Origin of the sequence: Alteromonas sp. McT4-15 (assembly GCF_020515205.1) — a bacterium.
In the GTDB taxonomy this organism is placed as follows: domain Bacteria; phylum Pseudomonadota; class Gammaproteobacteria; order Enterobacterales; family Alteromonadaceae; genus Alteromonas.
The window spans coordinates 1-81627 of the sequence record NZ_JAJALG010000017.1; the positions used below are offsets into that span (position 1 = coordinate 1).

Genomic DNA, 81627 nt, shown 5'->3' on the forward strand with positions numbered 1-81627 from the left:
CAATAATAAGATAAGGATAATCATGTAAAAATCGCTTTTAATTGCAATTGCTGCAATAACATTTGAGAAACTTTGATTCAGAATTGTCAGTCATCACGCGAAATAGAGTTTTCGTGTTGTAAATGAGTAAAAGAGGATTGCATGAAGGGAAGATGTCATTGTAATGCAGTGAAGTTCACAATTTCAAAAAATATTAAGACCATTCTAAATTGCCACTGTGATCTTTGTAGAAAGGCGAACGGAAGTGCATTTTCAACTTATGTCGTGGTCGCCAGTAATGAGTTTGTAAAGGAATGTGGTGATCTGAAAGCGATTCAGCTTTCTGACAATGCTAGTAAACACGTGTGCTTAAATTGTGCTACGCCTATTTTTAACGAAAATCCTAAGTATGCTGGTCTTAAGATCGTTTATTTAGGTGCGTTGGATAAGGCAAACCAATTAGTACCCTTAGTTGATACCTATTGCGAATCGCAACTCAAATGGCTAAGTGAGTTAGGAAGCTTGAGAAAAATGGAGAAGGGCTTTGGGTAGTATTCTGTGGTGTTTTTCTATCTACATGGATAAAGCTGACGGTAAAGCATAGTTGTTACATCAAGGGGATGCGTACCAGTTTTTAACCGTAGAAAAGAAAAAGGCCCCTAGAAGGGGCCTTTAGTGCAGCTTTCGCTGCCACCATGTTGAAAAGGTTCACATGGTTATGTGAATACGTTTTAGATACGCTCGTTCAGTTCCGCTGAAATTGGCGAAGACTGAAGTCCTTGCTCAGCAATCCAGGCTGATAATGTTTTGCCGTCAGCTTCAGGCGCTTGTAAATCTTTGCTCGGCATTTTCTTAACGAGAAGTGTGCCTACTTCAACTGCATTGTTTGACAGCGCAGTCCTAATAAGGCTCTGGCCACCGCATGAAATGCCTGAATAGTAATCGCGAAGTTTCAATTTAAAATCCGACTGTACGCTACGCATTTTTTTGCGCAGTTCACCTTTGTCGTCTGCTTGTACGATAGTACAGATGTTAGCTAATGCTTCGTTAATGTCGTTAGCTTGCGCTGCGTTAGAGAAAGCTAAAGTAGATGCTGCAATTACTAGAGAAGTTTTAACGATTTTCAACATGGTTAAATTCCTTCGGTTAATTTGTTTGTCTGTTCGAGATGTATTAAAAAACAAAAATACTGTGCGAAAAACATGCAGTGGAATAACAGCGTATCGGTTTTAATACTTTTAGTTTTTTTTGACCCAGTGGCATGGTTGGCTAGCCCATATTTAACAAGGTGTTAGGCGAGGTTGTGGTGTTTTGTGGGAAAGGTGTTGTTTGTATGTTTTATGAGTGAATTGATAAGAACTCTTCAGGGAGGCGTTGTCCTTTTCACGTTATTTAACCCAAAAATAATGGCAATTTTTGTGCTTTTGAACATAAATAGATGATGAGGGTTTCCTTTAATTGCGGTGGGGGAGTGAAGTGATAGACCCGTTTACAGAATTAAGTATGACATTGGCAAATCCTGACGTTGCATTACCTGATTTTTTAAAAGCAGTATGTCTGGCGGTGAGAAAAGCGATCCCCAACGCTGACCGTGTTAGTCTTTGGCAATTCGATGAAGGTAATGAAAGTATCACTTGTTTGGCGCTACTTAACACTGAGGGTTTTTCTCAACCCTCAAATTTAGTCTACCAGCGCAGCGATTATCCTGATTATTTCGACGCAATTTTGGAAAAACTCTCTATTTTGGCACTTGACGCAAGAAACCATCCTGACACTTCTTGTTTCGCAGAGGGGTATTTTGAGGAAGAGTCAGTTCATTCAATGATGGACTATGTATTTGACAATGCCTTTTCTCCATTTGGCATAATATGTTGTGAGTCAACGGGCCAATGTGCATTGTGGGGCGATGAAGAGGTAAATGAGCTCAAACGTATAGCGCGTATTGTTTCCATCTTTTCAAATATTCGTCACTTAAGTAACTAAAATAAAAAAGCGACCCGTAGGTCGCTATTTGTCACTGCAGATTAATCTGCAACCATGTTGAATCAGCTCACATGGCTATGTGAATTTCGTTTTAGATTCGCTCGTTTAACTCAGCTGAAATTGGCGACGATTGTAAACCTTGCTCTGCAATCCACGCTTGTAGTGTTTTACCGTCAGATTCTGGCTCTTGAAGATCTTTACTCGGCATTTTTTTAACAAGAAGTGTACCTACTTCAACGGCATTATTAGTTAGTGCTGTTCTTATCAGGCTTTGGCCACCACATGAGATACCAGAGTAATAATCGCGAAGTTTCAATTTAAAATCCGACTGTACGCTACGCATTTTTTTGCGCAGTTCGCCTTTGTCGTCAGCCTGCACGATGGTGCATATATTAGCTAATGCTTCGTTTATGTCGTTAGCCTGTGCTGCATTCGAGAAAGTTAAAGTAGAAGCTGCGATTACTAGAGAAGTTTTAACGATTTTCAACATGGTTAAAGTTCCTTCGGTTGTGTTTGGTTTGTCTGTTCGCAATTAATTAAAGAATAACTGATGTGTTTAAAAAACATGCTGAAGGATAACTGCGTATTTTATTTGATACGTTTTTGTGGGGTTAATATACAGTAGATTGTATTTAAGTTGTTGTTTTTATTGGTTTATCTGGGGCTTTTGTGGGTTCTTTGGAAGGTTGAAAAATAAGCAAATAAAGCGCAAGAAATGTGCTTTATTTGCTTCTGTTCAAGTTGTTTTCTTTTGAAAGTCTTAAGTTTTGTTGCCTTTCTTTGTCTTCCAGTTGCTCATTAATGCGTCAATAAATAGGTTGTCTTTACCTGTTGAAGAGTAAACATAGAGGAAGAAATCGCTGTCGTCTTCTCGTACTATTTTTATAGTGGTGACTTCAAGCTTATCGTCGGAATAGTCTACCTCGATGTCTTTAATATCTTTGTAGGATGCAAATTCTGATACTAAGCCCACTTCGTCATCAATCCAGTAAGAAAAGACTTTTTTGTCGGTATAACCATTTCCATCTAGTTGATTTAGAAGTATTGCGTCACTATAAAAGTACTGAATTTGCTCTGTGCCCTCGATAAGATTTTCACGATACATAAAGGCGATATCGTGAGACCATAAATCACTTCCTTCAACAACATCACCTGAAGGGAGAACATTTAACAATTGCCCCATGCTAAGCATAAGAAATGGAAAGCATATAGCGCTAATCAACACATGCCTAAAACCTATTTTGGCTCCGTTTTTACAGTCTTGGTTGTGTGATGCGTATACTTTGTTGATATAGCGAATATAAGGTACGAAAGGTAAGGGAAGCAGCATTGATAAAATGATACTGACGCTGAGTAGGTCTGTCTCAAGTATAACCGCTCCAGCTGCGTCTATCGTATTTACTGTAAAATACATAACAAAATAGAGCGCCGCTGTAAGTATGCCAATATGAGTTGGAAACAATGATGGTGAATCTGACTCGTTATCAGCATGTTGTTTCAGTTTACAGTAAAGAGGATATAGCCAAAACGGTGCAAATATCCCTCGAGCAATTGGCCAGGTGCCTTTGTTATCTTGTTTTTCTATTAAAAACCAATTCCTATAAACCCAATAGTGACAATATAAGCCAAACGTAAATATGCCCATTAGCAAAAATTTGGGAAGTGGAACGACTTGAAACCGCAAGTGCTCACTGTCATTGCGAGATGTGGCTGCTAAACGCCAATCAATAAGCATTAAAATGAAAAGTACAATAAGCGCGATGGCGAGGTAGCCTAAGAATGCAAACTCATCAAAGGTGTTTGTGTTTTCAATGGTTGAAGAGGGCGCTGTGTCGGAAGAACTGTTACGCTTATACCAAATAATACTATAGCTTGAGTAGTCTCTAGCTCGGTCTCTCGCTGCGAGATATTCTTCTATTTCATCGGCAGGAACGTGGTCTTTTTTAGCACTGTACTGATACGAAAGCGTAAGGGTTTTATCTTTGTAAGTTGCACTGTATTGATAATTGAAGTACGGATTATCTTCAGAGAATTCCTCGTCATCAAATGCCCACGAGTCGTCAGCGAATTGTAATTTTATCGTATTAGCAACGTCCATTGGAAATGAGCGAGCGTAGGGAGCGTTGCGGTTTATCACTTTAGGTTTAGTCAGTTGATTACGCACGTCGGTTGCGTAAAAATCCATTTCGAAACCATGTTCACTTTCTGTAAAAGCGTTTTCAATTACATAGTGCTCATTGAGCGTCGCCCTACCGTTTTCGGCGTTGACAACCAAAGAAAGTGGCGTTGCCACCGCAGCGTTAGGAAATGCACGTTGATAGTACTCAAGATATTGCTTTTCTAGGCTTGCTGCACCGTCTTCCTCATAATTAGAAACAATGCGCTGCGCTTGCCAGCCTAAATACTGTGACTTTACATATAATTGTGCGTTCTCTTTGATGTCTTTTGGAATAACGTAGGTCTCTATAACATCAATATTTGAAATGCTTGTGGCATTCATTTGTGTGAGTGATTTTTCATTTTCTCTCACTACCAATGCGTACCCAAAGTCAGGTTGATAGAGGTTATCTAATGGCCCGAATTGATCTGTCATTGTTGGGTCGAGCCAAAGTGATTTATCGTCAATAATTGCGTTGACAATAACATGGTCAAAGCGCGTCACTGCAGGGGGGAGCGTATCGAGGGACTTACCTATTTCGGTGTTAACCAATGCAGGGAATCCAGTAATACCAAGCTCACGCATAATGGCAAGAAGCAATACTGACTTGTCTTTGCAGTCGCCATATTTTAGACGTAATGTGTCCTTCGATGGTGTCGGTATGTGAGAATTTGCACCTATCTCTATTCCTACGTAGCGTATGTTGTTTTGAACGTAGCTCAGCGCTTTTGCTAATTGCGCTTCTGTGGATGCAGTCTGGTTTTTAATGTCTTGTGCGATTGCTCTGACAGAGTCGTCCACACCTAAATCTTGATACAAGGTCATGGCCCACTCATTAACGGCTTGCCAGCTGGGCATCTCGGTATAATTTATTTGATGGCGCGGTAAAAACCAATCAGGTGACTGGTTGTCGAATTGCTGTGGAGGCACCATTTCGATATGTACGCTGTAATCGGTGAAACCGTCGCTTTGCGTTTTCGTAACTGGGGTCTGTCCGTTTCGCTGGCTTACGTAGAGAGGGGAGGATTTACCCCACAAAACACGATGGTATTGGTCTTCTACCGGAATATTCCATACTAGTGTGCGGCCAGTTGAAAAAATACCTCGATAGACGGGGTTACTGCCAATAATTGAATAGCTAAAGTCAACCGTATCGCCAACTAAAACATCGTCTAAAATTGCATTGTAAGTGATTGTGCCATCGTAGATGCGACGCTCAAAATCTTGCTCGCTGTTGAATAAAGAAATATCAGCACTTTCTAATCGACTCACACGTTCACCGTCTCTTACAACGCTAATATCGTGAATCAATAGTGATTCATAAGTGGGATCAAAATGAATTTCAATCTGCGAACTGCCATCCAACCCTTTTGCGTTAGCGACTGTTTGTGCGATTCGCGTGTAGTATTGCTTTTCTCCCTCGCTTGTTACCTTTATTTGGTCGTCAACCACACGATAGAAAACGCCGCTAGAAATAAGGTCCACAGGAATTGGCGTGGTGGTGTCAAGCATGCGTTTTTTTACCCAGTCTGGGGTAGGGGTATTGCGATAACCTTCACTTTCTGCGCTTAACGCCCCAAACGAGAATAATCCAATAACAATAGCAACAAAGGTAAAGACTGATTTCATAAAATCCATTTCACACAGTAAATTCAACCATGCAATATACCTAAAATATGACTTGAGGTTTAGTAATAATTAGTCGCAATGATTGGAGCTAATTAGGCATCGTAACACAAAGAAAAAAGCGGCCCGTGGGCCGCTTCTTAAAGTGCAGATTGCTCTGCAACCATGTTGAACTGATTTCACATGGCGTGAATATGTTTATAGACGGTCGTTAATTACCGCAGCAATTGGGTTGTCTTGCAAGCCATTCTCAGCCACCCATGCTTGTAGTGTTTTGCCATCTGCTTCAGGTGCAGCTAGGTCGGCTTTAGGCATCTTTTTAACAAGCAATGCACCTGCTTCTACTGCGTTGCTCAGCAGAGCCGTGCGGATAAGGCTATTACCTCCGCAGCTTACGCCTGAATAATAGTCTCGCAGCTTTAAACGATAATCCGACTCAACAGCACGCATTTTTTTACGCAGTTCGCCTTTGTCGTCTGCTTGAACGATAGTGCAAATGTTAGCTAGTGCTTCGTTTACATCTGCTTGTGCCATACCTGACACACCTAGTGTTGCTGCAATAACAAGAGAAGTTTTAACAATTTTCAACATGGTTAAATTCCTTCAAAATTTGGTTAACGGATACTTACTCGACCCCTGTATTAAAGTAAAAGATTGGGCACAGAAAAACATAGAAGGTGATAACCGCGTATTCGATTTAATACGTTAAAGACGTTATGTATTTGATAGGTTGAAAAAAACCGTCTTTTTGTTGATGCTATTTCAAGCTAAATGAGAAATTTGACAGAGTGAAAAATAAAAAGCGACCCGAAGGTCGCTTCTTACCGTGCAGAGATACCCCTGCAACCATGTTGAATTGACTTCACATGGTGTGAAAATTATTACAGACGAGCGCTGATAACTGCCGCGATTGGACTATCTTGAAGACCATTCTCCACTACCCACGCTTGTAGCGTTTTGCCATCAGCTTCAGGTGCTTCTAAATCGCCTTTTGGCATCTTTTTAACAAGTAGTTCGCCCGTTTCAACTGCGTTACTTAACATCGCAGTGCGGATCAGGCTATTACCGCTACAACTGATACCTGAATAATAATCGCCCAGCTTTAAGCGATAGTCGGCTTCTACTGCACGCATCTTCTTGCGCAATTCGCCTTTGTCATCTGCTTGTACAATAGTACAAATATTTGCTAACGCTTCGCTTACATCGGCATAAGCAAAATTAGAAAGTGCTAATGCACCAACAACAACTGAAGTTTTTACGATTTTCAACATGGTCAATATCCTACAATCAGCATAAGAACGATTCTTTGCTTGATAAGAATTAAATGTCAAAATTCGAGGGTAGAAAATAATCAGGGTAATACACAGGTATTAAAGTGGATACTAATCGAGAGGTTTTTTTGCTGAAAAAGCTATAATAATCAGCTGCTTGATTTGCTCTTTGGCGGTATGCGCTATGACGGCAAAGCGATATTAAAAGGCGCCTTGTAGGGAGTGTCACTACAAGGCAACCATTAACGTTTTAGTGTGGTTTGAAGTTGCTGGCGACTTCCATAATTTGTTCACGCATCCACATATGCGCGTAATCGTGGTCTGCACTTACGTGCCAGTAAAGGAAGTACTCGACAGGTTGAAGGTCAAATGGCATCTCGTAAATTGCCAGGTCGTAGTGTTTCGCTAAATGAAACGGTAGGCAAGCGATAAGGTCAGTCTTAACTATGGTACTGGGAACCGTTAAGAAGTGTTGGCCTCGCATTACTTCTTTTCTACGTTTACCCATTTTATCCAATGCGATATCGATTGGACCCGCTCCAGATTTACGTTGAGATACATTGATATGGCCTAACCGTAAAAAAGTGTCTAAGTCGAGGCCATTTTTAAGTGCTGGGTGATTTTTTCTTGCAAGGACAACAAATCTGTCTTGAGCGATTTTTTCTTTGCACAGATGTGGGTCTGTGAACGTTGAGGCATCAGCAAAAAAGTCGAGGGTGCCAGCTGCCATTGCCGAAACCACCTGGCTTCTTGGAATTTCATAGTTGGTCAAAGCAATATTAGGTGCCAAGTTTTGCAGTCGCGCAACCAGACGCGGCATGATACTCGCTTCTAACAAATCTCGGCTTGCAAAATTAAATGACTTTTCAGCAGTAAGGGGGTCGAAAGTATGGCTTTCTTGTACGCTTTTTCTTAGCAGCGCTAACGCTTGTCTAGCGGGTACGATAATGTTTTGCGCAACGGGTGTTGGCGTCATGCTATGCCCCGTGCGAACAAATAGTGGATCGTTGAGCATTTCTCTTAGTCTCGCTAACGAGTTGCTTACCGCTGGCTGAGTAATACACAATACGTCAGCGGCTTTCGTGAGACTGCCAGCTGTATAAATAGCGTCAAATACCGCGAAGAGATTTAAATCGATTCTATTGAGATTCATAACTAATCCTTTAAGCGCGAGTGCTCTGAATAAGCCAATAGACACTGAAACTTTGGCGCTCGCCTAAATGCTACATAGCTTCTACGAATAATTTACGTTAGTGTAACAAGAATATTTATAAATACCTATTATTAAAAGTTAATTGAAACATTCAAGCTAATAATAGTAGCTTTGTCTTAGATTAATGCTCATTGGACTGAAATATGAAAACTCTCATAGATTTAGCTGTAGGGGATGTGCTCACACAGCCTGACTGGTTAGAAGTAACGCAAAATATGATAAATCAATTTGCTGATGCGACAGGTGATCATCAGTGGATTCATCTCGATAGTGAGCGATGCAAAAGCGAAAGTCCTTTTGGCACTACGATAGCGCATGGCTTTTTAACCGCTAGTCTTATGCCAAAAGCATTTGGCGAAGTTATCGCGCCAAGCGAAAAAGTGGCTTCTATGATCAACTATGGAATTGATAAACTGCGCTTTTTAGAGCCTGTCAAAAGTGGTGATGCAGTGAAATATACATTCACGCTAAGTGAGACTGTGGAAAAACCACAGGGGAAACTATTCAAAGTTGATGGCAAGTGTATATTGAAATCGTCGGGCAACGCTGCACTTGTGGGAAGTTTTTTAATGTTGGCAGTGCTTAGACCTTAAATTTATCATACTGAGAAACGAAGAGACCAAAAGAAACGTGATGCATCTTTTGGTCTCAAAATAACGGCGATAAATGTGAAGTCTAAATTAATTAGAAGCTTCTTCTGCACCTTCTTCAATGGCTTCGCCTGCACTTTGTATGTCTTTTCCTGCACCTTCTACAGTAGCGCATCCGCCTAAACCACCAAGACCGCTAGCAAGTACCAACATAAAAAATACATTCTTTAGTTTTGACATCTTAATTAACTCCATGTGTTGCTCCTTTTATTACTCTATTGTTTAGTCATTCATTTGGTGCGAAAGTAGTTCTACATTCATGACATTCACACTTTTTATTCCTGCACAGTAGATGCTTTTCCACCGTTACCATCTTGATGGGAGCGTTCTGCAGCAGAGGATTGCTTATTGCTATTGTGTTTGCACTCAGAATCAGATGTACTGTTTTCTGATTTAGCTAACATAGCATTGAGTTTGTCACCACCCTTGGCATTAAAGTCCAGCGTTCTGATGGGGAATGGGATTAATATGTCGTTCTCTTCCAGCACGGTTTTTACTGTATTGATTGCATCGTGGCGAACAAACATAAAGCCGGGATCACCTGGATAGCGGATCCAAAACCATAATAATAAGTTAATTGAAGAGTCTCCGAACGACTCTGCATATACCGCCGTTTCATCTTTCTTGATAACGTAGTCTTTATCGTTCATGGCATTAGTTATAACGCTTGCCGCAGTTTCGATGTCGTCAGCGTAGGAAATGCCAACCGGTATTTCTATTCTGCGATAACCTAAATACGAATAGTTGGTAAGGATATTTCTAAAGAGAATCTTGTTCGGAATAACTTCTAATTGACCATAGAAGGTTTCAACCAATGTATTACGCAGATTTATTTCTTTAACGTTACCAAATACGCCTTCAGCTTCAATAACATCTCCAATATCAAAGGGCTTGCGAATGCCCATAGCGACGCCGGCAATAAAATTTTCGGTCATGTCTTGGAAGGCAAAGCCAATTGCCAATCCCACAATACCTGCACCTGCTAATAAAGAGGTGACGGTTCCTTTAAGCCCAACAAAATCAAGCGCGATAAAAATACCCGCTACAATGATTATTGTTTTAATGATTGAGGTTAGTAGCCCCGCTATTTGCCGTGACTCAAAAGTACGTCGCATGAGTTTTCCAACGACATTGCCTATGATCTTAGCGAGTACGCCGAATACAATTGCAATCAAAAATGCGACAACAATATTCGGCAAAATCGTTATTGCACTCTCTACCCAAGTTTCTAGCTTTTCACTCAACAGCTTGTAAATCTCATCAACTTTGGGAAATTCCATAAACACCTTAATGCAATGACTTATTCAATGAGTAAGGGTAATCAAGAAGTATTCCTGCCTTTAAAGAGTTTTAAGTTGCTGAAAATATTGTTTATTTATGTTCAATAAATGTATTGGTAAACCGACCGATGGGAACATATTTCATGGTTTTGGCAACTTATTCACAGTAACAAGCGTTACTGAACGCGTGTTTAGCATTACTTCACCATAAGTATATCTGGTCTGACCATGTGTAAAATTGATGTAAACATATTATTCACAATAAATTTACAAACTTAAATTTCAAGCATAGTATCAATCGTGTAGGTCACCGATGAGCGGTGCCTCACACAATAACAACACGAAATCGAATAGCCTGTTACTAGCGGAGCGTGTGTGTAGTAAAGCCGGTAGTGATAAGCCCAGATTTGGAATCACACTATGAAATTGAAAACGCGTAAGACCGCAGTTGCTGCAATGGTTGGCACTGCACTGTTTTGTTCTCCTTTTCTTGCAACGGCTCAGGATGCTGATACAGAAAGCGAGAAAGAAGCGAAAAAGGACGTAGAGCTTATTCTCGTGACCGGCAGTTTCGTACGCCGTAGCGAAAACTTTGAATCTCCCTCACCACTTGCTGTGGTAGACAGCGTAGCGATTGATGCCATTGGTGCTAAAAATATCGCTGATATCACACAAACACTCACAATCAATACCGGTGCTGAGAATAACCCTGATGCGTTTACGCAAAACGCAACCGCTGGTACATCTAATATTAACCTAAGGGGCTTGGGTGTAGCATCAACGTTAGTACTGCTGAACAACAAACGCCAAGTAGTTAATGCACAGCCGACTAATGAAGGCTTAAACTTTGTTGACACCAGTTCACTTGTGCCAATGATTGCCATTGACCGAATGGAAGTTGTTAAAGACGGTGCTTCAGCGCTGTATGGTTCAGATGCCGTTGCTGGGGTTGTTAACTTTATCACCAAGCGCAATTACGACGGTGCCATGGTTAGCGTTGATTATCAAGATGGCGCGCATGGCGATAACAAAGAGTACATTCTTCAAGGTCTTTGGGGAGCAACGGGAGACAAGGGGAACGTAATTGCTGCGATAAGCTACACAAACCGCTCACCGTTGTTTATAAATGATAGACGTTTAAGTCGTCCCCAAGACGACACGAGTGCACTAGGTAATCCAGCGAGCTTCTTTATTGCACCAGGCGTTCCCGTAATTGACCCATATGGATGTGAAGAATTTGGGGGCTACCCACAAGTGCTTGCGCCAGAGGGTACGGTTCCTGGTCTTGATGTTGGTCTGTGTGGATTTGATTTTGGTCCATATTATTCATATGTTCCTGACGAAAGTCGTATAAACGCGTATACACGTGCTGAATACGAATTTACCGACGATATTACGTGGACAACTGAAATAGGCATGGCAAGAAACCGTGCTGAGCGTGGTGGTGCACCAAGTTTTCCAATTCTTACTGCGCCTGTCGTACCTGATTATCACCCACAAAACCCATTTGGTCGTTCAGTAGCGTTTTTCGGACGTGCTGAAGGTAACGGTCAACCTGGTGATGCAGCAAATACCGAATCGGATACGTTCCGTTTTAGTACTAATTTGCAAGGTGTCACTGACTCAGGTTTCTGGGAAGTGAGCTACACTCGCGCGGTGAACGACTTCTTGTTCTCGGTACCTGATGTGCTTAACACTGAGTTCCAGTTAGCGTTACTAGGATTTGGCGGTTCAGACTGTAATCCGGTATTAGGAGCGCCTGGTCAAGGAAGCTGTGAATTCTTTAATCCTTTTGCAACCTCATACACAAGCGCGCCGAATTCTGACTATGTAATTAGTTCATTCACGGGTAAGCAAGTTATCGATTCGAAAGCCGATCTTGAAGTGTTCGAGGCGTTTACGTCATTCGATACGTTCGAAATGGGTGGGGGCTATGCAGCACTAGCACTTGGTATTCAGTATCGAGAAAATAAGTTGTCGCAAGATTACGACGAACTGTCTAACCAAGATAGTTTTACCTTTGTTATCGGTAACCCTGATTTAGATGGAAGCCAAGATGTATGGGCTGCTTTCGGTGAATTGGCGTTGCCAATAAACGATGAACTAGATGTGCAAGTTGCTGTTCGCTATGAAGATTATGGCGGCAATATTGGCAGCACCGTAGACCCTAAACTTGCGGTTTCTTGGCGCGCATCAGATGAATTCTCGCTACGTGGTTCAATATCAACGTCGTTTAGAGCACCAACAGTATTCCTTGCACAAGGTGGAGCCACGTCATTACAGCAGGTGGTTGACCCTGTTCAGGGGGCACAAGCTTTTGTGGCGGTTCGCACGGTGGGTAATGAGGATCTGAAGCCAGAAGAGTCTACGGCATATAACATTGGCTTCTCTTACGAGCCATTTAGAGACTTGTCGGTAGAGGTTGATTATTGGAACTTTGAATTCGAAGATTTGATCATCCAAGAAAATGCACAAGCACTGCTTAATGCAGACCCAACAGATACCGACAGAATTGTTCGTGCTGGCGACCCAGTAAGTGGTCCTGTACTTCAAATTAACAATACTTACGTAAATGCAAGTTCACTTGAAACGTCAGGTATTGACTTTGTCACTAGCTACAAGATGGAAACAGAGTTAGGTAACTTTACGCCGTCAATACACGCAACGTACATCACTAAGTATGACTTGATGGATCCACAAGCGGGTAATGTTGACGGTGCCGGTCGCCGTAACTTCAATAACATCGGTGTATCGTCACCGGAGCTTCGAATGAACATTGGTTTGGCTTGGCAACATGATGTACACGCTGCAAATCTATTTGTACGATACATTTCTTCGTACGATGATGATCAAAACTGCGCAGATGGCACATCCAACACAGGCGGTTGCGCGAATGGTTTCTATGAAATTGACAGCATAGTTACCGTTGATGCGCAGTATAATATCGACCTGGGCAGTGTGTTTAATACTGAGCAAAGCTACGTATTAACTGTGGGCGGTATAAACTTGTTTGATGAAGAGCCACCGCAAGTATTTACTAACAGTGGTTTTGACTCAAAAGTTCACGACCCTCGCGGACGCCAGATATACGCAAGACTGGCTGTAGAGTTCTAAAGCGCTTGCACTTTAGTGTTTGTAAGATAAAACCGACCTTAAGGCTAAGGTCGGTTTTTTTGTAAACTTTAATCACCACAGGATTTTTTGTTTTATTTTTTCTGCTACTTTTAATCTCTTCTGTATCTATTAGAGTAACCACAAACAACAGTAATAGGGGATCTCTTATGCCAGATAAGTTGTCAAATGCAGAAATTCAAACCAAGCTTGAAGCATTGAACGCCATGATTAGTGATGACGTAAAATGGGAGCAAGACGGTGATGCTATTAAAAAGACGTTTACGTTCAAAAGTTTTATTAGGGCTTTCGGGTGGATGTCTCAAATTGCCATTTGGGCGGAAAAGCTTAAACATCATCCAGAATGGTTCAATGTATATAACAAAGTAGAAGTTCGATTAACCACTCATGATGCTGATGGCCTTAGCGAATTAGATTTTTCCTTAGCAGAAAAGATGGAAAAATTTAAATAATTGGTTAGCCATATTTTGCTTTTCGTCACAATTAGGGGCTAATTCGTATTAACTTTGTACACATTGGTCAAATTAACCGCGAACAGTCAGAAATTTGAAATATTTCGGTGTTAGGCACTTGTGTTAGTAAAGTCCCTATGTATAATACGCACCACGTTGAAGCGAGGCACTAAACGAATCGCTTTAAACGGTAATTTTCTGGCGCGGGATGGAGCAGTCTGGTAGCTCGTCGGGCTCATAACCCGAAGGTCGTAGGTTCAAATCCTGCTCCCGCAACCACAGAAAATTAGGTGAATTTTTTAAATGTGTAAACAACACGTTTAACCGTACAGACGCGGGATGGAGCAGTCTGGTAGCTCGTCGGGCTCATAACCCGAAGGTCGTAGGTTCAAATCCTGCTCCCGCAACCACATAAAAAACCCAGCATTTGCTGGGTTTTTTCTTTTCAGCGTGAAAATAAGCTTACGTATCTCATTACCCTCCAAGGTAGTATGTATTTACGAATATACTTCGTGCACTTCACAACACTCCACTACTTTGTAAGTATCGCACCACGCTTCGTATAGCTTTTGCATAGTTAAATCACACTGCAACTTGTGCTAATTTGGGTATACCGAGTAATGATGTATACGATAAAGCGCAATATGCTTTGTCTATTATTACTTGCCCAAAAGACAATAATTTATATGTCTGTGTGCAGTCTACTGAGTAACTAAGGCTTAAATATGGTGTCTCAATATTTTAATTTTGAAGAACAAGCTAGGCTCATAGAAGGATTCTATAACTTACCTCTGGTGCTTTTATCATTGATTGTCGCCATTTTTGCGTCATTCATGGCATTTAATGTGGCGGGGCAAGCCGCGGTAACTGAAGAGAAAAGTCGCAAAAATATTTTACTGGGTACGGGAAGTTTAGCCTTAGGCGGTGGTATTTGGTCGATGCACTTTCTGGGTATGACTGCCTTTGATCTATGCCTCCCCGTCGACTACAACGTTTCTATTACTGCACTGTCTGCATTGCCCGGTATTGCCGCTGCGTGGGTCGCGTTAAATTTGCTGATAAGAAGCAAAATAACAGTTCACGAAATTGTCATTGGAGGGATTCTGGTTGGCGCAGGTATAGGTACCATGCACTACAGCGGAATGGCCGCAATGGAAATGGCACCTCTATTGCGTTATGACCTCCCTATATTTTTATTGTCGATTGTTGTGGCGGTTGCGTTGGCCATGCTGTCGTTATGGATAAAGTTTGGCATTACAGCAGCAACTAGATCAAAAGACCTGTTGGGTAAACACGTTGTTTTGGCCAGTGTTGTCATGGGCTTAGCCATTGCAGGAATGCATTATACGGGCATGGCAGCTGCACGTTTTGTATTACCTCCGGGTTTAGAAACTTCAAATCAGACGTCGGAAGTTGCGGCTGTTCTGGCAATTTCCATTGCAATTTTTACGGTAACGTTAATTGCCATTGTGTTGGGTATAACACTGCTCTTTAAATATAAAGATGTAATGTTGCGCGCGGTTGAAAGTGAGAGGATCCAAAGTGCTATTACCGACACTGCTGTGGATGCCATTCTTACAGTAGATAATAAAGGGATTGTACGCACGGCAAATCCTGCAGTTGTCGATATCTATGGATACACACAGAGCGAGATTATTGGTATGCATGCATCTGTTCTCGTTCCGCCCGAGCGTCGGCACATGTACAATGATGATTTTTTTAACCAGCGCGTCGTTCCAACTGAACAAATCATTGGTGCGGGACGGGAAGTTGAAATATTACGCAAAGATGGAACGCGGATACCTGCTCGAGTCGGAATAGGGTATACAAAGGTAGATGATAAACCTGTTTTTGTTTCTTTTGCTTCAGATTTACGTGCGCGCAAAAAAATGGAAGACGCGCTTAGGGAAAGTGAAGCAAAATTTAGAAGCCTAATTGCTAACATTCCAGGTGCTGCTTATCGAGCGCTATGTAAAGACGGTTGGCCAATGGTATTTATTAGCAACGCCATTAAAGAGATAACCGGCTATCCTCCCGAAGATTTTGTATTGCCTAACCCCAAGCGACATTTTTCAGAACTTTATCACCCTGACGATGCGGCTGCATTAAGCGATATATCGTCATTTCAAGACACCTTTACCATTGAATACCGTTTAATTGATAAAGCGGGAAACACTCGGTGGGTTATTGAACAAGGCACGTGCGTAAAAGATGACGACGGTGAATTGCTGTACATAGATGGCTTTATTACCGACATTACTAAGCGTCGTCAGATGGAAGAAGAGTTAAAAATAGCAAAAAATAATGCGGAGCAGGCAGCAGCAGCAAGAACGGCGTTTCTTGCCAATATGAGTCATGAGATCAGAACGCCAATGAACGCCATTATTGGATTTAGTGATCTCATGCTTACAGAGGCACTTCGAGAGGAACAGAAGTCTCATCTCACAACGATTAATCGCTCAGCGCGCTCTTTATTGCATTTGCTTAATGATATCTTAGACAGCGCCAAATTGGACAAAGGTAAATTAGAACTAGATTATCGAGATTTTTGCTTACGAGAGGAACTGGATTTAGTCATTTCAACATTCTGGTTGGAAGCAAAACGCAAAAAAGTGACGCTCTCTTTAGATGTTGATGAATCTGTTGCAAAGGGCTATCACGGTGTTCCGGAAAGGCTAAGACAAGTCCTGAATAATTTAATTGGTAATGCCGTTAAATTCACTCATGAGGGTGAAGTGCAAGTGCGAGTGCACAGCGATGGTAAACAGGTTTATTTCGAAGTCTCTGATACAGGAATTGGCATGACGCCTGAACAGGTGGAAAAGGTTTTTGATCCATTTTCTCAAGCGGATGCGTCAATGAGTCGAAAATACGGTGGTACAGGGCTGGGGACGACTATATCCAAACAATTAGTGGAGTTAATGGGCGGAAATATTTTTGCCCAAAGCGTTATAAATCAAGGAACAACATTTACCTTTAGACTTCCACTTGAACCTGTTGAATTGAAAAGTAGGAGCGAGGCTGAAAAAGTGCATCACAATGTAGCATCGCTCTCGCCACTTCGCGTATTGGTGGTTGACGATGTACATCAAAATATCGAGTTGTTGTCGTTGCTTCTGAAGCGAAGTGGGCACAGTGTTGACAGCGCATCTGACGGTGAAATTGCATTAAAGAAAATGCAAGATTACAGTTTCGACGTAGTGCTAATGGATTTGCAAATGCCGAAAATGGATGGCCTCGAAGCTGCAAAGCAAAGGCGTGCCTATGAAAAAGCTGAAGGCTTGTCTCCTCTGCCGATAATCGCACTTACTGCTAGTGTACTCATACAAGACAAGCATGCTGCGCAAAATGCGGGAATGGAAGGATTTGCAAATAAGCCTGTAGATTTCCCTTCGTTAATGGAGGAAGTTGCCAGAGTGCTTAATATTAGTACTAATGCAATAACGGGCAATGACCTTGCTGAAAAGGCTAACGTACTTGACGATAACGAAACAGACAATGACGCAGCTGTTATACACGATTCCCATATCATCAATATGAAAAAAGCGGTTGGATTGTGGGGAAGTGAACTTGTTGTACTTCAAGAGGTTGATAAGTTTGTCGTTGACAGTAAAGAAAAAATTGACGATTTAATGAGTGCACTTATCGCAGAAGACTATAATAAAGTAGTTGCTGTTACGCATAATTTGAAAGGTACGTCAGGTAACTTGTGTTTAACCGCATTCTTTAAGACGACGTTATTGCTTGAAGCCGACGCTATTAAAGAAGATGTGGACATAGAACATGTGAACCAATTGCGTAATGCTATTGAAGCGATAGAGCTGATGCTAAGTGAATCGCCACTGTATGGTGAACAAGCAATAAACGAAAGTATTGATAGTGACTTGTTACTTGCGCATTTACAACAAATGCTAAAAAGTGTTGAGCAGAATATGCTGGATGAAGAAGAGCTGACGTTCTTGCGTGACATTGGTTTAAGCAAGTTTAAGGATGATGTCGCCCAAATTTTGTTAGATATTGATGATTTTGAATTTGAATCAGCGCAGCATGGAATAAAAGCGTTGATTGATGAGCTGGAGCAATTACGAGCGTAGTTATGTTAGATAGTGAAGTAACAAAACCTACATTGTTATTGGTCGATGATGAACCCGTCAACTTACGCGTTTTAAAGCAGTTGCTCGCTGCAGACTATCAACTGATCTTCGCTAAAAATGGTGAAGAGGCGCTGAAACTAGCGCCTGCAAGAAGACCAAACCTGATTCTTCTGGATGTAATGATGCCCGGTATTACGGGGTTTGAAGTGTGCCGACAGCTTAAAGGTTTGCCTGAAACAAAGCATATCCCCATTATTTTTGTGACAGCGTTAAATGATGATCATGATGAAGCGGAAGGTTTTGATGCTGGTGCCGTCGATTACATTATTAAGCCCATATCACCCGCTGTAGTAAAAGCCAGGGTCAAAACGCATTTAAGTCTGGTACAAGCCGATGAGTTGCTCGAAAGCCGATTACAAGTAGTGCAGCGTTTAGGGCGAGCAGCTGAGTATAAAGACAACGAAACGGGCATGCATGTAATGCGCATGAGCCATTATTCAAAGGTATTGGCAATTGCATATGGGCTAACTGATAAACAGGCAGAAATATTACTGCATGCTGCTCCTATGCACGATATTGGTAAAATTGGTATTGCCGATAGCATAATGCTTAAACCCGGCAAACTAACCGAAGAAGAGTTTGCCTTAATGAAGCATCACCCTGAAATTGGTGCTGAAATTATTGGTGATTGCGGCGATTCTTTGTTACTTAATGTGGCAAAGTCGGTGTCACTGACTCATCATGAGAAGTGGGATGGTAGTGGTTACCCCCGTGGCTTGTCAGGGGAAGATATTCCTATCGAAGGGCGCATTTGTGCCATTGCCGATGTTTTTGATGCATTGACCAGTAAGCGACCATACAAGGAAGCGTGGAGTATTGAAAAAACAGTCGACTTCCTTAAAGAACAAAAGGGAAAACATTTCGAGCCCAAATTGGTTGATTTACTTATTGAGAATTTACCGCAAATACTAGAAATCAAAGCCACGTTTAAAGACGAAGAGTAATAGAATGCACTCTCTGGGCTATTGGCTGTTGCTTAATGCACCGCCTATCAGTATAATGTGCGCATTCAATGATGAGCGCGGGCTCCCTCAGTGTTTAGGAAAGTAACGCACTCGTTGTTAGCAAGCTATCACCTTGTGGTGGTTTTACCCATAGGCTTGCAACTGCCCTTGTTGGCAGGTATGGGTTCAGAATTTTAATAAAAGCCCCGCTAGTCCGGGGCTTTTTGTTGTATTAAAACCTGGAGTCAGCCTCGCTGAGCCGGGTGATGACAGGTGGGCTTTAGGCCCTTTTTTCGTTTTTGGAGGTTTGCATTGGCAAAACTTGAAGAGAAACTAACCGAAATGCTAGAGCCAGGTGTTGAAGCGCTTGGTTTTGAGTTGGTTGGCATCGAGTTTGTACGAGCGGGGAAACATTCGATTCTTCGCGTTTTTATTGATCATGAAAACGGTATTACCGTAGATGATTGTGCAGATGTAAGTCATCAGGTTAGCGCAATTTTGGACGTTGAAGATCCAATTAGCACTGAATACAACTTGGAAGTGTCATCACCAGGTATGGACAGACCGCTTTTCAAAGAAAAGCACTACATTGAGTCTGTGGGTGAAGTGGTTCAAATTCGTTTGTCTATGCCGATGGGCGACAGACGTAATTTTAAAGGCAAAGTACTCGCGTGCGAAAATGGCATGGTAAGTATTGAAGTGGATGGCCAGCAGTTCCAGTTAGCTGTGGCGAATATCGAAAAAGGTAACGTTGTTCCCACGTTCGATTAACGGAACAGCTCTGCTTTCATCGACGAAAGCAAAAGAGAGGCGAAAATGAATAAAGAAATTTTGTTAGTGGCGGAAGCCGTTTCAAATGAAAAACAAGTGCCTAGAGAGAAGATTTTTGAAGCGCTAGAGTTCGCAATTGCTAGTGCAACCAAAAAGAAAAACGAAGGCGAAATTGAAGTTCGTGTAAGCATCGACAGAACGTCGGGTGACTTTGATACATTCCGTCGCTGGCTAGTCATTCCTGACGATCAAGAGCAGGAGAATCCATTTGCTGAAATCACTTGGTCTGCGGCACAAGTTGACGAACCAGAGATTCAACTAGGCGATTATGTGGAAGAGCAGATTGAATCTATCAAATTCGACCGCATAACTACGCAAACCGCTAAGCAAGTTATCGTACAAAAAGTACGTGAAGCTGAGCGTCAGCAAATGATTGCTGAATACGAAGACAAAGTGGGTGAGCTGGTTACAGGTACAGTTAAGAAAGTTAACCGCGACAATATCATCATCGATTTAGGTAACAACGCTGAAGGCGTTATCTACCGCGACGATATGCTTCCTCGTGAAACCTTCCGTCCGGGAGATAGAGTACGTGGTCTTCTTTACGTTATCCGTCCAGAAGCGCGTGGCGCACAGCTATTTATTAGCCGTACTCACCCAGACATGCTCGTTGAGCTATTCCGTTTAGAAGTTCCAGAAATCGCGGAAGAAACACTAGAAATTAAATCTGCGGCTCGCGATCCAGGCTCACGCGCAAAGATTGCGGTTAAAACTAATGATAAGCGCTTAGACCCAGTGGGTGCTTGTGTTGGTATGCGTGGTTCTCGCGTACAAGCAGTATCTGGTGAACTTGGCGGCGAGCGTGTTGATATCGTGCTTTGGGATGAAAACCCAGCGCAGTTCGTTATCAATGCAATGGCACCTGCTGAAGTTGCGTCAATTGTTGTTGATGAAGACAGCAACAGCATGGATGTAGCGGTTGAAGCTGACAACTTAGCACAAGCAATTGGCCGTAGTGGTCAAAACGTCCGCCTAGCTAGCCAGCTTACTGGCTGGGAACTTAACGTGATGACAGTTGACGACCTCAACAAGAAGCACGAAGAAGAAAATGCGAAGGTACTTGATCTGTTTACTGCAGGTCTTGATATTGACGAAGAATTTGCATCTGTACTTGTAGATGAAGGCTTCACCACACTTGAAGAAGTGGCATACGTGCCGGCAAGCGAACTTCTTGCGGTTGAAGGGTTAGATGAAGAAACCGTAGAAGAGTTGCGCAACAGAGCGCGCGCTTATCTTACTACTCGAGCGTTAGCAAACGAAGAATCGCTTGAAGGTGCAGAACCTACAGAAGCCTTATTAAATCTTGAAGGTATGAGTAAACACGTGGCGTATGTGTTGGCCAGCCGCGGTGTTACCGACCTTGAAGAATTAGCAGAACAAGGTACCGATGATATCAGTGATATCGATGAGCTGGACGAAGAAACTGCAGGTGCCCTTATTATGGCTGCCCGTAATATCGTTTGGTTCAGTGAAGAAGAGTAAGGTCAACAGGGGGAAAATTACGTAATGGCAGATGTATCTATTGAAAAGCTCGCCAGCGACATTGGTACGACCGTTGACCGATTGGTTGGCCAGTTTAAAGACGCGGGTATCACAAAGAGTGCCGGCGATCAGGTAAACGAAGACGAGAAACAAAAACTATTGGATCATTTAAGTAAGCAACACGGCAGTGCAGCCGAACCGACGCGTATGACACTTAAGCGAAAAACGACAAGCACACTAAGCGTGGGCAAGTCGAAAGAAGTTAAAGTAGAAGTACGTAAAAAACGCACTTACGTGAAGCGCAGCGATATTGAAGAACAGCAGCGTCAAGCGGAAGAAGAGGCGAAGCGTCTTGAAGAAGAAGCACGTCTTAAGCGCGAAGCAGAAGAAAAAGCGGCTGCAGAAGCGAAAAAGGCGGCCGAAGAAAAAGCGCGTAAAGCTGCGGAAGCGAAAAAAGCGGCTGACGAAGAGCGTGCCCGTCGCGCTGAGCAAGCAAAGAAAGAAGCTGAAGCACGCAAAGCAGACGAGCCTGAAATGACAGAAGCTGAAAAAGCGGAAGCAGAAGCGGCGCGTCAAGAAGAAGAGCGTCTTCGTAAAGCGCAAGAAGAAGAAGCGCAGAAAAAGCTTGAAGAAGAAGCGAAAAAAGCAGCTGATGAAGCGCGCAAACTAGCTGAAGAAAACGAGCGTCGCTGGAAAGAAGAAGAAGAGCGTCGTAAGAAAGCGGAAGCCGAAGAAGTTCACTTGCACTCAAACCGTTATGCTCAAGAAGCAGAAGACGAAGAAGATATGCAGGTTGAGCGTTCATCGCGTCGTCGTCGCAAGTCGAAGAAAAACGCAGGCGAGCACCTTAAGCAAGGCTTTAACAAGCCAGCTGCACCTGTAGAGCGTGTAGTTAAGCTTGGCGCAACCATCACCGTTGGCGAACTTGCAAGTAAGCTTGCAATTAAGTCTAACGAAGTTATCAAAACGATGATGAAGATGGGTGAAATGGCAACCATTAACCAAGTACTAGACCAAGATACTGCGGTACTAGTGATTGAAGAAATGGGCCATAAATACGAGCTTGTAAACGACAATGCACTTGAAGATGAGTTGTTGGCAGATGGTACTGGCGGTGAAAAAACCACGCGTGCACCTGTCGTAACCATTATGGGTCACGTTGACCACGGTAAAACGTCATTGCTTGACTACATTCGCCGTGCGAAAGTAGCTGACGGTGAAGCCGGTGGTATTACCCAGCACATTGGTGCTTACAAAGTTCAAACAGATAACGGTGAAATCACGTTCCTAGATACACCTGGACACGCCGCGTTTACTGCAATGCGTGCTCGTGGTGCTACTGCGACGGATATCGTTATTCTTGTAGTTGCTGCAGATGACGGCGTAATGCCTCAAACGAAAGAAGCGGTACAGCATGCTCGCGCTGCTGGCGTACCTCTTATCGTTGCAGTGAACAAAATGGATAAAGAAACTGCAGACCCAGACCGCGTTAAAACTGAGCTATCTCAATTAGAAGTTATCTCAGAAGAGTGGGGCGGTGAACATCAATTCTGTAACGTGTCTGCGAAAACAGGTATGGGTGTAGACGAACTACTTGAAGCTATCGTTCTTCAAGCTGAAGTTCTTGACCTTAAAGCCGTTGCTGAAGGCCCGGGTCGCGGTATCGTTATTGAATCTCGCCTTGATAAAGGCCGCGGTCCAGTTGCTTCTGTACTTGTACAGGAAGGTGAACTGCGCGCTGGCGATATTCTACTTTGTGGTGAAGAGTACGGCCGTGTTCGTGCTATGCGCGACGAAAACGGTAAAGAAATGAAGATTGCTGGTCCTTCGACGCCTGTTGAAGTACTTGGCCTGTCTGGTGTTCCTGTAGCAGGTGAAGATGCCGCTGTGGTTAAAGACGAGCGTAAAGCACGTGAAGTTGCTGCTAAGCGCCACCAGAAGAAACGTGAACTTAAACTTGCTCGTCAGCAAAAAGCGAAACTTGAAAACATGTTTGCTAACATGGAATCAGGCGACGTTAGCGAACTAAATATCGTACTTAAAGCTGACGTACAGGGCTCTGTAGAAGCGATTTCTGAGTCACTTGTTAAACTTTCAACGTCTGAAGTAAAAGTGAACATTGTAGGTAGTGGTGTAGGTGGTATCACTGAAACTGACGCAACCCTTGCGGCTGCATCAGGCGCTATCGTACTAGGCTTTAACGTTCGTGCCGATGCAACAGCGCGTCGTGTATTGGAAGCAGAAGAAATTGATCTGCGTTACTACAGCGTAATCTATAACCTCATTGATGAAGTGAAAGCGGCAATGAGTGGTATGCTTGCACCTGAATTTAAACAGGAAATTATCGGTCTTGCAGAAGTTCGTGACGTGTTTAAGTCACCGAAACTGGGTGCAATTGCAGGCTGTATGGTTACTGAAGGTGTTGTTAAGCGTAGTAATCCAATCCGTGTTCTACGTGATAACGTAGTAATTTACGAAGGTGAGCTAGAATCACTGCGTCGCTTTAAAGACGACGTACAAGAAGTACGTAACGGTATGGAATGTGGTATCGGCGTTAAGAACTACAACGATGTGAAAGTAGGCGACCAAATCGAGGTCTTCGAAATCGTTGAGGTTAAGCGCGAAATTTAATTGCCTTAGTTAATTCGGCATGTGAAAAACGGGGGCCGAGTGCTCCCGTTTTTGTCTGTATTTAGTCAATAAAATTAAAACATGCTCGACGTTTAAATAAGGAAAGGAGAGTACAATGGCCCGTGAATTTTCACGTACCGACAGAGTCGCTCAGCAAGTTCATAAAGAAGTGGCGAGCATTCTGCAAAACGAATACAAGCATCGCGTTGGCGATATGCCTTTGATCACAGTATCAGATGTAGATGTATCGCGAGATTTGGCGCATGCAAAAATCTTTGTGACCATATACAACAGCACCGAGGAAGAAGGCAAATTACAGATTAAACAACTTGTGGAATACAAGAAGTTTATTCGTAGTATATTGGCGAAGCGTCTTCGTATGCGTTCAGTACCAGACCTTCACTTCTTTGAAGATAAGTCGATTGTCGAAGGTATGCGTATCTCTAATCTTGTGTCACAGACTATCGCTAAAGATGAGTCAAAGCGTGATAAAGACGACCCACAAGAGCAGGAGTAGATGGCAAGACGTCGTAAAGGCCGTGATATAAACGGCATAGTGTTGCTTGATAAACCGCTAGGTGGTTCATCAAATCAGCTATTGCAAAAAGTGCGTTGGCTGTATAAAGCAGCCAAAGCAGGTCATACAGGTGCACTTGACCCACTTGCAAGTGGCATGCTTCCACTTTGTTTGGGTGAAGCAACTAAGTTTTCTCAGTTTCTTCTTGATGCGGAAAAAACCTATGAGGTTACTGCAAAACTTGGTATTCGAACCACAACTTCTGACGCAGATGGTGAAGTTGTTGAGGAAAAACCGGTAGTAGTTTCAATAGAACAAGTGCGCGAAGCCTGTCTTGCGTTTTTAGGGAAAAGTAAGCAAATTCCATCAATGTTTTCTGCTCTCAAACACCAAGGTAAACCGCTTTATCATTATGCCCGTCAAGGGATAGAGATTGAGCGAGAGCCCCGTGACATAGAAGTCTACGAGCTTGACGTGTTACGTATTGAACTTCCTTATGTCGATATGCGCATAAAGTGCAGTAAAGGAACTTATATTCGTTCTATTGTCGATGACTTAGGCCAGAATCTTGGGTGTGGTGCATATGTAACGCGCTTGCATCGCACTGAGGTCGCCGACTACCCTACTGATAAGATGGTGTCTCTAGAAAGGTTAATTGAACTTCAAGAGTCGTTAGAAGAGGGAGACTTTGATGCCCTTGATGCACTGCTGATCCCAATGGACACTGCTGTGAGTCGCTTACCGTTTGTTACTATCAACGATGAGGAGCGTAGTCGATTTGACAATGGCCAATCGGTGAAAGGAACCTGCAATGTCGTGTTAGAAACGGGTGTAGCGTATCGCGTTTATCATGGGACAGACACTTCTGGCCTATTTTTAGGCGTTGGGGAAGGCGTTCTTGATCCGAAAGATCAAGGTACACCTAAGAACGAAGTATTCTTGAACCCCAAAAGGCGAGTCGTTTACGCTTAACGCTTTACAAAGCTCGCTTGTACGTGTGAGCGAGCTTTTCATCTTTTACTATCTCTGATAATTTACACTTCATTAATGGCTAATTGAAAAAACGTGAGCCATTACGTGTACTGCTTAACTCATCACACTCACTAAATACTGTGTAAGCAAGGATGGTTACATGAAGAAACGTTATATCCCCCTCTGGTTAGCAAGTCTTTGCTTGGCATTTTTCCTCGGCATGTTGTTTAAAAACGACGGCACGGGTTTACATATTTATCCTAATAACACAGAAGTATCCCTTGAACAGCAGAAGCACGAACGTGCCATTTCGCAAGATGACATACGCGAAAAGAATGGCGGGGGCGATTCAACGCAACATGTTGAAATAGACAAAGAGTCTGTCCAAGACCCAAAACAATGGCAGAGGTTAAGTTCACAACAGTTACGAGGTACTGAACAGCTTAGTGAGATGATTGCACTTATCGTAGATGCAGACACTAGAACGTTAAAAAGCATAATCGATAATTGGAAAATGGAAGATAGCGACCTTATTGGGCAGATGATTGTTTTTGCTGCGGCAGTAAGGTTTTCAGAGATTGATCCTGAATCCGCCCTTGAATACTTAAATAGAGGACAAGAAGACGATGGATATAAGTATTTTCTTTCCGTTTCCGCACTCGAGAGCTGGGCTGCCCGAGAGCCCGATGCAGCTATTGATTGGTATTTGGCACAAACAGAAAACGAAGAGAGTGAAGTAAATAGCTCTCACTACGTAACCCGGATTTTCGCGAGCTTGTCTCAAATAGGGGTAGATAAGGCGCTTGATGCACTCGTGCGTATAACGTCAGAAGACGACAGAGCAAGTGCTATTTTTCAAATTACGCAATCGCTCAATTCACCAGACGATTTTGAGCAAATGTTGTATGTCATAAATTCACAGAACAACACTAGCGTTGACCACACTTTTTTTGCTCACTGGGCAAATAAGGATTTAACAGCGGCATTAGATTGGTATGCCCTTTCTGCCGAAGGCGAGCGTAAGCAAAATGCCCGTAGCGCTATTTTTAATACCTATATATACACTAACCCCGAACAAGCTGCCGTTTGGTATGTTGATGGCGCATCTGCCGAGAATTATGAGAGCGCTGTTAATGAAGTAGTTCAGCGCTGGGCAGGGCAAGATACCGAAGCAACTCTGCTATGGGTGAAAGAGCAAAGTGGTATCAATACCGATGAAGCGGTTTTTAGAACCTTAGAGCAAGGCGCTTTTCATTCGCCGGATTTTGTAGAACAACAATTGAGCACCATAGCCAACCAAGAAAAGAAAGAGAAGTTGGCACTTCACGTGTACAGAGGCTACCTCATGAGCACGGAAGGTGATATTAGCGCACAAAAATTTCTAGAGCGCCTACCTTACAGTGATGCGATAGAAAAACGGTTGGCAGAGGAAGAAAATTATATTGATGATTTTTGCTATTAAAATACTTTGCAGAGATCCTTGCTAAGTACGCAAACGTCATTATAATACGCGGCTCATTCCGCTTTGCTGAATTAGTGATCGGCGAAGCATTAATTAAGGAGAATGATATGTCACTAACTAAAGCAGAAACCGCACAAATCATTGCTGAGTATGGCGTTAAAGAAGGCGACACTGGTTCACCAGAAGTTCAAGTTGCTTTGCTAACTCACAACATCAACAAGCTTCAAGGTCACTTTGCTGATCACAAGAAAGATCACCACTCACGTCGTGGTCTTCTACGTATGGTTAGCCAACGTCGTAAGCTTCTAGACTACCTTAAAGGCAAGAACGCTCAGCGTTACCTTGACCTTATCAAGCGTCTAGGTCTACGTCGCTAAGACTAGGTTTCAAGAAAAGCGCCCAATGGGCGCTTTTTTTATGCACGAGATAGCGGTTAGCTTGGTTGCTATGTTATCTAACTTTTGCGCCTGACACGCCTTTATATTCAAACATTCTTTCGTCAGCTATACAAATGAGTTCATCTAAGTTTGACGCTTCATCTGGGTAGGACGCATAGCCTATACTTGTGCCAATATTTACGAAGCCGATACTGGTATAGATAGGTTGCTTTATGGTGTTTTGTGCTCTGTTCATGAGCTCAGAAAGCGAAAAATGCGCATCTACATCGGTCACGATAATAACAAATTCATCACCACCAACCCGTGCTGCTAGGTCAGATACTCTGCACAACTTCTTCAGTCGCCGTGCAACTTCAATTAATACTTCATCACCTACATTGTGACCATGCAAGTCGTTAATAGGTTTGAATTTATTCAAATCAAAGTATAGACAAACACACTTCATGAATGTGCGTTCTATACGCAGAAACTCTTGTCTTACGAAAGATGACAATGCATGTCTGTTTGCCAAGCCTGTAAGGGTATCGTGATTTGCCAGTTCGGTAATTCTTAACTCTGCTTCTACTTGCTCAGTAATGTCGACGTTAATGCCAAACATTTTATTGCCTTCTATGCGGCCATCAGCGCGAATATGCCTTACCACATCCGTGGTTAACCTGATCCTAAATTGGGCATGAAACTCAGTGTGATTTTTTATGGCATAGTCTATTTTTGCTCGAACAGCAGCAAAGTCATCTGGGTGCACAGTGTCAGCCCACACTGAGTAGTTATCCTCAAACTCATCTTTTGGGATACTGTATATCCTATGCATCCAGTCATCCCAAATTAGCTCATTAGTGTCTAAATTCCATTCCCACACACCAATGTGCGCGGCATCGGCAGCCATGGACATTCGCTTGTTTAGTGATTCTAGTTTATGTTGAGTTCGTCGTAGCTCCGTGACGTCTTCCGATAGTGATAATATATAGCGAGGTTCATCATTCGCATCGTTTATAACCACTTTCTTAGTTTGTAAATAACGCTCCTCACCATTGATCGTGAACTGATGCTCATCACAGCTTTCTTTCTTATCTTGGGTCAAAATGTTGAGATCAGAGGCGATAATTCTCTCTGCTGCATCGCGTTCAAAAATGTCAAAGTCGGTAAGTCCAACTAATTTTGATTTTGCAATTCCCAGTACTTTGCTACCCATGTCGTTCACGTGGGTAAATGAAAGATCTTTGGCATCTTTTACGAACAACATATCTGGCAATGTGTCGAAAACCGTTTGAGCAAACACTTCCTGATTGCGCACGTCAGAAAGGTCTTTTACAGTGCAGACGAACGCTTTGTGGTTACCAGGCAATTTGTTGACCAACAAAGATAGCGCAAATGTGGTCCCATCTTTCTTTAAGCCTTCTATGCGAATGGGAGAATTGCGTGGTTCACTCGAGTTTGTCGCTTTGATGACTTCATTGAGCAGAGTCGATAGACCATCTTTATTAGGGCTGACAAGTTCACTCGCGCGCTTGTCTTTTACTTCGGCTCTGCTATATCCAAACATTGCAAGTGCGGCTGGGTTAACAAATTCAAGTCGACCATCAGTATCAAAGGTAAATACGCCTTCTTGTACGGTGTTAAGTACCGCTGTAAAGCGGTCAGAAGACAGTGTTCTTTCTCGTAACTCAAAGAGTAAAATAAAAATGATAGAGAAAAACGCTACCATAAATACAACGAGGTAAGCGAGGTCTTCATGATGAGGGTTATCAGAGTACACCGTAGAGGAAATAGGAAAAACATGCATGGACACCATACCGGTATAATGCATTCCAGCAATGGCACAACCCATCGCGATGGCTGCAAGTAACTGTTTAGCAATACCGAGTTGCCTACGCATAACATTGTGATGTATATGTAGAGAAATACCAGATAAGACTACGGCCACAACGACAGATAGAAGAAAGAGCCAGCCGTTGTAAACCATAGCCGCTTCCATTTGCATAGCCATCATGCCTATATAGTGCATACTCCCTATAGCTAAGCCCATTAAAATACTATTTAACCAAAGCTTTTTTTGTTTTCTGGGGTGATAAGCAATTACCACCAGGCTACCCAGAATAGCGGGTACAATAGAGAGAATGGTAATCGTGGGATTGTAGGTTACTTCAATAGGCAGCCGGTAGGCGAGCATCCCTACAAAATGCATTGCCCAAATACCAAAACCGAGAAAGCAGGAAGAGGCGATAGACCAAAATACGCGCTCATTTTTAAAGTCTGCTTTTGCGGTACGCGCAGACAGTGAAAAGGAGACGAGCGAGGCGCCTACCGCAATCAAAATTGAGATGACGACAAAGGTTATCTCGTAAGAAGCCAGTACTTCTGTATTGGCATCGTAGTGCGATAGTGAAAATGAATGATAACTATGGTCCACAAGAAAAAGTGATAACGGTGGCTACATACTATAAATGTAGTCTATCGCTCCACTACCAACAAATAATCAGTGATTTTCAATGCACTCAAAGAGCAATGCGAGCCGCAATAAAGCTCACATTCTCTGATAATCTAAGCGGTTTTGCTGGAGTGCCGAACGGCATTGTGCAATGTGGTAAGTTCTTTTTCCGTTAGATTGCGCCATTGGCCAGGGCGCAATCCACTCAATTCTAAGTGCATTATGCGCGTGCGCTTTAGTTTTGTGACTTCGTAACCCAAGAATTCACACATTCTGCGTATTTGTCTATTGAGACCTTGAGTCAAAATAATAGTAAATTTGTTTTTCCCTGTAGGTTTGACCACACACGGTTTAGTTACTGTACCAAGAATGGGAACACCGCGTGACATGCGCTTAACAAACCTCTCACTAATCGGCTGATTGACTGTTACTTCGTATTCTTTGTCATGGGCATTTTCTGCACGAAGTATCTTGTTAACGATATCACCATCACTAGTGAGAATAATGAGTCCTTCAGATGGTTTATCGAGTCTACCTACTGGAAATATGCGGGATTTATGAGCGATGGCATCTATGATGTTGCCTTTTACATGACGCTCGGTAGTGCAAGTAATTCCTATGGGCTTGTTATAGACAATGTAAACGCGGTCCGATTTATCAGCGGCCACTGCACCTATGACTTTTCCGTCTACTTTTACTTTGTCATTGAGGCCTACTTTAGTGCCAAGCTCAGGGGCTTTGTCGTTGATGGTAACGCGGTTTTGCTCAATAAGTTTGTCAGCTTCTCGGCGAGAACAAAGGCCTGTGTCACTAATATATTTATTTAAACGCTTGAGCGTGTTTTCACTCATTGAGCAAAGTGTCCTTGGGAATTAAGAAAATTGTTGTGAGATGGTAACACGACAATAAGAAAGGGGCGATAAGCCCCTTTTTATTTAATTCGTTGTTTGTAGTTTCATATATAAACTACGGATTACTCACGGCTGAGGGCGATGAAGGCGTTGAGCCAGCGCCACTTGTACCTGAACTACGAGAGACGACCTTTGTTGCTATGTCGCGGATTTCATTTTCAAGGCTGGTAATTCTACCTGAAAGCGTTGTGTTGCGCTGTTCAAGAACCGACAATTTATCACTCAGGTTTCTTACGCTTTGCTGGGCATTCTGCTTGTCGTTAAGCGCTTGTTCAAGTTGAACGTTTACCGCAAGAAGTTCATCTGCAAGCGATGCTAACTGGTTTTTCAGCGAGCCAATCACAGCCGTTTGCGATTTCACATCATTGGCGACGGTATCAATATTCTTGTTGAGAGCCGTTTGGACATTACCTACGCGATCACCCAGGTCAGCAATTTCTTTTTGATTTCTGCGCCACGCTGAAGCCCATAGCTTATCCATTTGCTCCCACAACTCATTGGTTTTATTGCTAAGTTCAGTCACTTTGACTTGCAAGGCAACAGTAGATTCACCAATTTCCTCGCCGGTGGCAGACAGTTTGTTTTCGAGTTGCAATATACGCTTGTCTGCTTCTTGAGCGATAACTTTTTGTTGCTCCAATAAGGTATACAGATAGTAACAACCACCACACGCGGTCAGGGCGACAAGCGCAACCAACGTTACCCAAATACCATTACCACTACTGCTAGGGCTAGTGTTTGAGGTATGAGAAGTGTGTGAAGATGAAGAGGGAGGTGTGCTAGTTACAGACGCCTGCCTTTTTGTTTGATAGTCGCGACGGTCTTCTTCATCCAATCGAATGGTTGGGAACTCGTCGTTTTTTGAATTGTTTGCCATAGCTAATCGGTATTCTCGTTTGGTGGTTTTTCGCGTATTTCATGCACTTGTTTGCACGGTTCAATCAACGCTAGATGTCACTTACACCTGTGTCAGATAGTAAGACGTTGCGGTAAGAAAAACCTTTTTTATTTTCGCGCAACGCCATGTTATCGCTAATTGGTAGCAAATGCCAAATGTAATCTATTCGACTAACTATCTCCTAGCCATTCTACGCGATATAAGTCTCTTCTACGGTCGAGGTAATTTCTTACCGAACCTTCATTTTGCAATTTTGTGAGCTTGTCTAAGTCTAAATCGACAATGAGTGTCATTTCCGTATTTGGCGTGGTTTCAGACACGATGGCATCATGTGGAAACGCAAAATCACTTGGCGAGAAAACGGCTGTTTGGCCGTACTGAATATCGACATTGTCTACTTTGGGAAGGTTGCCGACACTTCCTGCAATGGCGACATAGCATTCGTTTTCAATGGCACGCGCTTGCGCGCAGCGTCGAACACGTAAGTAACCATTTTTGGTGTCAGTCCAAAACGGTACGAAAAGTATTTGCATCTCTTGGTCAGACAGCACGCGTGCAAGTTCAGGAAACTCAACATCGTAGCAAATTAGCACACCAATTTTTCCGAAGTCGGTATCAAAGACTTTTAAGCTGTTACCACCTTTCATGATCCAATCTTCTTTCTCGTGAGGGGTAGGGTGCAACTTATACTGGCTTTCAATGGTGCCATCTCTGTTGCATATATAACTGACGTTAAACAGTTCTTCCCCTTCAACGACAGGCATTGAACCTGCGATAATGGTGATATTGTATGACACGGCTAGGTGCGATATCGAAGTAAGAATTTCATCGGTATAAGTGGCCAGATGCCAAATTGCATCGATTGATGAGTCAGACGGGCTCAACCCCATCAAGGGAGCATTAAAAAACTCAGGAAAAAGTGCTACATCACACGAATAATCTGAAAGTGCATCTACAAAGTATTCGACCTGTTGAAGTAGCTCTTCTACGTTGTTGAAGTAACGCATTTGCCACTGAATACAGCCAATGCGAGCACTCGATTTGCGACTGGCAATAAGCGAAGGGGTACCGGGCTCATAATAGATATTGTGCCACTGAAGCAACGTTGCGTAGCCTTTTGATGCTTCATCTTCTGGTAAATAGGCCGACATGACCTGCTTAACCTCAAATCCATTAGAGAGTTGGAACGTTAAGATAGGGTCGTATATATCTTTAGATTTTACTTGCTCAATATACTCGTATGGCGATATTTCTTCGGCATAATTCTTGTAGTTGGGAATACGTCCGCCAGCCATAATTGATTTTAGGTTCAAATTACGACACAGTTCTTTGCGCGCTTCGTAAAGACGACGTCCTAGCCTAAGTCCACGATATTCTGGCGAGACAATAACTTCAACACCGTACAAAACATCGCCATTTGGATCGTGAGTCGTGAGATACGCATCACCTGTAATTTCATCGTAAGAATGTTTGTCACCAAATTGGTCGTAATCAACAATAACCGAAATAGCAAAGGCTACGACCTTGCCTTTATCTTCAATACATATCTGGCCATCGGGGAATGTAGTCACTTGCGCTTTGTAGTTGGTATATGGCCATGCGCCCCCTACATTCACGTAAACTTCGTCCATCAATGCTTTTACGTCGCTGTAATCGTCTAAGCGGAGGTTTCTCAAATCTAAATGGTGTTCGGTTTCTTCTATCTGTGTCTGATCTTGGCTCATGAATTACTCGCTACTTTATTTTTGTTTACGCTTGTTGCGGAACAAAGGTTACTTGTTTTTATAAAATTTACTGCTTATCACACACTTGCGCGTGCTTACGTTGTTCTTAGATAAGTATAGTTAAGCAATAAATATGCGACTTTTTCTGTGATGAATATTTTTTCTTATCTCGACAAAAAAATAGCGGTGATTGGAAAGCCTAAAGATATTGCGACTACATACTTCAAACGGTATAACCCTTTCAAATTTTGTTAAAACCCAATTTTATCTAGGCACCACTTAATACAATGAATCGAGACCTCTTAGCTTTACATCAACCGCTACATGTTTTTGACGAAGCATTATTTGAAAGTGTTGTGACTGATTTGGTAGAAAAAGGGTTTTCTATTCAAGAGAATGGCTTGCCTCAGTTCGTCGTCGACGCACTTATCACGTGCCAGAACACGTTGAATAGCCGTGAATATAAAACCGCAGGCATAGGAAGGGCTGACGATTTTCAACATGCTAAATCGGTTAGAGGAGATCAGATATGCTGGATTACTGGTTCATCTGAAGAAGGTGCATTATGGCTTTCTTGGTGTGAAGCTATGCAGCAGTACGTAAATCGCTCTCTTTTTATGGGGTTGTTTTCTTTTGAAAGTCACTTTGCATGTTACGCACCAGGTAAATTTTACAAACGCCATGTAGATGCGTTCAGAGGACAAAGTAATCGTGTTCTTTCCTTAGTTGCCTATTTAAATGACGAGTGGCAGCAATCTGAAGGGGGAGAACTCGTTTTATATCGTGATGAACTTGATAATGAGGGCATTTCAATACTGCCTAAAAAAGGGACGTTCGTAGTTTTTCTCAGTGAACAGTTTCCTCATGAAGTGCTTCCCGCAACGCGCGCTCGTCACTCAGTTGCAGGATGGTTTAGGGTCAACGGTAGTGTGAACGATCATATCGATCCTCCTAAGTAACCCTAGCGTTCTAAGGCGACTAAGTGCTACTATTTAAAAAGCAGGATTTAAAGTAATAATAAAAGTCGCCTGTATGCACGCTAGTATCAACTAACACCTTATCTGTAATGGTGTACTAGCCTTCCTTTAGCGTGCAGATAAGCTTATGGAATCTGAAATTTTCTGATTTCAGTAACAAGGGCTTCGGGAAGACGCATAAAGTGATTGGTAAATGTCTCAAAGAATACCTAGTCCCACTCCACGGGAAGACCTCCATGTATTGGTTATCGATAACCAAGGATTAGTGCATGAAGTGATAACATCAGCATTGCATCAAATAGGCATAAAGCACGTTCGCAGTGCATTTAATGCATTTCATGCAATACGAATGTGTGAAGAGCGTCAGTTTGACTTTGTGCTTCTAGCGTTCAACGTCAGCCATGACAAAGATGGTTTTCATTTGTTTGAAGAACTCAAGCATCTTAATCACATTAGTGATACCACAACGGTTATTTTTTTAAGCGCAGAAACCTCGCCAGAACTGGTTAATTGTATTGTCGAATTACAGCCCGACGACTTCTGGGTTAAGCCTTTACAGCGAAACAAAATAGAAACGCGCTTTGAACACTTGCTTCAAATTCGATACAAGCTGCATAAAATGCTGTATTGCATGCAAACGTCTGATTATTCAACCGCAATGTACTATGCAGAACGACAACTAAAAGATATGTCGTTGGTAGAATATCACCCTCGCATTAAGCGTCTTATTGGCGACTGTTTACTACAATTACGAGACTACGAAACGGCAGAAAACTATTTTCGCGAGTTGCAACAATGCATGGACCACGCGTGGGTTCACATAGGTTTGACTAAAGCGTTGCTAAGGCAAGACGAACTTGAGGAAGCTCAGCTACTCGTTGATGATTTGCTAAAGCGACATGATACACGTTTTCCTACTTACGATTTGCTTGCACAGTATTTTATTGAAAAAGAGCAATTCGACGTGGCCTATGAGCAAATGAAAGAAGCGAGTAGGTTAGCGCCGCGTAACATAGAGCGTAACAAGCGGTTATGGGATTTGGCGCGCCTGAATCACGACAAAACAGGGCAATTAGCCGCCGTTCAAAATATGGCAAAATACGCCAAAAATTCTATACATGATTCTCCCCAATTGGTGCTCAATGTTATTCGTTCAACGATAGATCTGGCGACGAGTTTAGGTGGCGCCGAGGGCGAGAAGTTTATTAAACGCGCTGAATCGGAGCTTGAAGAGCTGCGTGTGCAGAAGGGTATTCAAGGCCAGTTAGATAGCCAAATAGATGTCATTAAAGCAAGAGTGCTTTGCTTAAAGGATGATAAACGGGCAGCAGAAACGCTAATGAAAGCGCAGACCGTGTCAACAGATGGTTTGTCGTTAGAAGACAGCTTGGACAAAATGAAAGCATTTCACGAGCTTGGCATGCGTGAGCACTGCGTTAAAATTCTTGATAAACTCAGGATGCAAATTGAAGGTGATACGTTCACTTCTCAGGTGGTGAATGAGTACCTGAATCAAGAGTCAATTGAGCGTAGTGAGATTCAATTTACAACAAAAGAACTGAAGTATATGGCAACGGTAAATTACAAAGAAAACCGCTTGTTGCCCGCTTTTAATAACCTGCGTCAAGCATTTACATTGTCTCCAAAAGATAAGCAAATAGCGCTTAGCCTATTGAAAGTCGTAGCCCAAATACATCTAGCTGATGATCTAACCGATGATCAAGTAGAGTGCGCTCAACGCGCTGCAAAGGTATTGATGCAAAGTACTTTATCACCTACTCAAGCGAGCAAGCGCGACCAGTATATTAAACGAATCGGCATTGAAGTAGATGATTCTGACGTGTCTGACTTAGTGGGTGTGGTCGCCGCAAAAGCGTAAGCAATTCTGTGACCTTGCTCTAAAGTACAAAGGCCCACTCAAGATAATGCGTGGGCCTTTTGCTTATACCTTTTTGTTATTAAGTCGCTAGGTACTGGAGAAGTGCTTTGTTACTTCGCCCTACCTGTTGTCTGTAGCAAGATATGATTAATTATTGTTACTACTTAAATGAAACGTGGCAATGAAGGGGTCATGATCTGAACTTCTATAGGGGCCAACCTCGGAAAAGGCGTACCCTTTTTCGTTACTAAAATAACGCAACGCTTGGTTGTATTGTAGCTGGTAAGCTTCAACCGAGTTAATGTTCCAATGTGTAGCATCTATAGCATGTTTTGCCATTGAGCTACTGACAAGAACGTGATCAAGGCTGCCTACTTGCTCTGAACCATAAAACCAATAGGAAAACCCATTTTTATCATACCTATCAGCGAGATTAATAAAGTGGTAAGCCTTGTTAATAGCGACTGCTTTACCTGAATTTAAGTGCGTATTTGTAGCGGTTTTTATTGGATACCCGCGAGTTTCGCTAGAATAGTCAGTGAGCACTGCAATTGGATCCTCAGCGCTATAAGCATTGAAATCGCCCATTATTATCTGCCGCAAGGGCAGTGTACTATGTCTCATTGCTTCGCCTAAAGTGACTGCGGCTGAATTGCGCAGTGCATTGCAGCTACCTTGAATAATATCTTGCTGAGAAACCTGCGAAGATAAATCTTCGGCGCACTTTGACCCTTTCGACTTAAAGTGATTTACTGCAACGACAAAATCAATGTTCGAATCAATGTGTGTAAAGCTTTGAAGGAGAGTGGGGCGCATGCGCGCGAACTTCGTAGCATTAATCTGCTGTTCTGGCATGGGTATCACTTGGGCCGTTCCCGAAGGCAGTACCACTGATTCTCTATAAAGTAGCCCCACGGTTATTGCGTCCGTACCAACTGGTGTTCCGTCAGTTGTACTAATAAATCGATAGTGTTTGTCGCCATCTAGTTGTGCGTTAATTTCATGGGTCAGAGAGGCAATAGCACTATCGGCTGCAAATCCATCATTTTCAACTTCCATCAACCCTATTACATCAGCGTCCAATGCAATGATGGCGTTTACGATTCGGGCTTGTTGTAATAGGAACGCGCTATAGTCTTTCGCACCACGATTGCCGTCATAATTGAAATTAACGTTGCCCTCTTGGTCTCGTTCACCGTTAAAATAATTCAGTACATTGAACGTTGCCACCGATAGGTTGCCCCGCTCAATAGTTGGCAGCGCTTCTCGTGTTGAGTTAATTTTAACTGGTTCAATCGGATTTATTCGAAAGCTTCCGTTAGCTTCGTTTACTGTCCCAACAACGCCGAGGGAGTCACCAATACGAATTGGATTATCATAACTAAACGTTGGATAGAAACTTAAAGAGCTAGGGTGCTTAGCATCGCTGTTGTCTTCAATGATAATTATATTGTCAGCGGACTGCTGTCTTGCTGCGAGATAAGCTTCACTGAGTGGAATGGCTGTATCAGAGGGCTGTCGTTTGAGTGTGTTACTCACAGCAAGCTCACCAAAGCGCCATAAGTTATTAGTGCTCACCACAGTCGCATTCTTAATTTTTACTTTCATGCCCTCGACCGTCTCCAAATCGAGGGTCAAAGGCATATCCAAAAAAATAGGTTTAATGGCAATACCAGCGCCGCAGTCTATAACATCATCTACACTCGACATAAGCGTAGTCATTGCGTTTACTTCATTTACCACTCCCTTAACCATGACACGATGACCAATGGAAACTTTAAGTGGGGCAATGACAAATAACCCTTCGGAGGTCGTTGCGTCATTATCACTGGCACTTTCTGTTTGTTGAATGAAAAAACCATTCTCACGTTGTGCAGTAACAGTTGCATCGACGATATGTTGATTGCCCACCTCAGGTGAGCGATTGCCGGTTCCCTGTATTTTGTTAATTGACGTTACGTAAGCTTGACTGTTATTGCACGCTAAGCCTGGTGGCAATTTCTTATCATCTTTGGCTGTGCTTGTGATATCTCTAGCATCGCTGGTGTTTATTAGAAGGCTAGCGACCAAAGTTGTCGTTAAAAGCGTAAAAATACCTTTCACGTTGTCATTCCTTTATCTCGTTTGTTCATATCGCTATCAAACGATGTGTTTCAGTGCAGATTATCGCGAGATAATAAATCGCTTTTTATCGGATAGACATGACTTAACGCTATTCAGTATGTTTTAGTAATTATTTTTATAAAACAATAGGATAGGTTTTACGGGTAATTTTATTCATAGGGTTAAGTCGCAAAAGATACATGCTTTATATATTTACTGATCACTACTTAGATTTAATTGTGTCGACAAACCAGTTGTAGTCCTCAATAACTTGGTTGGCATAGATGTTTGCGCTGCTTACCAAGCTGTTTTTGTTTCTATCTAGATAGTTAACGGATGCCGCTGCGAATCGCGTACTTCTTCTGTCGCCACGGCAATGAGCCAGTGCAAGTGTATAACCACAAAGTTCAGCGAAATAAACAAAGCCTCCAGCGACGGCTTTTTTTCCTGTCGCAATATCTTCTGGGTCAATACCCACTTTCGCATGATGGCGAGAACGAATAAGGTAGTGTGCATCCTCAAAGCGAGCTTCATCCAAGATAAGGTCAGGATTTCGCTGCATGCGTCGCTGACTGCGGGCGGTGAGGTGCGCTGCATTGAGTCTATTTACTGGGTTAAGCGATGGAAAATAGTGCAAGGGAGCCGCGTCACGTTGTTGTTTCACCTCAACAATATGGCAAGAAGCAAAGTGAGTTTCGTTGTGTGGCTTGGTTGGCCCAACTAGAAAGTAGTAACGCGCTAAATTAACCGAGCCAGTACCCGCATTGATGCGTTGAACGATGTCGACAACGTTGTCATCCATGTAGGGCGCAAACGCAGTATAGAGGTTTTTATAGTTATCAGGCGAGAGGGGCGTAAATTTGCTTCTATTTTCTCTAAACGCTAGCGTACCATCATTAAGCTGGACTGCTCTTGCCAGCGCACTCTTGGAAGTAAAAGCTGGACCGCTTGCACTGCGCGCAACGGCTTTGTCAAAAAGTTTAGCTAGTTTGCTTGGCGTTTTATCGGGACGGGTATCCTGCGCTTCTCTGATAACTGATGGTGCTAATAGTACTCGACGACAAGTGTCTACATATTGGTCTAAAAATGCAGACTGTGCTTGTAAAACATCAGCGGTGTTGATCACAGGCTTCAAACGCACGTCATCTTCAACGTGACAAATGCTCTCGCTTGGCGTTTTGCAATGCTCGTACACTAGATGTAGCGACGTCATAAAACGTAGGATGTCCCAGTAACTGCGTCCTACACAGGCATCGTCAAAATCGTTAGGAGCGAAAATTACCGTATCACCGTGAGAACCTTCTTCAGTGAGAAAGCCGAAGTTAGCAGCATGGCAATCGCCTACAACACTCGTTAACGGAATTTTATCTAGTTCACTAGGTCGCGTGATGACGCCGTTTCTTAAGTCGGCGTAAAATAATTGAGCAGTTCCGCGATAAAATACGAAAGGACTCATTGCCATTTTGGCGTGCTTACCTGTTGAGGAAAGCGGTGGTGTACCGTCAACTCTGGCTATTTCTGATGCTAAAATATGTTCACGCATAAGTACCTCGATGATAAAAATTAATCGTTCGATTCAATAACCTGATTAAGCGATTCATTTTTACCAATTAGTTTTTTCTACAAGCTCACGCTATTCTTAATTCCAGTTTCAAGAGACAACAATTTTGCACGTGGTGATATTCGTCACTTAAATGTAAAACCAAGTCTTGATAATGACCGTACAGTTTATATTCGTATGCATGCCGCTTGCGAATTTAATTTAAAAACCATAAATGGAGAATTAAACATGGCATTGATTAATACTGCTATCAAACCTTTTAAAGCAACTGCGTTTAAAGATGGTGAGTTTGTAGACGTAAGCAGCGAAGACATTAAAGGTAAATGGGCAGTTTTCGTATTCTATCCAGCTGATTTCACGTTTGTTTGCCCAACTGAGCTTGGCGATATCGCTGATAAGTACGAAGAACTTCAATCGCGCGGCGTAGAGGTATTTTCAGTATCTACAGACACGCACTTTACACATAAAGCATGGCACGATTCTTCAGACACAATCAACAAGATTAAGTTTGCAATGATCGGCGACCCAACAGGCGAAATTACACGCAACTTCGATTGCATGCGTGAGAACATGGGTCTTGCTGACCGTGCAACGTTTGTTGTTGACCCTGAAGGTATCATCCAAGCGATGGAAATTACCTCTGAAGGTATTGGTCGTGACGCAGATGACTTAGTGCGTAAAGTAAAAGCTGCACAATATGTCGCGAACAACCCAGGCGAAGTATGCCCAGCTAAATGGAAAGAAGGCGAAGCAACGCTAGCGCCTTCACTTGACCTTGTAGGTAAAATCTAAGCGATAGGCTCAGTACGCCTTACGCATGGTTTATCAATTGGGCGTGAGGCATATTCCATACTAGGAGCGGGGATCCGCTCCTTCATTAAATAATTCCAATTTCCGCTTTGTTGTTGACCTTCAATAGGTTGGCGGGGATCGGCGTGTCGAAAATAAGGCAGAACAACCGTGTTAACTAAAGAAATTTTACAGGCATTGAAAGGTTATACCGAAACAATGCAGAAAAACGTGACCTTTGTCGTACAGACCGGTGAACATAGCAAGCGTCCAGAGCTTGTACAGTTTCTGTCCGACATCGCAGGTGTAAGCGACAAACTCAACGTTGAAGAGCGTGAAACAAACGGCGAACTACGTAGTGCAATCAGCTTTTTACTCGAAGCTGACGGCGAAGACACGGGTATCCGTTTTTCAGGTATTCCTGGCGGTCACGAATTCAACTCACTCATTTTAGCAATGCTTCATAGTGCTGGTACCGAACTTAAACTTGATGACAGTGTAAAAGCCATGGTGAAAGCCGTTAATGAACCGCTGAATTTCGAAGTGTTTATTAGCTTGAGCTGCCATAACTGTCCTGAGGTTGTTCAGGCGTTGAACCAGTTTGCATTGCTTAATCCGAATATCAAAACGGAGATGATCGATGGCGGTCTGTATCAGAATTTGATTACAGAACGAGACATCCAAGGTGTACCAAGTGTATACCTTAACGGTGAACTGTTCGCTAACGGTAAAGTTGATGCTTCGGTGCTAATCAACAAACTACTAGAGCGTGACCCGACCCTTAAGTCTGCCAATAAAGGTGATGCTTTACCCCTACAAGATGTAACTGTCATCGGTGGTGGCCCAGCAGGTGTTGCGTCGGCTATTTACAGCGCGAGAAAGGGGTTGAAAGTCGCGATTGTAGCAGAGACATTTGGTGGTCAGGTGAAAGATACTATGGGTATTGAAAACCTAATTTCTGTGCCGAAAACCACTGGTCCAGAACTTGTTGGCAATCTGATGGAGCACGTTCGCGATTACGATATTACATTAAAAGAGCACGTACGTGTCGATAGCATCGAAAAAGGTATTGTTAAGACTATTACGCTGTCATCCGGTGAACAAATTAAGACCCGTTCTATTATTGTGGCCACTGGTGCACGTTGGAGAGAACTTGGTGTTCCTGGTGAACGTGAGAACATCGGTAACGGTGTAGCGTACTGCCCACACTGTGATGGTCCTTTCTTTAAAGGAAAAGATGTTGCGGTTATCGGTGGTGGTAACTCAGGTATCGAAGCCGCGCTTGATTTGGCGGGGATCGTTAAGTCAGTTACAGTATTCGAGTTTATGCCTGAGCTCAAGGCTGACCAAGTGCTGATTGACCAAGCTGAAAAGCGCGACAACATCACCATTATCAAAAATGCGGCAACCCGTCAGATAACGGCTGAGAATGGCAAAGTAAATGCGATTGAATATCAAGACCGCGCTACTAACGAGATTCACACTCGCGAGTTGGCAGGGGTGTTTGTTCAAATCGGTTTAGTACCTAATAGCCAATTTATGAAAGATACTGTAGAAATGACACCTTATGGCGAAATTGTCATCGACAGCAAGTGTCATACATCAGAACCAGGCATCTTCGCCGCGGGAGACGTAACCACAGTGCCATACAAGCAGATTGTGATTTCAATGGGCGAGGGGGCTAAGGCATCACTGGCAGCTTTCGAATATCTGCTAAGTCACGATGTTGACGAAACTGAGAGTGAATCAGAAGCTGCGTAATAACAGCGGTATCAAGAAAAAAAGAAAAGCCGAGTGTTTAACCGCACTCGGTTTTTTTATGTTTCTTTATTGCTAATCTTTAATTTTAGTGTCAGTAAAATTTACACACTGTTGAGAGTTTTATAAAAACTATAATTAAATCAATTTGTTAATTTTTGGCTAGATTTGTGCTTACGAATCACTCGAGAAATGAAAGGACTTAAGTCTCCGCTTAATTCATAAAGGGATATATAAATGAAACTAGCAAAGTTATTCATCACAGCATTCGCGTTGATAGCATCGGCTACAGCAAACGCGTCCATCATTACATTTCAAGGTTCAAGCGTTCAAAACAACGGCGTCACTATGACGTTGGCAGAAGCTCGCGCAGCATGGGAAGCAGCCTTGTATTCTTTCACGGTAGACACTATTGACGGCGCCACAGGCACGGGCGCTACCGGAATTACCACTGCTGCGGGAAATACTTACTCAAATGTAGGTAATGGTAGTTCAATTAGTATAAGTTCTAACTCTGTTCTCGGTAGTGCTCCAGCAATTGGTGGTGACAGAAACTCTGCGTCACTAATTAGCTTCGACGTTGATTTTGCATCACCTGTAAATGCGGTTGGTTTTGATGTTTACGATAATGATGGTGGCGGTATGCAGCTAATATTGACCAATGCGGATACTGGCGTTGAAACAACGTTTGATTTCAATTCATCATCTGGTACGGGCCATTCAGAGTTTTTTGGTATCGTTTTTGACCCAACCGTGTTCGTTTCATCGTTGCGCGTTGGTGGCACTGATCCAGGTGGCATCACTACATGGGATAACTTTTCTTTTGGTATAGGTCAGCAAGCGGTTGATATATGCGTACAAGACCCTTCTCTTCCTCAGTGTAGTGCGATTCAAGCATCAGAACCGGCGTCACTTGGCGTGCTGAGTCTGCTTTTCGCTGGCTTGATTGCGGGTCGTAGAGTAAAAAAGTAAACCAACACAATCACTACACTGATAAATGAAAAAAAGTGGCAACTAGCCTTTCAGCTCTCAAACAAAACCCACTCCTTGTAGTGGGTTTTTATTTGCTAGCTCTAGTTTGTAAAATACAAATGATAAGGGTTATCATTTTTATTGTGTTTTGTTAGGATACTGGTCTATTGATCAATGACAGACCATTAATTAGCCTTTATGAACACACAAGCATTAACGTTGAGTGCACTAACAATCGCCATCTCCGCTATTTCATCTGTTAAGGTGAACGCACAAGAAGGTACAATCGAAGTAGAAGAAACTCCTATCGAAAAAGTAGACATTGCCGGAAGACACTCGCCTTTTGATGTTAGGCGAACAGTCAATGCATCTTTGACTTTCTCTTTTTAGGAGCCCTCATGCTTATTGTTTTAGCTAGTGTTCTTATTTTATTAGCCATTGCTTTGCTCTATAAAAGCTGGCGTGCTCAATCGACTACTCATTTTGTAGTAGCACTACTTATATGGATTGCGTCAAGCGTAATGTGGTCTTATGCGCTAGGGTGGGAGTTTGGTGTATTTTACACCTTATGTTTACCTGGCATATTGGTATGGCCTTTCATTGCCAGAAATCAGGTTATATTGCCGGCACCGAGAAATATTCCTCTACCTAGGCCGATTAATTTAAACCTTCGAAGTACCGCAACTCATATTGGCCACACAGTAGTGGTACTTGTTTTGTTGATGCTTGCGAGTGTCCTTGTAACCCTTGCCTTGTGTGCCATTTTTCCGTTTTCTATTGCAGGAAAGTTAGGCCTAGGTGTTGTTCTTCTTCCCTTGTTATGGGGAGCGGCAATTTATCATTATCTGGCTACAGCGAATAAAGGCGTAGCGTTAGGCATTTATGCTCTCGCATCATGCCTTAGTGTGCCTGTTCTTTTTCTTTTACCCATGTAGGGCAAGGTGTAATAAAAATAATGGATAAGATGACTAAGCAAAGCGCACTTCAAGCACACAGCTGGGCAGGCATATTTTTAAGTGTTCTACTATTTCTCGTGTGTTTATCAGGCACCATTGCGGTATTTCACTTGGAATTCGAACGATGGGAGCAACCCCATATTCAAGAGATGGAAAATGTAACTCCAAGCGCCATAGAAAAAGCGATGGACAGTTTCTTGGAAAACAATACGCAAGAGACTCATCACTTGTATGTCGTTTTTCCTACGTCGGATATTCCTCGATTAGTGGTTGAAAACGATCATGTAGCGTTTTTTGCAGATACAGACGGAAACTTACTTGAGAAAGAAGATGTGGGATTTACCCAAATGTTGGTCGACCTTCACCTGTATCTTAATTTGCCGCATAGCTGGGGAATGATACTGGTGAGTGCGCTCGGCGCGGTGATTTGTGCGTTGATATTCTCAGGTATTGTGGCACACAAGCGGATAACGAAAGACGCCTTTAAATTGCGCCGCAAAGGTAACGGGCAACAGGCACAAATCGATTTACACAACCGCTTTGGGTTGTGGGCGGCACCCTTTCATTTGCTGATTGGCGTAACAGGTGCGTACTTTGGTATGGCAGGACTCATTCTTGTCACAGTCGCGACTATTAGTTATGAAGGAGACCGCGAAGCAGTTATCGATCAGATATTTACGCCTGATCCAGTGTTATCACCTCAAGAAGGGAAGCCAGCCATTGGCAAAGCGTTTGCGCAAATGACGACGTTAGCACCTGAAAAGTCTCCTATATTTCTTACTGTGCACGAAGTCGGAGAGCCTGAACAGTTTATTGAAATATATGCAAAAGCGCCAAATAGAATGATTTATGCCGAAGGCTACCGGTTTGATACCGCAGGAAATTATATTGGCGTTGCGGGTTACGAGCATGGAGAGTGGGGTAAGCAACTAGCTTGGTCTATGTATCGACTTCATTTCGGTGACTTTGCAGGTCTTATCAGCAAATGGCTGTACTTTGTGCTTGGTGTAATGCTCACTATGCTTTGTGTCTCGGGAGTGGAAATATGGCTAGCTAAAAAAGCACATCCACTTTTAGCGTCGCGTTTGTGGTATGCCACCGTATGGGGAAGTGTGAGTGCATTGGCCTTTACTGCCATAGCCGATATGCTGTCTGCATCGTCTTTAATTGGCATATTCTGGGGGATAATGGTACTTAATGTTGTTCTGACAATCCTAATCAAAGGCTTATCGAAAGCCATATGGCTGCTATTGTCAGGCATTAGCGTTTTACTTTTGCTCATTACTTACGCCGTAGTGCATGCAGAAGCATTCTTCACCGTATCTTCGCTCCAGCTAAATGGTCCCATGGCCGTATTTGTATTGTGGAGTTTTTGGCGAGTCAATCGCTTGTTTAAAAATGAAGACACGGTGCGGCAACACAGCGACGCTATGCAGCGTAGCGCGTCTCAACCAGTGACACAGGCTTAGTTACGCTTCTTTTGCTTCCAAGTACCACCATAAACATAGTTTCGGTGGTGCTTGGCATTGGATTGGCAAGACTTACACACAATGAGCCAGCCATCTCCTACATTTATTCGATATTGAACGGATGCCAACACGCCACAACTGTCACATGCTCTTGCTTCTTTAAGCCTTTCTTTCTTTCCCATACGCCTCGTTTGTATTTCTATCCAACGCCAAAACCTTATTACTGTTATACGGTAAAAAGACTAAGCACCGCCACACGGCAAACAGAAGCTAAACAAAACGTAATGCAACGAAATCGATATATGACAGGTCATAGTTAAGATTTCAACCAGCAGTAAAGCGTTACGCTTTGCTCTAGCATAAACACATTTAGAAACATTTTAGCTAAAAGCTAAGTAGAAGCGTCAAATTCCCTGTGGCACTATCTGGCAAGATTTATGGTATTGACGAGTGTGTGTGTCATTCAGTAACAAAACATTAAGGACGTTTTCAAATGATAAAAGTGTGCAAGCTTTCTTCAGTCGCACTGGCGGTAACGGTTTCTCTTCTCGCGGGATGCGGAGGAGGCGGTGGCAGTAGTTCTACAACGCCTACCACTCCGACAACGCCAACCACTCCTACAACGCCAACCACACCCGAAACCGGTGAGTGGGAAGCAGGTGTTTACGAAAGCCAGTCAAACTTCATTGCAAAATGCGCGTCACCAAGAACTGGCATCGACCCGTTTACTGGCGAACCATATCCTGATACTCAAGGCACAGCCATGGATGAAAAACTTTGGCTACGCTCGTGGACCAATGACACATATCTTTGGTATGACGAAGTTCCAGACAACAACCCTGAAAACTTCTCTGTACTTGGCTATTTTGACCAGTTAAAAACCACTGAGTTAACGCCAAGCAATACGCCAAAAGACAATTTCCATTTTTCTCAGGCTACTGACGAATATAATCAGCTGTCACAATCGGGCGTTTCTTCAGGTTATGGTTTTGACTGGGAATTTGTAAACAATACGCCACCGCGTGAGCTTGTAGTGAGATATACCGAAGATAATTCACCAGCAGCACAAGCTGGTGTGCCCCGCGGTGCCAAGTTAACGCGTGTTAATGGCGTTGATTTTGTGAACGATAATACCCAGTCTGGCGTGAACCTTATAAATGCTGGGTTGTTTCCTGAAAATGCTGGCACAACCGTAAGTTTCGAGTTTGAATTGCAAGACGGTTCGACCTTGTCTACTGAGATTACATCAGGTGATATAGTGGTTTCTCCAGTACAAAACGTAAAAGTGCTGGATACCGCTTCAGGCAAAATGGGCTATTTTCAATTCAATACCTTTATTCGGACTGCACAAGAAGGGTTGATAGGGGCTTTCAATCAATTTGTTGATGAGAACGTAACAGAACTTGTCATTGACTTACGTTATAACGGTGGTGGTTTATTGGCTTTGGCATCTCAGATGTCGTATATGGTTGCAGGCCCTAGTCAAACCAATAACGCCACGTTTGAAACTTTAAGATTTAATGATAAGAATCCGACAAGAAATCCTGTGACGGGAAGCATTATTAGACCCACGCCTTTTTACTCAAACGAAATAGATTACGTGGAAGGTGTGTTAACTGATGCCGTACTACCTAGTTTATCGTTAACTCGTGTTTATGTTATTACCACTGGCGCCACATGCTCTGCCAGTGAGGCGGTTATGAATGCGCTAAGTGGAATAGATGTTGAAGTGGTTCAAATTGGTTCAACGACATGTGGTAAGCCCTACGGTTTCTATCCAACTGATAACTGTGGTGAAACCTACTTTACCATTCAGTTTCAGGGCGTGAATAATAAGGGCTTTGGCGACTATGCCGACGGCTTTATGCCCACAACTACGCCTAACTTTGGTTTTGAACTACCTGGATGTGAAGTGCAAGACGACTTCACTAAAGGTTTAGGCGATCCTGAAGAAGGGATGTTATCTGCGGCGTTACAATACTCAGAAACAGGTACATGTCCAGTAGTGGCAACGTCGGTCCAGCCAATTGAAGAGCGTGCTTCAAGTCATGCTCAGGCAGAAAGTTTATTGTCAATTCAAACGCCGGATGAAAGAAAAGAAGCCTTGTTTTTACACAATAAAATTAACGAGCCAATTATTTCGGAGCCCAAGTAATGAGATACGCAGCATACGTTGGAGCATCGCTACTTACGTTATCGTTAATGGGAGGATGTATGCTGACGCAATCTGATGAGGCAACTCCTGCAACGCTTACCTCGGTTTCGCTATCGCAAAAGGTAAGTATCGCAGAGGCTATTAGCGCTTGGTATGGCGGTATTGATATCACGCTTGCTGATAATGTCTTCACAGATTCCTCTGAACTTTCTATCGAACGAAAAGTGCATAAAGATGATAGGGGACTGCCAATAGAAGGGCGTCACGATAATCCAGTGTTTACTTTTAGTTTGCTAAAACAGGGTGAAAAATGTGTTTTGCGCAATAACCAAACGGGTGAAACGCAAGTTATAGAAGGGCTTTCTTGTAAAAACAGTGATGTTTGAGAGCGCCTTTTGATAAGCTGATAACAACACCAAGCCCCATAAAAAAGCGCCTTAACGGCGCTTTTTTATCAAACGTTGGCCTAGCCAAAGTAACATAGAGGCTTTTCTAATGTTTGTTACTCGGCTGTTTTGATCTTGAAGTGTTGCTTCTAGATGCAGAAGTCCCTGACCGGCCATTCTTATTGGCTTGCCCCGCACTATTGCGATTTTGTTTTGACCCGTTCTTGCCTTTATTCGTATTTTTGCGTTGAAACGACGGCGGAAGGCCAGTGTGTTTAGTTAGCGCACGTTCACCACGTCGACCTCGAGATGCTTTTTGGCGCTTCTCATCGGCTGTCTCTGGTGGCACAAGGTGTTGCGGGCCGCGGCCAATTAAGTCTTCACGTCCCATTTTTATCAAAGCCTCACGTATTTGTGCGAAGTTCTTCGGGTCGTGATAACGCAGCATCGCCTTGTGTAGTCTTCGGTGAATTTCCCCTTTAGCAGAGGGCACTTCTTCGCTGTCTTTGGTGACCTTACGCAACGAATTCACTTCGGTATGGTACATAGTGGTCGCTGTAGCCATAGGTGACGGATAGAAGTTCTGTACCTGATCTAGCTTGAATTTATTTTCTTTTAGCCAAATGGCCAGACTCAGCATATCTTCATCGGTTGTTCCCGGATGAGAAGCAATGAAGTAAGGAATAAGATACTGCTTTTTACCTGCTTCTTGTGAGTATTTATCAAACAACTCTTTAAAGCGATAGTAGCTGCCCATTCCTGGCTTCATCATCTTAGAAAGCGGCCCTTCTTCGGTATGTTCTGGTGCAATCTTCAAATAGCCGCCTACGTGATGAAGCGCAAGCTCTTTCACATATTCAGGGTCTTCCACGGCAAGGTCATAGCGTACACCCGATGCAATAAGTATTTTTTTAATACCTGGCAGGTTACGCGCTCGGCGATACAAGTCGATGGTAGGCTTGTGATCAGTATCCATATGCGCACAGATACTGGGGTAAACACAAGACGGGCGCCTGCAGGTTGCTTCGGCCTTCGGGCTCTTACAGCGCAATCGATACATGTTTGCCGTTGGGCCACCTAAATCAGAGATAACACCAGTAAAACCAGGCACAGTGTCGCGAATTTGCTCAATCTCTCGAATAATAGAATCTTCAGAGCGGCTTTGAATAATACGACCTTCGTGCTCGGTAATAGAGCAGAATGTGCACCCGCCATAACAGCCACGCATAATATTGATACTAAAACGTATCATATCGTACGCAGGAATTTTTGCATCGCCATAAACAGGGTGAGGTACGCGTTGATACGGTAAGTCAAACACCGCGTCCATTTCATCTGTTTCTAGTGGCATGGCCGGCGGGTTGATCCAAATATGTCTATCGCCGTGGCGCTGCATCAGGGCTCTTGCACAGCCAGGGTTGGTTTCTTGGTGTAAGATACGCGACGTATGGGCGTAAAGTACTTTGTTATCTTTTACTGTCTCAAAGGCTGGTAGTTTTACGTAGACGTTTTCCCACGGCTTGCGTTTTTCTTTTTCCTTTTGAGCAGGTTGAATGACAATAGGCGTGGCTTCTGGCGCTTCACTGCTTTTAGCGTCTTTGTCTTGAGAGTCGCATTCAGGTTCCATTTGATACGGACTAGGGATCGGATCTATTTTTCCGGGCCTATCTAATGATGTCGAATCAACCCCTTGCCACTCTGGCAGTGCTTCTTTAACGATAATGGCCGTTCCGCGAATGTCTCGTAAATCGGCAATATTCTCGCCTGCTGCTAATCGGTGTGTAACTTCAACAAGCGGGCGTTCGGCATTACCGAAAAATAGCATATCGGCCTTTGAATCAAATAACACTGAGCGGCGTACTTTCTCGCTCCAATAGTCATAGTGAGCAATACGTCTTAGGCTTGCTTCGATACCGCCAACGATCACAGGTACGCCCTTAAATGCTTCCCGACAGCGTTGTGAGTAAACAGTTACCGCGCGGTCTGGTCGTTTACCGCCAACATTCCCCGGAGTGTAGGCGTCATCATGGCGCAACTTTTTATCTGATGTATAGCGGTTGATCATTGAGTCCATATTGCCCGCAGTGACACCGAAATACAGGTTGGGTTTACCCAACTTCATAAAGTCATCTTTACTGGTCCAGTCGGGCTGAGAGATGATGCCTACGCGAAAACCATGTGCCTCAAGTACCCGACCAATAACAGCCATTCCAAAGCTTGGATGGTCAACATACGCATCGCCGGTAACCAAAATTACGTCACAACTGTCCCAACCTAGAGCGTCCATCTCTTCCTTCGACATTGGTAAGAAAGGCGCTGTCCCGAGGCAGTGCGGCCAATATTTTGGGTAAGAAAACAGACCGCGGTCGGCTTTTATGGTGGCTTGCATAGTATTCACATCTAGATAAAACAGAAAATGGCTGAAATGCGCGTGAGCAGAATTCAGATTTGAGGGGTAATTATAACAGTCTTATTGGATAGACGGTATAGCACTGTCATTAAATTACAGCGCTTTGTTTGGCAGAATGCTTTCACATTTACGCTAGATTTTGTTTACCATAAACTCGTTTAGGAAGTGAATGAGGCGTGTGACTTGGTTATTCCAAATAAACACCGAGTAAAGTAGCATGTATCGTGTAGACCTACCATGTTGTTGAAACGTATCACAAAAGGTCGACACGCAAGAAAAATTATAATGTCTTGAATGCATTCTAAGACTGACAGAACGATTTTCGCTTAACACACTTTTTATCACTGGGGCTATTATGGCTTATTGGTTATTCAAAACAGAACCTGACGCGTTTTCCATTGACGATTTGGCCAATAGAGAAAACCAGACCGAACCTTGGGACGGTGTGCGAAACTATCAAGCCAGAAACTTTTTACGCGATGATGTGGCGCTTGGTGATCGAGTGTTTATTTACCACTCTAGCTGTAAACACGTTGGTATTGCGGGTGTCGCTGAAGTTGTTAAAGCAGGTTATCCAGACGCCACGCAATTTGACCCTGAGTCTAATTATTACGATCCCAAATCACCGCCAGAATCACCGCGCTGGTTTCGCGTAGATGTGAAATTTGTCGAAAAATTTCACAAGGTATTGCCTTTGGCAGAAATAAAGGCGATGCCCGCTATTGTTGAATTGCCGTTAGTTAAAAAAGGTGGCCGTTTAAGTGTCATGCCAGTGAGCGAGAGCGAATGGCAGCAGCTCTATGCCGCTGCCAAATAGCGTAATCGCATTATTTTATTTTGAAAGTGTAAAGCGGGTATCAGCATCGCGAAGTAGATAAAGGGCAAAGCACGCACCCCACATCGGCCATGCAGCGAAAAATAACAAGTTATTGAATGCATCAATGTATTGTGGGAATGACGATAACGTTGACCCACCGTGAAGCAGAAATATAAGGCCGTAAGTGTAACGTTTAGCAACGCCTGCTAAAAATGCCAATACAAGGGCTAGCTGAAGTGCCCCCATAATGTAAACGGCCGTTTCAGCTAAACCGCCAATGCCGTAAAAGTGTTCAAAAATTTTCATGCTATGAGCAGGGTTAACGAACTTGTCGAGTGTCCAGACAAACATGACAATGAAAATGGTGATGCGCAGTGACAGTAGCGCCCAGCCTAAACGATTAGAAATATCTGATTGAGTGTTTTGCACAATAGCTCCGAGTTTTAATTATGTGACACAATAGAACGAGTGTTCAAAAAAATAATTTCAAAAAGTTTTTGTTATTGAAAATAAATATGTGCTGAAATTTTTCAGAGTACGTATCGGTCTTGTCGAACAAGAAATAAAAAATTGGATTGGTAAATGAGAAAAGTAATTGGCGTAGCCGCTAGTGCATTAGCGCTTGCCGTAAGTCAGGGGATTGCGGCGCAACAAGTATCAGATATTGAAGTGGTTGAAGTAAAAGGTGATAAGCAATCACTTGATACACTCTACCCAGGCGACAATACCTTAAACGGGCTATTTGGCGATGGTTTAACCGCAGCAGAAACACCGCGTTCAGTGACTTCATTATCAGCAGAGGCTATAGAAGCGCTCAACATCAATGACTTGCACGATATTGTGAAAGCTGCGCCAAATGCCTATGCCTCTAGCGGTTTTGGTACGCCGAGCTTGCCTAGTATCCGCGGACAGTTAGGAGAGCTATTTCAAGACGGAGTGCGTCGACAAGCGGGTAATAATGGTTTTGGTTTACCACTATCGTTTAATAGTGTTGAACAAATTGACGTTGTAAAAGGTCCTTCACCGGTGTTGTTTGGTAGCACGCAGCGCAACGGCGGCTTTGTTAATTTACAGACCAAGGTAGCGCCCACTGCAGAAAGTCAGGGCAAAGTAACGCTGCGCGCTGGACGTTGGGACCAATACTCTGCACAGGTTGACTATGGCACTGCCATAGAGGAAGGTAAAAGTGGGGTTCGCGTAAGTGCTGAGTACCTAGACCATGGTAGTTTCTATGACTTTGCAAATCGAGAAAGTACCAATTTATTTGTAGCCTATCGCTATACGCCAAGTGACGTGCTGACGTGGGACGTTAGCGCAGAATATTATGACACTGATTACCCAGACAATGCTGGTATTAACCGTCCTACACAAGATTTAATCGATAACGGTATTTATATTACTGGGCAGGGCGTACAAGCCAACGGTAGCACTGTCCCTGGTGCTGGCGCTATTATTTCACCTACCGGCGAAGTGGTTATCCGTAGAAATCGCGTATTTACTAATCCAAACGATATCAATGGTGCTGAAACGACCATTTTGCGCAGTAACGTTGAGTATCAATATTCTGAGCAAATGGCAGTGCGCAATGTGTCATATTATCAGTATCTAGAGCGCGAAGAAATTGCACAAAATAGCTTTGTAGAGATTATTGATGGTGCTGACACTTTTGAAAACCGTACTGAAGTGGATGTTAAGTGGGATAATTCGCAACTCACTACATTTGGTTTGGCTATTCGCTACAACGATGTGCTTGGCTACAGTCAATTTACAACTGAAGCTGACAACCCGATTGATTTAACAGGGCCGCTTTCTAATCGTGTTATTGAGCTCACCGATACGCAAAAAGCGCGTTTAGTAGAATTGCGTCCGGGCGTGTTTGTATCACCTGGTGCGCAATACGACCTTGATGGGGATGGGGCTGGCGATTTTAATCTTTCAGATACAACCGATTCCACAGCATGGCAAACAGGTTTAGCGTTGCAGCAACGCTCAACGTGGACCGACAGGTTCTCGACCATTGCTGGTGTTCGCATGGATTACTACGATGTTGAAGCACGTGATCCTCTAGCGCCAGAAGGGGTAGAGGCGGCGTCAGACAGCTATAGTGATACCCTCACTAGTTACCAAATAAGCGCATTATATAAGCTCAACAATGCTGTAAATGTTTATGCTGCTTTCTCAGAGAATGACGCTACGTCTAATAGTATGGCGGGCGGAACTGTGCTTGGCGGCAACAACGAAATAAATCCGTTAAACTTTGCTACTGAAAATACCCTGTACGAGGTTGGCATTAAATACGCCCCGAGTAACACTTGGTATGCCGAGGCGTCTGTTTTTGACCAAACACGTAGCTTGCGAAATCGTGACGGCAGTAATAGCGGCGTTAAAACCCAAGGGGTAGAACTACAACTGTTCTATCAAGCAGATGATTATTGGGTTAATGCTGCATATAGCTATCTTGATGCACGTTTTGATGATTCAGCGGCATTTCAAGGTACGTCACAAGTTGCCGATGCATTTGACAACAGTCGCCCTGATATAATTGAAGGCAATGCTGTCGGATCGCCGTCATTTACGGCATTCGCACCTTCTAATTCACGTGTACAGGGAATTCCTCCGCAAATTATTTCTATCAATGCTGGGTGGCAGGTAAGTGATGACGTGCGTGTAGGAGCAAGTGCTTTGTATACCAAGTCATTCCCGCTTGATTTCTTACAAACTGTTAAAATACGCGACCAATATACAATAGACTTAAATGCAGACTATTTTGTGAACGACGATTTGCGCCTGCGTTTAGACATTATTAATGTCACTGACGAAGAGAACTGGCAACCATTGTTCGAAGGCGGCTATTTTGGCGCAACCTTGGTAATGCCGAATGTGCCAAGACATGCACAAGTTACCATGCAGTATGCGTTTTAAGGGGTAAGAATCACAATGTTTAAAAAAATAGCGCTTTTGGCAGTGATTGCTGCTGCTATCACAGGCTTCTTCTATTTCGACTTAAATAGTTATTTAACCTTGGAAGGTATGAAGGGATCGCTGACTACTTTTCAGCGTGAAATAGAAGCGAACCCTGTAGTCAGCATTGGCGTATTTTTCGCAGTTTACGTGGCTGTGACGGCGCTGTCTTTACCAGGAGCTGCTATTTTGACTCTTGCGGCTGGCGCACTGTTTGGCCTAGCGCAAGGGCTTGTCATTGTCTCATTTGCCTCAAGCATTGGTGCTACGCTTGCTTTTCTTGTGTCGCGTTTCATATTGCGAGATACGGTGCGCAATAAGTTTAAGGATAAACTTAACAAGATTGATGAAGGCGTTGAAAAGCAGGGCGCTTTTTACTTATTTACGCTGCGCTTAGTGCCAGTATTCCCTTTCTTTCTTATCAACTTATTAATGGGTCTTACCTCACTTAAGACATGGACATTCTATTGGGTTAGCCAAGTGGGTATGCTTGCTGGGACCGTAGTGTATGTGAATGCCGGAACGCAGTTGGCGCAAATTGATAGCTTAGCCGGCATTGTATCTCCGGGTCTTATCTTTTCTTTCGTGTTGCTCGGTATTTTTCCCTGGATTGCGAAAGCTATTGTTGCGGTTGTAAATCGTCGTCGCGTTTATAAAGGCTACACGAAACCAAAGAGCTTCGATCGCAACTTGGTTGTAATTGGTGCAGGCGCGGGTGGCTTGGTAACAAGTTATATTGCAGCGGCAGTAAAAGCAAAAGTAACCCTTGTTGAAGCAGGCGAAATGGGCGGCGATTGCCTTAATTATGGCTGTGTGCCAAGTAAAGCTATTATTAAATCTGCAAAAGTTGCTACTCAAATGCGAAATGCAGACAGCTATGGTTTAGATGCGGTCACACCCACAATGTCTTTTAAAAATGTTATGTCTAGGGTCCACGACGTTATTGCGGCTATTGCGCCAAATGACAGTGTTGAGCGTTACACTAATCTGGGCGTCGATGTAGTCAAAGGCTACGCCAAAATTATCGACCCTTGGACGGTAGAAATTAAGAAAAATGATGGTGGTATTCAAACCCTAAGAACAAAGAATATTGTTGTAGCTACGGGGGCCGCGCCTTTTGTTCCTGATTTGCCGGGGATTAAAGACAGTGGGTATGTAACTTCTGACACTCTTTGGACAAAATTTGCTGACAAAGAAGATGCGCCCAAAAAGCTTATTGTGCTTGGCGGTGGGCCGATCGGTTGTGAATTAGCACAAGCATTTTCTCGTTTAGGAAGTGACGTTACACAAGTTGAGCTGGCGCCACGGTTGATGGGGCGAGAAGATGCTGACGTTGCCGAATATGCAGAGTCAGTGCTGCGAGAGAGCGGTGTAAATGTGCTTACATCACACAAAGCACTTCGATTTGAACACAAGGACGGTGTGAAGGTACTTATCGCTGAAAAAGAAGGGCACGAACTGGCTATCGAATATGATGAAGTCATTGTGGCAGTTGGTCGCAAAGCAAGGCTCACGGGCTTTGGTCTTGAAGATTTAGGTATTCAGTTTGACCGTACCATCGAAACTGACGAGTACTTACAAACATTAATGCCAAACATTTTTGCAGCTGGTGACGTGGTAGGCCCTTATCAATTCACTCATGTTGCAGCGCACCAAGCATGGTATGCGGCGGTAAATGCTCTGTTTGGCACCTTTAAGAAGTTTAAAGTCGATTACCGCGTAATTCCATGGACAACATTTATTGACCCTGAGGTGGCGCGCGTGGGTCTTAATGAACGTGAGGCTAAAGAACAAGGTATAGAGGTTGAAGTAACGCGCTATGAGTTTGCCGAATTAGATAGAGCGGTTGCCGAGAGCGCGCGCAAGGGCTTCATTAAAGTGCTCACGCCACCAGGTAAAGATAAAATTCTAGGTGTAACGATTGTCTCTGAACACGCTGGGGATTTACTTGCTGAGTTTGTCATTGCTATGAAATACGATCTGGGTCTTAATAAAATTCTTGGTACCATTCACGCGTATCCTACATGGGCTGAGGGCGCGAAATATGCAGCTGGCAATTGGAAGCGCGCTAATGCGCCGGAAAAGCTACTAAATTACGTAGAAAAGTATCACACGTGGCGTCGCAGATAAGTTCTATGGTTCATGCCGCGGTTGGTTTGAGTTAATGGAAGTTCTCGTTAAAACTTGGCTAACTGCGGTTGCTGTGTGTTTTTTATATACGTGTAGCCCAAGTGTGGCGGCACAAGACACTAATCTTGTAACTCACTCATTACCGCGAAAAGGTAACAACGAAAAACAAGATACCGAAACCGTGCACTTTTATGCATGGGGCGGTAGTGCTCAGGTAAATAGCTATTTGCAGTGGGTAAGCGAGCAAGTTTCGCAACATTACAACATTCGCTTTCAGCATGTGAAACTTGCTGATACAAGTGATGCAGTATCACGCGTATTGGCAGAAAAGGCCGCGGGAAATCATACAAACGGCAGTGTAGACCTTATTTGGATCAACGGTGAAAACTTTGCTGCTATGAAAGAGCATGGGTTATTAACCAAAAACTGGGTATCATCACTTAAATATTTCCCCTTGACCAACCCACACGCAAATACAGCGATGGTGACGGATTTCGGGGAATCAACACTCGGAATGGAAGCGCCTTGGGGTAAAGCATCATTAGTTTTTTATTATCGCCAGCAACACTTACAACACTTAGCAATTCCACCGCCACAAACTATTCATGAGTTGCTAGAATTTGCGCAACAGTCCCCCGGACGATTTACTTATCCTGTACCCAGTGACTACCTTGGAATTACTTTTCTTAAATATGCCATCATTGCCCTAAACGAAGATAGACAAAATGTGTTCTATCAACCCGTTAGTGAAAGTGCGCTTAATAGCGTACTTCCCGCACTTTGGCAGTATTTAGACGCGTTGCACCCTGTCATGTGGCGACGTGGTGAAACCATGCTAAGGCAAGCATCGCAGTTACAACGGTTAATGGGCACAGGCGAGTTGTCGATAGCATTTTCATTCACAGCGGCAGAGATCCCAAGTGCAGTAGAACGCTTTGATCTTCCTAAAGACATACGCACCTATGTTATGCATGACGGCAGTCTTGCCAACGTACATTTTGTAGGGTTGACTTACAACTCTTCAGTAAAAACCGCGGCGAAGACCGTAGTAGATTTTTTATTATCACCCAAGGCACAAGCGCAAAAACAAAAACTAAAGGTATGGGGAGATGAGTCTGTACTTGATTTATCGCTACTTAGCCCAAGCGATAGGGCTTTGTTTGACCAAGAGGGGGGGCACCCTTCAGCACTGGATAAATCACAGACGGTTAAGCTGATAGCAGAGCCTCATTCAAGTTGGGCTGACGCTATTCGTAATGCTTGGTATGAGCGCTACGGAGTGCGCTACTGATGTTTACCTCTTTCACCGTTACCGCTAGGTGGCTTTTGTTATGCATTTTGTGTGTGCCGGTTGTGGGTGGCTTTGTGGGCGTTGTATTTCCAGCTTTAGGCTATTTCCCTGCAATAGGTGCAACGCAATTCAGCGCTCAACCGTTTGCAACCTTGTTCGCAACAAACGGTATTGCCAAAATGATGTTGCTATCGCTATTCACCGGCCTTGGCTCTACATCGTTAGCCTTTATTGGCGCGTGTTGTCTTCTCGCGTGGTGCTATCAAACTCGCTTTGTCGAAAAATTGCAGGCATTGCTAAGTCCATTTTTAGTCTTTCCTCATGCAGCTGCGGCCATTGCATTGCTTTTCGTGTTGAGTCCATCGGGCTTTTTCGCCCGTTTATTCACTACCGACACCGATATTTTGGTGACAACGTCAGCACATAGCTTTCCCCACGATCCTTATGGTTTAAGCGTGTTGTTTGCGCTTGCACTTAAAGAATTACCGTTTATTTTGCTGATGGCGCTTGGGGTGATGTCTCAGCCGATTGTGGCCAAAAAAATATCTGGATACAGCAACGTAGGCGCATCGTTAGGCTACTCCAGCGTAGCGCGATTCTTTTTGTTGGTCCTGCCAACCATTTTTCCTCAAATTCGATTACCGTTGCTTGCGGTATTAGTATTTGCAACTTCAAACGTAGAAATTCCATTGATTTTGGGGCCGAATAATCCCAGTACGCTTGCCGTAGCCGTTCTACATTGGTTCAATCATATTGATTTGTCGATGCGATTGTTAGGCTCTGCTGGTGCTCTTCTGCAGGTCGGTATATCAAGCGCAGCACTGGGGCTATTTATTGTTGGTGAGCGTATTGTTGTGGTACTAGGGCGAGCGCTTTTAGTAAATGGTAATCGCCGCTTTTTTGATAATGCCGTAGTGGTAACTGGCGCGTCTATATTCGCTGTTTATATGGTGCTAATAGGCACCATCATGTATAGCACTTTTGCGTATTCAGTGGCGTCCTACTGGGTATTTCCGAATTTACTCCCTGAAGATACGACATGGTTGCATTGGCAAACAGTAGCTAACGCTATTGAAAAGCCATTAAGCAACACACTCATCCTTGGAGGGCTAGTAAGTACTTCGTCTGTGTTATTAGTGTTGTTTGCACTGGAAAGCCAGGTACTAAAACCGACAAAGCGTGTAATGTCATTCGTCTTTTCCGTTTCAGTGTTTTTACCGCTGCTTGTTCCAGGCGTTGCGTTTTTGTACGGGTTAGTTTGGTTGCAGCAGTTAGTGCTTCAATCTGCCACATGGTTTCATACATATATAGCTCATATGGTTTACGTTGTGCCGTACGTCTATTTGTCGCTTGCTATAGCGTATCGTAAATTTGACGCTCGCTATATTGTGGTAGCACAAAGCCTTGGTAAGTCACCGTGGCAAGTGTTTGTGTATATTAAATTGCCGTTGATGCTAGGGGCTATCCTTATTGCGTGGGCTTTAGGCCTTGCTATCAGTTTCAGCCAATACTTACCAACATTATTGGCATCGGGGGGCGTTATTCCTACAGTAACTACTGAAGCAGTAGCATCAGCATCAGGCAGCAGTACACGTCTTAGCGCTGTTTACGTCATCATTCAAGCCACATTACCACTAATAGGGTTTGTACTAGCGTGGACCTTGCCTCGTTTCATGTTCAATCCTAAACAAGGTGTTTCATGAGTATCAACAATGATAGTCGCATAAAAAGGGTGAGCGATGTCAAAGGATAAAAACGTGCTTGACCTTCAACAATTAGCTATCTCAAATGGTGACGCAGAATTAGTAAAGTTAAGTGCGCGCGTGAATGCAGGTGAAGTGTTGACAGTAATGGGGCCAAGTGGCTCTGGGAAATCAACGCTATTACAAGCCATAGCGGGGCAACTGTCTGCGCCGTTTGATTTTACTGGGCGTATCTTGCTTAGCGGCGAGGACATTACACACAAACCTGCGCATGGTCGTCATATCGGGGTGATGTTTCAGGATGCATTGTTATTTGAGCATATGACCGTTGAAGAGAATATTGCCTTTGCCATGCCAAAAGGTAGGTTTGCCAATAAACAAGCACGAATAAATGCTATTGAAGTTATGCTTGAAACGGTCGAGCTTAACGGCATGCAAAAAAGATCGGTGAGCGCTCTGTCGGGTGGTCAGCAGGCGAGGGTTTCGTTGCTGCGCACCCTAAGTTCACAACCCAAGGCAGTGTTGCTCGATGAGCCTTTTAGTAAATTAGATGCTAGCTTGCGAGAGCACATTCGCACATGGACGTTTGAGCAGTTAAACATTCATAATATACCTGCGGTTTTGGTCACACATGACAAAGAAGATGCCATTGCTGCAGGTGGCGAAATAATAGAGTTATCAAAATGCTAGACGCCAAAATTACCCCTTTTATTAAACCTGTACTAAGGCCTTTAATTGTAGGCCTAGATAAAATTGCGATAACGCCGAATCAAATAACTGTCGCGGGCTTCCTGATAGGCTTATGCGCTGTTCCCTTTATTATTCTTAACTGGTGGGGGGCGGCACTGGTTTGCATTATAGGAAATAGGATTTTTGACGGTATTGATGGTGAACTTGCTCGTTATCAAAAAAGCAGTAGTAGCGCGGGTGGTTTCCTTGATATCTGCCTAGACTTTTTATTTTATGCCGCTATCCCTCTGGCATTTGGAATAGCAAACCCTGCATTGTGGGGTGTACCTGCAATGGTATTGCTGGCTACCTTTATAGGGACAGGTAGTAGCTTCTTGGCGTTTGCCATCGCAGCTGAGAAGTTTCAAATAGACCGCCCTCAGTTTCAAAATAAAAGTTTTTACTATATGCAGGGGCTAACTGAGGGAAGCGAGACCATAGTTGTCTTCTTAGCATTTTGCATATGGCCAAGCCACTTTCCAGTGTTGGCTTATTTGTTCGCAGCAGCGTGTTTAATTACGTTAGTTACTCGTATTGTTGGGGGCTTTTTCACACTTAAGCGGGTAGAGTCAGAAAACGGTAGTAGGTAACGTTTATCATGGATAATACGTCAATTATTAGACTAGGTGTGTTTTTAGGGGTTTTCACTGTTATGGCAGTGCTCGAAGCCTACAAACCTGCGCGACAGGCCGTGTTAAATAGAAAGTCCCGCTGGGTAGGTAACCTTGCTATGGTGGTATTCGGTGCCCTCGTTGCAAGAGTGCTTTTACCTACTACATTAATAGGCGTGTCAGCGTGGGCTCAAACCAATGAAATTGGCCTATTTAACGTTGTTAATACACTTCCTGCTACATTGGTAGTAGTGCTTTGCGTGGTTGTGCAAGATGTGATTATTTATTGGCAGCATCGACTGTTTCATACCATACCCTTGTTGTGGCGAGTACATAAAATGCATCATGCCGATAGCCATGTTGATACTACAACGGGTCTTCGCTTTCATCCTATCGAAATTGCAATTAGTTTGGGGGTAAAAGCCTCTGCGGTAGTGGCATTTGGCATACCTGCAATGGCGATTGTTATATTTGAGGTAGCGCTCAACGGCTTCGCGCTTTTTAATCACGCTAATATTCGTTTGCCACAAAAGTGGGATGACAGATTAGGGCTAATTCTTATCACACAGCGATTGCATCGAATTCATCATAGTCAGGCCAAGTCTGAGTCGAATTCTAATTTTGGCTTTAGTGTGAGTTGGTGGGACAGACTGTTTAACAGCTTCAAGCCGCGCGCCGCGCACAGCGATGAAACCTTACCTATTGGGCAGCAAGATGTGCCTGCGCTAAAAGAAAATGCAAGTGTTATAGCATTATTGCGGCAACCTTTTAGACGTGGTGGGTAAGGCTACGCCACGGGTCATGGGCCTGGCAACGTGTTATATCTTGTTGGCGATAAGGTGACTAATGTTACTGTTATTAATCACATTTATAAATGTGATTATTTTTGGTGTTATTTAGACTTGTGTGTATATTATGTAACTTATGCGGGTGATTGTAGGCAAGCGAATGCATTGAGTCATTTAGCATTGCATAGGCTCAATATTGTGTGCGAGGAAGCAATTCATATGAGTAGACAAAGGGGAAACGTTGAAGAGCGCAATGCTGCTGTCATAACCGGTGACATTGTCAAATCACAGTCGTTATCGGACGAAGATTTTAGTCGCATTATCCAAGCGTTAAAGGCCCAGTTGACGACTTATGCACGTTTATACGACGGGCATTTCGACGTTTTTCGCGGTGATGCGTTTCAGTTTGTCACATCGCATTCGCAGAGCGTAATGCGCATAGCACTGGGCATTCGCTTGGCTTTAAAAGCGATGACCCCTAGTAGTGATATCAGAGTGAGCTGCGCAGTCGGTGAGGTAACCTTTAGACCGTCTGAGGTAAAAACCGGTACGGGGCAGGCATTCGTATTGTCAGGAAGAGGGCTTGATGAATTGAAAGGGCAATATGTGTCGTTTCAATGTGAATATGGGTCATTGGCACGACATACTTCGTTACTTACTCGATTTGCCGATTCACATCTAGCAGGGTTAACTCAGACACAATCTGAAACCGTACTAGCCTACCTAGTTTCAGAAGACAAGAACCATGACGCTGTCGCGACATCTTTGGGCAAAACAAGAAGTAACGTGACACGTATTTTGAACGCAAGCAATTACAGGCTGATAGCTGAGTACTTAGCGTTTATGGAGCAAGAAATAAGTACAGTACTAAGTGGAACTACTATTTAAGGAAAAACATGCAAGAACTTGTGTTTAAGGAAACCTTACTACTTGTCGCATTGTTGCTAGCGCATTTACTCGCAGATTTCTATTTTCAACCTTATTCGTGGGTGGAAAGTCGCAACAAACGGCACGTTCTAGCACCACATTTGTACCTACATGCGCTGCTGCACGGCTTACTTGCAGGCATTGCCATACTTGTTTTCGCTAGTGATCTTCAGGGCATGACGGTACTTTGTGGTAGCGCAATTATCGCCGTAACTCATTTTAAAATTGACGTTATTAAGTCTTTTTGCCCGCAAACCACCACTTCTTTTATCGTTGATCAGTTGGCACATGTGCTGGTGATTATTGCTGTATTTCTTTTTATGACCAGCCAGTTCAATACATTTTTAACTGTCTTAACGGCAATTAATGCACAACACCTTGCTATTGTCTTAGCGTATTTAGCTGTTCTGAAGCCAAGTTCAATCATAATTAAGCAGCTACTTTCTCCGTGGAGTGCAGAAGTAACTACTGAGCGCCCTAAACATTCCCATGCAAACGACGCGTTAACTCTTAGCCTAGAAGCCCAACAAACACTGGCGTTGGCGGGGCAGCGTATAGGCTACCTTGAGCGGACACTCATGCTCACTTTTGTATTGCTTAACCAATTCGCTGCTATTGGCTTTTTGATTGCCGCGAAGTCTATTTTTAGATTTGGTGATTTGACGAAACATCAAGACAGAAAGCTAACTGAGTACGTCCTGTTAGGCACATTCTCAAGCGTCGTTATTACACTTATCATCGGATTAGCTTGCGCCTATCTATTAGGAGAGTTTCCTATTAAGCGTTAGTAAACTGGTAGAAATTAAACAGTAAAAAAAGCTCGCGCATAGAAAATGCGCGAGCTTTGACCAAATATCCGTTCAAACAGTTGAATATCTATTCGTCAGAATCTGTCATTGAAATACTTTTAAATTTCGAGTATTCAACGCGAGAGATAAGCTCATCATCGTTCATATCAATTTTGTCGAAGTCTTCAGTAACGCCGCTTCGAGATGCTTCTGCCTTGGTTAACGTACCGTCATTGTTCATATCCATTAGATCGAACTTACTCTTTGCGATAACCGTTTTTTCGGTTTTTACTTTCACTTCCTTCTCAACCACTTCTTCGCTCGTTTGGGCCTTCGCCTTGGCATGGAGCTCGTGCGTTAGCTTTTTGTCTTTTACTGGCACTGCTGTAGTGTCTTGAGGCTCATTCATGCTGTGCTGAACTGACTTAACTGAAGCAACCACATCTCCATCAAAATGCTGCGGGTACTTAGTTACATGATCATTGAACTCTTTGATTGACAGACGCATATCTGAATTCACGTCAATTTTAGAGAAATGCGCAAATACCTCATCATCGTCAGCTTCTTCACGTGAAATATAACCATTGTCATCGTTATCTAAATCGGCGAATGTGGTATCAATTTTCTCTAAACCTTCGCTTGCAAATACACTTGCTGATAGAGCTGTACCAATTAACGATGCTAAAAATAACTTTTTCATATCAAACTCCTTGATGTGTATACCTCCGTACAACCTTTAACAGAGGTGTGGATTCACAATTACCATTACATTTCACATGCCATTGTTTTAAAGTTTATGATTTACAATCATTTAAGTGTTTTTTGTGAATGGGAACAAGAAGAAAGATGTGAGTTATCTATAGGAAAATATGCAAATGTTACGCAATGTTTTAAGTAATGCTCAGGTAAAAGATAATTAGTTGAACCTGTTTATTCCGTTTATGAAATTCAAAGCCATCGATATCATCTATTGGCAAATTTGGCAGAACAGATGTGCACTTATTGTTTTCTAAATTCTCTAGTGCTTACGTTGCGCTTTATACAATGTCGAGCGTTATAAAAAACTAAACATAAATGCTCAAATCTATACGCAACCACTACGTATAGGTAATGGTTATGTGCGAGAATAATACTTTTACCGTTGTGACGGATCACCCGTGATTTCTTTAATGATGTTTTTAGTGTTTGCGTCTTTGACGGTAAACATTGCAGTAGGTTGTTATTTTTTTGCACTTGCCAAGAATCAAATTGAAACCCGTGTATTTTCGCTTTGGGCGGCATCTTGCTTCATATACAGCTTGGGAATGGCCTTTAATGTAACAGGTCTATTATCTGGTATAGCGAGCCTGTTTTATTTCGTTGCCAGCTTTCTACTGCTAGACGGTTTTCTTTTACTTAATGATAGTGCTATTGCAGCGCGATTGAAGGTAATGAGTCGTTATGCACTGGGTGTAGGCACAGTCGCAATTCTGCTGGCGATACTTTTTTCTCGACACCATCAGGCGGTAGCGTCTTTCGCTATTTCTACAATGTTTCTATTGTCGTCAGTTAGCTTTAGCGTGCAGCAAGGACAGACATTACACGCGGTTCGCAGGTTTTTTAAAGCGCTACTGATGGTTCACGCCATCGTTATGGTATGTCAATCTGGAGTACTTGCCTTTGGTGAAAGGGTCGTTATAGAAAGTGCGCTTTATGAAATTACCGGGGTTGGTATTGCAGCGCATATCGCGCTTTGCATTATAACGTCAGTGCTTCTGCCGTTTATTGTTGTGTTACAACAAAAAGAAAAGTGGAAGAATTTAGCCAACTACGACGGTTTGACAGGTCTATATGGTAGACGAGCATTCATTAGGCAAGCACTTGAACAACTAGCACACCGAGATGAAAGCCCCTGTACGCTTATGGTCATTGATGTTGACCACTTTAAAACAATTAATGACAAATACGGTCATCCTACAGGTGATAGGGTGCTGAAGGTTATTGCTAATGAATTAAGAAATGAAGTGGAAGACACACATATTGTTGGTCGGCTAGGGGGGGAGGAGTTCGCCATATTGGTTTCAAATATATCGAAACTCGAAACATTTAAGCTGGCCGATGTATTACGGAGAAAGGTTGAAGCGCTAGAAATAGCAGCAGATAACGAAATTATAACGGTAACTATCAGTATAGGTATGACGTTCTCAAGTAATGTAGAGGAAACATGGCATACCTTATTTAACCGCGCAGACACTGAATTGTACAACGCTAAGGCCCGCGGGAGAAACCAGATATCCCCTAGGCTTCAAGTGGTGGCATAAAGAAAAACCCCATACCTTGCGGTACGGGGTTCTTGAGGAATTGGTGGAGCTGGCGGGATTTGAACCCGCGTCCAGAAAATGTCTACCTTTGGTACTACATGCTTAGTTTGTCATTTATTTAACTGCTTGGAACTCCGACAAACAGGATTTCCTTGCAGCTGGCCTGATACTGTTTCGCGGTTCACCCTCAGACAAGGTTCCCTCGCTATCCTACTTGGATGACCTTCCGAATCCCCGCTAGCAGGAGAAGACTAGGGTGGAAGGGCCTATGCCGGTTATTAAGCGGCTAGTGCGTAAGTTTCGTCGTTTGCGACTATTTAAATGCGGCTTTTTAAAGAGGCAAACCGCACCTCTGCATGCACCTCCGGCTTCCTAGATCCTGTCGAATCCTAATCAGCCCCGAGCGTGAGAGCGGATTATACCACAACTCTTTATTTGTTAAACGTTTCTTTTATATTTTGCTTTCAAAAGATGCATTTATGCGCAATAACGATTAAAGTACACGCCATCATGAATAGGCTTGTTGTGTAAATGTCTTCAGATTCTATTTTGTATTCTCCTTATACCTTGCCGTGTGGCGTAACTGTGCGTAATCGCTTAGTAAAAGCTGCTATGGAAGAAAATATGTCTAGTCTTGGGAATGTACCCGGCGAGTCACTGTATTCTCTATACCGGTATTGGGCACATGGTAATTTGGGCATGATCATTACAGGTAACGTAATGGTTGATAAAGGCGCCATGACAGGGCCCGGTGGCGTGGCGCTTGAAAAAGGCACAGACTTAGCACCATTCAAAAAGTGGGCGAAAATCATCAAATCAAATGGTGCGCTTGGAATTTTGCAAATAAACCACCCAGGACGGCAGGTTTTTAAGGCCATGAAGGGCAAAGCGATTGCTCCTTCAGCAGTGCCTTTAGATATGGGTAAGCACTCAAAGCTGTTTGCTCAACCAAAAGAAATGACGTGTCAGGACATTCACGATGTATGCAAGCGCTTTGTAGAAACCGCCAAGCAAGCTGAGTTGGCGGGGTTTGATGGCGTGGAAATTCATGCAGCTCACGGTTATTTGCTTACTCAGTTTCTTTCGCCGCTAACTAATCAACGTCAAGACGAGTGGGGCGGCTCTATAATCAACCGAGCACGTTTGTTAATCAATATCGTCAGCCAAATTCGAGCAGTCTGTGCCAAAGACTTTATTGTTATGGTGAAGCTAAACTCAGCAGACTTTCAAAAGAATGGTTTTTCATTTGATGATGCGTGTGAAGTGGTCAATCGACTGGAAGCTCTGGGTGTGGATGTGGTTGAATTGTCAGGTGGTAGTTATGAAGCGCCCGCTATGCAAGGGCAAACACGTGATAACACTACGCTTGCGCGCGAGGCTTATTTTCTTGAGTTTGCTAATGTACTTGAAAGTAAAACCGACATTCCACTGATGACAACCGGTGGCATAAAGCGTGCAGAAGTGGCAGAACGGGTTATTGAACAAGGCTGCGTTCTAGTTGGGCTTGCTAGTGCACTGGCGGTTACTCCAGATCTCGCGAAAAAATGGCAACAAGAATGGACTTACTCCGGTATTATCCCGCATTGTACTTGGAAAGATAAATCGTTGGCGAGTCTGGCCAATATGGCAATGGTTAGAAGGCAACTACGCCGATTGGGCAATAATTTAACGACGCTGCGTAATCCGTCGCCATTGTGGAGTCTACTTTTAGATATGATGCACCGCAATAAAATGACAAAGCGGGATGTGGGTTAAAAACACAGCGCTACACGCTGTGTTTCATCATTCTTTCTTTCTGGCGCTGCCAATCTTTGTCTTTCAAGGTATCACGCTTATCGTGGGCGTGTTTACCCTTAGCTAGGTGAATTTCAAGTTTCACCCAGCATTTTTTCCAATACATCGACGTAGCCACAATAGAGTAGCCTTGACGGTCTCTTGCACCCATTAGCCTGTCTATTTCGCGTTTGTTCAGCAACAACTTACGCGCACGTTCAGGCGCAGCAATAACATGTGTAGATGCTTGATTCAGCGGGCTTATGCGACAACCTACCAGATACGCTTCGGCATTTTGAATAATAATGTACGCATCAGTAATGTTTACTTTACCAGCGCGAATACTTTTAATTTCCCACCCCTGAAGCTCAAGGCCTGCTTCGAACTTGTCTTCTAAGAAATAGTCGTGACGCGCTTTTTTGTTTTGCGCGATATTTCCCGAGGTGTTTTTGTTTGCTTTATTCTTTTTCATACTCGCTATTATACTGATAGTGTAGAGAAATGTCTTTATGCGCATCGCACAATTTCGCACTTCGTCGGTGCTTTTTGGTAATAGCACTAATATGTGGCCGAATTAGCAAAAAGCGAATAGAAGCGAGCTAAATTTTCTGTGTTACAATGCGCGGTAAGAGTAATTGTTATAGTGGAATAAATGCCAAGTATTCATCGAAGTGCGCTGGTTGCTCACAGTGCAGAAGCCATGTTTAACTTAGTCAACGATGTTGCATCTTATCCAGAGTTTTTACCTGGCTGTACCGACAGTAAAATTCTAGATTCTTCAGCGCAAAGCATGAAAGCGTCATTGCTGGTAGCGAAAGCGGGTATCAAGCAATGGTTCACAACGCACAATGCACTGATACCCGGTCAGCGTATTGATATGCAATTAGTCGATGGCCCATTTCGTTCTTTAACTGGCGGGTGGACGTTTTCGGCGTTGTCTGAAGATGCGTGTAAGATTGAGCTTAATTTAGAATTTGAGTTTACTAACAAGCTAGCCGAAATGGCATTTGGGAAAGTATTCAATAGTTTGGCAAGCAGCATGGTAGCAGCGTTTACAGAGCGAGCTAGGAGTGTATACGCATGAGTGAAAAACTCATTAATATTGAAGTTGCCTATGCACTACCTACCAAGCAAACCATCGTTGATATTGCGATAAAAGAAGGGACGACGGTTGAAGATGCAATTAAGGCATCTAATATTTTAGAGCAATTTCCCGACATAGATTTGAGTTCAACCAAAGTGGGTATATGGAGTCGTGTGGTTAAATTGCGCGATACACTTATTGATGGGGATCGTATAGAAATTTATCGTCCACTTATTGCCGATCCGAAAGAAATCAGAAAACGTCGTGCGGAAAAAGCCAAAGAAGAGGGGCGGGCCGATAAAATAACGGGTGGTAAGCCAAATCCGTTGAAAGCGAAAGAGTGACTACAAAAGCGTATTTAGAAAATAGCAACTCGCATTAACAATAAAAAAACGGCCAGTGAAACGGCCGTTTTTTTATTTAAAGGTTTGTACAGGCTGTCAACACAACCCAAAACGCCTTTATATGTTTTTGTCAGAGATACTACCTAACTCTAAAAAGGGTGAAGCGTCGATATCTTCAGCATCCATCATACTAGCAATACGTTGTACTGTGGCAACCATTTGGCTTTGTTCCCATTCCTTTAGTTGAGAAAAGCGCTCAACAAAGTGCTCTTGTAAAGGTCTAGGAGCATCAACCACCGCTTCTTTGCCGCGCTCTGTAAGAAATACACCTACCTTACGTTTGTCTTGAGTACTTCGAATTCGCGTCGCTAGGTCGCGAGATTCAAGACGATCAAGAATATTGGTGACGGTAGCGGGGCTCAAATTAATGTTCTCTGCGATTTCTCGCACCATTATGCCAGGGCGCTCTTCAATGTTTTGCATAACCAACAACTGCGGGCCCGTGAGGCCCACATGTTTGCTAAGTTGCTTGCTGCGCAGGTCTACGGCGCGAATAACGCGTCGCAATGCCACTAATAGTTCTTCTTCTTTTCGCATTCTTATTCCAACAAACGCGTAACGCGTACGCTATTTAAGCAAATGAATAAAATGTTGGTGTTTGTGATAGTGATCTATCACGTCATTAATCACCGAAATTTTAGACCAGCCCATAATATCATAGTTTTGACCACCCTCACTGAGGTGTACTTCGGCGCGATAGTACGTGGCCTTTTCATTTTCGTCCAGTGCTTGTGTTTCACTTGGGCCAAATTCTGGTTGTTCCGTTGGCATCGGGTACACTGCATATACAAAATCAGGATCGTTCCCCATGCCCACAGTAAGTATTAATGCTTCATTTTCTTCATTAATGTCAACATCAAACTGCTGCGCTTTGAATTCTTCACCCACTTCGGCTACTGCAGCTTTTACCACTTTGCCAATGTAACGCTTAACGGCGTTTTCATCGGGGAAGGTAACTATGTTCTCAAGGCGTTCTTTCCAATTTTTGTCTGAGTCGTTGTGCTGAGGCGTGCCAGCGAGTACTTGAAGGCTCTCGCGTTTGTAAGCTTCTACACGTAATGCCTTTAGCAGGCCCGATATTGCAATAAGTAAGACGATTGCAAAAGGCAGTGCAGCAGCAATTGTCATGGTTTGAAGTGCGCCAAGCCCCCCTGCATAAAGCAGAACTGAACTTACAACGCCAACGCCTACTGCCCAGTATACCCGTTGCCAAAGCGGAGTATCATTATTACCGTGTGAACACAACATATCCACCACCATGGCGCCTGAATCGCAAGATGTCACGAAAAATACAACAACCATCAGCACTGCAATAAAACTCAGCACTGAAGAAAAGGGAAACTGCTCTAAGAAAACAAATAACGCTACTGAGGTGTCTTCATTCACCATATTGGCAAGTACATCTTTTCCTTGCACTAATACTTGATCAATCGCACCGTTTCCAAATACCGTCATCCAGAAAAGTGTAAATGCTGAAGGAATAAGTAATACACCTAGTACGAATTCACGAATTGTACGTCCATATGATATACGAGCGATGAAAAGGCCGACAAAAGGTGCCCACGCTAGCCACCATCCCCAGTAAAAAATTGTCCACCCACCAATCCAGTCGGTTTTTTCATAGGCAAAAAGGTTAAACGTGTTGCGCACTAAATCAGACAAATAAGCGCCTGTATTTTGCATAAACGCTTGAAGCAAGAAAACGGTAGGGCCAAGTACTAGCACAATAAGTAGTAATAGTACTGCCAGTATCATATTGGTTTCAGATAAACGTCGAATGCCTTTTTCTAGTCCAGTAGTGACTGATATCACGGCAAGACCTACCACACCAGCCATAATGGCAATTTGTACACCAGTGTTTGACGGTAGACCGAATAAGTAATTAAAACCAGCGTTTACCTGCGAGGCACCAAATCCCAAAGAGGTAGAAACGCCGAAAACGGTAGACGTTACCGCGAAAATATCGACTACGTGTCCAGGCCACCCATAAATCTTGTCACCGATAAGAGGGTATAGAGCTGAGCGCAAGGTTAACGGGAGATTTTGTCTGTAAGCAAAGTAGCCAAGAATGAGTGCCACTACTGCGTAAATTGCCCAAGCGTGAACGCCCCAGTGGAAAAACGTGGTTTTCATTGCTTCGCGAACCGCGTCAATGCTTTCAGCCTGTGCAGTGGGCGGTGCTAAAAAGTGCATCAGTGGTTCAGCAACACCAAAAAACATAAGTCCAATGCCCATACCTGCCGCAAATAGCATGCTCAGCCACGTACCAAAGGTAAATTCAGGCGATGCATGGTCCGGCCCGAGCTTTATCTCGCCATAGCGAGACATTCCTAGAAACACCACAAAGACAACAATAACGGCTACAGTAAACACGTAGAACCAACTGCCGTTGGTTACGATTGCGCTTTGGAGCTTCTGAAAAATAGCATCAGCGGTTTCGGGAACACCGGCCGCGAAAATAAGTAAGCACAAGATTAAAGCTGATGATGTGTAAAACACCGGTTTATTCAAAGGTGACGAATTTTGACTTTCACTCACGCAGTTGACTTCCTTTCACTAGATTGAACAGGTTTTGATACGTAGAAATATACCTTATGGAGCATTTTTTATAAACATCAGCTGAAATAATTAGAAATGTTTGTGGTTGTTGTTGGTTTGTGGTGGTTTATATATTTTAAAAGTCTCAATTGTGTTGATTCTATTGGTATTGTCAGTTTGTTCTAATTCTTTTGTTTAATAGTTAATCGTTAGAGTAGAAATTATTTATTCATGGTGTATCGTTATATATGATCCTTTTGATATGTATTTTGAGTAAATACTGTCCAAAGAATAAAAAACCAAATAAAGGAAACACACAAAATGCGAAAAACTCAGCTTAGCTGTGCGATTGTCGCTGCATTGGCGTCTTCTTCTTTGATCGCGCAGGAAAACGATACTCCCGCGAAATTTGAAAATATCGAAGTTACTGCCACCAAACGTGCTGAATCAATTCAAGATGTACCTGTTGCCGTAACGGCGCTAAATGGTAAAGCACTTGAAAACCTTGGTATTGATAACTTTCAAGACTATGTAGAATTCCTTCCAAATGTAGTATTCCAAGGTACTGGTCCCGGCCAAAACGAAATTTATATTCGCGGTGCTGCGACAACGCAATCGAACATCATGCTTTCGTCAGTTCAAGCACTGCAGCCATCTGTTGCCTTTTATTTAGATGAGATGCCAGTATCTATGGCTGGGCGTAACTTAGATGTATACGCCACAGACGTTCAACGCGTAGAAGTACTACCTGGACCACAAGGTACATTGTTTGGGGCAAGTTCTCAGGCGGGTACCATTCGTTTAATTACGAATAAACCAGAGCACCTAAGCTTTGCTGCTGGCTTCGATACCAATATTGGCTTCACTAAAGATGGTGAGATGAGTAATGCGGTAGAAGCCTATTTTAATATGCCGCTTTCAGACAGCCTTGCAGTGCGCGTTGCCGCTTACAATGATAAGCAAGGCGGCTGGATAGACAACGTCATGAATGTACCTGGCGAAGGTGGCTATATCGGTAGTGCGGTTGTTATTGATAGGATATCAGGAGGCCCACTTTCCGATCCTGTCGCGATGGATGCAAATCGCATCACAAACCCGAATATTTCTTCTAATACAGAAGCGGCGGTGGTTTCACCTCAAAATGATGCATTGGTTGAAGAAGATTTTAACGATGCTACATACACGGGGGCCCGTTTTGGCTTGTCTTATTTGATTAATGACGATTGGGAATTACTTGTACAGCATACTCAGCAAACACTCGACACAGAAGGTGTTTTTGCTTACGACCCTACCTTAGACGGCGAAAGTTCAGCACTTCGTTTTCAACAAGAAGAAAACAAAGACGAATTCGGTCTGACAACGTGGACTATTGAAGGACGCCTTGAAAAGCTCGATGTTGTTTACACGGGAGGGTACCTAGACCGCGAGATTGATACGCTGGCCGATTATACCGGGTATACGAATGGTGGCTTGTTTTCAGCGTATTACGTGTGTAACCACTACGACACACCAGATAATGCAGCCGATGAACGCTGCTTAGATCCTACTAAATATTACAAAGAAGATACCTCAACCACCCGTAATACTCACGAGATACGATTCAACACGACCATGGATACACCGTGGCGAGTTACTGCAGGGTTGTTCTACGACGAGCAAGAGGTGTCTACAGTAGGTCAGTTCAAGATCGCTAACACCGAGATGACTACGTTTGGGTTTGATAATCTTCAGCGTACGCTTGTGGGTAACGAAGGTATAAACAGTGACGGTGGGCCATTCCCATCAGAAGTAAGTTTTATTAACGATATTACCCACACCATCGAACAGATTGCAGTATTCGGGCAATTCGAATACGACATTACCGACACGCTAACAGCTAGCATTGGTGCTCGTTGGTATGAAATTGACGATATTTACGTTGGTTCTACATCGACGGTAGATGTTACAAGGCGTATTCGCGCATTCGGTACGCAGGACCCTGACGAACTCGCGGCTGTAGGTCTAGACCCCGATGCGGTTGCAGCCGCCATTCAAAGCGGCCAGCTTGAAGTTGATTTGTTAGACGACAATGGCGTGTTAACCGTAGACGATACCATTTTCAAATTCTCAATTGATTGGAAAGTTACCGACGATGTATTGCTGTTTGCGAATTATTCCGAGGGTTTCCGTCCGCCAGTGACTAACCGTGTAGGCGGTGGCTTGGCTACTAACCAATCAGGAAAATTTGAAAACTTCCGTATTCCAGTGTACTCAACAACAGATACGTTGGATAACTACGAGTTCGGCTTGAAGGGTGATTTCTTTGATGGTCAGGTGCGCGTTAATGCAACCGCCTATTATTCTGAAATAGAAGAGTTACAAACATCGCGATTTGACCCAACGAATATCTCATTCTTGGTGTTCACAGATAACGTGGGTGACGCAGAAATAAAAGGTGTTGATGCAGACCTAACATGGCTCGCAACTGACGATCTTGTCATTAACGCTGCCTTTAGTGTTTTAGATACTGAACTAACGCGAATTAATTCAGAACTAGAAGGTATTGCAGCAGGCGTCGGCTCAGAGCTTCCTTATTCTGCTAAGTTTTCAGGTAACGTTAACGCACGTTATTTCTTTGAGCTTGAAGGTGATAAGCGCGGTTATGTGAACGGCTCAGTCAGTTACACAGGTGACCGATTTGCAGGCATGATAATGGATGCCTACGTGATGGAAGATGCCACACAGCTTATTTACGGTACGGGCTCAGGTTTGAAAATTGAGCAAGAGGCCGCCGTGTATGATGGCGTGACATATACCGATTCGAATGGTGATACATTCCGTGGTGGTCGTTACGTTCAAGAGTCTTACGTATTGGCTAATTTAGCGGTAGGTGTGACTAACGATGTGTGGAAAGCTGAGCTGTATATTGATAACGTATTTGATGAGCGCGCAACACTTAACATTGATACACAGCAGTTTACGCCTAAAGTTGTGACAAACAGGCCGCGTACAATCGGCTTCCGTTTCTCATACGACTATTATTAACACTAGACGGCTTCCCGGTTTTTCGGAGCCTATTGTTTAGTTAAGAAAAACGGCGAACTCGCAGAGTTTGCCGTTTTTTATGCCTTATGTAGTAACAAGTAATTAATAGATGAATTCACAAGTACAACAGCAGCTTCAAAATGCAAAACAGTTGCTGATGCAATCTCAGCATCAAGCAGCTATTAGCCAATGTAACCAGATAATCAACGCACTTAATGAGCAGCAGGTGAATTCAGAAATAGGGCGGGAGGCACAGTATTTAAAAGCGGTTGCCTATCGACTTAAAGGTGATTCTGTTCAAGCGATTGGCGTGCTTAATGCTTTGCTTAGCCAGTTCCCAGATTATGCCCGTGGGTATCAGGAGTTAGGTTATTGCTACGCTGATACCGATAAACAAAAATCTGCGCACAATTTTTATCAGGCTACACGTTTCAATCCAGCGTTGTTGAGCGCTTGGCAACAGTTAGAACGCGTGTACAAACAAGATGACCAACATCAAGCACTTGCACTTTGTCAGCAGCAATTAACCTTTTTACGCTCATTACCGAAGCCCATATTAGGTGCAACAGATTTAATGCATGAGGGCCATTTGCACAAAGCTGAGCAAATCTGTCGGCAGTTTCTTGCTAACAACAAACATCATCCGGAAGGAATGATGCTGTTGGCTGAAATTGGCGTTCAACTTAAAGTTTATAGCGACGCGGAATTTCTATTAGAAAGTTGCGTTGCACTCTATCCAGATAACGATCGCGCCGCTGCTTCCTTTCAAAGCTTATTGGCCAAATTAGGCAAATTTCCTCGGGCTGTTGAGGTAGCAAAGCAAAGGCTTAGTCATAACCCTGACAATTTTACTGTGAGGGTAGGGTTAGCACATGCATTAGTAGGCGTTGGTGATTTGGATGATGCTATTCGCATTTACAAAGATTTGCTGGAAGAAAATGAAGATAGGCCCGCCATTTGGGTTGCCTTAGGGCATGCATTGAAAGCCAAGGGGGATACTAATGATGCTGTTTCGGCATACAAAAGAGCGACGTATTTCTCGCCAGATTTTGGTGATGCTTATTGGAGTTTAGCTAATACAAAAACTCATCGATTCGAAGATAGCATGCTCACTACCATGCAGAAGTATGCGGACTTAAGCACAACAAAATTAGAAGACATAATTCACCTTTGTTTTGCATTAGGAAAAGGCTTTGAAGATAAGGGTGAAGCAGATACAGCGTTTAAGTATTATCAAAAAGGCAACAAATTAAAAAAACAAACCCTAAAATTTGATATCGCGCGCACTGAAACCGCATTAAAGGCACAACAAACCGCTTTTACACAGTCTAGCTTCGACAGAGCGAAAGGGTGCCAAGCACCAGATCCTATTTTTATCGTCGGTTTACCTCGTGCGGGTTCTACGCTACTTGAGCAAATACTGGCATCACATTCACAAGTAGATGGCACGATGGAGCTACACGATATTTTGGGGATAGCGTCGTCATTAAGTCATGCTAAAACGGCTTATCCATTTAACGTGGACAAATTGGACGACAGTGCATTACTCGCACTCGGTGAGCAATACTTATCGCAAACTGCGGCCTACCGCCAAGGTGCGCCGTATTTTATCGATAAAATGCCAAATAATTTTATTCACATCGGATTAATTAAAAAGATATTACCCAACGCAAAGATTATAGATGCACGTCGAGCACCGCTGGATTGTTGCTTCAGCGGCTACAAGCAATTATTTGGTGAAGGGCAAGAGTTCAGTTACGGTCTAGCTGATATAGGTCGCTACTATAATGCCTATGTTGAATTAATGTCGCATTGGCACAGTGTGTTGCCAGGTGAAATTCTCACTGTGCAGCATGAAGATGTATTAGACGACTTGGAAAGACAAGTCAGGCGAATACTTGCTTATTGCGGACTTCCCTTTGAAGCGCAGTGTCTCAATTTTCATCAAACAAAGCGCGTAATAAAAACGCCTAGCTCTGAACAAGTAAGGCAACCTATTTACAAAACGGGTATGGCCCAATGGAAACCGTTTGAAGCGCACTTAGATGAGCTTAAAGCGATAGTTGCTCAGTATCGGTAAAATCTGTTGTCATGTTGCTAATTTAACTATTCGGCTAATAGCGACTTACGCTAGCAATAGGGTATACTCCACCGCAAACCGTCATTATTGCTTAAAATTACAAAAAAGATGCAATACGCTTTGCTTAAAATGCCGTGGATTTGGCTTTTTCTTACACTGTTATCAGTACGTGCTTATAGCACTGACTTTGATACATTGTGCAACCAAAATCCCACCTCTTGCCTCACGCTACTAGATGAAGAGCAAAGTCAGCTTGCTGTTGGTTCTGATGCGTGGTGGCAGTTAGAAACGGTTCGACTTACTTGGCTTTTCGAATTTCATCGCGTCGATGATTTATATGCTGCACTTCGTCCTTGGGTTAACAATCCAACGGTGCCTTCGGCGCACCAGCCGTTTATTGCCATGCTTCATGGAAAGTGGCTGATTATCAAAGGACGTACCGAAGAAGCAAAGACGGCATTTAACCTTGCCTTTGAAGGGTATCTCGCTGCCTATTCAAAGTCGCCAACGAAATACACGGCGCTAAAGGTATTAAACCTTTTAGTTGCGCTTAATCAGCTTGAACCTGCCGAAGACTTCGTCGAACAATTGGTAGAGCAGGATTACGATGACCCTGCGTTCTACCGAGAGGTGTACGCAGAATTAGGTCATATAGCGCATAGAACTGATGACCATATTAAGCATGTAGAATATCGGTTGGCCTCGCTCAATTGGGCAAAGCAAGTTGATGATGAACAGCAAATTGGTGTGGCGCTGAATAATTACGGTGTTGCGTTACGTAACAGTGGGGATTACGAAAAGGCACGTGAAGCCTTTCTTAACGGATTAGAACGCGCTGAAATTGCATCTGATACTGTGAGAATTCATCTACTTCATTTGCGACTGGCCGAGGTAGCCTTCAAAGAAGGTGATTTAGAGCAAACCTTTAGCTGGTTGAACAAAACCGATATTAATCACCTTCCCGCTGCCGAGTTTAAGCGTTTGCGGTCGCTCACTGATAGTGTCAGACAAGCGAAACAAAACGCAGGAACAAGTAAATAGCGCGTTAAATACATTGCTGTTCTGGTTGCCAGTTTCTGAAACCAAAACAGCAAAGCGTTACATAACTAGTATTTACGACGTTTCAAACCGGTTTCAGCTAAGATCTTCGCTGATATTTCTTCAATTGAATATTTTGTGCTGTTTAAAAAAGGAATTTTTTCTTTTCGATAAAGATTTTCTACTTCTCTTAGTTCCATTCTACATTGAGGTAAAGACGCATATTTACTATTAGCACGACGTTCAGAGCGAATCTGGTGTAACCGGTCTGCGGCGATGGTTAAGCCAAATAATTTGTTTTTGTAACGTCGAAGTGCTGGGGGAAGTTTTAGCATGTCACCCATATCTTCTTCAGTAAATGGGTAATTGGCTGCTTTTATACCGTATTGAAGAGCAAGATAAAGACTGGTTGGTGTTTTACCTGAACGCGACACACCCGTAAGAATGATATCGGCTTCATCATAGTCTTTTAAATTTGATCCGTCGTCATTGGCAAGTGCATAGTTCACCGCTTCGATACGAATATCATAAGTGGTTTCATGGATACTATGTGTGCGATGCTTTTCTGGTTTAGACGGTACGCCCAATACTTTTTCAAGAGGTGCCACGAATTGGTCGAGAAAATTGTAATTAATGCCGACCGATTTAGAGATAATTTTGCGAATATCTACATTCACAATTGTATAAAAAACGAGCGGTCTCTCTCCTGTGTCTTGAAAACTTTCAGAAATTTGCTCTAGAACTCGGTGTGCTTGTTCCTCAGTTTCAACAAACGGAATTGTGTTGTGATTGAAAGAAACGGGGAACAAGGAAAGCAGGGCGTGGCCAAACACCTCTGCAGTGATGGCTGTACCATCTGAAATATAAAAAGCTGTACGCACAACATATCCTTAACATTGTTGTAATTTTATTACAAAAGTAATAAAGAGTTTACTTTCTGAATTTCCCCATTCTAAGATGATTTCGTCGAAAAGCTATACGGTTCTTGTGATTGGCAGTAATTAGCTATACTTAGCTGTCAAACGTAATGGACAACAATGAAAGTGGTAACGTCCACAAATCGACATAAATTTGATGTGTTTCAGGTAATAAATAGCACAAACCTGAAACGTACCTCATACCCTACACATAAAAAAAGCTGGAGGCTTGGGCTGTGCAAGAATACGTACTTTGGTATCAAGAACTGGGCATGCATGATGTGGGTCGCGTAGGCGGCAAAAATGCATCATTAGGCGAGATGATTTCAAACCTGGCTAACGCCGGTGTGCAGGTGCCAGGTGGTTTTGCTACCACCGCCGAAGCATTTAACGAATTTTTAGAGCAAAGTGGGCTAGAAGCTAAAATACATGACGTATTAGATTCTTTGGACGTTGATGATGTAAATGCACTTGCCGAAGCGGGCAAGGATATTCGTCAATGGATCATCGATACGCCTTTTCAACCGCAACTGGAAGACGCTATCAAAGAGGCGTTTGTTACCCTGCAGGGTGATGCAGGTGAAGAAGCGTCATTTGCAGTACGTTCATCGGCAACAGCAGAAGACATGCCGGATGCTTCGTTTGCAGGTCAACAAGAAACATTTCTTAACGTTAAAGGCTACGATGCAGTACTGATAGCCATTAAACACGTATTCGCTTCGCTATTTAACGACCGCGCCATTTCATATCGTGTACACCAAGGTTATGACCACAAAGGCGTAGCCTTGTCTGCAGGTATTCAGCGCATGGTGCGCAGTGACATCGCGTCGTCAGGCGTTATGTTCACCATCGACACCGAGTCGGGTTTTGAAGACGTTGTGTTTATTACCAGCTCGTACGGTTTGGGCGAAATGGTTGTGCAAGGGGCAGTAAACCCTGATGAATTCTATGTACACAAGCCAACGCTTGACAAGGGCCTACCGGCTATCGTGCGCCGCAACTTAGGCAGTAAGCTAACTAAGATGGTGTACTCAGACGATGAGTCACATGGCAAGCAAGTGTCAATTGTGGATATTGATGTGGCTGACAGCAAAACTTTCTCGTTAACTGACGAGGAAGTAATGGAGTTGGCAAAACAAGCGCAAATTATCGAAAAACACTACAAACGTCCGATGGACATTGAGTGGGCGAAAGATGGCGCTGACGGTAAACTTTATATCGTGCAAGCACGTCCAGAAACCGTTCGTAGCCGTGAAGACTCTCAAAGCATCGAGCGTTTCCAATTGAAAGGGCAGAGCAACATTGTGTGTGAAGGTCGCGCAATTGGTCACAAGATTGGTGCTGGAGTTGCGAAGGTACTTGGTTCAATTGAAGAAATGGACAAGATCCAAGCAGGGGATGTACTGGTAACAGACATGACAGACCCTGATTGGGAGCCAATCATGAAAAAGGCATCTGCGATTGTAACTAATCGTGGCGGTCGTACTTGTCATGCGGCGATTATTGCTCGTGAATTGGGTATTCCTGCAGTGGTTGGCTGTGGTAATGCAACAGACAGCATTGCGACTGGCGACAAGATTACCGTATCTTGTGCCGAAGGTGACACAGGCTATATTTACGGTGACGAGCTTGAATTTGACGTAGTGACGTCGCGTATTGATTCTATGCCTGATCTTCCACTAAAAGTAATGATGAACGTGGGTAATCCAGATCGCGCTTTCGACTTTGCTCGACTGCCTAATGCTGGTGTGGGTCTTGCTCGTCTTGAGTTTATCATCAACCGTATGATTGGTGTTCACCCTAAAGCGCTGCTTAACTTTGATAGTCAGCCTGAAGAGTTGAAAGAAGAAATCAGCGATATGATCGCTGGTTACGAGTCGCCAACAGAGTTCTATATTGAAAAATTAGTCGAAGGCATTTCAACAATTGGGTCTGCTTTCTCTCCAGAGAAAGTAATTGTTCGTATGTCTGACTTTAAATCTAACGAGTACTTCAACCTCGTTGGTGGCTATCAATATGAACCTGATGAAGAAAACCCAATGTTGGGTTTCCGTGGCGCTAGCCGTTACATTTCTGAAGATTTCCGCGACTGTTTTGCTCTTGAATGCGAAGCCATTAAACGTGTTCGAAACAAAATGGGCTTAACCAATGTTGAAATCATGATCCCATTTGTACGTACCCTTGAAGAAGGCCGTAAAGTCATTGAGTTGCTAGAAGAGCAGGGCCTTAAGAAAGGTGAAAATGGTCTACGTATCATTATGATGTGTGAACTACCGTCTAATGCATTGCTTGCCGATCAGTTTCTCGACATTTTCGATGGCTTCTCAATTGGTTCGAACGACCTTACGCAGCTTACTCTAGGTCTTGATCGTGACAGTGGCCTAATTGCGCACTTGTTTGACGAGCGCGATGAAGCAGTAAAAGCGCTGTTGTCGATGGCTATTCAAGCCGCTAAGAAGCGAGGGAAATACGTTGGAATATGCGGACAAGGCCCGTCTGATCACGAAGACTTTGCTGCGTGGTTAGTTGCTGAAGGTATAGATTCAGTGTCGCTTAACCCTGACACGGTGGTCGAAACCTGGCTATACCTAGCTGAGAAACACGGCTAACTGATAGTTTGTTTTTCACTTAATTGGTAAAAAGAGACCTAAAAGGTCTCTTTTTTTGTTTATAACAGTTATGTGATTAAACCGTAAAAAAGTAACTCTGTGTATTGTCTACAATATTTGCCAAATACATAGCGATTATTGAGCGTATGAAATGACTTTGTGTAATTAAAAGTGTAATATTACAGGGTAGGTTACAAAATAATTTCATTACTCACGACTAGCATGGTTAAATTATTATGGCACATAACGATAATACTGTTTCGGTAAATACTAGCGAAGAAAATTCACTTCAGCAGCGCTCTGTGGCAGAGCAGTTGGCGGATGCGCAAAAAGAGATACTTGATCTTAAAATGAAGTTGATGTGGATGGAACGCAATTACGAATAGTAAAAAAGAATGCGCGACGCTTTTTGATAATTGTAATATTGACGGTTTGAAATTGTAATATTACAAAATTGCTTTCAGTTGGTTGTGCTAGTTTAAAGATTAGAAAGGGAGGCCTTTAAGCTAATGCCGATCAGTTAAGAATTTAATGATCGGTTGACCGATCTTTTCAAGGCTTCAAAATCCGGTATCAGGTAACTGATATCGGATTTTTTTATGGA

At 43.3% G+C, this 81627-nt stretch carries 65 protein-coding genes, 2 tRNA genes and 1 other RNA gene; 45 read left to right on the plus strand and 23 right to left on the minus strand.

Features of this window, described 5'->3' with window-relative positions:
• Positions 1-141 precede the first annotated feature (141 nt).
• Entirely contained in the window at positions 142-531 is a 390-nt protein-coding gene (locus tag LHL20_RS12715) for a GFA family protein (RefSeq protein ID WP_226433565.1), read from the plus strand.
• Between the two features lie 179 nt (positions 532-710).
• Here LHL20_RS12715 and LHL20_RS12720 read toward each other — a convergent pair whose 3' ends face one another.
• Positions 711-1109 carry a DUF3718 domain-containing protein gene (locus tag LHL20_RS12720; protein ID WP_159625945.1) on the minus strand — a complete coding sequence of 133 codons (399 nt, stop codon included), beginning with the start codon at positions 1107-1109 and terminating at the stop codon, positions 711-713.
• 373 nt (positions 1110-1482) lie between these two features.
• Here LHL20_RS12720 and LHL20_RS12725 point away from each other — a divergent pair, with 373 nt between their 5' ends.
• A complete protein-coding gene (locus LHL20_RS12725) occupies positions 1483-1962 on the plus strand; it encodes a GAF domain-containing protein (protein WP_159625944.1) in 480 nt (159 codons plus the stop codon).
• A gap of 91 nt (positions 1963-2053) precedes the next feature.
• Here LHL20_RS12725 and LHL20_RS12730 read toward each other — a convergent pair whose 3' ends face one another.
• The 5 genes from LHL20_RS12730 to LHL20_RS12750 all read right to left on the minus strand — a co-directional run bounded on the left by LHL20_RS12730 (position 2054) and on the right by LHL20_RS12750 (position 8170).
• Complete coding sequence (locus tag LHL20_RS12730; RefSeq protein ID WP_226433566.1) at positions 2054-2452, minus strand: DUF3718 domain-containing protein; 399 nt, start codon at positions 2450-2452, stop codon at positions 2054-2056.
• Positions 2453-2722: 270 nt separating this feature from the next.
• Entirely contained in the window at positions 2723-5749 is a 3027-nt protein-coding gene (locus LHL20_RS12735; RefSeq protein ID WP_226433567.1) for a DUF3857 domain-containing transglutaminase family protein, read from the minus strand.
• Between the two features lie 195 nt (positions 5750-5944).
• On the minus strand, positions 5945-6337 hold the full coding sequence (locus LHL20_RS12740; RefSeq protein ID WP_226433568.1) for a DUF3718 domain-containing protein: 393 nt from the start codon (positions 6335-6337) through the stop codon (positions 5945-5947).
• Positions 6338-6627: 290 nt separating this feature from the next.
• On the minus strand, positions 6628-7017 hold the full coding sequence (locus LHL20_RS12745) for a DUF3718 domain-containing protein (RefSeq protein ID WP_159625937.1): 390 nt from the start codon (positions 7015-7017) through the stop codon (positions 6628-6630).
• A 250-nt stretch (positions 7018-7267) separates the two neighbouring features.
• On the minus strand, positions 7268-8170 hold the full coding sequence (locus LHL20_RS12750; RefSeq protein ID WP_159625935.1) for a LysR family transcriptional regulator: 903 nt from the start codon (positions 8168-8170) through the stop codon (positions 7268-7270).
• A 203-nt stretch (positions 8171-8373) separates the two neighbouring features.
• Here LHL20_RS12750 and LHL20_RS12755 point away from each other — a divergent pair, with 203 nt between their 5' ends.
• A complete protein-coding gene (locus tag LHL20_RS12755) occupies positions 8374-8823 on the plus strand; it encodes a MaoC family dehydratase (RefSeq protein ID WP_202261715.1) in 450 nt (149 codons plus the stop codon).
• An 87-nt stretch (positions 8824-8910) separates the two neighbouring features.
• On the opposite strand, the gene LHL20_RS12760 is transcribed toward LHL20_RS12755, so the two are convergent.
• Together LHL20_RS12760 and LHL20_RS12765 are read right to left on the minus strand one after the other, a co-directional pair.
• Positions 8911-9033: an entericidin A/B family lipoprotein gene (locus LHL20_RS12760; protein ID WP_413228899.1), complete on the minus strand. Its 123-nt coding sequence runs from the start codon at positions 9031-9033 to the stop codon at positions 8911-8913.
• Positions 9034-9155: 122 nt separating this feature from the next.
• On the minus strand, positions 9156-10160 hold the full coding sequence (locus tag LHL20_RS12765) for a mechanosensitive ion channel family protein (RefSeq protein ID WP_226433569.1): 1005 nt from the start codon (positions 10158-10160) through the stop codon (positions 9156-9158).
• A gap of 420 nt (positions 10161-10580) precedes the next feature.
• Here LHL20_RS12765 and LHL20_RS12770 point away from each other — a divergent pair, with 420 nt between their 5' ends.
• From LHL20_RS12770 to rpsO, 13 genes are all read left to right on the plus strand, one after another.
• Positions 10581-13274, plus strand: coding sequence for a TonB-dependent receptor plug domain-containing protein (locus LHL20_RS12770; protein ID WP_202261713.1), 2694 nt, complete (start codon positions 10581-10583; stop codon positions 13272-13274).
• A gap of 167 nt (positions 13275-13441) precedes the next feature.
• On the plus strand, positions 13442-13744 hold the full coding sequence (locus LHL20_RS12775) for a 4a-hydroxytetrahydrobiopterin dehydratase (protein WP_226433570.1): 303 nt from the start codon (positions 13442-13444) through the stop codon (positions 13742-13744).
• Between the two features lie 202 nt (positions 13745-13946).
• Positions 13947-14023 (plus strand) — tRNA-Met (locus LHL20_RS12780).
• Positions 14024-14077: 54 nt separating this feature from the next.
• Positions 14078-14154 (plus strand) — tRNA-Met (locus LHL20_RS12785).
• Positions 14155-14469: 315 nt separating this feature from the next.
• Complete coding sequence (locus LHL20_RS12790; protein WP_226433571.1) at positions 14470-17838, plus strand: MHYT domain-containing protein; 3369 nt, start codon at positions 14470-14472, stop codon at positions 17836-17838.
• A gap of 2 nt (positions 17839-17840) precedes the next feature.
• Positions 17841-18842, plus strand: coding sequence for a response regulator (locus LHL20_RS12795; protein WP_226433572.1), 1002 nt, complete (start codon positions 17841-17843; stop codon positions 18840-18842).
• A 312-nt stretch (positions 18843-19154) separates the two neighbouring features.
• Complete coding sequence (gene rimP, locus LHL20_RS12800; protein ID WP_159625919.1) at positions 19155-19613, plus strand: ribosome maturation factor RimP; 459 nt, start codon at positions 19155-19157, stop codon at positions 19611-19613.
• A 45-nt stretch (positions 19614-19658) separates the two neighbouring features.
• Positions 19659-21155 carry a transcription termination factor NusA gene (nusA, locus tag LHL20_RS12805; RefSeq protein ID WP_202261703.1) on the plus strand — a complete coding sequence of 499 codons (1497 nt, stop codon included), beginning with the start codon at positions 19659-19661 and terminating at the stop codon, positions 21153-21155.
• A gap of 24 nt (positions 21156-21179) precedes the next feature.
• On the plus strand, positions 21180-23786 hold the full coding sequence (gene infB, locus LHL20_RS12810) for a translation initiation factor IF-2 (protein WP_226433573.1): 2607 nt from the start codon (positions 21180-21182) through the stop codon (positions 23784-23786).
• A 115-nt stretch (positions 23787-23901) separates the two neighbouring features.
• Entirely contained in the window at positions 23902-24303 is a 402-nt protein-coding gene (gene rbfA / locus LHL20_RS12815; protein ID WP_159625913.1) for a 30S ribosome-binding factor RbfA, read from the plus strand.
• On the plus strand, positions 24304-25275 hold the full coding sequence (gene truB / locus LHL20_RS12820) for a tRNA pseudouridine(55) synthase TruB (protein WP_226433574.1): 972 nt from the start codon (positions 24304-24306) through the stop codon (positions 25273-25275). It begins immediately after the preceding gene.
• A gap of 160 nt (positions 25276-25435) precedes the next feature.
• Positions 25436-26737 carry a hypothetical protein gene (locus LHL20_RS12825; protein ID WP_226433575.1) on the plus strand — a complete coding sequence of 434 codons (1302 nt, stop codon included), beginning with the start codon at positions 25436-25438 and terminating at the stop codon, positions 26735-26737.
• Positions 26738-26844: 107 nt separating this feature from the next.
• Positions 26845-27114 carry a 30S ribosomal protein S15 gene (gene rpsO / locus LHL20_RS12830; protein WP_202261699.1) on the plus strand — a complete coding sequence of 90 codons (270 nt, stop codon included), beginning with the start codon at positions 26845-26847 and terminating at the stop codon, positions 27112-27114.
• A 73-nt stretch (positions 27115-27187) separates the two neighbouring features.
• Here the strand turns inward: rpsO and LHL20_RS12835 are convergent, their stop codons facing one another.
• From LHL20_RS12835 to LHL20_RS12850, 4 genes are all read right to left on the minus strand, one after another.
• Positions 27188-29545: an MHYT domain-containing protein gene (locus tag LHL20_RS12835; RefSeq protein ID WP_226433576.1), complete on the minus strand. Its 2358-nt coding sequence runs from the start codon at positions 29543-29545 to the stop codon at positions 27188-27190.
• A gap of 131 nt (positions 29546-29676) precedes the next feature.
• On the minus strand, positions 29677-30414 hold the full coding sequence (rluF, locus tag LHL20_RS12840; RefSeq protein WP_226433577.1) for a 23S rRNA pseudouridine(2604) synthase RluF: 738 nt from the start codon (positions 30412-30414) through the stop codon (positions 29677-29679).
• A gap of 115 nt (positions 30415-30529) precedes the next feature.
• Positions 30530-31351 (minus strand): hypothetical protein, encoded by an 822-nt coding sequence (locus LHL20_RS12845; protein ID WP_226433578.1) that lies wholly within the window; start codon positions 31349-31351, stop codon positions 30530-30532.
• Between the two features lie 191 nt (positions 31352-31542).
• Positions 31543-33096: a bifunctional GNAT family N-acetyltransferase/carbon-nitrogen hydrolase family protein gene (locus LHL20_RS12850; protein ID WP_202261696.1), complete on the minus strand. Its 1554-nt coding sequence runs from the start codon at positions 33094-33096 to the stop codon at positions 31543-31545.
• 287 nt (positions 33097-33383) lie between these two features.
• Between LHL20_RS12850 and LHL20_RS12855 the strand changes: the two genes are divergently transcribed.
• Together LHL20_RS12855 and LHL20_RS12860 are read left to right on the plus strand one after the other, a co-directional pair.
• Complete coding sequence (locus LHL20_RS12855) at positions 33384-34055, plus strand: 2OG-Fe(II) oxygenase (RefSeq protein WP_226433579.1); 672 nt, start codon at positions 33384-33386, stop codon at positions 34053-34055.
• Positions 34056-34266: 211 nt separating this feature from the next.
• On the plus strand, positions 34267-35952 hold the full coding sequence (locus LHL20_RS12860) for a response regulator (protein ID WP_226433580.1): 1686 nt from the start codon (positions 34267-34269) through the stop codon (positions 35950-35952).
• A gap of 147 nt (positions 35953-36099) precedes the next feature.
• Here the strand turns inward: LHL20_RS12860 and LHL20_RS12865 are convergent, their stop codons facing one another.
• Both LHL20_RS12865 and LHL20_RS12870 read right to left on the minus strand, forming a co-directional pair.
• Positions 36100-38055 carry an ExeM/NucH family extracellular endonuclease gene (locus LHL20_RS12865; RefSeq protein WP_226433581.1) on the minus strand — a complete coding sequence of 652 codons (1956 nt, stop codon included), beginning with the start codon at positions 38053-38055 and terminating at the stop codon, positions 36100-36102.
• A gap of 223 nt (positions 38056-38278) precedes the next feature.
• Complete coding sequence (locus LHL20_RS12870) at positions 38279-39598, minus strand: DUF2252 family protein (RefSeq protein WP_226433582.1); 1320 nt, start codon at positions 39596-39598, stop codon at positions 38279-38281.
• Positions 39599-39850: 252 nt separating this feature from the next.
• Here LHL20_RS12870 and ahpC point away from each other — a divergent pair, with 252 nt between their 5' ends.
• The 6 genes from ahpC (at position 39851) to LHL20_RS12900 (ending at position 45560) form a co-directional block, all read left to right on the plus strand.
• Positions 39851-40408 carry an alkyl hydroperoxide reductase subunit C gene (ahpC, locus tag LHL20_RS12875; RefSeq protein WP_431189800.1) on the plus strand — a complete coding sequence of 186 codons (558 nt, stop codon included), beginning with the start codon at positions 39851-39853 and terminating at the stop codon, positions 40406-40408.
• A 168-nt stretch (positions 40409-40576) separates the two neighbouring features.
• Positions 40577-42166 carry an alkyl hydroperoxide reductase subunit F gene (gene ahpF, locus LHL20_RS12880; RefSeq protein ID WP_226433583.1) on the plus strand — a complete coding sequence of 530 codons (1590 nt, stop codon included), beginning with the start codon at positions 40577-40579 and terminating at the stop codon, positions 42164-42166.
• A 234-nt stretch (positions 42167-42400) separates the two neighbouring features.
• Positions 42401-43135 carry a hypothetical protein gene (locus tag LHL20_RS12885; protein ID WP_202261690.1) on the plus strand — a complete coding sequence of 245 codons (735 nt, stop codon included), beginning with the start codon at positions 42401-42403 and terminating at the stop codon, positions 43133-43135.
• A 198-nt stretch (positions 43136-43333) separates the two neighbouring features.
• Entirely contained in the window at positions 43334-43525 is a 192-nt protein-coding gene (locus LHL20_RS12890) for a hypothetical protein (RefSeq protein WP_226433584.1), read from the plus strand.
• Between the two features lie 8 nt (positions 43526-43533).
• Entirely contained in the window at positions 43534-44070 is a 537-nt protein-coding gene (locus LHL20_RS12895) for a hypothetical protein (protein WP_226433585.1), read from the plus strand.
• 20 nt (positions 44071-44090) lie between these two features.
• Positions 44091-45560, plus strand: coding sequence for a PepSY-associated TM helix domain-containing protein (locus LHL20_RS12900; protein ID WP_226433586.1), 1470 nt, complete (start codon positions 44091-44093; stop codon positions 45558-45560).
• Here LHL20_RS12900 and LHL20_RS12905 read toward each other — a convergent pair.
• A complete protein-coding gene (locus LHL20_RS12905; RefSeq protein ID WP_226433587.1) occupies positions 45557-45742 on the minus strand; it encodes a hypothetical protein in 186 nt (61 codons plus the stop codon). The genes LHL20_RS12900 and LHL20_RS12905 overlap by 4 nt on opposite strands.
• 311 nt (positions 45743-46053) lie before the next feature.
• Here LHL20_RS12905 and LHL20_RS12910 point away from each other — a divergent pair, with 311 nt between their 5' ends.
• Together LHL20_RS12910 and LHL20_RS12915 are read left to right on the plus strand one after the other, a co-directional pair.
• Positions 46054-47715, plus strand: coding sequence for a S41 family peptidase (locus LHL20_RS12910; RefSeq protein ID WP_226433588.1), 1662 nt, complete (start codon positions 46054-46056; stop codon positions 47713-47715).
• A complete protein-coding gene (locus LHL20_RS12915) occupies positions 47715-48101 on the plus strand; it encodes a hypothetical protein (protein WP_226433589.1) in 387 nt (128 codons plus the stop codon). Before LHL20_RS12910 ends, LHL20_RS12915 begins: the two co-directional genes overlap by 1 nt.
• A gap of 106 nt (positions 48102-48207) precedes the next feature.
• Here LHL20_RS12915 and LHL20_RS12920 read toward each other — a convergent pair whose 3' ends face one another.
• Positions 48208-50490: a YgiQ family radical SAM protein gene (locus LHL20_RS12920; protein WP_226433590.1), complete on the minus strand. Its 2283-nt coding sequence runs from the start codon at positions 50488-50490 to the stop codon at positions 48208-48210.
• A 376-nt stretch (positions 50491-50866) separates the two neighbouring features.
• On the opposite strand from LHL20_RS12920, the gene LHL20_RS12925 reads away from it, so the two are divergent.
• Positions 50867-51328: an EVE domain-containing protein gene (locus tag LHL20_RS12925; RefSeq protein WP_226433591.1), complete on the plus strand. Its 462-nt coding sequence runs from the start codon at positions 50867-50869 to the stop codon at positions 51326-51328.
• Positions 51329-51343: 15 nt separating this feature from the next.
• On the opposite strand, the gene LHL20_RS12930 is transcribed toward LHL20_RS12925, so the two are convergent.
• The gene (locus LHL20_RS12930) at positions 51344-51760 is read right to left on the minus strand and encodes a hypothetical protein (protein WP_413228900.1); all 417 of its coding nucleotides are present in this window, start codon (positions 51758-51760) and stop codon (positions 51344-51346) included.
• A 150-nt stretch (positions 51761-51910) separates the two neighbouring features.
• Here LHL20_RS12930 and LHL20_RS12935 point away from each other — a divergent pair, with 150 nt between their 5' ends.
• The 9 genes from LHL20_RS12935 (at position 51911) to LHL20_RS12975 (ending at position 63256) form a co-directional block, all read left to right on the plus strand.
• Complete coding sequence (locus LHL20_RS12935) at positions 51911-54250, plus strand: TonB-dependent receptor (RefSeq protein WP_226433592.1); 2340 nt, start codon at positions 51911-51913, stop codon at positions 54248-54250.
• Positions 54251-54265: 15 nt separating this feature from the next.
• Positions 54266-56419: an FAD-dependent oxidoreductase gene (locus LHL20_RS12940; RefSeq protein ID WP_226433593.1), complete on the plus strand. Its 2154-nt coding sequence runs from the start codon at positions 54266-54268 to the stop codon at positions 56417-56419.
• Between the two features lie 34 nt (positions 56420-56453).
• A complete protein-coding gene (locus LHL20_RS12945; RefSeq protein WP_226433594.1) occupies positions 56454-57710 on the plus strand; it encodes an ABC transporter substrate-binding protein in 1257 nt (418 codons plus the stop codon).
• Entirely contained in the window at positions 57710-59413 is a 1704-nt protein-coding gene (locus tag LHL20_RS12950) for an ABC transporter permease (RefSeq protein ID WP_226433595.1), read from the plus strand. The genes LHL20_RS12945 and LHL20_RS12950 overlap by 1 nt, the downstream gene beginning before the upstream one ends.
• Positions 59414-59449: 36 nt before the next feature.
• Positions 59450-60103: an ATP-binding cassette domain-containing protein gene (locus LHL20_RS12955; protein WP_226433596.1), complete on the plus strand. Its 654-nt coding sequence runs from the start codon at positions 59450-59452 to the stop codon at positions 60101-60103.
• Positions 60097-60732, plus strand: a complete 636-nt coding sequence (locus tag LHL20_RS12960) for a CDP-alcohol phosphatidyltransferase family protein (protein ID WP_226433597.1) — start codon at positions 60097-60099, stop codon at positions 60730-60732. The genes LHL20_RS12955 and LHL20_RS12960 overlap by 7 nt, the downstream gene beginning before the upstream one ends.
• A gap of 8 nt (positions 60733-60740) precedes the next feature.
• Entirely contained in the window at positions 60741-61538 is a 798-nt protein-coding gene (locus tag LHL20_RS12965; protein ID WP_226433598.1) for a sterol desaturase family protein, read from the plus strand.
• Positions 61539-61760: 222 nt separating this feature from the next.
• Positions 61761-62429, plus strand: coding sequence for a hypothetical protein (locus tag LHL20_RS12970; RefSeq protein WP_226433599.1), 669 nt, complete (start codon positions 61761-61763; stop codon positions 62427-62429).
• Positions 62430-62437: 8 nt separating this feature from the next.
• Positions 62438-63256, plus strand: a complete 819-nt coding sequence (locus LHL20_RS12975; RefSeq protein ID WP_226433600.1) for a DUF3307 domain-containing protein — start codon at positions 62438-62440, stop codon at positions 63254-63256.
• 88 nt (positions 63257-63344) lie between these two features.
• Here LHL20_RS12975 and LHL20_RS12980 read toward each other — a convergent pair whose 3' ends face one another.
• Positions 63345-63956 carry an EF-hand domain-containing protein gene (locus LHL20_RS12980; RefSeq protein ID WP_226433601.1) on the minus strand — a complete coding sequence of 204 codons (612 nt, stop codon included), beginning with the start codon at positions 63954-63956 and terminating at the stop codon, positions 63345-63347.
• Positions 63957-64413: 457 nt separating this feature from the next.
• On the opposite strand from LHL20_RS12980, the gene LHL20_RS21195 reads away from it, so the two are divergent.
• Positions 64414-65556 carry a GGDEF domain-containing protein gene (locus LHL20_RS21195; protein WP_226433602.1) on the plus strand — a complete coding sequence of 381 codons (1143 nt, stop codon included), beginning with the start codon at positions 64414-64416 and terminating at the stop codon, positions 65554-65556.
• 41 nt (positions 65557-65597) lie between these two features.
• On the opposite strand, the gene ssrA is transcribed toward LHL20_RS21195, so the two are convergent.
• Positions 65598-65957: a transfer-messenger RNA gene (gene ssrA, locus LHL20_RS12990) on the minus strand.
• Positions 65958-66087: 130 nt separating this feature from the next.
• Here ssrA and LHL20_RS12995 point away from each other — a divergent pair.
• Positions 66088-67311, plus strand: a complete 1224-nt coding sequence (locus LHL20_RS12995; protein ID WP_226433603.1) for an NADH:flavin oxidoreductase/NADH oxidase family protein — start codon at positions 66088-66090, stop codon at positions 67309-67311.
• Positions 67312-67321: 10 nt separating this feature from the next.
• On the opposite strand, the gene smpB is transcribed toward LHL20_RS12995, so the two are convergent.
• Positions 67322-67801: an SsrA-binding protein SmpB gene (smpB, locus tag LHL20_RS13000; RefSeq protein ID WP_159625845.1), complete on the minus strand. Its 480-nt coding sequence runs from the start codon at positions 67799-67801 to the stop codon at positions 67322-67324.
• 180 nt (positions 67802-67981) lie between these two features.
• Here smpB and LHL20_RS13005 point away from each other — a divergent pair, with 180 nt between their 5' ends.
• Positions 67982-68413, plus strand: coding sequence for a type II toxin-antitoxin system RatA family toxin (locus LHL20_RS13005; protein ID WP_159625843.1), 432 nt, complete (start codon positions 67982-67984; stop codon positions 68411-68413).
• The gene (locus tag LHL20_RS13010; protein WP_226433604.1) at positions 68410-68757 is read left to right on the plus strand and encodes an RnfH family protein; all 348 of its coding nucleotides are present in this window, start codon (positions 68410-68412) and stop codon (positions 68755-68757) included. The genes LHL20_RS13005 and LHL20_RS13010 overlap by 4 nt, the downstream gene beginning before the upstream one ends.
• Before the next feature lie 117 nt (positions 68758-68874).
• Here LHL20_RS13010 and LHL20_RS13015 read toward each other — a convergent pair whose 3' ends face one another.
• Together LHL20_RS13015 and LHL20_RS13020 are read right to left on the minus strand one after the other, a co-directional pair.
• Positions 68875-69354 (minus strand): MarR family winged helix-turn-helix transcriptional regulator, encoded by a 480-nt coding sequence (locus LHL20_RS13015; RefSeq protein WP_159625839.1) that lies wholly within the window; start codon positions 69352-69354, stop codon positions 68875-68877.
• A gap of 30 nt (positions 69355-69384) precedes the next feature.
• The gene (locus LHL20_RS13020; RefSeq protein ID WP_226433605.1) at positions 69385-71355 is read right to left on the minus strand and encodes a BCCT family transporter; all 1971 of its coding nucleotides are present in this window, start codon (positions 71353-71355) and stop codon (positions 69385-69387) included.
• 321 nt (positions 71356-71676) lie between these two features.
• On the opposite strand from LHL20_RS13020, the gene LHL20_RS13025 reads away from it, so the two are divergent.
• From LHL20_RS13025 to LHL20_RS13035, 3 genes are all read left to right on the plus strand, one after another.
• Positions 71677-74379: a TonB-dependent receptor gene (locus LHL20_RS13025; protein ID WP_226433606.1), complete on the plus strand. Its 2703-nt coding sequence runs from the start codon at positions 71677-71679 to the stop codon at positions 74377-74379.
• 109 nt (positions 74380-74488) lie between these two features.
• A complete protein-coding gene (locus LHL20_RS13030; RefSeq protein ID WP_226433607.1) occupies positions 74489-76459 on the plus strand; it encodes a tetratricopeptide repeat-containing sulfotransferase family protein in 1971 nt (656 codons plus the stop codon).
• Positions 76460-76567: 108 nt separating this feature from the next.
• Positions 76568-77500: a tetratricopeptide repeat protein gene (locus LHL20_RS13035; RefSeq protein ID WP_226433608.1), complete on the plus strand. Its 933-nt coding sequence runs from the start codon at positions 76568-76570 to the stop codon at positions 77498-77500.
• A gap of 65 nt (positions 77501-77565) precedes the next feature.
• Here LHL20_RS13035 and ppsR read toward each other — a convergent pair whose 3' ends face one another.
• Positions 77566-78378, minus strand: a complete 813-nt coding sequence (gene ppsR / locus LHL20_RS13040; RefSeq protein ID WP_159625830.1) for a posphoenolpyruvate synthetase regulatory kinase/phosphorylase PpsR — start codon at positions 78376-78378, stop codon at positions 77566-77568.
• Positions 78379-78650: 272 nt separating this feature from the next.
• On the opposite strand from ppsR, the gene ppsA reads away from it, so the two are divergent.
• Together ppsA and LHL20_RS13050 are read left to right on the plus strand one after the other, a co-directional pair.
• Positions 78651-81023 carry a phosphoenolpyruvate synthase gene (gene ppsA / locus LHL20_RS13045; protein WP_226433609.1) on the plus strand — a complete coding sequence of 791 codons (2373 nt, stop codon included), beginning with the start codon at positions 78651-78653 and terminating at the stop codon, positions 81021-81023.
• Positions 81024-81259: 236 nt separating this feature from the next.
• Entirely contained in the window at positions 81260-81409 is a 150-nt protein-coding gene (locus LHL20_RS13050) for a hypothetical protein (protein ID WP_226433610.1), read from the plus strand.
• The last annotated feature ends 218 nt before the right edge of the window (positions 81410-81627 follow it).

Excerpts from the sequence above, each read along its gene's own strand:
- rluF (WP_226433577.1), bottom strand. The coding sequence starts at position 30,414 with ATGAGTGAAAACACGCTCAAGCGTTTAAATAAATATATTAGTGACACA.
- LHL20_RS12730 (WP_226433566.1), bottom strand. The coding sequence starts at position 2,452 with ATGTTGAAAATCGTTAAAACTTCTCTAGTAATCGCAGCTTCTACTTTA.
- LHL20_RS12750 (WP_159625935.1), bottom strand. The coding sequence starts at position 8,170 with ATGAATCTCAATAGAATCGATTTAAATCTCTTCGCGGTATTTGACGCT.
- LHL20_RS12735 (WP_226433567.1), bottom strand. The coding sequence starts at position 5,749 with ATGAAATCAGTCTTTACCTTTGTTGCTATTGTTATTGGATTATTCTCG.
- LHL20_RS12790 (WP_226433571.1), top strand. The coding sequence starts at position 14,470 with ATGGTGTCTCAATATTTTAATTTTGAAGAACAAGCTAGGCTCATAGAA.
- LHL20_RS13030 (WP_226433607.1), top strand. The coding sequence starts at position 74,489 with ATGAATTCACAAGTACAACAGCAGCTTCAAAATGCAAAACAGTTGCTG.
- LHL20_RS12725 (WP_159625944.1), top strand. The coding sequence starts at position 1,483 with ATGACATTGGCAAATCCTGACGTTGCATTACCTGATTTTTTAAAAGCA.
- LHL20_RS12855 (WP_226433579.1), top strand. The coding sequence starts at position 33,384 with ATGAATCGAGACCTCTTAGCTTTACATCAACCGCTACATGTTTTTGAC.
- LHL20_RS12945 (WP_226433594.1), top strand. The coding sequence starts at position 56,454 with ATGGAAGTTCTCGTTAAAACTTGGCTAACTGCGGTTGCTGTGTGTTTT.
- LHL20_RS12870 (WP_226433582.1), bottom strand. The coding sequence starts at position 39,598 with ATGCGTGAACATATTTTAGCATCAGAAATAGCCAGAGTTGACGGTACA.
- truB (WP_226433574.1), top strand. The coding sequence starts at position 24,304 with ATGGCAAGACGTCGTAAAGGCCGTGATATAAACGGCATAGTGTTGCTT.
- LHL20_RS12910 (WP_226433588.1), top strand. The coding sequence starts at position 46,054 with ATGATAAAAGTGTGCAAGCTTTCTTCAGTCGCACTGGCGGTAACGGTT.
- LHL20_RS13035 (WP_226433608.1), top strand. The coding sequence starts at position 76,568 with ATGCAATACGCTTTGCTTAAAATGCCGTGGATTTGGCTTTTTCTTACA.
- LHL20_RS12905 (WP_226433587.1), bottom strand. The coding sequence starts at position 45,742 with ATGGGAAAGAAAGAAAGGCTTAAAGAAGCAAGAGCATGTGACAGTTGT.
- smpB (WP_159625845.1), bottom strand. The coding sequence starts at position 67,801 with ATGAAAAAGAATAAAGCAAACAAAAACACCTCGGGAAATATCGCGCAA.
- LHL20_RS12755 (WP_202261715.1), top strand. The coding sequence starts at position 8,374 with ATGAAAACTCTCATAGATTTAGCTGTAGGGGATGTGCTCACACAGCCT.
- LHL20_RS12995 (WP_226433603.1), top strand. The coding sequence starts at position 66,088 with ATGTCTTCAGATTCTATTTTGTATTCTCCTTATACCTTGCCGTGTGGC.
- LHL20_RS12980 (WP_226433601.1), bottom strand. The coding sequence starts at position 63,956 with ATGAAAAAGTTATTTTTAGCATCGTTAATTGGTACAGCTCTATCAGCA.
- rbfA (WP_159625913.1), top strand. The coding sequence starts at position 23,902 with ATGGCCCGTGAATTTTCACGTACCGACAGAGTCGCTCAGCAAGTTCAT.
- LHL20_RS12775 (WP_226433570.1), top strand. The coding sequence starts at position 13,442 with ATGCCAGATAAGTTGTCAAATGCAGAAATTCAAACCAAGCTTGAAGCA.
- LHL20_RS12885 (WP_202261690.1), top strand. The coding sequence starts at position 42,401 with ATGAAACTAGCAAAGTTATTCATCACAGCATTCGCGTTGATAGCATCG.
- LHL20_RS12890 (WP_226433584.1), top strand. The coding sequence starts at position 43,334 with ATGAACACACAAGCATTAACGTTGAGTGCACTAACAATCGCCATCTCC.
- LHL20_RS12760 (WP_413228899.1), bottom strand. The coding sequence starts at position 9,033 with ATGTTGGTACTTGCTAGCGGTCTTGGTGGTTTAGGCGGATGCGCTACT.
- LHL20_RS13025 (WP_226433606.1), top strand. The coding sequence starts at position 71,677 with ATGCGAAAAACTCAGCTTAGCTGTGCGATTGTCGCTGCATTGGCGTCT.
- LHL20_RS12920 (WP_226433590.1), bottom strand. The coding sequence starts at position 50,490 with ATGCAAGCCACCATAAAAGCCGACCGCGGTCTGTTTTCTTACCCAAAA.
- LHL20_RS12960 (WP_226433597.1), top strand. The coding sequence starts at position 60,097 with ATGCTAGACGCCAAAATTACCCCTTTTATTAAACCTGTACTAAGGCCT.
- LHL20_RS12940 (WP_226433593.1), top strand. The coding sequence starts at position 54,266 with ATGTTTAAAAAAATAGCGCTTTTGGCAGTGATTGCTGCTGCTATCACA.
- LHL20_RS12765 (WP_226433569.1), bottom strand. The coding sequence starts at position 10,160 with ATGGAATTTCCCAAAGTTGATGAGATTTACAAGCTGTTGAGTGAAAAG.
- LHL20_RS12745 (WP_159625937.1), bottom strand. The coding sequence starts at position 7,017 with ATGTTGAAAATCGTAAAAACTTCAGTTGTTGTTGGTGCATTAGCACTT.
- rpsO (WP_202261699.1), top strand. The coding sequence starts at position 26,845 with ATGTCACTAACTAAAGCAGAAACCGCACAAATCATTGCTGAGTATGGC.
- LHL20_RS12965 (WP_226433598.1), top strand. The coding sequence starts at position 60,741 with ATGGATAATACGTCAATTATTAGACTAGGTGTGTTTTTAGGGGTTTTC.
- LHL20_RS12845 (WP_226433578.1), bottom strand. The coding sequence starts at position 31,351 with ATGGCAAACAATTCAAAAAACGACGAGTTCCCAACCATTCGATTGGAT.
- LHL20_RS12825 (WP_226433575.1), top strand. The coding sequence starts at position 25,436 with ATGAAGAAACGTTATATCCCCCTCTGGTTAGCAAGTCTTTGCTTGGCA.
- LHL20_RS13015 (WP_159625839.1), bottom strand. The coding sequence starts at position 69,354 with ATGCGAAAAGAAGAAGAACTATTAGTGGCATTGCGACGCGTTATTCGC.
- LHL20_RS12720 (WP_159625945.1), bottom strand. The coding sequence starts at position 1,109 with ATGTTGAAAATCGTTAAAACTTCTCTAGTAATTGCAGCATCTACTTTA.
- LHL20_RS12895 (WP_226433585.1), top strand. The coding sequence starts at position 43,534 with ATGCTTATTGTTTTAGCTAGTGTTCTTATTTTATTAGCCATTGCTTTG.
- LHL20_RS12915 (WP_226433589.1), top strand. The coding sequence starts at position 47,715 with ATGAGATACGCAGCATACGTTGGAGCATCGCTACTTACGTTATCGTTA.
- LHL20_RS12860 (WP_226433580.1), top strand. The coding sequence starts at position 34,267 with ATGTCTCAAAGAATACCTAGTCCCACTCCACGGGAAGACCTCCATGTA.
- LHL20_RS12770 (WP_202261713.1), top strand. The coding sequence starts at position 10,581 with ATGAAATTGAAAACGCGTAAGACCGCAGTTGCTGCAATGGTTGGCACT.
- LHL20_RS12955 (WP_226433596.1), top strand. The coding sequence starts at position 59,450 with ATGTCAAAGGATAAAAACGTGCTTGACCTTCAACAATTAGCTATCTCA.
- LHL20_RS12970 (WP_226433599.1), top strand. The coding sequence starts at position 61,761 with ATGAGTAGACAAAGGGGAAACGTTGAAGAGCGCAATGCTGCTGTCATA.
- nusA (WP_202261703.1), top strand. The coding sequence starts at position 19,659 with ATGAATAAAGAAATTTTGTTAGTGGCGGAAGCCGTTTCAAATGAAAAA.
- LHL20_RS12740 (WP_226433568.1), bottom strand. The coding sequence starts at position 6,337 with ATGTTGAAAATTGTTAAAACTTCTCTTGTTATTGCAGCAACACTAGGT.
- LHL20_RS13010 (WP_226433604.1), top strand. The coding sequence starts at position 68,410 with ATGAGTGAAAAACTCATTAATATTGAAGTTGCCTATGCACTACCTACC.
- LHL20_RS12935 (WP_226433592.1), top strand. The coding sequence starts at position 51,911 with ATGAGAAAAGTAATTGGCGTAGCCGCTAGTGCATTAGCGCTTGCCGTA.
- LHL20_RS12900 (WP_226433586.1), top strand. The coding sequence starts at position 44,091 with ATGGATAAGATGACTAAGCAAAGCGCACTTCAAGCACACAGCTGGGCA.
- LHL20_RS12950 (WP_226433595.1), top strand. The coding sequence starts at position 57,710 with ATGTTTACCTCTTTCACCGTTACCGCTAGGTGGCTTTTGTTATGCATT.
- infB (WP_226433573.1), top strand. The coding sequence starts at position 21,180 with ATGGCAGATGTATCTATTGAAAAGCTCGCCAGCGACATTGGTACGACC.
- LHL20_RS12850 (WP_202261696.1), bottom strand. The coding sequence starts at position 33,096 with ATGAGCCAAGATCAGACACAGATAGAAGAAACCGAACACCATTTAGAT.
- LHL20_RS12975 (WP_226433600.1), top strand. The coding sequence starts at position 62,438 with ATGCAAGAACTTGTGTTTAAGGAAACCTTACTACTTGTCGCATTGTTG.
- LHL20_RS12925 (WP_226433591.1), top strand. The coding sequence starts at position 50,867 with ATGGCTTATTGGTTATTCAAAACAGAACCTGACGCGTTTTCCATTGAC.
- LHL20_RS13005 (WP_159625843.1), top strand. The coding sequence starts at position 67,982 with ATGCCAAGTATTCATCGAAGTGCGCTGGTTGCTCACAGTGCAGAAGCC.
- LHL20_RS13050 (WP_226433610.1), top strand. The coding sequence starts at position 81,260 with ATGGCACATAACGATAATACTGTTTCGGTAAATACTAGCGAAGAAAAT.
- LHL20_RS12795 (WP_226433572.1), top strand. The coding sequence starts at position 17,841 with ATGTTAGATAGTGAAGTAACAAAACCTACATTGTTATTGGTCGATGAT.
- LHL20_RS12715 (WP_226433565.1), top strand. The coding sequence starts at position 142 with ATGAAGGGAAGATGTCATTGTAATGCAGTGAAGTTCACAATTTCAAAA.